At 67.6% G+C, this 114,183-nt stretch carries 110 protein-coding genes, 1 tRNA gene, 1 other RNA gene and 1 pseudogene (2 of these 113 running past the window's edge); 35 read left to right on the top strand and 78 right to left on the bottom strand.

Annotated elements, in window-relative coordinates; genetic code table 11:
- The 3 genes from FDK12_RS02625 to FDK12_RS02615 form a co-directional block, all read right to left on the bottom strand.
- Positions 1–568, bottom strand: the beginning of a protein-coding gene (locus tag FDK12_RS02625; protein WP_137368066.1) for an AAA family ATPase. The gene continues 2,492 nt to the left of window position 1, outside the view; the window shows 568 of its 3,060 coding nt (coding positions 1–568); the start codon lies at positions 566–568; its stop codon lies beyond the left edge, outside the window.
- A gap of 9 nt (positions 569–577) precedes the next feature.
- Positions 578–1,741, bottom strand: a complete 1,164-nt coding sequence (locus FDK12_RS02620) for an exonuclease SbcCD subunit D (protein WP_137368065.1) — start codon at positions 1,739–1,741, stop codon at positions 578–580.
- Between the two features lie 66 nt (positions 1,742–1,807).
- Positions 1,808–2,863, bottom strand: coding sequence for an aquaporin (locus tag FDK12_RS02615; RefSeq protein WP_189636239.1), 1,056 nt, complete (start codon positions 2,861–2,863; stop codon positions 1,808–1,810).
- 143 nt (positions 2,864–3,006) lie between these two features.
- On the opposite strand from FDK12_RS02615, the gene FDK12_RS02610 reads away from it, so the two are divergent.
- Both FDK12_RS02610 and FDK12_RS02605 read left to right on the top strand, forming a co-directional pair.
- Entirely contained in the window at positions 3,007–4,095 is a 1,089-nt protein-coding gene (locus tag FDK12_RS02610; protein ID WP_223263067.1) for an ADP-ribosylglycohydrolase family protein, read from the top strand.
- Between the two features lie 44 nt (positions 4,096–4,139).
- Positions 4,140–5,054 carry an SDR family NAD(P)-dependent oxidoreductase gene (locus FDK12_RS02605; RefSeq protein ID WP_137368062.1) on the top strand — a complete coding sequence of 305 codons (915 nt, stop codon included), beginning with the start codon at positions 4,140–4,142 and terminating at the stop codon, positions 5,052–5,054.
- 21 nt (positions 5,055–5,075) lie between these two features.
- Here FDK12_RS02605 and FDK12_RS02600 read toward each other — a convergent pair whose 3' ends face one another.
- Positions 5,076–6,068 (bottom strand): exonuclease domain-containing protein, encoded by a 993-nt coding sequence (locus FDK12_RS02600; protein ID WP_137368061.1) that lies wholly within the window; start codon positions 6,066–6,068, stop codon positions 5,076–5,078.
- 94 nt (positions 6,069–6,162) lie between these two features.
- Between FDK12_RS02600 and FDK12_RS02595 the strand changes: the two genes are divergently transcribed.
- A complete protein-coding gene (locus tag FDK12_RS02595; RefSeq protein WP_137368060.1) occupies positions 6,163–6,861 on the top strand; it encodes an HAD family hydrolase in 699 nt (232 codons plus the stop codon).
- Here the strand turns inward: FDK12_RS02595 and FDK12_RS02590 are convergent.
- From FDK12_RS02590 to clpS, 8 genes are all read right to left on the bottom strand, one after another.
- Positions 6,824–7,021 carry a hypothetical protein gene (locus tag FDK12_RS02590; protein ID WP_137368059.1) on the bottom strand — a complete coding sequence of 66 codons (198 nt, stop codon included), beginning with the start codon at positions 7,019–7,021 and terminating at the stop codon, positions 6,824–6,826. The genes FDK12_RS02595 and FDK12_RS02590 overlap by 38 nt on opposite strands.
- Before the next feature lie 31 nt (positions 7,022–7,052).
- Positions 7,053–7,733: a DedA family protein gene (locus FDK12_RS02585; RefSeq protein WP_223263066.1), complete on the bottom strand. Its 681-nt coding sequence runs from the start codon at positions 7,731–7,733 to the stop codon at positions 7,053–7,055.
- 108 nt (positions 7,734–7,841) lie between these two features.
- Positions 7,842–8,477 carry an RdgB/HAM1 family non-canonical purine NTP pyrophosphatase gene (gene rdgB, locus FDK12_RS02580; RefSeq protein ID WP_137368057.1) on the bottom strand — a complete coding sequence of 212 codons (636 nt, stop codon included), beginning with the start codon at positions 8,475–8,477 and terminating at the stop codon, positions 7,842–7,844.
- Positions 8,470–9,258 (bottom strand): ribonuclease PH, encoded by a 789-nt coding sequence (gene rph, locus FDK12_RS02575; protein WP_137368056.1) that lies wholly within the window; start codon positions 9,256–9,258, stop codon positions 8,470–8,472. The genes rdgB and rph overlap by 8 nt, the downstream gene beginning before the upstream one ends.
- 83 nt (positions 9,259–9,341) lie before the next feature.
- Entirely contained in the window at positions 9,342–10,139 is a 798-nt protein-coding gene (locus tag FDK12_RS02570) for an MBL fold metallo-hydrolase (RefSeq protein ID WP_104118043.1), read from the bottom strand.
- Positions 10,136–11,047: a glutamate racemase gene (gene murI / locus FDK12_RS02565; RefSeq protein ID WP_137368055.1), complete on the bottom strand. Its 912-nt coding sequence runs from the start codon at positions 11,045–11,047 to the stop codon at positions 10,136–10,138. The genes FDK12_RS02570 and murI overlap by 4 nt, the downstream gene beginning before the upstream one ends.
- A 107-nt stretch (positions 11,048–11,154) precedes the next feature.
- Positions 11,155–11,730: a DUF2017 domain-containing protein gene (locus tag FDK12_RS02560; RefSeq protein WP_137368054.1), complete on the bottom strand. Its 576-nt coding sequence runs from the start codon at positions 11,728–11,730 to the stop codon at positions 11,155–11,157.
- A gap of 5 nt (positions 11,731–11,735) precedes the next feature.
- Positions 11,736–12,044: an ATP-dependent Clp protease adapter ClpS gene (gene clpS / locus FDK12_RS02555; protein ID WP_104118137.1), complete on the bottom strand. Its 309-nt coding sequence runs from the start codon at positions 12,042–12,044 to the stop codon at positions 11,736–11,738.
- Between the two features lie 132 nt (positions 12,045–12,176).
- Between clpS and FDK12_RS02550 the strand changes: the two genes are divergently transcribed.
- A complete protein-coding gene (locus tag FDK12_RS02550) occupies positions 12,177–13,493 on the top strand; it encodes a nicotinate phosphoribosyltransferase (RefSeq protein ID WP_137368283.1) in 1,317 nt (438 codons plus the stop codon).
- The gene (locus FDK12_RS02545; RefSeq protein WP_137368053.1) at positions 13,490–14,113 is read left to right on the top strand and encodes an isochorismatase family protein; all 624 of its coding nucleotides are present in this window, start codon (positions 13,490–13,492) and stop codon (positions 14,111–14,113) included. Before FDK12_RS02550 ends, FDK12_RS02545 begins: the two co-directional genes overlap by 4 nt.
- Before the next feature lie 64 nt (positions 14,114–14,177).
- Here FDK12_RS02545 and FDK12_RS02540 read toward each other — a convergent pair whose 3' ends face one another.
- The 3 genes from FDK12_RS02540 to FDK12_RS02530 form a co-directional block, all read right to left on the bottom strand.
- Positions 14,178–15,956 carry a DEAD/DEAH box helicase gene (locus tag FDK12_RS02540; protein ID WP_137368052.1) on the bottom strand — a complete coding sequence of 593 codons (1,779 nt, stop codon included), beginning with the start codon at positions 15,954–15,956 and terminating at the stop codon, positions 14,178–14,180.
- Positions 15,953–17,398: an MFS transporter gene (locus FDK12_RS02535; protein WP_189636238.1), complete on the bottom strand. Its 1,446-nt coding sequence runs from the start codon at positions 17,396–17,398 to the stop codon at positions 15,953–15,955. The genes FDK12_RS02540 and FDK12_RS02535 overlap by 4 nt, the downstream gene beginning before the upstream one ends.
- A 406-nt stretch (positions 17,399–17,804) precedes the next feature.
- Entirely contained in the window at positions 17,805–18,104 is a 300-nt protein-coding gene (locus FDK12_RS02530) for a DUF3039 domain-containing protein (RefSeq protein WP_104118049.1), read from the bottom strand.
- Between FDK12_RS02530 and FDK12_RS02525 the strand changes: the two genes are divergently transcribed.
- Positions 18,034–19,557, top strand: a complete 1,524-nt coding sequence (locus tag FDK12_RS02525) for an HNH endonuclease signature motif containing protein (protein WP_137368050.1) — start codon at positions 18,034–18,036, stop codon at positions 19,555–19,557. The two genes, FDK12_RS02530 and FDK12_RS02525, sit on opposite strands and share 71 nt — an antisense overlap.
- 32 nt (positions 19,558–19,589) lie before the next feature.
- On the opposite strand, the gene FDK12_RS02520 is transcribed toward FDK12_RS02525, so the two are convergent.
- The 7 genes from FDK12_RS02520 to FDK12_RS02490 form a co-directional block, all read right to left on the bottom strand.
- A complete protein-coding gene (locus FDK12_RS02520; protein ID WP_137368049.1) occupies positions 19,590–20,081 on the bottom strand; it encodes a PKD domain-containing protein in 492 nt (163 codons plus the stop codon).
- A 481-nt stretch (positions 20,082–20,562) separates the two neighbouring features.
- The gene (locus FDK12_RS02515; RefSeq protein ID WP_137368048.1) at positions 20,563–21,183 is read right to left on the bottom strand and encodes a DUF6318 family protein; all 621 of its coding nucleotides are present in this window, start codon (positions 21,181–21,183) and stop codon (positions 20,563–20,565) included.
- A gap of 236 nt (positions 21,184–21,419) precedes the next feature.
- Positions 21,420–22,985 carry a transporter gene (locus tag FDK12_RS02510; protein ID WP_137368047.1) on the bottom strand — a complete coding sequence of 522 codons (1,566 nt, stop codon included), beginning with the start codon at positions 22,983–22,985 and terminating at the stop codon, positions 21,420–21,422.
- Positions 22,967–23,776, bottom strand: a complete 810-nt coding sequence (locus FDK12_RS02505; RefSeq protein WP_223263039.1) for an ABC transporter ATP-binding protein — start codon at positions 23,774–23,776, stop codon at positions 22,967–22,969. Before FDK12_RS02505 ends, FDK12_RS02510 begins: the two co-directional genes overlap by 19 nt.
- A 71-nt stretch (positions 23,777–23,847) precedes the next feature.
- Positions 23,848–24,960, bottom strand: a complete 1,113-nt coding sequence (locus FDK12_RS02500) for an NADH:flavin oxidoreductase/NADH oxidase (RefSeq protein WP_137368046.1) — start codon at positions 24,958–24,960, stop codon at positions 23,848–23,850.
- 76 nt (positions 24,961–25,036) lie between these two features.
- Complete coding sequence (locus tag FDK12_RS02495) at positions 25,037–25,999, bottom strand: tetratricopeptide repeat protein (RefSeq protein ID WP_137368045.1); 963 nt, start codon at positions 25,997–25,999, stop codon at positions 25,037–25,039.
- Positions 26,000–26,053: 54 nt separating this feature from the next.
- Positions 26,054–27,859: a hypothetical protein gene (locus FDK12_RS02490; protein ID WP_137368044.1), complete on the bottom strand. Its 1,806-nt coding sequence runs from the start codon at positions 27,857–27,859 to the stop codon at positions 26,054–26,056.
- 310 nt (positions 27,860–28,169) lie between these two features.
- Here FDK12_RS02490 and FDK12_RS02485 point away from each other — a divergent pair, with 310 nt between their 5' ends.
- Positions 28,170–29,489 (top strand): AI-2E family transporter, encoded by a 1,320-nt coding sequence (locus tag FDK12_RS02485; protein WP_411266144.1) that lies wholly within the window; start codon positions 28,170–28,172, stop codon positions 29,487–29,489.
- Positions 29,490–29,499: 10 nt separating this feature from the next.
- Here FDK12_RS02485 and FDK12_RS02480 read toward each other — a convergent pair whose 3' ends face one another.
- Positions 29,500–30,309: an alpha/beta hydrolase gene (locus tag FDK12_RS02480; protein WP_137368043.1), complete on the bottom strand. Its 810-nt coding sequence runs from the start codon at positions 30,307–30,309 to the stop codon at positions 29,500–29,502.
- Positions 30,310–30,387: 78 nt separating this feature from the next.
- Entirely contained in the window at positions 30,388–30,711 is a 324-nt protein-coding gene (locus tag FDK12_RS02475) for a hypothetical protein (RefSeq protein ID WP_137368042.1), read from the bottom strand.
- Between the two features lie 99 nt (positions 30,712–30,810).
- Here FDK12_RS02475 and nucS point away from each other — a divergent pair, with 99 nt between their 5' ends.
- Together nucS and FDK12_RS02465 are read left to right on the top strand one after the other, a co-directional pair.
- The gene (gene nucS / locus FDK12_RS02470) at positions 30,811–31,506 is read left to right on the top strand and encodes an endonuclease NucS (RefSeq protein WP_137368041.1); all 696 of its coding nucleotides are present in this window, start codon (positions 30,811–30,813) and stop codon (positions 31,504–31,506) included.
- 44 nt (positions 31,507–31,550) lie between these two features.
- Positions 31,551–32,759, top strand: a complete 1,209-nt coding sequence (locus FDK12_RS02465) for an N-acetylglucosamine-6-phosphate deacetylase (RefSeq protein ID WP_137368040.1) — start codon at positions 31,551–31,553, stop codon at positions 32,757–32,759.
- A 32-nt stretch (positions 32,760–32,791) separates the two neighbouring features.
- Here FDK12_RS02465 and FDK12_RS02460 read toward each other — a convergent pair whose 3' ends face one another.
- The 13 genes from FDK12_RS02460 to FDK12_RS02400 all read right to left on the bottom strand — a co-directional run bounded on the left by FDK12_RS02460 (position 32,792) and on the right by FDK12_RS02400 (position 44,441).
- A complete protein-coding gene (locus FDK12_RS02460) occupies positions 32,792–33,223 on the bottom strand; it encodes a DUF2550 domain-containing protein (RefSeq protein WP_104118059.1) in 432 nt (143 codons plus the stop codon).
- A gap of 10 nt (positions 33,224–33,233) precedes the next feature.
- Positions 33,234–33,527, bottom strand: a complete 294-nt coding sequence (locus FDK12_RS02455) for a F0F1 ATP synthase subunit epsilon (RefSeq protein WP_104118060.1) — start codon at positions 33,525–33,527, stop codon at positions 33,234–33,236.
- Between the two features lie 5 nt (positions 33,528–33,532).
- Complete coding sequence (atpD, locus tag FDK12_RS02450; protein ID WP_137368039.1) at positions 33,533–34,996, bottom strand: F0F1 ATP synthase subunit beta; 1,464 nt, start codon at positions 34,994–34,996, stop codon at positions 33,533–33,535.
- 85 nt (positions 34,997–35,081) lie between these two features.
- On the bottom strand, positions 35,082–35,975 hold the full coding sequence (locus FDK12_RS02445; RefSeq protein ID WP_137368038.1) for a F0F1 ATP synthase subunit gamma: 894 nt from the start codon (positions 35,973–35,975) through the stop codon (positions 35,082–35,084).
- 91 nt (positions 35,976–36,066) lie between these two features.
- Positions 36,067–37,701, bottom strand: coding sequence for a F0F1 ATP synthase subunit alpha (gene atpA, locus FDK12_RS02440; protein ID WP_137368037.1), 1,635 nt, complete (start codon positions 37,699–37,701; stop codon positions 36,067–36,069).
- Between the two features lie 98 nt (positions 37,702–37,799).
- Positions 37,800–38,612 carry a F0F1 ATP synthase subunit delta gene (locus FDK12_RS02435; protein ID WP_137368036.1) on the bottom strand — a complete coding sequence of 271 codons (813 nt, stop codon included), beginning with the start codon at positions 38,610–38,612 and terminating at the stop codon, positions 37,800–37,802.
- Entirely contained in the window at positions 38,612–39,166 is a 555-nt protein-coding gene (locus FDK12_RS02430; protein ID WP_137368035.1) for a F0F1 ATP synthase subunit B, read from the bottom strand. The genes FDK12_RS02435 and FDK12_RS02430 overlap by 1 nt, the downstream gene beginning before the upstream one ends.
- Before the next feature lie 50 nt (positions 39,167–39,216).
- Positions 39,217–39,432 carry an ATP synthase F0 subunit C gene (locus FDK12_RS02425; protein WP_019481292.1) on the bottom strand — a complete coding sequence of 72 codons (216 nt, stop codon included), beginning with the start codon at positions 39,430–39,432 and terminating at the stop codon, positions 39,217–39,219.
- Between the two features lie 75 nt (positions 39,433–39,507).
- Positions 39,508–40,329 carry a F0F1 ATP synthase subunit A gene (gene atpB, locus FDK12_RS02420; protein WP_104118066.1) on the bottom strand — a complete coding sequence of 274 codons (822 nt, stop codon included), beginning with the start codon at positions 40,327–40,329 and terminating at the stop codon, positions 39,508–39,510.
- Positions 40,330–40,414: 85 nt separating this feature from the next.
- Positions 40,415–40,732 carry an AtpZ/AtpI family protein gene (locus tag FDK12_RS02415; protein ID WP_137368034.1) on the bottom strand — a complete coding sequence of 106 codons (318 nt, stop codon included), beginning with the start codon at positions 40,730–40,732 and terminating at the stop codon, positions 40,415–40,417.
- Positions 40,725–41,285, bottom strand: coding sequence for a hypothetical protein (locus FDK12_RS02410; protein ID WP_189636236.1), 561 nt, complete (start codon positions 41,283–41,285; stop codon positions 40,725–40,727). The genes FDK12_RS02415 and FDK12_RS02410 overlap by 8 nt, the downstream gene beginning before the upstream one ends.
- A gap of 148 nt (positions 41,286–41,433) precedes the next feature.
- The gene (locus FDK12_RS02405) at positions 41,434–42,456 is read right to left on the bottom strand and encodes a glycosyltransferase family 4 protein (protein ID WP_317616704.1); all 1,023 of its coding nucleotides are present in this window, start codon (positions 42,454–42,456) and stop codon (positions 41,434–41,436) included.
- Positions 42,453–44,441: a polysaccharide biosynthesis protein gene (locus FDK12_RS02400; RefSeq protein ID WP_137368033.1), complete on the bottom strand. Its 1,989-nt coding sequence runs from the start codon at positions 44,439–44,441 to the stop codon at positions 42,453–42,455. The genes FDK12_RS02405 and FDK12_RS02400 overlap by 4 nt, the downstream gene beginning before the upstream one ends.
- A gap of 208 nt (positions 44,442–44,649) precedes the next feature.
- Between FDK12_RS02400 and FDK12_RS02395 the strand changes: the two genes are divergently transcribed.
- Complete coding sequence (locus FDK12_RS02395) at positions 44,650–45,645, top strand: glycosyltransferase (RefSeq protein WP_189636235.1); 996 nt, start codon at positions 44,650–44,652, stop codon at positions 45,643–45,645.
- Positions 45,642–46,586, top strand: a complete 945-nt coding sequence (locus FDK12_RS02390) for an NAD-dependent epimerase/dehydratase family protein (RefSeq protein ID WP_137368031.1) — start codon at positions 45,642–45,644, stop codon at positions 46,584–46,586. Before FDK12_RS02395 ends, FDK12_RS02390 begins: the two co-directional genes overlap by 4 nt.
- 22 nt (positions 46,587–46,608) lie before the next feature.
- Here FDK12_RS02390 and FDK12_RS02385 read toward each other — a convergent pair whose 3' ends face one another.
- The 10 genes from FDK12_RS02385 to argS form a co-directional block, all read right to left on the bottom strand.
- A complete protein-coding gene (locus FDK12_RS02385; RefSeq protein WP_137368030.1) occupies positions 46,609–47,307 on the bottom strand; it encodes an L-threonylcarbamoyladenylate synthase in 699 nt (232 codons plus the stop codon).
- A gap of 98 nt (positions 47,308–47,405) precedes the next feature.
- Complete coding sequence (locus FDK12_RS02380) at positions 47,406–48,401, bottom strand: glycosyltransferase family 2 protein (protein ID WP_317616703.1); 996 nt, start codon at positions 48,399–48,401, stop codon at positions 47,406–47,408.
- Positions 48,398–49,270, bottom strand: coding sequence for a peptide chain release factor N(5)-glutamine methyltransferase (prmC, locus tag FDK12_RS15170; RefSeq protein ID WP_223263038.1), 873 nt, complete (start codon positions 49,268–49,270; stop codon positions 48,398–48,400). Before prmC ends, FDK12_RS02380 begins: the two co-directional genes overlap by 4 nt.
- Before the next feature lie 2 nt (positions 49,271–49,272).
- On the bottom strand, positions 49,273–50,352 hold the full coding sequence (gene prfA / locus FDK12_RS15165; RefSeq protein WP_223263037.1) for a peptide chain release factor 1: 1,080 nt from the start codon (positions 50,350–50,352) through the stop codon (positions 49,273–49,275).
- A 238-nt stretch (positions 50,353–50,590) separates the two neighbouring features.
- Positions 50,591–52,744: a transcription termination factor Rho gene (gene rho, locus FDK12_RS02370; RefSeq protein ID WP_137368029.1), complete on the bottom strand. Its 2,154-nt coding sequence runs from the start codon at positions 52,742–52,744 to the stop codon at positions 50,591–50,593.
- A gap of 329 nt (positions 52,745–53,073) precedes the next feature.
- Positions 53,074–54,063, bottom strand: coding sequence for a homoserine kinase (gene thrB, locus FDK12_RS02365; protein ID WP_137368028.1), 990 nt, complete (start codon positions 54,061–54,063; stop codon positions 53,074–53,076).
- 1 nt (position 54,064) lies between these two features.
- Positions 54,065–55,168 (bottom strand): threonine synthase, encoded by a 1,104-nt coding sequence (gene thrC, locus FDK12_RS02360; protein ID WP_137368027.1) that lies wholly within the window; start codon positions 55,166–55,168, stop codon positions 54,065–54,067.
- Positions 55,169–56,500 carry a homoserine dehydrogenase gene (locus FDK12_RS02355; protein WP_137368026.1) on the bottom strand — a complete coding sequence of 444 codons (1,332 nt, stop codon included), beginning with the start codon at positions 56,498–56,500 and terminating at the stop codon, positions 55,169–55,171.
- Positions 56,497–58,032, bottom strand: a complete 1,536-nt coding sequence (lysA, locus tag FDK12_RS02350; RefSeq protein ID WP_137368025.1) for a diaminopimelate decarboxylase — start codon at positions 58,030–58,032, stop codon at positions 56,497–56,499. The genes FDK12_RS02355 and lysA overlap by 4 nt, the downstream gene beginning before the upstream one ends.
- The gene (gene argS / locus FDK12_RS02345; protein ID WP_137368024.1) at positions 58,029–59,678 is read right to left on the bottom strand and encodes an arginine--tRNA ligase; all 1,650 of its coding nucleotides are present in this window, start codon (positions 59,676–59,678) and stop codon (positions 58,029–58,031) included. The genes lysA and argS overlap by 4 nt, the downstream gene beginning before the upstream one ends.
- Positions 59,679–59,921: 243 nt before the next feature.
- On the opposite strand from argS, the gene FDK12_RS02340 reads away from it, so the two are divergent.
- From FDK12_RS02340 to hrpA, 6 genes are all read left to right on the top strand, one after another.
- The gene (locus tag FDK12_RS02340) at positions 59,922–60,509 is read left to right on the top strand and encodes an FMN-binding protein (protein ID WP_223263036.1); all 588 of its coding nucleotides are present in this window, start codon (positions 59,922–59,924) and stop codon (positions 60,507–60,509) included.
- Positions 60,510–60,519: 10 nt separating this feature from the next.
- Positions 60,520–61,380 (top strand): FAD:protein FMN transferase, encoded by an 861-nt coding sequence (locus tag FDK12_RS02335; protein WP_137368023.1) that lies wholly within the window; start codon positions 60,520–60,522, stop codon positions 61,378–61,380.
- Entirely contained in the window at positions 61,377–62,888 is a 1,512-nt protein-coding gene (locus FDK12_RS02330) for an FAD-dependent oxidoreductase (protein WP_137368022.1), read from the top strand. Before FDK12_RS02335 ends, FDK12_RS02330 begins: the two co-directional genes overlap by 4 nt.
- A gap of 127 nt (positions 62,889–63,015) precedes the next feature.
- Positions 63,016–63,091 (top strand) — tRNA-Arg (locus FDK12_RS02325).
- A 133-nt stretch (positions 63,092–63,224) separates the two neighbouring features.
- The gene (locus FDK12_RS15160; protein ID WP_137368021.1) at positions 63,225–64,241 is read left to right on the top strand and encodes a helix-turn-helix transcriptional regulator; all 1,017 of its coding nucleotides are present in this window, start codon (positions 63,225–63,227) and stop codon (positions 64,239–64,241) included.
- Between the two features lie 46 nt (positions 64,242–64,287).
- A complete protein-coding gene (gene hrpA, locus FDK12_RS02315) occupies positions 64,288–68,322 on the top strand; it encodes an ATP-dependent RNA helicase HrpA (RefSeq protein WP_223263035.1) in 4,035 nt (1,344 codons plus the stop codon).
- Positions 68,323–68,336: 14 nt separating this feature from the next.
- Here the strand turns inward: hrpA and FDK12_RS02310 are convergent, their stop codons facing one another.
- The 3 genes from FDK12_RS02310 to FDK12_RS02300 form a co-directional block, all read right to left on the bottom strand.
- On the bottom strand, positions 68,337–68,879 hold the full coding sequence (locus FDK12_RS02310) for a hypothetical protein (RefSeq protein WP_137368020.1): 543 nt from the start codon (positions 68,877–68,879) through the stop codon (positions 68,337–68,339).
- A 24-nt stretch (positions 68,880–68,903) separates the two neighbouring features.
- Positions 68,904–69,329 (bottom strand): HIT family protein, encoded by a 426-nt coding sequence (locus FDK12_RS02305; protein WP_137368275.1) that lies wholly within the window; start codon positions 69,327–69,329, stop codon positions 68,904–68,906.
- A 329-nt stretch (positions 69,330–69,658) separates the two neighbouring features.
- Positions 69,659–70,486: a sulfurtransferase gene (locus tag FDK12_RS02300; protein WP_137368019.1), complete on the bottom strand. Its 828-nt coding sequence runs from the start codon at positions 70,484–70,486 to the stop codon at positions 69,659–69,661.
- A gap of 150 nt (positions 70,487–70,636) precedes the next feature.
- On the opposite strand from FDK12_RS02300, the gene FDK12_RS02295 reads away from it, so the two are divergent.
- Positions 70,637–71,728 carry a PLP-dependent cysteine synthase family protein gene (locus FDK12_RS02295; protein WP_137368018.1) on the top strand — a complete coding sequence of 364 codons (1,092 nt, stop codon included), beginning with the start codon at positions 70,637–70,639 and terminating at the stop codon, positions 71,726–71,728.
- Positions 71,729–71,789: 61 nt separating this feature from the next.
- Here FDK12_RS02295 and FDK12_RS02290 read toward each other — a convergent pair whose 3' ends face one another.
- A complete protein-coding gene (locus tag FDK12_RS02290) occupies positions 71,790–72,449 on the bottom strand; it encodes an MBL fold metallo-hydrolase (protein WP_137368017.1) in 660 nt (219 codons plus the stop codon).
- 90 nt (positions 72,450–72,539) lie between these two features.
- On the opposite strand from FDK12_RS02290, the gene FDK12_RS02285 reads away from it, so the two are divergent.
- The 3 genes from FDK12_RS02285 to FDK12_RS02275 all read left to right on the top strand — a co-directional run bounded on the left by FDK12_RS02285 (position 72,540) and on the right by FDK12_RS02275 (position 74,298).
- Positions 72,540–73,013 carry a Fur family transcriptional regulator gene (locus FDK12_RS02285; RefSeq protein WP_137368016.1) on the top strand — a complete coding sequence of 158 codons (474 nt, stop codon included), beginning with the start codon at positions 72,540–72,542 and terminating at the stop codon, positions 73,011–73,013.
- 123 nt (positions 73,014–73,136) lie between these two features.
- Positions 73,137–73,685: a MarR family winged helix-turn-helix transcriptional regulator gene (locus FDK12_RS02280; protein WP_137368015.1), complete on the top strand. Its 549-nt coding sequence runs from the start codon at positions 73,137–73,139 to the stop codon at positions 73,683–73,685.
- Positions 73,686–73,758: 73 nt separating this feature from the next.
- Positions 73,759–74,298 (top strand): MarR family winged helix-turn-helix transcriptional regulator, encoded by a 540-nt coding sequence (locus tag FDK12_RS02275; RefSeq protein WP_137368014.1) that lies wholly within the window; start codon positions 73,759–73,761, stop codon positions 74,296–74,298.
- A 102-nt stretch (positions 74,299–74,400) separates the two neighbouring features.
- Here FDK12_RS02275 and FDK12_RS02270 read toward each other — a convergent pair whose 3' ends face one another.
- The 7 genes from FDK12_RS02270 to FDK12_RS02245 all read right to left on the bottom strand — a co-directional run bounded on the left by FDK12_RS02270 (position 74,401) and on the right by FDK12_RS02245 (position 81,563).
- Positions 74,401–75,279, bottom strand: coding sequence for a metal ABC transporter permease (locus FDK12_RS02270; RefSeq protein ID WP_137368013.1), 879 nt, complete (start codon positions 75,277–75,279; stop codon positions 74,401–74,403).
- A 3-nt stretch (positions 75,280–75,282) separates the two neighbouring features.
- Positions 75,283–76,122, bottom strand: coding sequence for a metal ABC transporter ATP-binding protein (locus tag FDK12_RS02265; RefSeq protein ID WP_223263034.1), 840 nt, complete (start codon positions 76,120–76,122; stop codon positions 75,283–75,285).
- Between the two features lie 52 nt (positions 76,123–76,174).
- Positions 76,175–77,230 carry a metal ABC transporter solute-binding protein, Zn/Mn family gene (locus tag FDK12_RS02260; protein ID WP_137368012.1) on the bottom strand — a complete coding sequence of 352 codons (1,056 nt, stop codon included), beginning with the start codon at positions 77,228–77,230 and terminating at the stop codon, positions 76,175–76,177.
- 95 nt (positions 77,231–77,325) lie between these two features.
- The gene (locus tag FDK12_RS02255) at positions 77,326–78,414 is read right to left on the bottom strand and encodes a hemolysin family protein (RefSeq protein ID WP_137368011.1); all 1,089 of its coding nucleotides are present in this window, start codon (positions 78,412–78,414) and stop codon (positions 77,326–77,328) included.
- Positions 78,411–79,835, bottom strand: a complete 1,425-nt coding sequence (locus FDK12_RS02250) for a hemolysin family protein (RefSeq protein WP_137368010.1) — start codon at positions 79,833–79,835, stop codon at positions 78,411–78,413. The genes FDK12_RS02255 and FDK12_RS02250 overlap by 4 nt, the downstream gene beginning before the upstream one ends.
- Before the next feature lie 2 nt (positions 79,836–79,837).
- Positions 79,838–80,029, bottom strand: a complete 192-nt coding sequence (locus FDK12_RS15000) for a hypothetical protein (protein ID WP_146070868.1) — start codon at positions 80,027–80,029, stop codon at positions 79,838–79,840.
- Positions 80,030–80,111: 82 nt separating this feature from the next.
- The gene (locus tag FDK12_RS02245; protein ID WP_137368009.1) at positions 80,112–81,563 is read right to left on the bottom strand and encodes a GuaB1 family IMP dehydrogenase-related protein; all 1,452 of its coding nucleotides are present in this window, start codon (positions 81,561–81,563) and stop codon (positions 80,112–80,114) included.
- 272 nt (positions 81,564–81,835) lie between these two features.
- Between FDK12_RS02245 and FDK12_RS02240 the strand changes: the two genes are divergently transcribed.
- Both FDK12_RS02240 and FDK12_RS02235 read left to right on the top strand, forming a co-directional pair.
- Entirely contained in the window at positions 81,836–85,717 is a 3,882-nt protein-coding gene (locus tag FDK12_RS02240) for a multifunctional oxoglutarate decarboxylase/oxoglutarate dehydrogenase thiamine pyrophosphate-binding subunit/dihydrolipoyllysine-residue succinyltransferase subunit (RefSeq protein WP_137368008.1), read from the top strand.
- 149 nt (positions 85,718–85,866) lie between these two features.
- Positions 85,867–86,466, top strand: coding sequence for a GDSL-type esterase/lipase family protein (locus FDK12_RS02235; protein WP_137368007.1), 600 nt, complete (start codon positions 85,867–85,869; stop codon positions 86,464–86,466).
- Between the two features lie 90 nt (positions 86,467–86,556).
- Here the strand turns inward: FDK12_RS02235 and FDK12_RS02230 are convergent, their stop codons facing one another.
- Positions 86,557–87,522 (bottom strand): zinc-binding dehydrogenase, encoded by a 966-nt coding sequence (locus FDK12_RS02230; RefSeq protein ID WP_137368006.1) that lies wholly within the window; start codon positions 87,520–87,522, stop codon positions 86,557–86,559.
- Between the two features lie 212 nt (positions 87,523–87,734).
- Between FDK12_RS02230 and FDK12_RS15435 the strand changes: the two genes are divergently transcribed.
- Complete coding sequence (locus tag FDK12_RS15435) at positions 87,735–87,809, top strand: 50S ribosomal protein bL37 (protein ID WP_369299106.1); 75 nt, start codon at positions 87,735–87,737, stop codon at positions 87,807–87,809.
- A 115-nt stretch (positions 87,810–87,924) separates the two neighbouring features.
- Here FDK12_RS15435 and rsrA read toward each other — a convergent pair whose 3' ends face one another.
- Together rsrA and FDK12_RS02220 are read right to left on the bottom strand one after the other, a co-directional pair.
- Positions 87,925–88,185 (bottom strand): mycothiol system anti-sigma-R factor, encoded by a 261-nt coding sequence (gene rsrA / locus FDK12_RS02225; protein ID WP_104118097.1) that lies wholly within the window; start codon positions 88,183–88,185, stop codon positions 87,925–87,927.
- Positions 88,182–88,877: a sigma-70 family RNA polymerase sigma factor gene (locus FDK12_RS02220; protein ID WP_223263033.1), complete on the bottom strand. Its 696-nt coding sequence runs from the start codon at positions 88,875–88,877 to the stop codon at positions 88,182–88,184. The genes rsrA and FDK12_RS02220 overlap by 4 nt, the downstream gene beginning before the upstream one ends.
- A gap of 378 nt (positions 88,878–89,255) precedes the next feature.
- Here FDK12_RS02220 and FDK12_RS02215 point away from each other — a divergent pair, with 378 nt between their 5' ends.
- The 11 genes from FDK12_RS02215 to FDK12_RS02165 all read left to right on the top strand — a co-directional run bounded on the left by FDK12_RS02215 (position 89,256) and on the right by FDK12_RS02165 (position 99,127).
- Positions 89,256–89,804 carry a DoxX family protein gene (locus FDK12_RS02215; protein ID WP_137368005.1) on the top strand — a complete coding sequence of 183 codons (549 nt, stop codon included), beginning with the start codon at positions 89,256–89,258 and terminating at the stop codon, positions 89,802–89,804.
- A gap of 5 nt (positions 89,805–89,809) precedes the next feature.
- Positions 89,810–91,189, top strand: a complete 1,380-nt coding sequence (gene aroA / locus FDK12_RS02210) for a 3-phosphoshikimate 1-carboxyvinyltransferase (RefSeq protein WP_223263032.1) — start codon at positions 89,810–89,812, stop codon at positions 91,187–91,189.
- A complete protein-coding gene (locus tag FDK12_RS02205) occupies positions 91,186–92,316 on the top strand; it encodes a ribosome small subunit-dependent GTPase A (protein ID WP_137368004.1) in 1,131 nt (376 codons plus the stop codon). The genes aroA and FDK12_RS02205 overlap by 4 nt, the downstream gene beginning before the upstream one ends.
- 187 nt (positions 92,317–92,503) lie before the next feature.
- A complete protein-coding gene (locus tag FDK12_RS02200; protein WP_137368003.1) occupies positions 92,504–92,707 on the top strand; it encodes a cold-shock protein in 204 nt (67 codons plus the stop codon).
- Positions 92,708–92,839: 132 nt separating this feature from the next.
- Entirely contained in the window at positions 92,840–93,649 is an 810-nt protein-coding gene (gene hisN / locus FDK12_RS02195) for a histidinol-phosphatase (protein WP_104118103.1), read from the top strand.
- Between the two features lie 36 nt (positions 93,650–93,685).
- A complete protein-coding gene (locus FDK12_RS02190) occupies positions 93,686–94,441 on the top strand; it encodes a class I SAM-dependent methyltransferase (protein ID WP_223263031.1) in 756 nt (251 codons plus the stop codon).
- Positions 94,442–94,472: 31 nt separating this feature from the next.
- The gene (locus tag FDK12_RS02185) at positions 94,473–95,399 is read left to right on the top strand and encodes a metal ABC transporter substrate-binding protein (RefSeq protein WP_137368002.1); all 927 of its coding nucleotides are present in this window, start codon (positions 94,473–94,475) and stop codon (positions 95,397–95,399) included.
- A complete protein-coding gene (locus tag FDK12_RS02180; RefSeq protein WP_137368001.1) occupies positions 95,396–96,208 on the top strand; it encodes a metal ABC transporter ATP-binding protein in 813 nt (270 codons plus the stop codon). The genes FDK12_RS02185 and FDK12_RS02180 overlap by 4 nt, the downstream gene beginning before the upstream one ends.
- 1 nt (position 96,209) lies before the next feature.
- Positions 96,210–97,172 carry a metal ABC transporter permease gene (locus FDK12_RS02175; protein ID WP_137368000.1) on the top strand — a complete coding sequence of 321 codons (963 nt, stop codon included), beginning with the start codon at positions 96,210–96,212 and terminating at the stop codon, positions 97,170–97,172.
- Positions 97,172–97,906, top strand: coding sequence for a metal-dependent transcriptional regulator (locus tag FDK12_RS02170; protein WP_137367999.1), 735 nt, complete (start codon positions 97,172–97,174; stop codon positions 97,904–97,906). Before FDK12_RS02175 ends, FDK12_RS02170 begins: the two co-directional genes overlap by 1 nt.
- Positions 97,907–98,026: 120 nt before the next feature.
- A complete protein-coding gene (locus FDK12_RS02165; protein ID WP_137367998.1) occupies positions 98,027–99,127 on the top strand; it encodes a glutamate--cysteine ligase in 1,101 nt (366 codons plus the stop codon).
- On the opposite strand, the gene FDK12_RS02160 is transcribed toward FDK12_RS02165, so the two are convergent.
- The 17 genes and pseudogenes from FDK12_RS02160 to FDK12_RS02080 form a co-directional block, all read right to left on the bottom strand.
- Complete coding sequence (locus FDK12_RS02160; protein WP_189636234.1) at positions 99,124–101,307, bottom strand: alpha-galactosidase; 2,184 nt, start codon at positions 101,305–101,307, stop codon at positions 99,124–99,126. The genes FDK12_RS02165 and FDK12_RS02160 overlap by 4 nt on opposite strands.
- A gap of 47 nt (positions 101,308–101,354) precedes the next feature.
- On the bottom strand, positions 101,355–101,582 hold the full coding sequence (locus tag FDK12_RS02155) for a hypothetical protein (RefSeq protein ID WP_137367997.1): 228 nt from the start codon (positions 101,580–101,582) through the stop codon (positions 101,355–101,357).
- A gap of 146 nt (positions 101,583–101,728) precedes the next feature.
- Positions 101,729–102,097: a transfer-messenger RNA gene (gene ssrA, locus FDK12_RS02150) on the bottom strand.
- A gap of 112 nt (positions 102,098–102,209) precedes the next feature.
- Entirely contained in the window at positions 102,210–102,584 is a 375-nt protein-coding gene (locus tag FDK12_RS02145; protein WP_137367996.1) for a hypothetical protein, read from the bottom strand.
- The gene (gene smpB, locus FDK12_RS02140) at positions 102,581–103,054 is read right to left on the bottom strand and encodes an SsrA-binding protein SmpB (RefSeq protein WP_104118111.1); all 474 of its coding nucleotides are present in this window, start codon (positions 103,052–103,054) and stop codon (positions 102,581–102,583) included. The genes FDK12_RS02145 and smpB overlap by 4 nt, the downstream gene beginning before the upstream one ends.
- Positions 103,055–103,124: 70 nt before the next feature.
- The gene (locus FDK12_RS02135; protein ID WP_137367995.1) at positions 103,125–104,687 is read right to left on the bottom strand and encodes a M23 family metallopeptidase; all 1,563 of its coding nucleotides are present in this window, start codon (positions 104,685–104,687) and stop codon (positions 103,125–103,127) included.
- A 4-nt stretch (positions 104,688–104,691) separates the two neighbouring features.
- A complete protein-coding gene (ftsX, locus tag FDK12_RS02130) occupies positions 104,692–105,606 on the bottom strand; it encodes a permease-like cell division protein FtsX (RefSeq protein ID WP_137367994.1) in 915 nt (304 codons plus the stop codon).
- Positions 105,603–106,307, bottom strand: a complete 705-nt coding sequence (gene ftsE / locus FDK12_RS02125; RefSeq protein WP_137367993.1) for a cell division ATP-binding protein FtsE — start codon at positions 106,305–106,307, stop codon at positions 105,603–105,605. The genes ftsX and ftsE overlap by 4 nt, the downstream gene beginning before the upstream one ends.
- 226 nt (positions 106,308–106,533) lie before the next feature.
- Positions 106,534–107,649: a peptide chain release factor 2 gene (gene prfB, locus FDK12_RS02120; protein ID WP_104118114.1), complete on the bottom strand. Its 1,116-nt coding sequence runs from the start codon at positions 107,647–107,649 to the stop codon at positions 106,534–106,536.
- 214 nt (positions 107,650–107,863) lie between these two features.
- The gene (locus tag FDK12_RS02115) at positions 107,864–108,382 is read right to left on the bottom strand and encodes a pilus assembly protein TadG-related protein (RefSeq protein ID WP_317616702.1); all 519 of its coding nucleotides are present in this window, start codon (positions 108,380–108,382) and stop codon (positions 107,864–107,866) included.
- 14 nt (positions 108,383–108,396) lie between these two features.
- Positions 108,397–108,897: a hypothetical protein gene (locus FDK12_RS02110; RefSeq protein ID WP_223263029.1), complete on the bottom strand. Its 501-nt coding sequence runs from the start codon at positions 108,895–108,897 to the stop codon at positions 108,397–108,399.
- The gene (locus FDK12_RS02105; protein ID WP_137368268.1) at positions 108,878–109,300 is read right to left on the bottom strand and encodes a TadE family protein; all 423 of its coding nucleotides are present in this window, start codon (positions 109,298–109,300) and stop codon (positions 108,878–108,880) included. Before FDK12_RS02105 ends, FDK12_RS02110 begins: the two co-directional genes overlap by 20 nt.
- Before the next feature lie 6 nt (positions 109,301–109,306).
- Positions 109,307–109,513, bottom strand: coding sequence for a hypothetical protein (locus FDK12_RS02100; protein WP_137367992.1), 207 nt, complete (start codon positions 109,511–109,513; stop codon positions 109,307–109,309).
- Between the two features lie 42 nt (positions 109,514–109,555).
- Entirely contained in the window at positions 109,556–110,497 is a 942-nt protein-coding gene (locus tag FDK12_RS02095; RefSeq protein ID WP_137367991.1) for a type II secretion system F family protein, read from the bottom strand.
- Positions 110,494–111,351 carry a type II secretion system F family protein gene (locus tag FDK12_RS02090; protein WP_137367990.1) on the bottom strand — a complete coding sequence of 286 codons (858 nt, stop codon included), beginning with the start codon at positions 111,349–111,351 and terminating at the stop codon, positions 110,494–110,496. The genes FDK12_RS02095 and FDK12_RS02090 overlap by 4 nt, the downstream gene beginning before the upstream one ends.
- Positions 111,348–111,698: pseudogene (locus FDK12_RS02085) on the bottom strand (CpaF family protein); the annotation flags it as partial. The pseudogene FDK12_RS02085 and the gene FDK12_RS02090, both read right to left, overlap by 4 nt.
- 474 nt (positions 111,699–112,172) lie before the next feature.
- Positions 112,173–114,183, bottom strand: partial view of a P-loop NTPase fold protein gene (locus FDK12_RS02080; protein ID WP_137367989.1) — the 3' portion only. 62 nt of this gene lie beyond the right edge of the window; only the last 2,011 of its 2,073 coding nucleotides appear in the window; its start codon lies beyond the right edge, outside the window — the gene reads right to left on this strand; it ends in the stop codon at positions 112,173–112,175.

Here is a 114,183-nt window from a genome sequence, read left to right as displayed (position 1 = left end):
GCTCGAGGTCCTCGAAGCGCGTTGTCGAGAAGAGTTTCTGCAGCAGTTCCCGCCGAACCTTGGCGTCGGCACGGAGGAAGGCGGCGAACTCGCCCTGAGGCAGCATCACGACCTTGGTGAACTGTTCCTTGTCCATACCGAGGAGTGCCTGCAACTCGAGGCCGGCTTCGTCATTGCGGGCCGACTTCTGTACCCACTCCGGACCGATCCGCTCGCTGAGGAGAGTGCGGGCCTGCTCGAGCGTGGTGCCGCTGCCGCGTCGCGACGGCCGGTCCCAGGCGGGCGAGCGGACCACCCTGAAGCGACGGTCCCCGGCCGTGAACTCGAGGGAGACCTCGGGAGCGAGGGACGCCGCCGCGTGATCGCTGCGTAGCCGCTTGGCGGCCTGCCGTGCACCGGGAACGGAACCGTAGAGGGCGAAGCACACGGCGTCGAGCACGCTGGATTTGCCGGCACCCGTCGGGCCGTTCAGGAGGAACAGGCCCTGACTCGACAGCGCGTCGAAGTCGACGACCTGCCTGTCGGCGAACGGGCCGAAGGCTTGGATCTCGAGGTGATGGAGTCTCATATGCGCGTCCTAGCGCTCGTGGGCCAGGCTCAGGGCGGCGTCCACCGTGGATTCGACCAGTGCCGCCTCCTCCGGCGACGCCTTGCGCCCCCGGACGTGCTCGAGGAACCCGCAGCAAATCTCCGCGTCGTCCCGTGCTGCGGCGATGCGCTGGCTGTAGGTGCGGTTGTCCGTGCGTTCGCCGCCCTCGGGCGCGAACGCAAGCACGAGCGTATCGGGGAAGCGTGCCCTGAGCCGCTCCATCGCCCGAGCGGGCCGCTCCGGATCCGTGAGGGTGACATGGCAATAGGCGGACTCCGCCCATTCCAGGTCATCCCGGCCCAGCAGGTCCTCGAGCGCACCGTTGAGGACGGCGAGATCGCGTGGAGCCGGCCAATCAACTGTCCGGATCTCCTCCATGCCCTGCGGCGACACCTCCAGGAGCCAGGCGCCTTTCCTGTGGGTGGCCTCGGAGAAGGAGTACGCGAGGGGCGAGCCCGAGTAGCGCACGGTCTCCGACAGCTTCTGCTTGCCGTGCAGGTGGCCCAGTGCGCTGTAGTCGAACTCGTCGAACAGGGACAGCGGTACTGCCCCGAGCCCGCCGATCGCGAGGTCCCGCTCGCTGTCGGAACCGGCGCCACCGGCCGCGAAGGTGTGTGCCATGACGATCGACACGACGCGGCGGCTGCCGCTCCTGCGGCCGATGTCAGCCCGGATGCGGTCGACGGCGGCGCGCGTCACCGCGGTGTGCGAGCTCGAATCCGCCTGCAGCGTCTCCGCGACGACCCGGGGCTCGAGGTATGGGATGCCATACACGGCCAAGTCCGCATCTGCGCCGAGTGGAAAGACCACGGCGTTTGCGATGTCCTCGACCCGCGTCCGCAGGTGAACTCCGCCCCGGGCCAGGATCCTTCCGCCGAAACCGAGCCGCGTCGCGGAGTCGTGATTGCCACTGCTCACTACCACCTGTGCGCCGGCAAGCGTCAGGCGCTCCAGGGCTTCGTCGAAGAGTGCGACGACGTCGACGGGGGGCAACGCCCGGTCGTAGACGTCACCGGCCACGAGGACGACGTCGACGGCCTCCTCGCGCACCGTCTTCTCGAGGTTGTCGACGAAGATCCGCTGCGCGTCGATCATCCCGGTGCCGTGGAACGACCGGCCCAGGTGCCAGTCGGATGTGTGGAGGATCCTCATGATTTTCACGCTACCGCCGCACGCCGACATTCGATGGATCAGCGCGCGACGGACCCTCGATCAGGGTCAGCGCACCCGCCCTGCCGCGCCGGAGCCGGAGCCGGTATCGGTATCGCGGTCACCGGAGTCGCCGTCGCCGGAGGAAAGGTCGCGCCCATCCGAGGTCGTCGATGCGAAGAAGGATTCCGCGTCGCCGGCTGACGCATCCGTCGAAGCACCGGCTGAGGAAACGGCTGACGAACCGGCCGGGGAACCGGTAGCGAGCGACTGCTCGTCGGCCCGAACCCCCTGCTGAACGGCGACGTCGGATGCGGGTGCCTCGGAGGCCGCAACCCCGAGGCGCTCCGGGCGTGGCGCGCCCCACGAGTCGACGCTCCGGAAGACCAGCCCTGCAATCAGGCCGCCGATGATCGGAGCGGCCCAGAAGAGCCACAGCTGCTCGAGCGCCCAGGTCTCGGCGAAGATGGCCGAGGCCGTCGCCCGCACAGGGTTGATTCCACCGTTGGTGACGGGAAGGAGGAAGGAGAGCAGACCGGCGAAGGTCAGGCCGACAGCGAACGGCGCGAGGTCGCGCCGGGCGCGCTTCGAGGTCGCGCCGAGGAACACGGCCACCAACAGTGCCGTGGCGACGACCTCCAGCAGGAAGGCGCTCGTCAGGGGGAACTGGACCGGCGAGTGCTCCGCATAGCCGTTCGAGGCCGAGCTGAAGAACGCGCGGATGCCCGTGAGCTGCGGGTTGGCGCTGAGCACCAGCCAGATCAGTCCTGATGCCGCGACGGCGCCCAGGACCTGCGCGACGATGTAGGGGACAACAGCCTTCCAGTCCGTCCTGCCGGCCACGGCAGACGCAAGGGTGATGGCGGGATTGAAGTGACCACCCGAGACGTGACCGAAGGCGATCATGGCCGCGATGACGGCGAAGCCGAAGACGAGCGTGGGCTGCAGCGCCGTCTCCGTGGCCAGCATCGTGGCTCCCAGACCGACGAGGATGACGAGGAACGAGCCGGCCCCCTCGGCGATGGATCGTGCTGTGAGGCCGGGGGTGCGCAACGCGTCGTCGTGTCCGGCGGTGGCGAGGCCTGCATCGGCAGACGCTCCTGCCGTCGTCGAGGTGTGATTCATGGGATGCATGTTCCTTCAGTCGTTCCTGCAGAGACCGCCCGGTGGTGCACCGGGCCGGCGACAAGCCTTCCATCCTAGTCTGCGTGGCGGCTGGGAGGCGCACGCTTCAGGGCCGGCGCCCTGTCCCTAGACTGGGGGACGTGATGAACGACAGCACTCCCGACCACAGCGCGCACGAACCCTCCGGTGGTACGACGACGGGGCCGGGCCCGATTACCTATGAGGACCGCGTCCTCGGCTGCCTCCTCGGCACGATGGCCGGTGATGCCTATGGGGTTCTGTACGCCGCGGGGGACGATCCGATCATCGCACTCGACGATCCGGCAGCGTCGGCTGTCTCCGACGCGACGCAACTCACCCTGTACACAGTCGACGCGCTGATCGAGGCACTCGAATGGGCGAACGACGGCGTCGCGGCGGATGAGACCGCCTGCCTGTGGCTGGCCTACCTCCGCTGGCTCGGTCGCCAGGGCGAGCACTTGCCGTCGAACGCGCCCGCGCCGCCCGCTCGCTGGCTGGATCGGCAGGAGGACCTCCTTCCCGTGCACGACGCCGACGCCGACACGGTGCGCGCGCTCCTGACCGGCGAGATGGGCACGCAGGCCCGCCCGCTCAATCCCACGGCGCAGGGTCCGGGTGCACTGATGCGATCTGCTCCTTTCGGGCTGGTTCCGCGCATCCCGGCCAGCATGGTCGAACGCCTCGCGATCGAGGGCGCCGCGCTGACGCACGGCTCACCGGAAGCGCGGAGCACGGCCGCCCTGTACAGCGCCGTCATCCGCGCGCTGGCGATCGATGGTCTCACCCTCGAGGGGGCGATCAGCGAGGAGCGCGTCGGCGAGATCCACCTGGCCAGGGAGGCACCTCGCGACGCCGCCGGTCGCCTCTCGGCCGGAGAACCGGCCCCCGATTCGCCTGCGATCGCTGGTTCGGGAAACCCCGCCGGCGGTACGACGGCGGCGGGGACCTTCGCGGCCGCCCTCCAGGCCGCGCGCGAGGGCGCCGGTGCGCCGGCATCGCCGCGGGGACAGCTCGAGGCCGCCGTGGCGCACGCTGCTTCCGCAGGCCGGCCCGATGCCTCACCCGTAGTCGCGGCGTCCCTGGCAGGTGGCATCATCGGCGCCCTCCACGGAACAGGGGCCCTTCCTCCCGTGTACCTCACCGCGCCTGGACTCGCGGACGTGGTGCGCTCGCTCACACGCATATTGCTGAGGGCGACCACCGGCTCCTGACGGGGACTCGCGGCGATTGCTCGGAGGTCCCTAGTCCTGGGGGCATGTGGAGTCCCGTCGCCCTTCCGCCGCTCACCGGCCACCGCGTCCTGGTCACGGGAGGCAATGCCGGCCTCGGCTATTTCGCCTGCGAGCAACTAGCCGGAGCAGGCGCGGGCGTGGTCATGGCGTCACGCAGCGAGGAGAAGGCGACCTCGGCGATCCGCGCCATCAGGACCAGGGTTCCTGACGCCGACATCACCTTCCAGCCCCTCGACCTGGCGAATCTGGCCTCGGTCAGGGCTGCAGCGACGACCATCGCCGAAGGACCGTCCCTGACCGGCCTGCTGGCCAACGCAGGAGTGGTGAGATCGCACGAGCGGAAAACCACCGCGGAGGGCTACGAGCTCCTGTTCGGGACGAACCATCTGGGGCACTACGCCCTTCTCGCCCTGCTCCTGCCGAAGCTGTCCGCCGCAGGTACCAGGATCGTCCACCTCGGAAGCATCAGCCATCGCTGGGCGCACCTGACGCCGTCGTCCCTGCAACCGGCGACCTACCGCAACACGACCGCATACGCCACATCGAAGCTCGCCGTCATGGCGTTCGGGTTCGAGCTTGCCCGCCGCCTCGAGCTGACCGGTAGCGCCGCGACGAGCGTCGTGGCCCATCCCGGTCTCGCACTCGGTATGTTCACGCCCAGACGGCAGGGCGTCGCGGCCCACCGGGACGCACCCCGGTGGCGGCAGCGTGTCATGAAGCCTGTCGCGCAGGGCAAGGACGAGGGCGCCTGGCCCCTCGTTCGCGCTGCCGGCGATCCCACCATCCCGAATGGGGCCTATTGCGGGCCCGACGGCTGGTTCCAACTCAAGGGACGACCAGCGCTCGTGCGGGCGGAGCCACGCGCCCGCGAGGCCAACGCCGCGTCGAGGCTCATCGACCTCTCGGCCGAACTCACAGGCATAGAGCTCCGATTCTGACGGGGACGGCGAACCTGCGGACTACTGGCTCTCCGCGGGCCAGCGACCGCCCGTCATCTGCAGGAATTCGGCCTCCGACAGCACCTCGATCTCCTGGCCGCGTTCGTGCAGCTCCAGGACCCGACGAGCCTTGCCGGTGACGCGCCCGGTCCGCAGGTCCGATGCGACGAACCCGTCGCCGACGACCAGGACCGTGGTGCGGCGCGTGACCGAGCTTGCAGGCTGGGCACCGAGTCGGGCCGCGCGCTCCTTCGCCTGTGGACGCGGAATGCCGAGATTACCGGTGAAGACGACGGTCTGCCCGTAGAGAGGGTGCCGCGGATCAGCCTGCGCATTGGCGTGGGGGTTCTCCCCCTCCTCCGGCCAGCCCGACCAGCCCGTAGGGGACGATCCCCGCTGCAGCACCGTGCGGGCGGCCTTCGAGAGCTCGTCGAGGCCCGGCGCGTAGGGCTCGGCGCGGGAGAGCGCGAGGTTGTGGCACCCGAGCACGTCCTCCACCGATAGAGCGTCGTACCGCCGCGCGATGTCGATCATGATGCCTGCGCACGCCCGGGCGTCCTCGACGGCGTCGTGGTGGTTCACCAACGGGACACCAGCCGCCTCGGCCACGAACGGCAGGGAGTAGGAGGGGAGCGAATAGCTCTTGCGCGACAGCACCACGGTGCAGGCGTAGTCCCAGGCCGGCCCTGCCAGCGCCGACACCTCGAGCGCGGAGCGGATGACCCCGAGGTCGAAGGCGGCATTGTGCGCCACCAGCACATCGGATCCGATGAACCCGCCGATCTCCGGGAAGAGCTCTCCGAAGCGCGGAGCGTCCTCGACCATGCTCGAGGTGATGCCGTGGATCGCGATGTTGCGCGAATCGAAGTGGTCGTGCCCCACGGGAGGCCGCATCAGCCAGGAGGCCTCGTCCACGATCCGCCCGTCCCTGACCTTCGTCAGGCCGACGGCGCACGGAGAGCCACGGAAGCCGTTCGCAGTCTCGAAGTCGATGGCCGTGAACGCAATTCCCACGAGTCGAGTTTACCGCCGCGGTCCCCGTGCGCCGTTCATGCAACGTTCACCGTCCGCTCGGCGCGTCCCAGGGGTAGTGGTTCTACGCTGAACCATGGCCCGCACGAACAGCTCCCGCCGGTGGTACCTCTTCGACTACGGCAATGTGATCTCGACTCCTCCGACGCGCGAGGACTGGGAGGTGCTCGCAGAGGCGACCGGGGTGCCATCGCTGCAGGAGTCCACCTCGCCGTACTGGCAGCACCGCTACGCCTACGACGCCGGCGCGCTGACGTCCGACGAGTACTGGTCGCTCGTGTGCGGTGAGCGCACAGGGCCCTCCAGGGCCGCCTGGCTCGACGTTCTCGACGGCAACCAATGGTCGCACCCGAACCTCGACACCCTGGACGTGCTCGAGGACCTCGATGCACAGGGCGAGCACCTTGCCCTGCTGTCGAACATGCCCGCAGCGATGGTCTCGCAACTCGGCGACGCCGCGTGGGCGCGACTCTTCGAACAGCGCTTCTTCAGTTCGTCCCTCAGGCTGGTCAAACCCTCGGCCGCCATCTTCGAACACGTACTGACCGCGCTGTCGGTGGAACCCGGTCTCGTCACCTTCGTCGATGACGCTCCCGCCAACATCGCGACGGCCCGCTCCCTGGGGATCGATGCCCGGTTGTTCGACGCATCGCTGGATCTGTCCCGCATGCTGGCCCGCAAGCCAGCGGGACCGCCGCGGTCCGCGGAGGCGGCAGGGGTTGCCGCCGGAATGACCGTCACGGCTCCGGGCGTCGGTCCTTCGCGCCAGGAGTGAGGCCTGCCGTCGCTGCCGGAGCTCCCTGCACCTGCACTGTCCACGCCGGCTGTACGAAGTCCTCGCGCATGAGCAGCACGTTCTGCTGCAGCTGCACTTCGCCCTGGCGGGCCTTCACCTGCGCGGTGCCGTTCAACGCGTAGCCGAGCCGTCGCGACACGCCGAGGGCTGCTCCGTGAGCGAGGATCCCGTCACTGCACCCGCTTCTTCGCGCGGTGCTTGCGCACCTTGGAGAACACGAAGTAGATGGCGAACAGGACGACGGCAACGATCACGATCTTCTGGAACGTATTCGCGTACTGCTCGACGATGTGCCAGTTCTCGCCGAGGTAGAACCCGGCCAGCACGAAGATCACGTTCCAGATGAGGCTTCCTGCGGTGGTGAGCAACAGGAACTTACCGACCGGCATGCGTTCGATCCCCGCCGGGATGGACACGAGACTCCGGAAAAGGGGAATCATCCTCCCGAAGAAGACGGCACGGTACCCGTGCCGGTTGAACCAGGCCTCCACCCTGTCGACGTCCTCGAGGTCGATGAGCGGAACCTTGGAGACGAGCCGACGCATCCGGTCCCGTCCGAGCCAGGCGCCGAGAGCATACAGGGCGTAGGCTCCGACCACCGATCCGAGTGTCGTCCAGAGGATCGCCTCGAACAGCGAGAAATTGCCGCGGCTGGCCGTGAACCCGGCAAGCGGCAGGATCACCTCGCTCGGAAGCGGCGGAAAGAGGTTCTCGAGCGCGATGGCGAGCCCTGCACCGGGAGCACCGATGGTCTCCATCAGGTTGACCGCCCAGTCCGTGACACTTCCGAGGGCGGAGCCGTCCGACGTCGTGGTCGCCGTTGCGACCTGGGCTGCTTCGACTGTCTGGATGATGCTCACGGTGGTATCCGTCCCTCTCATGGTGCGTCCCGATGGGCGTCCGGTGGGTAGTGCTGGGTCTCTGGTGGTCTCTGCGGGGTCTTGATGCTGGTCAGGCGATCAGGTCAGTGCGTCGACGAGGTGCGGCAACAGCGCCCTGAACGCGATGCCCCGGTGGCTGATGGCGTTCTTCTCCTCCGGCGACAGCTCGGCGCAGCTGCGATCGAGGCCGGTCGGAACGAGGAGGGGGTCGTAGCCGAACCCTCCTGCACCCCTGGGCGCCGCGAGCAGCGTACCCCTCAGCTCGCCGCGCTCGGTGCGGCTTCCGATCCCGCCGCCGTCGGGCAGCGCGAGGGCCGCCGCGCAGACGAAGGCCGCACCCCTGCGCTCCGCAGGGATATCGGACAGCTGTGCGAGCAGCAGCTCGAGGTTGGCGGCGTCATCCCCGTGCCTGCCCGCCCATCGGGCGGAGAAGATGCCCGGCGCGCCCCCGAGGACGTCGACGGCGAGGCCGGAGTCGTCGGCGACAGCGATCAACCCGGTGGCCCGGGCCGTCTGCTCGGCCTTCAGCAACGCATTCTCCTCGAAGGTGGTGCCGGTCTCGACGACGTCGGGAGCCCCGGCGGTAGCGGCGTCGACCACCTGGGTATCGACGTCGAGCCCTGGCACCTGCCCGCGCAGCAGTTCACGCAACTCCCGCAGCTTGCCGGCGTTGCGTGTCGCCAGGACCAGTCGGGGTGCGGGCGCGTCAGGCACCCTGGGAGTCCCGGAGCGTGTCGATCTGGATCTGTGCGAGCTGCGCGGTACCCAGCAGTGCGAGATCCAGCAGGGCGTCGAGCTCGGCGCGGTCGAAGGGGGCGCCCTCCGCCGTGCCCTGCACCTCGACGAACTTCCCGGAACCGGTGACGACGACGTTCATGTCGGTCTCCGCTCGGACGTCCTCGACGTACGGGAGGTCGAGCATGGGGACACCGTCGATGATCCCGACACTGATGGCGGCGACGGTGTCCGTCAGGGGGGAGGCAGAAGCGGCGATCAGCTTCTTGTCCTTCGCGTAGCGGATCGCGTCCGCGAGCGCCACGTAGGCGCCTGTGATCGCTGCCGTGCGGGTGCCGCCGTCGGCCTGGAGGACGTCGCAGTCCAGGACGATGGTGTTCTCGCCGAGCGCCTTGGTGTCGATGATCGAACGCAGTGAGCGGCCGATGAGGCGCGAGATCTCGTGCGTCCTGCCGCCGATCTTGCCCTTGACCGACTCGCGGTCGGAGCGCGTGTTGGTGGCGCGGGGAAGCATCGCGTACTCGGCGGTCACCCACCCCTTGCCCTCACCCTTCAGCCAGCGGGGCACGCCACTCGTGAGGGAGGCGGTGCACAGTACGCGGGTGTTGCCGAACTCGATCAGGGCGGACCCCTCGGCCTGCTTCGACCACCCGCGGGTGATGCTGATGTTCCGCAACTGGTCCGGCGTCCTGCCGTCCGCCCGCAGCACAGGGGTATCGGTACTGGCAGGAGGCACGGGCGTGGAATTCGCGGAGGTCATGATTTCCAGTCTAGACGGGAGCACTTGGGAGATCGCTGGCAATTGTGTGAGCCCGGTCCCGAAGCCCTTGCCCGCGAACCGCCTCACACCGTGTAGGACACACCCGCGACGGCGACCGCGAGGTGCCCGTCATAACTCTGGCGGGCCTCGCTGACGGCGAGGTTCGCATCGTTCCACACAGGGAGGTGCGTCAACAGGAGGCGCTTGGCCGAAGCGCGGGTCGCGACGTCGCCGGCGCGCTTGCCGGTCAGGTGGACGCCGGTGATGGCGTCGTCACGGCCCTCGTGGAAAGCGGCCTCGCAGAGGAAGATGTCGGCGTCGCGGGCTGCATCGACGAGGCCGTCACATGCGTCGGTGTCGCCGGAGTAGGTCAGGACATGCTGCCGCACGACACCCTCGGCGTCCGCCTCTGCCACCTCGACCCGCAGTGCGTACGCCTCCTCGATGGGGTGCAGCACCCGGTAGGGCGTGATCGTGAACGGACCCACCGATACCGGGCCGCGTTCGCTCCACGACCGGAAATCGAAGTCCTCGTGCATGCCCGGGTCGAGTTCGAGCCCATAGGCGCTCGCCATCCGGTCCGCCGTCGCGGCCGGTCCCCACACGGGGATGCGGGGCAATCCCCAGCCGGAGGGGTCCCAGTGCACGGCGACGTGCAGTCCGCAGAGGTCCATGCAGTGGTCCGGGTGGAGGTGCGACAGGAACACCGCATCGATCTCGCGCAGGTCCATATAGCGCTGCAGCGCCCCGAGCGACCCGTTGCCGAGATCGAGCAGGATCCGCCAGGTGCGTCCCTCCCACTCCGCGCTCAGCAGGTAGCAGGACGCCGGGGACTGCGGCCCGGGGAACGATCCACTGCACCCGACGATGGTGAGTTTCATGCGGGCGGAAAACCGGCGGCGGCGATCATCTCCGGCGTGATGCGCGCCAGGCTGCCCGTGGGGTACTGCGCCGCGACGTGGTCCACGTGCTGCACGCTCACCACTTCGGGGCCGAGGAAGCGGCGCGCGAGCACCTCGAAGCTCGCGGCATCCCCGGTGGCGATGAAGCGGTGCTCGGCCCGGGAGTCGTTGTCCCGCTCGAGTTCGTGCGAGACGAGAGCACGGTACACGTCCTTCGCCGTCTCCTCGGCACTGGAGACGAGCGTGACGGCGTCGCCCATGACATAGGAGATGACCCCGGTCAGCAGGGGGTAGTGCGTGCAGCCCAGCACGAGGGTATCGACGTCCGCGGCCTTCAGCGGAGCCAGGTACTCCTCCGCCGTCCTCAGCAGGGCCGCACCTCCGGTGATGCCCGCCTCGACGAACTCGACGAAGGCAGGGCACGCGACCGACGTGACGTCCAGGTGCGGTGCTGCGGCGAAAGTGTCGTCGTACGCCCGTGACCCCACCGTCGCGGAGGTCCCGATGACGCCGATACGGCCCGAGCGGGTCGAGGCCACGGCACGGCGGACGGCCGGCTGGATGACCTCGATGACGGGGATGCCGTACCGGGCGGTGTAGCGTTCCCTCGCGTCCCGGAGGACTGCCGCCGACGCCGAGTTGCAGGCGATCACCAGGAGCTTGACGCCGGAGTCGACCAGTTCGTCCATCACGTTCAAGGCGTGCGCGCGCACCTCGGCGATGGGAAGGGGTCCGTACGGTCCGTTGGCGGTGTCACCCACGTACAAGATGGACTCATGCGGCAACTGGTCGATCACCGCGCGCGCCACCGTCAGTCCCCCGACGCCGGAGTCGAAGATACCGATGGGCGCTTCGCTGCGCTCCCTGTTCGCTGGCTCTGGGCTCATAATCCTCTGAGAATATGACGTGCCGCCGATGAAAACTATTCGCCGATCCGTGGGTTATGTCACAGGGACCTGATGAGTCCGGGCGAGCGGTGCGCTGCTGCAGGGGATCAGCGGTCCAGGCGGGTGGCCTTCAGCATGGCCTGCACGAGTGATTCCTGGAGCCACGTGACGAAGTTGTAGACGAGCGCGAGATAGGACTCGACGTCGTCGACATCCTTCGAATCCGCGATGTCGTGGAGCCTCTCGGCGTCCTCCTCGGTCTCGATACTCAGCCGGTCGGCGAGGACGAGGCGGACGTCGTTGAGCGCCTGCGCGAACAATCTCGCCTGCTCGTCGTTGAGCGTCATCGGGCTGGATTCGATCAGCAGGGCCGTGCCTCGCAGGGCCCCGATCTTCTGCTCCCGCAGCGATCGCTCGGTCAGGCGGCGGAAGGCGAGCGCCTCGTCGTCGTCGCCGCGTACGGCGTCGGGCAGCAGGCGCCGCACGGCGGAGTCATCGGGGGCGGTCGCCTCTGCATCGAGCCCGGACATTCCGACGAGGGCGGCCAGCGGGTCCTCACTGGGCGCAGTGTCGGGCTCGAGCATCGAGATGACGTCGTCGAGCAGGGCACCGAGGAGGCGCGCCTCGCCGGGCTCCAACGCTCCCGTGATGCCGCGGCGCGTCGATCTGAACGGTTTCGCCACGGGGACTACTCGCTTCCGGCTTTTTCGAAGGTGGCCCACAGACCGTACGAATGGAGAGCGACGGTGTCCTGCTCCACCTTCTCGCGGCTGCCCGACACGACGGCCGAGCGGCCCTGCTCGTGGACCTCCAGCATCAGCGTGCGGGCCTTGGCCTCGCTGTAGCCGAAGTAGGTCTGGAACACGTAGCTCACGTAGCTCATCAGGTTCACGGGATCGTTCCAGACCACCACGACCCAAGGCTGGTCGAGGTCGGTCTTCTCCTCCGTCCGCACCTCTTCCCGGGTATCGGTGCCGGTCGCAAAGCCTACTGTCATACCTGCCATTCTAGGGTTCAACCCTCCTGCCCGGAGGCCGGGTACTCCTACAGCGGACGCCCCGCTATCGTTTTGGGGGTGACCAATGCCCCCACCACAGACCCGCCTGCCGCATCGTCGGCGGCTCCCGTCATCAACGCACCGAACAGTGCGCTGTTCACCGACCAGTACGAGTTGACGATGCTCCAGGCCTCGCTGCACTCGGGCGCCGCCCATCGTCGCTCGGTGTTCGAGGCGTTCGCTCGCCGACTGCCCGCGGGCCGCCGCTACGGGATCGTCGCGGGTACGGGACGACTGCTCGAGGCGCTTGCCACGTTCCGGTTCGAGGACGCCCAGCTCGCGTTCCTCAGCGACCACCGGATCGTCGACGACACGACTCTCGCGTGGCTCGCCGACTTCCGCTTCACCGGCTCGATCTCGGGGTACGCGGAGGGCGAGGCCTACTTCCCGAACTCACCCATCCTGACGGTGGAGTCGACGTTCGCCGAGGCGTGCATCCTGGAAACGCTCATCCTGTCCGTCCTCAACCACGACAGCGCCATCGCCTCCGCCGCGTCCCGCATGACCGGCGCAGCGGCGGGTCGGCCCTGCATCGAGATGGGTTCGCGCCGCACGCACGAGGAGGCCGCGGTCGCCGCAGCGCGCGCGGCGATCATCGGTGGTTTCGCCAGCACGTCGAACCTCGAAGCGGGTCGGCGGTACGGCCTGCCGACCGTCGGCACGGCCGCCCACTCCTTCACTCTCCTGCACGACTCCGAACGCGCCGCCTTCGAGGCGCAGGTCGCCTCGCTCGGTCGCGGAACGTCGCTCCTCGTGGACACCTACGACGTCGAACAGGGCGTCCGCACGGCCGTGGAGGTGGCGGGACCCGAGCTCGGCGCGGTACGCCTCGATTCCGGTGATCTCGTCGGCCAGGCGCGCTGGGTACGCGAACTCCTCGATGACCTCGGCAACCACAGCACGAAGATCGTGGTGACGTCCGACCTCGACGAGTTCGCCATCGGCCTCCTCGCTTCGGCTCCCGTCGACTCCTACGGCGTCGGCACCTCGCTCGTCACGGGATCAGGTGCACCGACCGCAGGCATGGTCTACAAGCTGGTGAGCCGCCAGGATGACGACGGGACCTTCGTCTCGGTTGCCAAGGCCGCCAAGAACAAGGCTTCGGTAGGCGGCCTCAAGCACGCCCTGCGGCGTCTCGACGAGAACGGGGTCGCGCAGGCCGAGGTCATCGGCATCGGCCTCACCCCGGCCGACGACGGCAACGACCGCCCGCTCATCCAGCAGTTCGTTCGGGACGGCGTCGTCCTGCCGGGCTGGACCGGTGCTGAGGGCGTGCTCCGCGCCGCGCAACGCCACCAGGAGTCCCTTGCCGAACTGCCGGGGGCAGTGCGGCGCCTGCAGCGGGGCGAACCAGTCATTCCCACCGAGTACGAGGAGCCAGCACCATGACGCGCGCACTGATCATCGTGGACGTGCAGAACGATTTCTGCGAGGGCGGGTCCCTGGCCGTCGAGGGCGGTGCCCAGGTCGCCGCGGACATCAGCGACCACATCGACGAGCAGGCCGGCTCCTACGACTACATCGTCGCCACCCAGGACTGGCACATCGATCCGGGAAGCCACTTCTCCGACGAGCCCGACTTCGTCGACTCCTGGCCCGTCCACTGCGTCGCAGACACCAGGGGCGCCGACTTCCACCGCGACCTTGACACCGAGAGTATCGACGCCGTCTTCCGCAAGGGCCAGTTCGAGGCGGCCTACTCCGGCTTCGAGGGCGTCAAGGCACCCGATGACGAGGTACCGACGGGAGAGCAGAAGCTCGGAGGCGAAGCGGTGGACAACGACGAGGATCCCATGACCCTCGACGACTGGCTCCGGGACCACGAGGTCGACGACGTCGTGATCGCAGGCCTCGCGACCGACTACTGCGTGCGGGCGACCGCCCTCGACGCCCTGCAGGCGGGCTACTCCGTCACCGTGATGGCGGGACTCACGCGCGGTGTCCACGCGGACGGCTCCGAGGACGCCCTCGACGAACTGGAGTCGGCCGGCGTCGAGCTGGTGCGCTAGGTCGGAACCACGAAGGCCGGGCTGGTCGTTCCAGCCCGGCCTTCGTTCCCGCTACTTCTTCCCGCTACTTCTTCCCGATGAACCAGTCCTGCAGCTTCTGCAGCCGGCGCTGGAGCTGGTCCTCGTTGGCCTGCGCCACCGCGGGTCCGCCGCACTGGCGCCGGAGTTCGGTGTGGACCTGGCCGTGGGGCATTCCCGTCCTGGCCGCCCAGGCGGAGACATTCTTGGCGAGCTGCCCGCGCAGTTCCGTGAGCTGCCGGTGGTCCACCACGAGGGGCTCGGCGGCAGGCGCCGCCGGCGACTTTGCCTTTCGGCGCGACTGCTGCTCCTGCTGGCGCTGACGCAACAGCTGCCCCACCTGGTCGGCGTCCAGCAGTCCGGGAATACCGAGGAAATCGAGCTCGTCCTCGCTCCCCATCTCGCCACCGGTACCGAATTCGCCGCCGTCGAACAGCACGCGGTCGAACGACGCCTGCGATTCGAGCGCCTCGAACTTCTGCTTGGTCAGGGAGTCGGAGGCTTTCTCCTCCCGATTCGCGGCCTCCATGAGCCCGTCCTCCAGGCCGAACCCCTCGTCGTCCTTGTCCGGCCGGTCGAGAGCGTGGTCGCGTTCCATTTCGAGCTGGTTGGCGAGTGCCATCAGGTTCGGGACCGATGGCAGGAAGATCGACGCCGTCTCCCCCCGCCGTCGTGCGCGGACGTAGCGGCCGACGGCCTGCGCGAAGAACAGCGGCGTGGCAGTCGAGGTCGCGTAGACGCCGACGGCGAGGCGCGGCACGTCGACGCCTTCGGACACCATGCGCACGGCGACCATCCAGCGCTTGTCCCCGTCGGAGAACTCCTCGATCTTCGACGAGGCCTTCGCGTCGTCGGACAGGATGACGGTCGGCGACTCCCCCGTGATGCGCTTGAGCTGGCCCGCATAGGCGCGTGCGTCGTCGTGGTCCGTCGCGATGACGAGGCCACCGGCGTCGGGCACGGTGCGCCGCACCTCCGTGAGCCGCTTGTCGGCGGCGGCGAGAACCGCGGGGATCCATTCTCCGGCCGGGTTCAGCGCGGTCCGCCAGGCCTGCGCGGTGATGTCCTTGGTGACGGCGGCTTCGCCGAGCGACGCTGCCATCTCCTCGCCGCCGCTGGTCCGCCAGCGCATCTGGCCGGAGTAGGCCATGAACATGACCGGGCGGACCACGTGGTCGCGGAGCGCCTGACCGTAGCCGTAGGTGTAGTCGGCTCGCGAGCGGCGGATGCCGTCACGGTCCTCGACGTACTCGACGAACGGGATCGCGGCTGTGTCCGATCGGAACGGCGTGCCGGTGAGGGCGAGGCGGCGGGCAGCAGGCTCGAACGCCTCGCGGATGCCGTCACCCCAGGAGAGAGCGTCGCCGCCGTGGTGGACCTCGTCCAGGATGACCAGGGTGCGGGCGGCTTCGGTCTTGGCCCTGTGCAGCATGGGCTTGCTCGCCACCTGGGCATAGGTCACGGCGACGCCGATGAAGGCGCCACCGTGCCGGCCGTCCGCGTTCTTGAAGTTCGGGTCGATGGCAAGGCCGACACGAGCCGCAGCGTCGGCCCACTGCCGTTTGAGGTGGTCCGTAGGGGCGACGATGGTCACCCGGTTGACGACTCCACGGTCGACGAGCTCTGTCGCTACCCGGAGGGCGAAGGTCGTCTTGCCCGCACCGGGGGTGGCCACGGCGAGGAAGTCGGTCGGGGATTCCCGGAAATACTTCTCCAGCGCTTCGCTCTGCCACTGGCGCAGCTTGGGGGCGGTCCCCCACGCTGCACGCTCCGGATACGCGGGAGGCAGGGCTGCGCCGGCACCGAACAGGGTGTCATTACTCACGCCGGGACAGTACCTTCCATTGACTTGCTGGGGGTGAGGTCGGAGCCGTCAGCTGATGACCTGGCCCCTCTCAGACCCGAAACTATACCTGCTGCCGTGAACACCCACAGAGCCAGCCAGATCGCAACAAAGGTCGGTACGTGTCCAGGATCCGCGTCGTCGTGGAGGAGGGCGAACAGCGCACCCGCGCCTGCCGTGCCAACCACTCCGCCGAGCTGGTCGGAGAGTTGAAGGGCCGCCGAATTGCGCCCCTGCTCGCTGCGCTCCGATAGTTTCAGTACCAGGACCGAGGTGCTCGAGAGCGTCATTCCCATCGCGAACCCGGACAGTCCCCAGACGACCACGAGCACCCAGAGGGGGGCTTCCACCGCTGTCGCCAGGGCGAACGCGGCGAGCGATGCCGAGAGGACGGACGATCCCGCGACCAGGAGCCATTGACGTCCGAACGTGACCCGAGCCTGCACGAAGGATCCCGCGCTCCAGCCGAGCGCTCCGGCGCTTAGAGTGAGCCCGGCGGTTCCCGGATCGATTTCGCGTGAGCTCACGAGCATCAGCGGGATGAAGGCCTCGGTGCCGAAGAATGCCACGTTCACTATGCCGCGCGTCGCGATGATGCTGGGCAGTCCGCGAGCCAGCACCAGGGTGCCCTTGGGCAGGAGGGCGGGCAGGACGACCAGGGCGACGACGACGCCGACCGCTGCGATGCCCGTCAGCCCCAGGACCGCTCCCGGCGTGGCGCTATCCGTATCGGCGAGGTGGACGACAGACCATTGCGCCGCGAAGACGCCACCCGCGAGCGCGAGTCCGCGTAGTACCCGGTCCTTGGCGGGAGACTCGTGCGCAGCGTCGATCGGCCCGAGCTCTCGTGTTTTCGGCCAGACGATCAGGACGGCGGCCACCACGACGGGCACGACCCCGAGGAACACCCATCGCCAGCCGAAGTGCTCGGTCACGAAGCCGGCGACCACCGGTCCGACAAGCGCAGGCACCACCCACGCCGCGGCCAGCCAGCCGAACACCACGGGCTGCGCCTGCTGGGGGAAGGAGCGCCCGATCACGACGTACACCGCAACGATCATGAAGCCCCCGCCGAGCCCGGAGACGGCGCGGCCGACGGTCACGAGCCAGAAGTCGGGTGCCACCCCCGCAGCCAACAGCCCGACGATCATGAGGGACATTCCTACGGCGAGCGCGGGCCTCGGACCCTTGCGGTCGCACCAGGAACCGGCGACGACGGTGCCGAGCAACGACGCGGTCAGGTACATCGAGAACGCGAGGCCGTAGCTCGATTCGCCGGAGAGCTCTCGGGCGACCGACGGCATAGCTGTGACGACTGCCATCGCTTCGAAGGCCGCACACGTGATGATCGCGAGGATGCCGATGGTGAGGGGCCGCAACTCCGGAGACATGGCTCCGGTGGGCTTGCTCGCATTCTTTCTCATGGGCCTTTTGTTCTGGTTGTCGGTCCTGTGGTTGCGTGAGCGGCGTGCCTGGTGCGTGATCCGGACGGGCACATGAACGACGGCGGGAGGCTGAGCTCTTCGCGCGGCGGTGCCTTTGAGCGAGCGAAGCCAAGTCGACCAGAACCACTGCAAGAGACAAGCGGTCGTTGTACCTCCAGTACACGCTCCGGATGACGCGCCAGCGCCGGGTCGACGTCGGCGCAACCAGCGCTCGGTTGGCGCTTCGTCAGCGCTTCGGTCATCGCGCGTGGCCCTGTCGCCGGGCATCCGGGCCAATCGACCAGTCGGCGCTCCCCTAACGGAGCTGGCCGTTCCTTGGCGGTCTGACCGGTGCTGGCCCGTGCCGCCCGGTGGTCCCGTGCCGCCCGGTGCTGGTTGAGGCGCGTCAGCCCTTCGGCTTGTCGTCCCCTGGGCGCAAGCCGTTGTAGATCTCCTTGCATTCCGGGCAGACCGGGAACTTCTCCGGATCACGGCCCGGAGTCCAGACCTTGCCGCACAGAGCGATGACTGGCTCGCCCGTGAAAGCGGACTCCATGATCTTCTCTTTGCGCACATAGTGGGCGAAGCGTTCTGCGTCCCCCGGCTCAACCTCCTGGCGCACTTCCTCGCGTTCGATGGTTGCGGTGGAGCCGCCAGTGCCACCGTCCAGGGGATCGTTTGCAAAGGGATCTGCAGGCATAGTCATGCGTCCAGTCTATCGCTCGCTCTACACGGACAGGAGGTCTGAGTACCCTCTCCTCACACGGGTACACCCTGCTGCAGGACAAGCCGCTGTAGACCCGACCGATTGTCGCGCGTCATTCAGCAGGTTCCTCATTCGCCCGAAGAATGTCAGTGGCGGACGCGACAATAGGTTTATGCAGGAAGCGGCGAATCAATTGGCCCAGTTCGATCGGATCTCCGATCGAATAGTGTCGCTGAGCGCTGATAAAGCCCGCATCGAGGCGGAGATTGCTGGCGCAACTGAAGAATTACGGCGGCTTTTCGAAGACCGTGCAATGCAAGGTTCTGGCGGCACGAGCCGTCGCACCAATATTGCTGACACAACCACTGCATCGGAGCTTGCTTGTCTGCTGAGGATTACGGAGAGATCAGCCCATCGACTCGTTCAACACTCCGCACTCCTGGTGAATCACCACCCGAACACTCTCGAGGCTTTGCGTTCCGGTTCGATCTCCTGGGCGCACGCAACCACCCTGCTTCATGAATATGCCGGACTCCCGCCGGGAACCGCCGTGAACATCGAAAAGACGCTGCTGCCAGTAGCAGAAGTGACCACTGTCCCCCGGTTGTCCTACAGAGCTCGGACTCTGAGGACCACCCTTCACCCTGTGACACTCGATGAACGCGCACGAACGGCGCGCAGCCGGCGACGAGTCGATTTCGAGCCGGCCGATGACGCCATGGCGTGGCTGCACATCCACCTCCCAGCCACTGACGCAGCCGGTATCGACACGCGCCTGACCGATGCTGCCCGCGCCCTCCAGGGTCCCGGCGACCCACGCACGTTGCAGCAACTGCGAACCGATGTAGTGATGGATCTCCTCCTCATCGGTACGAGACCCACGGGGTGTAACCACGGCCTTCCTCACGGCGGTTCTGCCGAGAACACGTCGACACCAGAGTGGGTTGATTGTCCACGCGCTTCCGCTGCCCCGAGGGTTCGCGCCCACATCAACGTGACAGTGCCGGTTCTCACGCTGCTGGGGGTCGACGACGCATACGCTGACATCGAAGGGTACGGGCCTATACCGGCAGACGTAGCCCGGCGCCTGGCTGCACATGCGCCGTCCTTCACGAGGCTACTCACTCACCCCGAATCCGGTGCCGTCCTCAGCGTCGGCAGGACCACCTATGCTGTGCCGGCCGATCTCAAGAAGTGGTTACGCGTGCGAGACAGGACCTGCCGACATCCCGGCTGCGCCGTTCCTGCAGCCAGGTGCGAGTTGGACCACACGAGACCCTGGTCCCAGCAGGGGACGACAGCACACAACAACCTCGCACATCTCTGCCGCAAGCATCACATGCTGAAGAGCGAGGGCATCTGGCACTACCGGCAGCCGAGCCCTGGTGTACTGACCGCAATATCCCCCGCCGGTAGGACGTATCGCTCCACGGTTGACCCCCTCCTCGCGTAGACGAGCACAGGCTGGTGCAGTGCCCGTCTGGATCAACGGATAGGGGCCTCGCAGCCGATGCCCGTCGGATTCTCTATGCAGTTCTCACTCACGTTGTGTCCGCGCGTGCGCCAGATACTCATCAGGTGTGGCTGCGATTGGACGGCGGCCTCACCTGCGACGGGCTGGAAGGGTCCGCCGTCGACCGAATAGTCGCCTGCAAAGAACGTGGTCAGCGTGAGGTTGAACTCGCCGGTCTGGGCATACTGGTGACTCGTGGCGGTTCGAGTGTCGAAGGTATTACCTTCCACTGGGCCGCCAGGGGTCGCGGTCGTCGCGCTCGTGCCGTCTCCATAGCTCCATTGGTAGGACACGGGTCGAGCTTTCAAGACGATGGTGGCGTCCTGGAATTCGAACGTGAATTCCTGTTCCTGCGCCTCCGCATAGACGTTCGAATGCGCGTTCCTCAAGCCGAAGTTCAGCGGCTGGGACACGATGGTCGCCGCAACCACCGGCTGCTTCTGGAACTCCTCGAGGGTGATCACGATCGGAGCCTCTTCGGGTGCGTCTGCGCCTTCAACGGGTGGCACCGGAAGCTCACCGGGATACATGCACGACGATCGCCCTGTCGGAGTCTCTGTCGCTGGTTGTGCGCTGTTGTTGACCTCGATCCAGTTGACCAGCACGCCGCCCTCGCGAGCGTCACACTGCGCATTCATCGTCGGGCACGTTGCAGGATCCAGATCACTGCCCACGCCGGCCGTGCAGGCACGCTCATAGATGTAATCGATACCGTCGTCGGCCCGAGGCAACAGGATCGGAGCGGTAGACGCTGGCTCGGATGGGGCGGCGCTCCCACCAGGGGTAACAACATTCCTAACCGTGTTACCGGCGTTCACCCACCCACCCTCAGAGATACCCGCCGACGGTGCACTATCAGCAATTGCAGCCGAAACGTTGATCAGTGAGGAACAGGCCGCGATCAGAACTAGCGACAATAAGTTTCGCATAGGGTTAGACACTATTTCAGGTCCCCTCTGGAGAGCCGAAATCCAGCATGACCCAGTGGTCGAATTCCCACAGCGCAATAGTGACACCAACAGAAGACGGCGTAGGATCAGTGTGCTTCAATTCATCACCTTCTTGGCTGAAGTACCTCAACTCTTCTTGGGCAACATCGACGAACGAGTTTATTGATCCAGACGTATTCGTCACAAATTTTGAATCCTGAGAGTTAAGGCTGAGTGCACCCCCGCTAATCCATCCGTTCTCTGAGTAGTGATTTTTCACTTCGCCGCTCAGGTTCACGCAAGTTCTACAGCCGGGGTCAGTGATTTCATCGAATCTCGTCCAGTCGTTTGTCTCGTATCCGTAGGAGAACAGTTCCAACCAGTACCTCGTGAAAGCTTCCAGGCCCTCCTTGGAGTTCTCGTCGGCGAGTGCCGGCTTCACGGGAACGGGCAGATTTGCCGCCGGGCCGAGCGACGATGCAGGGGACGGCTCGGGACTCGACGAGGCTGAAGCGGGCGCCTCCGCGGTCGCGGACCCCACTGACGGCGACGGTGAATTGGACGTTCCGCTGGCCGAGGGTTCGGCATCACCCTGGCATCCCGTCACCAGCATCATCACGACGGCAGCCGCCGCCATTGCTGGTACCCTACTCCGCCCACCATTCGCACGCACGGAAATCACGCAACTCCCCCATTACAACTAGTTGCTCACCCGGAACGGCCCCAGCATAGCCCGCAGCTTCCAGCGGTAGAGCGGTTATACACAGGGGCTAGCGGGTATAGCTCCTACAACCTGTGCGGCTCTTGCCAGGTCGACGAGGGCGATCTATGGTGCGTCCAATTCAATCGGCTCACGGCTACATCCTGAAACAGTCAGCGGTTCCCGGACACCGCAAGCAGCAATTCGGGTGCCCTCCGGTCATACCAGCGACCACCCACCCGAATACCGACCACCAGGAAAATCACTCCCAGCACCACACCGACCAGCAGGGTCAGCCATCCGAACAGTGCATCGCCGGTCACGAAGTACACGATGGTCAGGATGATCTCCGGCAAGGCGAGCAGCAGCATGACCAGCCACCCGATGAACTGCACGGCGAACATCAGAAAATTCGTTCCCGGCGGTGTCTTGAAGGCACTCTCGCCGGGAAGCGGCACGTTGTAGGTGTACCTCGCCGACACGATGCTCGACAGGCCCGCACCCGTCAGCAACAAACCCGTGGACAAACCGAGCATCACCGGCAGGTCCTCGGCCTGGCCGGTGATGAGTAGGGGCAGCACCGTGAAGACCAGTGCCACCGGCACCGCGAAGACGAGCAGGGCACCGGCGCGTCCGAGCCGATCATCGCGACCGCTCACGCCTGTCGAGACGTGCAGGCTGAACGCCGTGTTGTCGTACGAGATATCGGCAGAGATGGACCAAGCCAGCAGGAAAGCAGTGATAGGGCCGAGAAATATGAAGGCTCCACCCGAAGCACCACCGGAGAAGTACAGGAGAACCGCAAGGAACGGGATGATGACGAGTGATGCGGAGTAGCGCGGGTCGCGGAGCCAGTACGTCAGTGCCCTGGCTCCCACCGCGCCTGCGGGCGTTGCCGGGAAGCGACCGAACCACCCGAGATGTCCCGCACCCCGCTTGGTCACCGCGTTGTAAGGCGGGGTGACCAGGGCATGGCCGAGACTGCGGCTCCACAGCACCAGGAACAGCACCAGCGTCATGCCGCCGATCAGGAATCGCACCACAGCGAGCCCCGCATTGCCCGCGGCAACGTCTGCGGGAGCGGCCCACAGCGCGCCCAGTGGTGTCCACGCGAGCACGTCCGCCAGGGAAGCGGCAAAGCCCGGTGAATTCTGGAACCCCGCTGTCACTCCCCCGATGATCGGGCCGAGGAAGATCAGCGGGATGAATGCGACGATGCCGTTCACGTCCTTGAAGCGGCGGGAGCCCGTCATCGAGGACACCGCCGTCGTGACGAGTCTCGACGCGACCACGCACAGCAGGACGGCGACCAGCGCACACACCAACGCCGTCGCCGCGGCCGCCGGGTAGCGGATCCAGGTCAGCACCTGGGCCAGGGACGCGACGAGTGTCACGACGCCAGGGACGCCCACGAGCCCTCCCAGCACCAACCCGGTGAGCAGCTGGCGCATCGGGATCGCAAACGTCACGAAGCGGGCCGGATCGAGCGTCATGTCGATACCCGTGGCCGCGATCGGGATGATGATCCAGCCCAGCACGGTCGCCGATCCTCCGATCACGAGGATGGTCCGGATGAGCTCGATATCGGCGGTGCCGAGGAGTACGAGTCCGACGACGACGGCGCCGAGGATGCCCAGACCGTACAGTGCGCCCAGGATGACCCCGACGAGTTGCGCCGTGCTGCGCTTGAACGAGTTCCGTAGAAGGACGAGCTTCAGCCTCAGGAGGTCCGCAACCACGACAACCCTTCCGACGTGCTGCGACCGCCGACGAGCTCGACGAAGCGATCCTCGAGCGTCGCATCCCCGCGGACCTCGTCGATCGTCCCTGCGGCGAGAACGGCGCCTCCGGCGATCACCGCGACATGATCGCACATCCGCTGCACGAGATCCATGACGTGGCTCGATACGATGACCGATCCCCCGGAGCGCACATAACCCGTGAGGATGTCCCGGATGTTCGCGGCAGACACAGGGTCGACGGACTCGAACGGCTCGTCGAGCACCAGCAGCTTGGGGGCGTGAATGAGCGCCGAGGCGAGGGCGATCTTCTTCGTCATGCCCGCGGAGTAGTCCACCACCAGCGTGCCGGCGTCGTTCGTGAGGTCCAGGGCGCGCAGCAGGTCGCCCGTTCGTTCGACTACCGTGTCGCGGTCCATTCCGCGGAGCAGCCCCGCGTAGGTGACGAGCTGCTCACCCGTCAGCCGGTCGAACAGGCGCACGCCGTCCGGCAGGATCCCCATGAGCTTCTTCGCTTCGAGGGGCTGCGCCCAGACGTCCACTCCGTGCACGAAGACTTGACCGTAGTCAGGGCGCAGGAGCCCGGTGGCCATGGAGAGAGTGGTCGTCTTGCCGGCCCCGTTCGGTCCTACGAGTCCGTAGAAGGACCCGGGCGGCACCTCGAGGCTCACCCCGTTCACGGCGATCTTCTCTCCGAAGCGCTTGGCGAGACCACGAACGCTCAGCGCTGCTGCCCCTGCCCTGGCCTGGGGATTGTTCTCATCGGACGGTGGTGGCACGAGGGAACTCATGATTCCACGCTAACAACGCGCCCCGGCCGCCCTCGTCATCCCAAAGGAGGAGAAGGCGCTGGCTCACCCGGTCAGAAGGTTCCTGCGCGCTCGTACTGCGGCGCGGGAACGAGGTCATGACCCAGTTCGTGCGCAGCCCGCATCCACCAGTGCGGATCGCGCAGCGCGGCACGCGCAATCAGGACGACGTCGGCCCGCTCCTCGCGGATCACCTCATCCGCCTGGCGCGGCTCGCTGATCAGGCCGACGGCACCGGTAGGAACACCGGAGGACCGCACCTCCTCGGCGAGTGCGACCTGATAGCCCGGGCCGACCGGAATCGATGCTGCCGGAACCGCACCTCCGGACGACACGTCCACGAAGTCGACACCTTCCTCGGCCGCGCGCTTGGCGAGCCGAGCGGACACCTCGCCGTCGATCCCTCCCTCGGTCCAGTCGGAGGCGGATATCCGCAGCAGGAGTGGCATCGACTCGGGGATGACGCGCCGCACTTCCCGGATGACCTCGAGGGTCAGGCGGAACCTGGCGTCCTCCGAGCCTCCCCAGGCATCCGTCCGAGTGTTCACCAGGGGTGACAGGAACTGGTGCAGCAGATAGCCGTGCGCGGCATGGATCTCGACGGTGTCGAACCCTGCGTCGACGGCGAGGGCGGCTGCGGCTCCGAAATCGCGGATGACCTCGTCGATGTCCTCGTCCGTCATCGCGCGGGGCGCCGCATACCTGCCGAAGGCCTCATCGGTAGGGCCGATGGTCTGCCAGCCCCCCTCGGCCTCGGGGACGGAGTCGTGCTTGCCGCTGAAGGGCCAGTAGGTCGATGCCTTGCGCCCGGCATGCGCCAGCTGCACGGCGGTTTTCGTACCGATCGCACTGTGCTCGTGGATGAAATCGTTGATCCTGCGCCACGCGTCGGCCTGTTGCCGGGTATAGATCCCGGCATCGCGCGGGCTGATCATCCCCTCAGGGCTCACGGCCGCAGCTTCGGTGATGATGAGCGCGGCTCCCCCCGTGGCGAACTGCCCGAGGTGCACGAGGTGCCAGTCCGTCGGCACGCCGGGGGCGGTTGCCGGGTCACAGGAGTACTGGCACATTGCCGCGACCCACCCGCGGTGGGGCAGGTCGAGCGACCGGAGCGTGATCGGGTCGAAGAGGCCGGGGGTGCCGGTCCGTGCAGCTGCGGAAGTCATGACATCCTTCGGATCGTCTGCGTGGAGCATCGTTGACAATGGAACGGACCGTGAACGGAACCTGACGGGTCCGGGGTCAGAAGAGGGCGCGGGCGAGCGCGCTGCGCGCCTTTGTCACTCGAGGATCGGCGACGCCGACGACGTCGAACAGGTCCAGCAACCGCTTCCGCGCCGTTTCCCTGTCCTCACCTGCGGTGCGCCCTACCAGCGCGATGATGCGGTTGAAGGCGTCCTCCACATGGCCCCCCACGAGGTCGAGGTCGGCAACCGCGAGTTGGGCCTCGACGCCCTCGGGCTCATCGGCCCCCCGCTGCCGGACCTCGGCGGCGTCCACGCCTTCGACGCGCTGCATCAGTTCGACCTGCGCGAGCCCGGCCTTCGCGTCGGCGTCGGCGGGCTGCTCGGCGAGCGCCCGGCGATAGGCTGCTGCAGCGGCGGCATAGTCCCCACGTTCGATCGCGTCGAACGCTTCCTGGTGCAGCGGCGGCAGCGGCGGTTCCTCCGCTGCTCCGGAGGCGGGCCGTGTGCCGTCATTGAGGGTTCCGGTCACACCGTTGGCTTCGGCGACCTTCATGAGTTCGTCCAGGTACGCGCGGATCTGTGCGTCCGGGAGGACGCCCTCGAACAGAGGCACCGGCTGGCCCTTCACCACGGCGACGACCGTCGGAACTCCCTGCGCCTGGAATGCCTGCGCTATCTGCGGCTGGGCCTGCAGGTCCACGTTCGCGAGCAGCATGCGGCCGTCCGCCTCGACGACCACTGCTTCCAGCACTGCCGTCACCTGGTTCGACTGGTCGCTCCACGGTGCCCGGAGGTTGACGACGACGGGAACCTGGGACGAGAGCTGTACCAGCTGCGGGAACGTCTGCTCCGTCACCTCGACGATGTAAGGGCTGGGAGCCGCAGCTGCCTGCGCCGCCGGTCGAGCCGCCGGGCGAGCCGCCGCGTCGGCGCGTGCCTTGAGGGCGGACAGGTCGACTGCTCCCCGCAGGTTCATGGTCGACGGCGGCAATCCGCCCCGCTGTGCTGGTGTGGACAATGCTCTGCCTTTCTCTGGCTGCTGGTCGAACCTGAACTGCTGTCGGCGTCAGCTTCAGCGGAGCGTGGCCGACAGCAACTGCTGGGCTGCGCCGATGACCCGTATCCTGTCGTCGCTTCCGGCGGGCGGTACGTACATCATCACTGCCTCACCGTAGTTGACGTCGATGCCCTTTTCGCTGGTGTCCTGACCGGTCAGGGACTGGTAGACGGTTCCCTTCAGGTCGATGGTGTCGCCTTCGGCCTTCGGGATGCTGGAGTAGGTGTGGGTGAGGTACCCGAAGACCATCGCCCCGCCGTCGCCCGTCAGCAGCGCCTGCGTGCGGTCCGGCTGGGCCTTGTGCGTGAAGCTGATGTTGGCGGCCTGGTTGCCCGGGTCGGCGACGACGCTCGACTGGAACTCGGTGATCGCCTCCGCGAAGGAGTTCTTCTCGAATGTCTCGGCGTGTGTCCCGCCGGGCGTCGTGAGGAAGTCGGCGATGGACGCCACCGCGTCCTGGGGCGCAGTAGTGAGCGCGCCGGCCTCATCCAGCGGAACCGGACCGCTGGCGCCGGGAGCGGCTGGTGACGGGAAGGTGCTGCCCGGCAGCATCTGCACCGCGGACGTCAGCTTGTAGTTCTCGCGCGGGGACTCCTGCACGAGCAGGAGCGCCTGTGGTACGGGGTTGTCGTCACCCTGGGTGAGGGCGACGATGGTCCGCGGCCACTCGGTATCGGTGGGGATCATGCTCAGGCGGACGGGCTCGGCCGCGACGGGGGCGGGGGCAGTCGCCTGTTCGTCCTTGGCACGCACGGCGTAGGCGCCGGTACGGAGCTCCAGAGCCGCACCGTCGGCGCGGGCGGCGAGTCGCTTCGGGTCGGAGGCAGCGTCGGCGTTCGACACGGTCGATGCGACCGCTGCCAGGATGCGTTCGAGCTGACTGTCGAGGACGACCGGCGGACCGCTGGACGCACTGCCCGCGGAGGGCGCTCCCTCGGCGGCCGGGTTGGACGACGCGGTGGGTGAGGACGTGGCTGAGGACGTGGACGACGCCGTCGGCGAGGCAGCCGAAGTAGCAGTGGAGGTGGTAGTGGAGGTGGCCGGCTCGGACGGTGACGGTGTCGTCGTCGCCATCCCGGGCGCGATGCCCAGCAACGATCCGGCGCCCACGAGCCCGGTGACGACCAGGATCGAGCCCGGAGCAGCGATCGAAGGCGATCCCTGCGAGGGACCGGTCCGGGCATGCCGACGGGCGTACGAACGTGTGCCCTCGGCAGCATCACCGCTGCGACCGCCCCGGCTGCGCGGAGCGATGAAGAGCAACGCGATACCGAGGACGACCACGAGCGCGCCCCCGATGATGAGTGGCAGTGCGAAGGGGGTGGATTGGTCGTTCGGGCTTGTGACGGAGACCTGCGTGGGCGCCGGTGCCTCGCCGTCGGCCGCGAGGAGGATCGACCAGTCGCCCTCGACGGGTTCGCTCCAGCGATAGGTCAGGGTTCCGTCACCCGGCTCCTCGCTGATCCAGAGGTCGCTGCCGCTGGGATCGGGCACGGTCTCCTCGCCGTCGGAGTACTGGGAGGACAGTGCGTCCTCGCTGATACCGGTGACGCTCAGGTGCGCCGCCTCCCCGACCCAGGCCTCGACGTCTGACGACCGTCCGACGGCGAAAGTGAAGGGGCCATCGGCTTCCACCGTCACCTCCACGGGTCCGCTCGCGTCACCACGCGCACCGGGCTCGATCACCGTGACGGGTGCGGACTCGACGTCCTGTGCCACACTCGCTGTGACCGTCTCGGCCGGAGCCCAGATGGTCCGCTGCCCGATGCCGAGGAGCATCAGCAGGAGGCCTGCGACGATGATCGGTACTGCTGTCTTCACACGCACTGGTTGCCTATCGTTGTCCGTTACGGCGGACCGCGTGGCCCCTTCCGCTCTGATGACCCGGCGCAGCGTATGCCGCACCGGTGCCGACTCAGGAATAGTCACTCAATGGTAACGAAGTTCGCCGGTCCGGCACGGGCGGTGTGCACAGCCTCACGTCCGGAGGCAGACGGCGTGAGGGATCGCGCGCCCGGGACGCCGGCCGTGCCTCGTCAAGAGAATCGCCGAAATGCCCCCGGCTGTTAGGGTTTCGCTAGTCGGACAACCCGCGGTAGAGGCACCGCTCACGTGAAAGCAGAGCTCTTCGTTGACAGACCACCAGGACGTCCCGCTGGACCAGCCGCTCCCGCGACCAGAGCCTGCCGGAAGCAACGAGGACGCGCACCTGGGGACCGAGACCCAGCGTGCAGCGAGCGTCGCCGCACCGCCGTCCACCCTGCGGTCGCTGTTCACGCTGGCTCGCAGATCCCTCCCGACCGCACAGCCCAGGCCGCGCTTCGAGTTTCCCCCCACACCTGACCCGGTACCGGTCGATCCTGATGTCGCCCTCACGGACGAGCGGCTCAAGTTCGGGGACCCCTATCCGAGGAGCATGAGGTCCCACCCCATCCACTTCGGCTTCATGGTGAGCGTGGGCGTGGGTCTGGCGCTGCTTGCCTTCTTCATCATCACCAACGTGGGTCAGCTCCTCGTCTGGATCGGCGCAGCGCTCTTCATCGCGCTCGGGCTGGATCCGATCGTCCGGTCGCTCGAGGCGAAGCGGGTACCCCGGCCGGCGGGCATCGCGGTCTCCCTTCTGGTCCTCGTGGGGATCGTCGTGGGGTTCTTCGCGCTGCTCATCCCGACCATCGTGAACCAGTCGTCGCAGATCATCGAACGCGCACCGGGCTATGCGGACGATTTCCTCAATTCCGAGTTCTTCACCACCGTGGACGAACAGTTCCAGGTCCGCGAGCGGGTGAGTTCCGAGATCGACAAGTTCTTCGCCAACAGCGAGGCCGTCGGAGGAATCTTCGGCGGCGTCCTGGGCGTCGGGACGGTGATCGTCAACGGCCTCTTCGGAGCCTTGGTGATCCTCGTCCTCGCACTGTACTTCCTGGCGTCCCTTCCCTCGATGAAGAAGTGGGCGTACAGGCTCGCCCCGCGCTCCCGCCGCCCCCGCGTCGAGGTCCTGTCCGAGGAGATCACCCGCAGTGTCGGCATGTACGTGATCGGACAGGCATGCGTCGCACTGCTGAACGGCACGTTCGCTTTCATCGTCATGTCGATCGCGGGGGTCCCGTTCTCGGTGCTGCTCGCCTTCGTCGTCGCGCTGCTGGCGTTCATCCCGCTGGTCGGTGGCACGATCGCCGCCGTCCTCGTGAGCCTGATCGCCTTCACCGTGGGCTGGCACACGGCGCTCCTGTTCGCCATCCCGTACGTCGCCTACCTGCAGTTCGAGGCGTACTTCATCTCCCCGCGCATCATGCAGCGCGCGGTCGCTGTCCCTGGTGCCGTGGCAGTCATCGCCGTCATCGCGGGCGGCAGCCTCCTCGGTGTCCTCGGCGCCCTGATAGCCATCCCCACGGCAGCGGCCGTGATGCTGCTCCTCAAGGAAGTCTTCATCGCTCGTCAGGACAGCCAGTAGGCCTGCCCGTTCAGCCGGCGGGGAGCGGCGCCGGCGCGACGGCGGCCGGTCCCGTCCACTGCGAGGGCAGCGGGAGTTCGACGTCGGGGCGGACGACGGCGACGATCTCGTTGAGCGCCCGAGCGGCGTACTTCTCCCCCACCCACAGGTGCTTCGCTCCATCGATCCCCGTGACATCGGCCTGCGGCACGCGCGAGAAACGATCGGCAGCGGCGTCGGGCACCAGGTAGTCGTCGAACTCGGGGACCAGTACCTTCAGGGGCAGCCCGCTCGCGCCCCAGGCATCGAGGTCGTCGTCGCCCGCGCGATGCAGCGGCGGAGACAGCAGGACCGCCCCCTCGATCAGCTCCGCTACCGGGTCCTGGGCGCCGTACTTGAGGCACAGTTCGGTGCCGAACGACCATCCGACGAGCCAAATGTTGTGGAGACCCTGCGCGACAGCCCAGTCGACCGCTGCCTGCAGGTCGAGGCGTTCCCCGTTGCCGCCGTCGAACTCGCCCTCGCTGCAGCCGCGCGGGGAGCAGGTACCTCGGGTGTTGAACCGGAGGACCGCGATCTCGGCCAGGGCCGGCAGCCGGAAGGACGCCTTCTTGTAGACGTGGGAGTCCATGAATCCGCCGTGCGTCGGCAGGGGATGCAGCGTGACGAGGGTGGCCTTGGGCGCCCGCCCGACCGGCGCCGCGAATTCGCCGACAAGCGTCAGGCCGTCCGCGGTGCGCAGTTCGATGTTCCGGCGCTCCGCCGGCAGCACCGTGGAGGCGCGGATCTCGATGGGTTCGGGGCTGGTCGAGAACGTGTAATCGGGGGTTTCGCTGGCCATTGCCCCAGTCTAGGTCTGACGGCAACCGGGTTCAGCATGGGCGACGGTTGTCAGTGGCGGGAGCTCAGTGGCGGGAGCTCAGTATCGGAAGCTCCGGGTCTGCCAGCACCTCGGATGCCAGTGCCTCCGGTCGGCCAGGGCCGTCTCGGGGCCGAACAGGGAGTCCTCGCGCCATACGACGAGATGGGCGATGCCCGGCGGGATCGACGAGTGGCAGCCGGGGCAGGTATAGGTCTTGGCCGCGTTCCGTTCGGTGATCCGCCGCACCGACCACTCACCGTCGGGCGCCGATTCCCGCATCGGCAGTCCCGCTCGCGCCCGCTCCAGGTCCACCTCCGGCGTAGCCCCCCATTTGGCACGGGAGGAGCCGCGGGGACGATTCGGGCGATTGGAACGGGGCACGGTCCAAGTCTGCCTGATCCGGCCCCCGGAACAGGACGCCCGGCACGCACCCCGCGCCTCGCGAACATAATCGAAGCCGTGGCCGGTAGAGTTTCCGTCGTGCGTCTTGTCATAGCCCGCTGTTCCGTCGACTACATCGGCCGCCTCCGTGCCCATCTCCCGCTGGCCACCCGGCTCCTGATGGTGAAATCGGACGGATCCGTCCTGGTGCACTCGGACGGCGGCTCCTACAAGCCGCTCAACTGGATGAGCCCTCCAGCTACCCTGCGGGTGAGCGTGCCGGATGACGCCGACCGCGCCGAGGGGATCACCGAAGTATGGACGGTGCAGCATGCAAAGAGTGACGACCGGCTCGTGATCAGCATCCGGGAGCAGTTGCACGATTCGTCGCACGATCTCGGTGTGGACCCCGGGCTCGTGAAGGACGGCGTCGAAGCGGACCTCCAGAGGCTCCTTGCGGAGCAGATCGAGCTCCTGGGTGCCGGCTACTCCCTCATCCGGCGCGAGTACATGACGGCGATCGGGCCCGTGGACATCCTGGCGCGCGACGCCGAGGGACGGACGGTTGCGATCGAACTGAAACGGCGCGGTGACATCGACGGCGTCGAACAGCTCACCCGTTACCTCGAGCTGCTGAACCGCGACCCGCTCATGTCGCCGGTGCGCGGAGTCTTCGCGGCGCAGCAGATCAAGCCCCAGGCGCGCGTGCTGGCGACAGATCGTGGCATCGACTGCCTGACGCTCGACTACGACGCGATGCGCGGCGTGGACGACAGCGCATCCCGCTTGTTCTAGTCGCGCGCCCCAGGCCCACGGCGCCGACCGCCTAGAATCGGACCATGGCCCTCGCGAGCAGCACGCCCACCGCACTGTCCGGACGACTGGTAACCGAATCAGGGATCATCGACGACGGCGTCCTCCGTTGGGACGGCACCCGCGTGATTGAGGCCGGGCCCTCCGCCGGCGCTCCGGGCGGGCGGCAGCTACCCGAGGGATACCTCATTCTCCCGGGGCTCATCGACCTCCACTGCCACGGCGGAGGGGGCGGCGACTTCACCTCCGGCTCCGGCGACGACGTAGAACTGGCGGCCCGGCACCTGCACCGTGCCGGGTCGACGACCGTCCTGGCCAGTACCTGCGCCGCGCCCCTCGACGAGCTGGAAGCGGCTTTCGGCAGGCTCGCGACGGCGGCCGAAGCCGGGCTGGTCGCCGGAATCCACGCCGAGGGTCCTTTCCTCTCGAAGGAACGCAACGGGGCGCACGACCCGGCGTTCCTCCTGCTGCCCACGCAGGAGGATGTAGCCCGCCTGGTCGCCGCCGGCCGAGGTCACCTCGCCTCGATGACCTACGCGCCCGAGCTGCCCGGCAGCGACGTCCTCGTCTACGAACTGGTCATGCACGGTGTCATCCCCTCGATCGGCCATACCGACAGTTCCACCGAGGAGACGACCGCTGCGCTCGACCTCATCAACGAGGAGCTCGCATCGACGGGTTTCGCGGGTTTCAGCGGCCGTCCGACGGCCACGCATCTCTTCAACGCGATGCCCGCCATCCACCACCGCTCCCCCGGGCCGGTGCCCCTGCTGCTGCAGCGCGCACGTGCCGGAGAGATCGCCGTCGAGCTCATCGCGGACAACGTGCACCTGCATCCCGAGACGGTGCGCATGGCTTTCACGATCGCCGGGTCCGAGAACATCTGCCTGGTGAGCGACTCGACTGCTGCGGCAGGCTGTACCTCAGGCGTCTACCGCCTGGGACGGAGCGAGGTGGCCGTCGTCGACGGCTCAGCGGTGCTCACGGCTACCGGTGCCCTTGCCGGAGGAGCAGGCAGCCTGCTCGACGTCGTGCGCTGCACCGTGGAGGCAGGAGTCGGCATCGTCGATGCGGTCCGCTCCGCGACCGCCGTTCCGGCCTCCGTGCTGGGACTGGCCGACGAACTCGGGGCGTTGCGGAGCGGGCTGCGGGCCGATGCCGTCGTCGTGACCCCGGACCTCGAGCTGGCGGGCGTCCTGCGCGGCGGTGTGTGGATCAGGCCGCTGGAGGACTAGGCCGCCCGGTCGACGGCTCACCCAGCGCTCGACTACCGCCAGGTTCCGACACCGATCACCGGGCCGGCCTCGATCCAGGAGGAGAGGCCTGCGTAGACGTCGTACTTCATGGCCAGGTCGAAGGGCTCACCCTTGTAGGCCAGCTGGACGATGATGGCGCCCGGCTGGATCCGCACGCGTTCCGCATCCGTCGGTGCACGCCACCCCTCGACTTCGAGGGAGCTGCGCAGGAAGCGGAACTTGGGGATGGGGCTCAGCGACAGAAGACTGAGCCACTCGAGGTTGTTGTCCGTATAACGACAAACCCCCACCCGCCAACCCTTGGGGGGAAGGCGGATGGAGGCGTCGAAGGTGCCGAGGGCACGGTTGAGCTGGTAGCGACGGAGGAGGAAGGCGCCGATCACGAGCACGAGCAGGCCGAAGACGGCCGCAAGGCAGATGAACGTCACACCCAGAGCCTCCACGCTGGAAACCCTAGCGGGATTCCGACGTCACCGAACCGCCGACCTTGGCGTTGTCCGCCACGATCACCACGCGGTTGGAGTCGACCGAGAAGAAGCCTCCGTCCACACCGACCACCAGGCGCTCACCATGAACAGGCTCTACCGAGAGTTCGCCTGCTTCGAGGATCGCCAGGATGGGCGAGTGACCGGGAAGGATCCCGATCTGCCCGTTGGCAGTGCGTGCGTTGACCATGCGCGCCGCGCCCGACCACACGAAGTGGTCGGCCGCGACGATTTCGACCTCGAGTTCGCCGTTCGATGCCATCGGCGTTACTTTCCGGTCTGCTCTTGGATCTTGGCCCACTGGCGCTCGACATCATCGAGGCCACCGACGTTGAAGAACGCCTGCTCCGCGATGTGGTCGAGATCGCCGTTGCAGATCGCCGAAAAGCCCTCGATCGTGTCCTTGATGGAGACCGTCGAGCCTTCCACGCCGGTGAACTGCTTCGCGGTGTAGGTGTTCTGCGAGAGGAACTGCTGGATACGACGCGCACGCGCGACGATGACCTTGTCCTCTTCGCTGAGCTCGTCGATACCGAGGATCGCGATGATGTCCTGCAGTTCCTTGTTCTTCTGAAGGATCTGCTTCACCCGGACGGCCGTGTTGTAGTGGTCGTAGCCGATGTACTGCGGGTCCAGGATGCGCGACGTCGACGCGAGCGGATCCACGGCCGGGTACAGGCCGCGGGACGCGATCTCGCGTGACAGTTCGGTCGTCGCATCGAGGTGCGCGAAGGTGGTTGCCGGAGCCGGGTCGGTGTAGTCGTCGGCAGGAACGTAGATCGCCTGCATGGACGTGATCGAGTGGCCCTTGGTGGAGGTGATGCGCTCCTGGAGGAGGCCCATCTCGTCCGCCAGGTTCGGCTGGTAGCCCACGGCGGACGGCATGCGGCCCAGGAGGGTCGACACCTCCGAACCGGCCTGGGTGAACCGGAAGATGTTGTCGATGAACAGCAGCACGTCCTGGTTCTGGACATCGCGGAAGTACTCCGCCATGGTCAGTGCCGAGAGCGCCACGCGCAGACGCGTTCCAGGCGGCTCGTCCATCTGGCCGAACACGAGGGCGGTGTCCTTGAGGACGCCCGCCTCTTCCATCTCGACCCAGAGGTCGTTGCCCTCACGGGTGCGCTCACCGACACCGGCGAACACCGAGGTGCCACCGAAGTTGCGTGCGACACGCGTGATCATCTCCTGGATCAGGACGGTCTTGCCCACGCCGGCGCCGCCGAACAGGCCGATCTTTCCACCCTTGATGTAAGGGGTCAGGAGGTCGATGACCTTGATGCCGGTCTCGAGCATCTCGGTCGAACCCTCGAGAGACGCGAAGTTCGGCGCCTTGCGGTGGATGGGCCAGCGCTCGGTGATCTCGAGAGCGGACTCCTCGATGTCGAGGGGCTTGCCGAGGACGTTGAAGATGTGGCCCTTCACGCCGTCGCCGACGGGTACGGAGATCGCTGCTCCGGTGTCCTGCACGACCGTGCCGCGGACGAGTCCGTCGGTGGCCTGCAGGGAGATGGCACGCACGAGGTTGTCGCCGAGGTGCTGCGACGTCTCGAACGTGATGAGGCGCGTCTCGCCGTTGAGGGTGACCTCGGTGGTGAGCGCGTTGTACATTGCGGGGATTGCGTCGGCCGGGAACTCGACGTCGACAACCGGGCCGATGACACGTGCAATACGGCCGGTGGCGCCGGGGGCAACTGAGTCCGTACCGTGTTCAACAGTCTGGGCAGTCATCTCTCTCACTTCATTTACGTAGATGGCGTGGAACTAAGTCTAGCTGTGCACCCGACGCCCCCGAAGGGTCCGGGCGGGAAGGACGTCAGGACGCGCTCAGCGCATCCGCGCCGGCCACGATCTCCGAGAGCTCCTGGGTGATCTCGGCCTGACGGGCGGTGTTGCGCAGGCGGGTGTACTTCTTGATGAGTTCCGTCGCGTTGTCTCCGGCGGACTTCATGGCGCGCTGCCGTGCGGCAAGTTCACTCGCGGCTGCCTGGAGCATCGCCGCGAAGATCCGCGATTCGATGTACCTCGGCAGGAGTGCGTCCAGGACCTGCTCGGGCTCCGGCTCGTACTCGTAGAGAGGCAGCAGGTCGCCATCCTGCGGCACCTGCTCGTCCACGACCTCGAGCGGGAGCAGTCGCATGACCGACGGCTCCTGCACGACCATGGAGCGGAACTTCGTGTACACCACGTGGATCTCGTCCACGCCGCCGTCCTCGTAGTCCTTGAGGAAGGTCGTCAGGAGCGCCTCACCGACCTCGCGGGCGGTGCTGAACTCGGGAGCGTCGGTAGCGCCGGTCCAGACCTGCTCGTAGCTACGCCCGCGGAAGTCGAAGTAGGACTGCGCCTTGCGGCCGATCAGGTAGGCCTGAATCTCCTTGCCTTCGGATCGCAGCGTCTCGAAGAGACCCTCCGCCTGCTTCAGCGCGCTGGCGGAGTACGACCCCGCGAGACCTCGGTCCGAGGCCAGCACCAGCACGGCGGCACGTCGCACCTGACCGTGTTCGGTGGTCAGCGGGTGGTCGATCTCCGACTGCGACGAAACGGCCGACACGGCGCGGGTGATCGCATTGGCGTACGGCAGAGCTGCCGCGACACGCGTGCGTGCCTTGCCGATGCGAGAAGTCGCGATCAGCTCCATCGCCTTGAAGATCTTCCGCGTCGACGTCGTCGACGCGATCTTCTGGCGGTAGACCCGGATCTGGGCTCCCATTCTTGTCCTTTCCTCCGCTCCCGCTCTGGGAAGCGATCAGGCCAGGGTCCTGCAGGCCGGGAGGGGGATTCCCCTCCCGGCCGCGGGTCCTCTAGCGCTTCTGCCTGACGATCTTTTCCTGCTCGACCGAATCGGCGTCGATTGCTTCGTGCTCCTCGTGGCCCGGGCCGAAGCCGTTCGCACCGGCACCGAAGAAGCCCTGCTTGAAGTCCGTGATCTGGGTCTTCAGTTCATCGACCGTCGAGTCCTCGAGCTTGCCCGTCTGGGCGAGGGTGTTGAGGATCTGCGACTTGTGGCCGAGGTGCTCCAGGAACTCCGTCTCGAAGCGGTTGATGTCTTCGACAGGAACATCGTCGAGGTGACCGTTCGTTCCGGCCCAGATGGATACGACCTGCTGCTCGACCGGCATCGGCGAGTACTGGCCCTGCTTCAGCAGTTCCATCAGGCGCGCGCCACGCGTCAGCTGCTGGCGCGACGCGGCGTCGAGGTCGGACGCGAACATCGCGAAGGCCTGCATGTCGCGGTACTGCGCGAGATCCAGCTTCAACGTGCCCGAGACCTTCTTCATCGACTTCACCTGGGCGGCACCACCGACGCGCGACACCGACACGCCGACGTCAACGGCGGGACGCTGGTTCGCGTTGAAGAGGTCCGACTGCAGGAAGATCTGACCGTCGGTGATGGAGATGACGTTGGTCGGGATGTATGCCGACACGTCGTTGGCCTTGGTCTCGATGAGCGGCAGACCGGTCATCGAGCCGGCCCCGAGATCGTCGGAGAGCTTGGCACAACGCTCCAGCAGGCGAGAGTGCAGGTAGAACACGTCGCCCGGGTAGGCTTCGCGTCCCGGCGGGCGGCGGAGCAGCAGGGATACGGCGCGGTAGGCCTCTGCCTGCTTCGACAGGTCGTCGAACACGATGAGGACGTGCTTGCCGCCGTACATCCAGTGCTGCCCGATGGCGGACCCGGCGTAAGGGGCGAGGTACTTGAAGCCCGCGGGATCGGAGGCCGGGGACGCGACGATCGTCGTGTACTCGAGCGCACCCTTGTCCTCGAGGGTCTGGCGGACGGCAGCGATCGTCGATGCCTTCTGGCCGATCGCGACGTAGATGCAGCGCACCTGCTTCGTGACGTCGCCCGAAGCCCAGTTGGCCTTCTGATTGATGATCGTGTCCACCGCGATGGCGGTCTTGCCGGTCTGGCGGTCCCCGATGATGAGCTGGCGCTGGCCGCGCCCGATCGGGATCATCGCGTCGATAGCCTTGAGGCCGGTCTGCATCGGCTCGTGCACCGACTTGCGCTGCGTGACACCGGGAGCCTGTGTCTCGAGGGCACGGCGTCCCTCGGACACGATCTCGCCGAGGTCGTCGATGGGCTGACCCAGGGGGTCGACCACGCGACCGAGGAAGGCGTCGCCGACGGGGACCGAGAGGATCTCGCCGGTGCGGTGTACTTCCTGGCCTTCTTCGATTCCGTTGTAGTCACCGAGGACGACGACACCGATTTCACGGGTGTCGAGGTTCTGGGCGAGTCCGAGCGTGCCGTCCTCGAATCGCAGCAGCTCATTGGCCATGACGGAGGGAAGACCCTCGACACGGGCAATGCCGTCACTGGCGGTGGTCACGCGGCCGACTTCGACGCGCTCCGCGTTTCCGGGCTCGTAGGACGCCGCAAAGTCGTTCAACGCACTACGGACGTCTTCGGCGTTGATGGTCAATTCGGCCATCTCAGTCCCTGCTCTCCTGTGTTGTGATCACCATGGGATGCGTGGCGACCGGTGTGTAATTCAGTGGTTGTGACTGGGATGTCACGGGCACGTATGCCCTATCCCGCCAGCTTGCGGCGGAGATCGGACAAGCGCGTGATGACGGTGGAGTCGACCATTTCGTCTCCGACGCTGACACGGACTCCGCCGATGAGTGAGGGATCAACGGTGACGTTGACCTTGAGTTCGCGCCCGTACATGGAGTTCAGTCCCGACACGAGCCGTTCGTACTGGCTTGCCGACAGCGGACGGGTGACGCTGACGTTGGCAATCCAGCGTTGCTGGCGCGCGGCGACCAGTTCCAGGAACCGTTCGACGAGGGCCGCAGGCTTGAGTCCGCGTGGCGAACGCACGGCCTGCGTGATCAGCAGACGACCTGCCGGTCCGGCCTGCGGGACGAGCTTCAGGCCGAGTTCGACCTTCGCGTCGGTGCCGGCCTGCGCGTCGGACAGGGCCCTCTGCAGGGCATGGTTCGAGGCGACCACCTGGATGAAGGAGTACAACTCGTTCTCGAGCTGTTCCAAGCCCTCCACACCGCTGCCCTGCTCTGCCACCGAGATGACCACGGTCGCCGCGAGGGTCTCCAGGGCATCGCCGATGTCGCGTGCGTTGGCCCAGCGCTCGTTGACGAGATCCCTGACCACGCCGGCAGCCTCCGGGGAGACCCGACCGGCGATGAGCTGATCCACCAGCACGGCCTTGTCCTTGCCGGTCCTGGAGGGGTCGGTCAGCGCACGCCGGAGACCGGCATTGCTGTCCAGGATCGCCAGGACGCCGAACAGGTCCTCGGCGAGCGCCAGGGTCGCTCCGGGCAGTCGGGACTCCAGTCCTTCACGGACTGTTGCCAGGGAGACGCTCGATACTCCTGCCATTACTTCGCTGCACCTGCGCTCTGCGACGAGGACTCGAGATCGGCGAGGAAGCGGTCGACGACGCGCGACGAGCGGGCGTCGTCGGCCAGCGACTCACCGACGATGCGGCTTGCGAGCTCGGTCGCGAGCGTTCCGACCTCGGCGCGGAGCGAGACCACAGCGGCCTGCCGCTCGGCTTCGATCTGAACGTGTGCCTGCTCGGTGATGCGAGCGGATTCGGCCGCAGCCTTATCCTTCAGGTCCGCGAGGATCTGAGCACCTTCGGCGCGGGCTTCCTCACGGATGCGGTTGGCCTCGGTGCGAGCATCCACAAGCTGCTGCTTGTACTCGTTCAACGCTGCATTGGCTTCCGCCTGTGCTGCTTCGGCCTTCGCGATACCGCCCTCGATAGCTGCGGTGCGCTCGGCGAACGTCTTCTCGAACGCCGGCATGACGAACTTGATGACGATGAACATCAGCACGGCGAAGCCGGCCAGCGTCACGAGGAATTCCCACCAGTTCGGTGCGAGCGGGCTCGAGCCCTCCTCCGCTGCCATGATTGCTGCGTTAAGCATTTTTCACCCGTCTTTCTTCAACTGGTCTTCGGTCGATCAGGACGGCGGAATCAGGCGCCGATGACGAAGGCGAAGACGAGGCCCAGGATGGCGAGGGCTTCGGTGAGCGCGAGGCCCAGGAAGGCGATCGGCTGGAGGACACGCTGTGCCTCAGGCTGGCGAGCTACGCCATTGATGTAGGCCGCGAAGACGAGACCCACACCGATACCACCGCCGATTGCGGAGAGACCGTATCCAACGAGGTTGAGGCTACCCTGTACTTCCATTGTGTTCCTTTCAAGATGCCGCCTTGATGCGACAGGTTGTTTGGGATCATCCCCGACGGGGAAGACTTGTGTGAATCAGTGGGCGTCGGCGTGCAGAGCGCCTTCGATGTAGATCGCAGCGAGCAGCGTGAAGACGTAGGCCTGCAGGATCATGATCAGGGCCTCCAGCATGTACATCGCGACCGCACCGACGAGGACCAGGACGCTCGTACCCTGCAGCAGGATGTTGCCCGTGGAGACCATGTACTCGATCGCGGAACCGGCGAGGGTCACGATGAGGTGCCCTGCGAGCATCGTCGCGAAGAGTCGGAGCGAGTGCGTCACCGGCCGGACGATGAAGTTCGAGATGATCTCGATCGGCACGACGATGGGGAGGATGTACCAGGGAACACCCGACGGTACGACTGCGAGCTTGAAGTAACGCAGGCCGTGCTTCTTGATGCCGATGCCCACCCAGAGGAGGTAGAAGATCGCCGCGATCGCGTAGGCGCTGCCGGGGTGCGAGAAGCTGGGCAGCTGCAGGAACGGGATGGCACCGAAGATGTTGTTCACGAGGACGAAGAAGAATGCGGTGAAGAGCCACGGCACGTACTTCAGGAAGTCCTTACCCCCGATGATGTCCTTGCCGATCGAGTTCCGCACGAATCCGTAGGCGGATTCCCCCAGGAACTGCACTTTGCCCGGAACCAGCTGGCTGCGGCGGGAGGCGATCAGGAAGAAGGTCGCGATGAGGACCACCGACAGGATCACCATGAGCATCTGCTTGCCGAAGCCGGGATCGAACCAGACTCCGTAGGCATCGCCCCAGGGAAGGATGTCCCGATAGTGGGTGTCCTCGATTGTCGGGGCTACGAATCCCTCTTCGGTAGTTGCGGCCGGGAGCGCAAGCGCGATCAACGCGTTTCCTCTCTGCAGTGTCCATCGTTGGGCAAGATCTGTTCGGCCGCAGGGTGACTGGTCCGACTCGTTAAGTTATGGGGATTCACTCGGATTCAGCCTCGGCACCGGAAGTGGTCCGGGATCCGCTCGGCGGATTCGGTGTGTGGTCCCGGGTGAGGTTGTGCTTGTGGGAGAGATAGAAACCCCCAGCTGCACCTAAGAATGCTCCCGCCAGCACCAACCAGCGCGTGTCGAGGAGATTATCCAGCCCCCAGCCTATCAAACTCCACACCAGGATCCCGCCAATCATGTAGCTGAAGACGGCTATGCCCGCGTTGTAGCCGCCGTTCGAATACCGGGCGTCATCCTGCCGGGGAGGGGTGCCCGAAGCGTCCTCGCGACGTGGCGCGGCCTCATCCATCACGGCGTCCTTCGGCAGGGGTCTCGGCGGGGGCGAGCGACGGAGCGGTCGACGACGTACCGGATGACAGGCCGTCCGCTACCGCCGCGGCATCGGCGTCGTCGTACAGGGGTGTCCTGACACGGGAGAAGGCGAAGACCTCGGCGACCTGCCAGGCGATGACGGTCGCGAGCGCCCCGCTGAAGAACCAGGTGCGGTCGAGCCACCCCGGTGTCCCGAGGAAGAACAGGACGGCCGCGAACCCGACGACCTTGATCGCATAGGTGACGGCGAACAGCCCGAGGGCACCGGAGGGGTTCGTCTTGCCCGTGTAGTGCCCGATCAGGAGGCTGATGCCGAAGAAGGCGATGACGACGACGGCCCCGAATCCGACGCTCAGTGCGGCGGCGGGGGACGTGACGAGCGCGGCTGCCACCGCGAGGAGCAGTGCGATTGCTCCACCCGAGGCGGCGCTCCTGGCGAGGATTCCCAGCCAGGGGGACGCCGTGGCGCCCGACGCCGTCACGCGGTTCTGGTTCTCGTTCCCGGTGGCCGGGTTCTCCGGTCGTGGCACGTTCTGTCCGCTCTGTCGGCTGCGCCGTCCGGCGCCCTGCTGGCCCTTTCCGACGGCGTCGGGAGGGCTGGAGCCGGGTCGACGGGACTGACGTCGTCGTGCCCGGCGCCTGAAATTCTACAGCACCACGAAGATCCGGCCCCGGCCGTCAGGCCCCGGCTGCTGCCCTTCGGCGGGCGAGTGCACGGAAGATCCGCGGAGAGTAGAGGTAGAGGGCGACGACGACGGCGGCGAACAGCGAGGCCGACACCGCGCGCGGCGCGGGTGCCGTGGCGGCCACGAATCCGGCCGCTCCTGTCAGCGCGGAGACCACGCTGACGAGGACGGACACCTGCACATGGCTGAGCCCGGTGTCCGTGAGTCGCTGGTACACGTGTTGGCGGTGGGCGGTTGCAAGGTGCTCCCCCCGGCGGGCCCGCCTCAGGAACGTGGTGAAGGTGTCCGCGAGGTAGATCAGTACCGGTGAGAGGAGGTACTCGAGGTAGACCCCGGCGAGCAGCCCCGTCACGGCGATGGCGGCGATGGACGCGCCCAGCAGGTAGCTCCCGACGTCACCGAGGAAGACGAATCCCCTGCCGAGGTTCCAGGGGAGGAATCCCGCGAAGGCCGCGGCGACGACGAGCCCGGCGACCGTCAGCCACGACTGGTCGCTGAGCATCCCGGCGAAGGAGTAGAACAGTCCGACGACGACACCGTGCATGCCCGAGATCCCGTTGATGCCGTCCATGAAATTCGCGGCGTTGATATACGTCGCGACGGCGATCGCGCCGATCGGCACCCACCAGTAGCTGCTGTTGTCGATCGTCGTGGCGAGCACCGCGGTACCGACGGCACCCACGAGGAGTTGCGCGCCGGCACGGACGCGGACCGAGAGTCCCCGGAAGTCCTCGATCCACCCGAGCGTGGCGGCGGCCGCGACCATGCCCGTGATGACCAGGATGAGCGAGCGGTCGACGGCGACGAGTCCGGTCACGAGCGACAGCGCAAGGGCGACGAGGATCGCCACCGCGACGGCGACCCCCATGCCCCGGATGACGGTCGTCGTGTGCGAGGAGCGGTTGTTGGGTATGTCGATGACGCCCAGCCGCTTCAGCATGGGCTTGACGACGACGGGCAACGCGAGTGACAGCCCGAGCGCGGTCAGCCCGATGAGGACGAGGAGCCAGATCACGGTACAACTCCCCCGGCGTTCGAGGTCGACTGCGCGGCGGGTGCAGCGGGTCGTTGATCCGTGCGGGTGGGCGGGGTTCCAGCCCTCTTCGTTTCCGCTGATCCAGGCTCTTCGGAGCCTGGCGCGCCGGGCGCACCGGGCGCCTCGGCGGTGATGCTGGTGTGTACCTGCGTGAAGCCGCCCTCGGTCTTCCACTCCATCAGGCTCAGTTGCTGCGGGTCCAGGGGCGCAACCGACGTGTGGGAGATCTTCGGGTGCAGCGGCCGCGAGTCGCTCTCGCCGACGCCTATGAGGTCCTCGTGCATCTTCTCGCCGGGCCTCAGGCCGGTGAACACGATGTCGATGTCCTTGCCGGACATCGCGATCATCCGCTGGGCGACGTCGAGGATCCTGACCGGCTCGCCCATGTCGAGGATGAGGACCTCCCCTCCCCTGCCGATCGCGCCCGCCTGGACGACGAGCTGGCACGCTTCCGGGATGGTCATGAAGAAGCGCGTGACCTCGGGGTCCGTGACGGTGATCGGTCCGCCGTTGCGGATCTGCTCGGTGAACAGGGGCAGCATGGACCCGCGACTGCCGATCACGTTGCCGAAACGCACGGAGACGTACTTCTGCCCGGTGCGCTCGGCATGCCAGGAGGTCAACTTCTCCGAGACGCGCTTGGAGTGCCCGAGGACGCTCGTCGGATCAGCAGCCTTGTCCGTCGAGATGTTGACGAAGTTGGTGACGCCGACCGCCGCTGCGGCCCGGAGCACGTTGAGCGAGCCCTGCACATTGGTCTTCCAGGCCTCCTCCGGGTACTGCTCCAGCAGGGAGACGTGCTTGAGTGCGGCGGCATGGAAGACGACCTGGGGCTTGCGGTCCTCGAAGATGTCCAGCAATGCGTCGGCGTCCCGGATGTCGGCCAGCACGGTGTCCCGTCCCGTCAGCAGTCCGCGGCCCGTCATGGAGATCTGGGTCGACTGCAGCCCGGTCTCGTCGCGGTCCAGCATGATGAGCTCCGCCGGCTCGAACCCCGCGAGCTGACGGCACAGCTCGGAACCGATCGAACCGCCTGCCCCGGTGACCAGGACGCGCTTGCCCGTGATGTACCCGGCCACCTCGTCCGGGTGGATGTCCACGGGCCGGCGCCCGATGAGGTCCTCCACGGCCACCTCACGGAAATCCGCCATGCCCGCGCCCGCGGCGCCGAGCATGTCGCGCAGCGGCGGCAGGACGAGCACCTTGATGCCGAGGCCCGCCACCAGATCCGAGACCCGCCGCACCTGCGCGGCCTCGACCTCCGCGAAGGCGATCACGAGTACCGAGGCCTGGGTCCTCGCGACGATCTCGGGCAGGTCGTCGACACGTCCCAGCACAGGGACGGTGGACAGCCGCAGGTGCTTCTTCGCGGGATCGTCGTCGATGAGGCCGACCGGGAAGTAGGGGGAGTCGGGATCCTGCATCATCCGGCCCACGAGGGAATTGCCGAGGAAGCCGGCACCGTAGATGAGGGTCCGCTGGGCGTTCTCCCCCGGCTTGGCCTTGCTCTCGACGTACATGCGCTTGAGGTAGCGGGTAGCGGCAAGGAACATGCAGGCGAACGGGAACGCGATGATGCCGATGCTGCGCGGAACCTCGATCACGGTGAAGAACGCGACGCTGACGAGCACCAGGATCACGGCGACGAGCACGGCGACGACGACCAGGAGCCGCGCCTCGTGGAAGCTTCCGAAGCTGTACCTGCCGCGGTACAGGGCGAAACTGAGACCCACGAGCAGTTGGGCGATGACGGCGACGGCGCAGAACACCGCGATGCCCGGGACGTTGACCTCCTTGACCAGGAGTTCGTAGCGCAGGATCAGCGCGAGGAGGATGGCGACGATCCAGGCGCCGGCGTCGAGCAGGTACTGCGACCACAGCCAGATCGCCGGCTTGTCGCCGGTGGATGCGCCTGCGGTGGAGCCTGGTGTCCGGGCGGGAGCCCGGCCTTCGTTGAGTCCCATGATTCCTAACGGTGTCATGCAGGCTGTCACCGCGCTCCAACCGGGATGAGCATCCGGCGGGGCAGGAACCTCCGGCACCGCTGGTGCCGGGCCCGGCCCGGCAGGGGTGGAGCACGGTGTAATAGACTGCTACTACCCGAGAATACTAACTGCACCACCTGTGCCGGACCCGATGCACGGTGCCATGGCGCGGCCCGGAAGGAACACGTTGCACGTCGCTGACGCAGGCAATCCCCGCGTGTTCATCGTGATCACCACCTACAACCGCGCAACTCACCTGCAGGAACTCCTCGGCTCGATCGCCGGCCTCGATCCTGCCCCCGCCGGCGTCGTCGTCGTCGACAATGCGAGCACGGACAGCACGGCCGAGGTGCTCGGCGCCCTCGACCTCCCGGTCCCTGTCATCGTCGAACGCCTGCCCCGCAACGTCGGCGGGTCCGGCGGTTTCGCGGCCGGGGCGGCCCGCGCGCTGGCCGAGGGCGCCGGGTGGCTGTGGCTCATGGATGACGACGTCGTCGTGCTGCCGGACGCACTGGCCTCCTTCGCGCCCTGGATGCCCCGCTACTCCTGCATCCACGGCCGCCGCTACGACCACGCGGGCAACCCCTTCTTCTGGCAGCACATCCTCAACGAGACCATCGGAGTCCACCTGCCCGTCCGGGGGAACGTCTTCGAGCAGTCGCCCGTGTTCCACACCAACGTCGGCTGCTTCGAGGGAATGCTGGTGTCCGCCGACGTCGTCCGCGAGATCGGCCTGCCCGACGCGCGGTTCTTCCTCAACGGCGACGATCTCACCTACGGCTGGCTCATCTCGCAGCGGTACCCGGTGGCCTACGTCGATGCTTTCGTCCTGCGGAAGACACGGGCGCAGCGCCAGGTGGACCTCGGAGTCCGACACCTCAACGACTCGAGCGACCTCTCCAGGTTCTGCGGCATGCGCAACCGGGGTCACCTCGCGCGCTACCTGCAGCTGCACGGGCGTTACAGCAGACTCGGTTTCGGCGTCGGAACCCTCCTGTCCGCTGCGAAGGAGATCATCCGGCTGGTCGCCGTCGAGCACTCACTCGCCGGCTCGTCGTCCGTGTGGCGCGGCTGGCGCGCCGCGCGGACCATCCTGCGTGATCCCGACTGGCAACCGGAGCCGCCCCTGGAGCCGCAGCCGCGCCGGTCGGCCGACGCCGACCGGCCCGGGGCGGCACGATGAGCTGGCTCGTCCTCGGCGGTAGCGGCTTCGTCGGCTCCGCCGTGCTGCGCGCCCTGCATTCCGCCGGTATCGAAGCGCACGCTGCCCCGGCGCCGCGCCTGACTACGGCGGCGGACACCCCCACGGCCCTCCTCGAGGCGGCGGCGCTCAGCGACATCACGGAACTGCTGGCGGCGATCCGCGGTCACGACGTCGTCGTCAATGCGGCAGGACTTGCAACACCGTCCTCGGCGGGAGGCGATGGCCTGCTCGGGGCGAACGCCCTGCTTCCCGCGGTCGTCGCCCGCGCCGCTGCAGCGGCGGGCGCACGGCGCGTCATCCACCTGAGCAGTGCCGCCGTGCAGGGGCGGACGCCGGTCCTCGACGAGACCGACGCCGTCCGGCCCTTCTCCGCGTACTCGCGCAGCAAGGCACTCGGTGAGCAGGCACTGGCCCTGGCCGCGGAGCGGGAACCCGAAATATCGGTCGTCACGATCCGCGCCACGTCGGTGCAGGGACAGGGACGACCGACCACGACGGCACTCGTGCGGCTCGCCCGTTCTCCGCTCGCGTCGGTGGCTTCACCCGGAGACGCGGCATCGCCCATCACGTCCGTCGACGCGCTCGCCGAACTGGTGATCGCCGTCGGCCGGCACGAGGGTCCTCTTCCGGCCCGGGTGCTGCAGCCCTGGGAGGGACTCACTGTCCGGTCGGTGCTCGAAGCGGCCGGCGGGCGTCCGCGCGTCCTGCCTGCCGGGCTGTGCAGGCTCGCGGTCGGGATCGGATATGCACTGTCAGCCCTGGTTCGCGGGCGCCTCGACGGTCATGTCCGGCGGGCCGAACTCATGTGGTTCGGGCAGGACCAGGTGGCGGGTTGGGCCACCGACCACGGCCTCGAACCGACGGCGAGGGTGCAGTCCGTCCTCGCCGCGGCAGCAGGGTCACGGTCGGACGCCGCCTGACCCTGGCCCACCTGCGGGTCCGCTACTGATCCCGCCGGATGCTTTCTTCCCCGTCGATGCCGTCGATGCCGTCGATCCCGACGACTCCTGGAACGACCTCGCGCAGGCGCTCCAGCGACAGCGTGCCCTGGCGGACGACGCGCAGTACCTCGCCGGTCGCGTCCACGATCGTGGAGCCCGTCCCGTCGCCCGACGTCCGTGGCCCGGCGTCGAGGTACACACTCACGGACTCGGCGAGCTGGGCTGCGGCATCCGCTGCCGTCGTCGCGGCGGGCTGACCGGTCCGGTTCGCGGAGGACACGGCGAGCGGGCCCGTGAGCGTCAGCAGTTCCAGGGCGACGTCGTCGTCCGGCATGCGCAGGGCAACCGTTCCCAGGGTGTCCCCGAGGTCCCAGGTCAGGGAGGGCTGCGCGTGGAAGATCAGCGTGAGGCCGCCGGGCCAGAACGCCTCCGCGAGCCTGCGGGCATCGGAGTGGACGTCCGTCGCGAGGCCGTCGAGTGTCTGGATCCGCGGAATGAGTACGGGCGGCGGCATGTTCCGGCCCCGGCCCTTGGAGGCCAGCAGCGTGGCGACCGCCTGCGGGGAGAAGGCGTCCGCGCCGATCCCGTACACCGTGTCGGTCGGCAGGACGACACACTGCTTGAGCGACACGGCGCGCTGGGCCGCAGCGAGTCCTTCGCTGCGCTGGGCGGGATCTGAGCAGTCGTAGCTAGTGGTCACGGGTTCATCCTTCCATTCCCGGCGGGGACTCTGCACATCGCGATCCTGCTGCGTTCCACGAGCCCCTGATCCGATCGGCGGAGCCCCTTCTGGGAGCGTCAGGCCGACGGCGGCGGACCGAATCCCGAGCCGCGAAGCCCGGCGGAGTACGCGGCGAACCAGGCACGCAGTCCCTTGAGGTCACCGTGCGTGAGGAAGTAATAGGGGAACCCGATGACGTCGGCGCCGAACCATCGGAGGTTACGGTACTTTCGGGCGAGGTAGGCCCGATTGCGGAAGTAGGAGAAACGCTTGAACTCGCCGTCCGGGATGACCGGGGTGATGAACCCACCGAAGATCGGCTTCATCTCCGACCAGGTGGCAGGGTGCCGGACAGCCACCGTGGCCAGCGTGCCGTACTTCAGGCCCGCCCTGCGGACACGTGCGAGGAAGTCCACCTCGTCGCCCCGGATGAAGAACTTCATGTCCGGCAATCCGATCCTGGAGAACACGTCCGCACGGATCAGTGCACCATTGAAGAAGTGCACCATGTTGGGCAGGTAGCCCATCGGCTCCAGGACGGCGCGGTCGTTCGTGAGCAGTCCGTTGATACGGAAGTTGAAGGACAGCCGGGTCGGGTCCGAGGTCGCGGCCACCAGCGGGCTCACGATGTCCAGATCGTGCTCGTGGGCCGCGCGGAGCAACTCGGCGAGGCACCGCTCGTCCTCCGGGTGGCCGTCGTCGTCCATCAGCCAGATCCACTGCGCACCGCTTGCGATGGCCGCGAGGATGGCGAAGGCGAAACCGCCGGCACCGCCCAGGTTCGCCTCGGAGCGCAGGTAGTGGATCGGGGTTCCGGCCTCGCCTGCAGGGCCGGGGTTCGCCGCACGTGCCGCGTCGACCACGGCGGTTGCCGGATGCGTGCCCGAGTCCACCAGCGCCACGGTCCGGATCGGTGCACTCTGCACCGCCAGGGAGCGCAGGAGTTGTGCCAGCTCCTCGTGGCGGTCGTAGGTGACGGCCGCGACGGCAACGGTGTCGGTGATGCCGTCGGCCCTGTCGGTGATGCTGTCGGTGGCGCCGTCGGTGGAAGCGTCCGTGGTGCGGTCCGTCATCGTGCTGCCTTTCGGGTCGGGTCCAGCGGGGCCGGCGTGGAATCGAGCACGGCGCTGGTGGCCCTGTCGCGGCCGCTGAGGTCCTGGTCGGTCGAGATCGCCGTCCACACTCCCGCCTGCTCGAGGAACGAGGCGACCCAGGGTGCCTGCACCTCCGCATGCTCCATGACGAAGTAGCCGCCCACCCGGAGGAGGCGAGCCGCCGAAGCAGCGGCCGCACGGGGCAGCTGCATGCCGTCCGCTCCCCCGCCGTAGAGCGCCATCTGCGGGTCGTGCTCCGCCACCTCGGGCTCGTTGGGCACCGCGTCCGCGGGGATGTAGGGCGGATTGGACACGACGATGTCGAAGGTGCCGTTGTGCTCGGGAAGCGCGGTGGCCAGATCGCCCTGAACGAGCCGCACCCCGAACGGCGAGAGGTTGGGACCGGCCCAGGCCAGCGCGAGGTCGCTGAGTTCGACGGCGTGGACTTCCGCGCCGGGCACTTCGTCGGCCACCGCCGCCGCGATCGCTCCGGATCCGGTCCCGAGGTCCACGATCTTCGGGTTCCGCAGCCCGGTTGCGCGGTCGATGACGAGCTGCGCGACGGTCTCGGTCTCGGGCCGCGGCACGAAGACGCCAGGCCCGACGGCGAGTTCGACGCGCCTGAAGGACGCGGTGCCGGTGAGGTGCTGCAGCGGAACGCGGCGGGCGCGCTCATCGACGAGTTCCTCGAAGCCCGCCGGCGTCTCCGCCCCGATCAGCGCCAGGGCGCGCAGCCTGCCACGGGAGATCCCGAGGAGATGAGCGGCCAGGAGCTCGGCATCCACGCGGGGGCTGGGCACGCCGGCCTCGCGGAGCCGCCGCTCGGCTGCCCGCAGGGCTTCCTCCACGACTACTCGTCCGAGCCGATGGCGTCCAGGCGCGCCTGCTCGTCCATCTCGATCGCGGACTGCACCACGGGCTCGAGCTCGCCGTTCATGACGGCATCGAGGTTGTAGGCCTTGTAGCCCGTGCGGTGGTCGGCGATGCGGTTCTCCGGGTAGTTGTAGGTGCGGATACGTTCCGAGCGGTCCATGGTGCGAATCTGCGACTTCCGGATGTCCGAGTTCGCGGCATCGATCTTCTCCTGCTCGTGCGCCAGGATGCGTGAACGGAGAACCCGCATCGCTGCTTCGCGGTTCTGCAGCTGCGACTTCTCGTTCTGCATCGCGACGACGATCCCGGTGGGAAGGTGGGTGATGCGCACGGCGGAGTCCGTGGTGTTGACGGACTGCCCACCGGGCCCCGAGGACCGGTAGACGTCGATCTTCAGGTCGTTCTGGTTGATCTCGACCTCTTCCGGCTCGTCGACCTCGGGCAGCACGAGGACGCCTGCCGCCGAGGTGTGGATGCGGCCCTGCGACTCGGTGACCGGCACGCGCTGCACGCGGTGCACGCCGCCCTCGAACTTGAGCCGGGCATAGACGCCCTCGGCAGGATCGTTCGAGGACCCCTTGATGGCCATCTGGACGTCCTTGTAGCCGCCGAGGTCGGACTCGTTCGCCGAGATGAGCTCGGTCTTCCAGCCCCTGGACTCGGCGTACCGCGCGTACATCCGCAGCAGGTCGCCGGCGAACAGGGCGGCCTCGTCGCCTCCCTCGCCACCCTTGACCTCGATGATGACGTTGCGGCCGTCGTTGGGGTCGCGCGGGATCAGCAGGCGGCGCAGTCGCTCCTGCGCGGTGGCGAGCTGCTCCTGCAGCACAGGCACCTCTGCAGCGAACTCGGGGTCCTCGGACGCCATCGAGCGGGCCGCCTCGAGGTCGTCGTTGAGTGCGGCCCATTGGTTGTGCGCGTCGACGATGCGGCCGAGCTCCGCGTACCGCCGGCCGAGCTTCCGTGCCAGCGCCTGGTCGGTGTGCACAGCGGGATCGGCGAGCTGGTCCTGCAGCTCGGAGTGTTCGTCGAGCAGCCCCTGGATGGACTCAAACATCGGGTGTACCTCTTTCGGCTTGTGCAGCCAGTCTACGAAGGACGGGACGGCGGGACCGACCGGTTCGCGGCCGAGCGGTGGTCATGCCTGTCGTCCCGGCGCCGGTCGTTCCTCCCGGCGCGTGGGCTTAAGCAGGAAACCGCCCTGGAACGGGCCACCGAACCCGTCGCACCCGGCAGGCAGTCCTGCCTGCCGGGTGGTGTCGAGTCGTGGCCGCGTTCCGGGCGGTTCCGTGGTGCTAGTCGGAGTCCTTGGAGCCCAGTGTGGTCTTCTGGACCTGCATCAGGAACTCGACATTGGACTGCGTCTCCCGGATCTTGTTGGTGAGCAGTTCGAGTGCCTGCTGAGTCTCCAGACCCGACAGCACGCGACGCAGCTTCCACATGATCTTGACCTCGTCGGGCGAGAGCAGGTTCTCCTCACGGCGCGTGCCGGACGCGTTGACGTCCACCGCGGGGAAGATGCGCTTGTCGGCGAGGCTGCGCGAGAGGCGGAGCTCCATGTTGCCCGTACCCTTGAACTCCTCGAAGATGACCTCGTCCATCTTGGACCCGGTCTCGACGAGTGCCGTCGCGAGGATGGTGAGCGAGCCGCCGTTCTCGATGTTGCGGGCGGCGCCGAAGAAGCGCTTCGGCGGGTAGAGCGCTGCCGAGTCGACACCACCGGAGAGGATGCGGCCCGACGCCGGAGCGGCCAGGTTGTATGCACGTCCGAGGCGGGTCATCGAATCGAGGAGCACGACGACGTCCATGCCCATCTCGACGAGACGCTTGGCGCGCTCGATGGAGAGTTCGGCGACCGTGGTGTGGTCGTCGGCGGGACGGTCGAAGGTCGAGGCGATGACCTCACCCTTGACCGTGCGCTGCATGTCCGTGACTTCCTCGGGGCGCTCGTCCACGAGGACCATCATGAGGTGGACCTCGGGGTTGTTGATCGTGATCGCGTTGGCGATGGCCTGCAGGATGAGCGTCTTACCGGCCTTCGGGGGCGAGACGATCAGGCCACGCTGGCCCTTGCCGATCGGGGCCACGAGGTCGATCACGCGCGGACCGATCTTCTTGGGATCGGTCTCGAGGCGCAGGCGGTCCGAAGGGTAGAGCGGCACGAGCTTCGCGAACTCGACGCGGTCCTTCAGGTCCTCGGCGGGCTTGCCGTTCACGGAGGTGACGCGGACCAGCGCGTTGAACTTCTGGCGGGCACTGGCTTGGGTCTCGCCCTCACGCGGTGCACGGATGGCGCCGACGACGGCGTCTCCCTTGCGCAGGTTGTGCTTCTTGACCTGAGCGAGCGACACGTAGACGTCGTTCGGCCCCGGCAGGTAGCCGGAGGTGCGGACGAACGCGTAGTTCTCGAGGACGTCGAGGATGCCCGCCACGGGCAGCAGGACGTCGTCATCGGTGACCTCGACGTCGTCGACCTCGGGGTTCTGGTTGCGGCCGCGGCGACGGTCGTTGCGCTCGTTACGGTCGCGGAAGCGGCTGTTGCGGTCCTCGGGGCCGTTGGAACCGTTGCGGTTCGCGCGGTTGCGACGGTTGCGTCCGCCACCCTCGACGTCGTTGGCGCCGTTGCCGTTCGAACGATTGTCACTGCGCTCGCTGCCGTTGCGGCCGTTGTCGCTCTGGCCATCGCCATTGGACGCGCCGCCGTTGGAGCCGTTGCTGCGGTCGTCGTCGCGTCCGCTGCGGGAACGGCTGCGGCGCTCGTTGCGGTCGCCGCGACCCTCGCCCTGCTGTCCGGACGGGACATCGGCCTGGGCATCGTTCTGTCCGGCGTTGTCGGAATCACCCTGGCCGCTGGACTGCGTATCGTTCTGTCCCGACTGGACGTCGGAACGGTCCTCACCGCGGCGGCTGCGGCGGTTGCGCTGGTTGCGGCCACCGTTCTCGCGCTCGGTGCGGTCGCCGCGGTCCTGCTGCTCGCCGCTGGCGTCCTCGACGGCGTCGCGCGACGGGGCCTCGACCTGCTCGCCCGTTGCGACGGCGACGTCGGCGGCGGGTGCGGAGACGACGCCGTCACTGCCTGCGCGGCGGTTGCGGTTGCGTGTGCGCGGCTGGCGCTCGGCCGGCGCGGACTGCTCGTCCTGGGACCGGTCGGTGGCTGGCTCGGCCGTGGTGCCGGCGGCGGGGCGCTCTGCGTCGGCGCTGCGCTCGGTGCGCACCGCCGGGGCCTTCTGGCGGTCCGCGACGGCGGACCCGCGCTGGTGGTCGGAGATCGCCGACACGAGGTCGCTCTTGCGCATCCTCGATCCGCCGGTGATTCCCAGCTGGCCGGCAAGGGCCTGGAGCTGGGCGAGCTTGAGGCCTGCGAGGCCACTGCTCTTGGAAGTCGATGCGCCGGTTGCTTCAGCGTCTTGGGTGGCCACACCTGGTAACAGGTCAGTGGTTTCAGTCACGAAGGATCCTTCCCCCTCGTCGGGCGGCCACCTGATCAGTGGTCCGCGGTGGTTTGCCCCGTGCCGCATGGCAGTCCGGGTGGCCGGAGGCGATCCGGCTGCGGCTGGGTGTGCTGTGCTGTGAGCCTGAGGATGTCGATGTGCAGGAGGTTGGTCCGCACGCACAAAGAAAAGGTCGGAGGCTACACCGGAGGTTGTGCCACTGCTGATAAGACCTGCAGTTTCGTGGCGGTCTAGAGAAGAAGACGGCCAGCTCAACAGAAGCGCACGGTGCCTGTCGACTGACTGGGCAGTTTCACTAGGCACAGCAGATCCGCGTGAACGGTGTACTACCCTCGGTGCACTCCCACTTTAGCACCTTCCCGCTCCACCACGAGCCGGAGAATTCGCCAGTTCTGCGGCGTGTCGCCCTGTCCGATCACCTGGCGGACCGCTTCCTCGGCGGCGAGTGCGCCGTCCTCCCCCACTGCGAGGGTCAGGATGCTCGGACCGGCCCCGGAGATGGTGCTGGCGAATCCTGCCGAACGGAGTCCGCGCAGCAGCGTGGCGCTCGGCAGCATGGCCTGGGCCCGGTAGTCCTGGTGCAGGGAGTCCTGGGTGGCGAAGAAGAGCAGCGACGGGTCCGTGCTGAGGGCGTGCACCAGGAGCGCGGCGCGGCCGGCGTTGGCGGCCGCGCTGTGGTGGGACACCGACGGCGGGAGGAGTGCGCGGGCACTCTCCGTGGAGAGCGCGACGTCCGGTACGGCGACCACGGGAACGACGTCGGGGTGCACCTCGACCCGCGTGCTGTGGAAAGCGCGGCCGCTCTCCCAGGAGATGGCCAGCGACCCCATGAGGGCCGGCGCGACGTTGTCCGGGTGTCCCTCGATGGAGGCCGCCCACTGCAGGAGCTGCGTGGCATCGAGCCGCTCGTCCTCGGGAAGCAGCGCATTGCCCGCAAGGACCCCGGCCACGATCGCGGCGGCGGAGGACCCCATGCCCCTGCCGTGCGGGATGACGTTGGTCGTGTCGAGCTCGAGCCCTGGCGCGCGGTGCCCCGCTCGGTGCAGCGTGCTGATCAGCGTGCGCGCGATCAGGTGGCTCTCGTCGGTGGGCAGACCCTGCACGCCCTCACCCGTGGCACGAACGGTCGTCACCCCGGACGCCGTGGTCCTGACACGGACGGTATCGTGCAGCGTCAGCGCGAGTCCCAGGGTGTCGAACCCCGGTCCGAGGTTCGCGCTGGTCGCAGGAACGGTGACCTCGACGTCCTGCCCGGCATCGACGGTCGGCAGGTCGAGGACGTCCGCGGGTCGCGGTGCCGCGTGGAGGCCCGGCATGTCAGTCCTCGAGACCAAGCGCGGCGGCGACGCTCACGACGTCGAACTCGACCTTCGTGGGCTCGACGTCGGCGCCGTCCGCCGTGCGCAGCGCCCACTGCGGGTCCTTCAGCCCGTGACCCGTGACGGTGATGACGATCGTCTTGCCCGCGGGGACCATGCCCTCCGCGTGCTTCTTGATCAGTCCCGCGACCCCGGCCGCGGAGGCGGGCTCCACGAAGACTCCCTCGCGGGAGGACAGCCACCGGTGCGCGTCGAGGATCTCCTCGTCCGTCACGGCCTCGATGAGTCCACCGGACTCGTCGCGCGCGGCGACAGCGAAGTCCCAGGAGGCGGGATTGCCGATCCGGATGGCGGTCGCGATCGTATCGGGCTCCGTGATCGGGTGACCCTTGACGAGCGGCGATGCGCCCTCGGCCTGGAAGCCCCACATGATCGGGGTGCGCGTGGCGACGGCGGGAAGCTCACCGTGGTGCATCGAGGCGTAGGGTGCCGCGTACTCCTTGTAACCCTTCCAATACGCGCTGATGTTGCCGGCGTTGCCGACGGGCATCAGATGGTAGTCGGGAGCATCACCCAGGGTGTCGACGACCTCGAAGGCGGCGGTCTTCTGACCCTCGAGACGTGCAGGGTTGACCGAGTTCACGAGGAACACGGGATAGGCCTCCGCGAGCTTCCGGGCGACGTCGAGGCAGTTGTCGAAGTTCCCGTTGACCTGCAGGAGCTGCGCGCCGTGTGCGATGGCCTGGCTTAATTTGCCCATGGAGATCTTGCCGTCGGGCACCAGGACGGCGCACGTGATGCCGGCCTGCGTGGCGTAGGCGGCGGCGGAGGCGGACGTGTTGCCCGTCGACGCACAGACGACGGCCTTGGCTCCCGCGGCCACGGCAGCCGTCATGGCCATCGTCATGCCACGGTCCTTGAACGACCCCGTGGGATTCATGCCCTCGACCTTGAGGTAGACGGCGGAACCCGTCAGCTCCGAGAGGTGCCGTGCGTGCACGAGCGGCGTTCCGCCCTCGCCGAGGGTGATGACCTCGGTGGCATCGGTGACGGGCAGGCGTTCGGCGTACTCGCGGATGACTCCGCGCCACTGGTGGGCCACTTAGATTCCCTCTACTCGGAGAACGGATGATACGGCGGTGATGACATCGAGAGCGGCGACCTGCTTGACCGTCGCGGCGAGGGACGCCTCGGGCGCCCGGTGCGTGACGATCCGCAACGCGGCCGTGGTGCCGCCGTCGGGCCCGCCCTGGTGGATGCGCTGGCGCATCGTCTCGATGGACACGCCGTTCTCGGCGAAGATCTGCGCGATGCGCGCCAGGACGCCGGGCTGGTCGGCGACCTGCAGGCCGATGCAGTAACTCGTCCGGACGGTGTCCAGGCTCAGCGGCGGGACGTGGCCGGTGGTGGTCTCCGTGCGGCCCGGGCCACCGAGCACCATCCTCCGTGCGGCACTGACGACGTCGCCGAGCACGGCCGACGCCGTAGGGGTACCGCCTGCACCCTGGCCGTAGAACATGAGCTCGCCGGCGTTCTCGGCCTCGACGAAGACGGCGTTGAAGGCGCCACGGACGGCTGCGAGCGGGTGCGACCTCGGCAGGAGGGTCGGGTGGACGCGCACGCCTACCCCTGGCGCACCGGCGTCGTCGGTCAGCATCTCCGCGATCGCCAGCAGCTTGATGACGTAGCCGTCCTCGGCGGCGGCCGCGATGTCGTCGGCCGTGACGGCCGTGATGCCCTCGCAGTAGACGTTCTCAAGGGCGAAGCGTGTGTGGAAGGACAGCGAGGCGAGGATCGCGGCCTTCGCGGCGGCGTCGTGCCCCTCGACGTCGGCGGTCGGATCCGCCTCGGCGTAGCCGAGGTCCTGGGCGGCCTTCAGGGCGTCGGCGAACTGCGCTCCCGTGGAGTCCATCTGGTCGAGGATGTAGTTCGTCGTCCCGTTGACGATGCCGAGTACGCGCGTGATGCGGTCGCCCGAGAGGCTGTCGCGGATCGGACGGAGGATCGGAACGGCACCCGCGACGGCGGCTTCGTAGGACAGCTGGACGCCCGCGGCGTCTGCCTGCTCGTAGAGCTCGGGACCGTCCTGCGCGAGCAGGGCCTTGTTGCCGCTGACCACGGTGGCGCCGTGGCGGATCGCGCGCAGGATGAGCGACTTGGCCGGCTCGATGCCGCCCATCAGCTCGATGACGATGTCCGCCTTCTCCACGAGCGCCTCGGCATCCGTCGTGAGGAGCCCGTCGGGGAGCACGACGTCGCGCTGCGCATCAAGGGAGCGGACGGCCACGCCGACGAGTTCGAGCGGGGCGCCGGCACGACGGCCGAGGTTCTCCGCGTCCTCGAGGAGGATGCGGGCTACCTGCGACCCGACGTTGCCGCAGCCGAGCAGGGCTACGCGCAGGGGCTGTGCGGTGGGCGTTGATGGGTAGTTCATGCTGTCCGTGAGGCTCCTGGATCCGTGGCGGGCACTGCGGTTTCGCGCTGGACGTCCCTGCGGAACAGGTCCTCCTCGGTCTCGCCACGCACGATCAGCCGGGCGGCACCGTCGGCCACCGCCACGACGGGCGGACGCGTCAGGTAGTTGTAGTTGCTCGCGAGCACCCAGCAATAGGCGCCGGTGCCCGGAACGGCGAGGAGGTCACCGGCGCTGGTGTCCTCGGGGAGGTAGACGTCCCTCACCACAATGTCACCGCTCTCGCAGTGTTTTCCAACCACGCGTGACAGCACCGGCTGCGCCTCGGGTGTCCGGGAGGCCAGGACGGCCGAGTAATCCGCGCCGTAGAGCACCGGACGCGCGTTGTCACTCATCCCGCCGTCCACCGACACATAGCGTCGTGGATGCGTAACGGAGGTGTCGACCGCGACCTCCGATCCGTTCGCAGCCGCGTCGACGCGCACCGTTTTCGTGGTGCCCGCGGTGTACAGCGTGAAGGTGGTCGGGCCGACGATCGCTCGGCCGGGCTCGATCGAGATCCGCGGCACGCGCAGCTCCAGCTCGCGGCACGTCGCACCGACGACGGCCGCCATGGCCTGCGCGATCTCCGCTGCGGGTCGCGGCTCGTCCGCCTCGGTATAGGCGATGCCGTACCCGCCGCCGAGGTCGAGTTCCGCGAGTTCGACGCCGTGGCGGTCACGAACTCCCGCAAGGAAACCGAGGAGTCGCCGCGCCGCAAGCTCGAACCCTTCCGGTTCGAAGATCTGCGAACCGATGTGGCAGTGGACGCCGAGCAGGTTGATGCCCGGGTGCGCCAGGGCGTCGGCGACCGCGCGGGCTGCCGGCGAGCTGCCGCCGTCGTCGTTGCCGTCCGCCTGGCCCGGGCCCTGCTCCGTCGTCAGCGAAAGACCGAACTTCTGGTCCTCGTGCGCCGTCGCGATGAATTCGTGCGTGTGGGCGTGGACGCCCGGCGTCAGCCGGATCATCACGTTGGCCTGGCGGCCGAGCTGCAGCGCGAGGTCACCGACGAGCGAGACCTCCTGCAGGCTGTCCACGACGATCCGGCCCAGATCGGCCTCGATTGCACGCGTGATCTCCGCCGCGGACTTGTTGTTGCCGTGGAGTCCCAGTTTGTGGCCGGGAAGTCCCGCGCGGAGCGCTACCGCCAGCTCTCCCCCGGAGCACGTGTCGAGCCCGAGGCCCTCCTCCCGGACCCAGTGTGCCACTTCCGTGCACAGGAAGGACTTGCCCGCGTAGAACACGTCGACTCCCCCGCACAACTCCCGGAAGGCGTCGTCGAATGCGTCCCGGAACGTTGCGGCACGGGTTCGGAAGTCCCTCTCGGACACGACGAACAACGGCGTGCCGTACTGCTCGGCGAGTTCCGACACGGAGACTCCGTCGATCCGCAGGACGCCGTCTGGTCCGCGGTCCACGTTCTCGGCCCACAACTTGGAATCGAGCCGTGCCTGGTCCGCGGGAACGGACAGCCAGGAGGGTGCCAGCGGGGATGCTTCGGCGGCCACGGTCACATCCTCTCCGGTGCGGACACACCCAGGAGGTGAAGGCCGTTGGCCAGGACCTGCTGCGTCGCGTTGTTCAGCCACAGGCGGGAGCGGTGGACGTCCTCGACCGGCGCGTCACCAAGCGGTGCGACACGGCAGGCGTCGTACCAGCGGTGGTACGTGCCCGCGATGACCTCGAGATGGCGGGCCACGCGATGCGGCTCGCGGAACGTCGCGGACTGCGCGACGACGCCGGGGAACTGTCCGAGGGCGGCCAGCAGTTCACCCTCGGTGGGGTGGCTGAGCGAGGCGGCGTCGAAACCACTCGTGTCGACACCGGCTGATACGGCGTTGCGGGCGACCGCGTGCGTCCTTGCGTGGGCGTACTGCACGTAGAACACCGGGTTCTCGTTCGTGCGCCTGGTGAGGAGATCGAGGTCGATATCGATGTTGGAGTCGGCGGAGAACCGGGCCAGGGTGTACCTGGCGGCGTCGACACCGACCGCGTCGACGAGGTCCTCAAGCGTCACGACGGTCCCGGCGCGCTTGGACATGCGCACGGGCGCACCGTTCTGCATGAGGTTCACCATCTGACCGATGAGGACCTCGACGGTGTCGGGATCGTCGCCCAGGGCTGCGGCTGCAGCCTTCAGCCGTGCGACGTAGCCGTGGTGGTCTGCACCGAGCATGATGATGTTGAGGTCGAAGCCACGCCTGCGCTTGTTGACGTAGTAGCCGATGTCGCCCGCGATGTAGGCCGGCGATCCGTCCGACTTGATGACCACACGGTCCCGGTCGTCGCCGAAGTCGGTCGACCTGAGCCACCACGCGCCGTCCTCGAAGAAGAGGTTTCCCGATTCCTTCAACTGCTCGAGGAGGCCGCCGACGAAGTCGTTCTCGAACAGTGAGTGCTCGTGGAAGTAGACGTCGAAGTCGACGCCGAAGTCATGGAGCGACTTCTTGATGTCGGTGAACATGAAGTCGACGCCGACCACGCGGAAGCGCTCGATCGCCTCCGCCTCCTCGAGGGACAGGATGTCCGGTTCGGCGGCGACGACGCGCTGCGCGATGTCCTCGATGTACTGACCGCCGTAGCCGTCCTCGGGAGCAGCGTTGCCCGACGCGCTCGCATGGAGCGAGCGGGCGAACCGATCGATCTGCGCTCCGTGGTCGTTGAAGTAGTACTCGCGCACGACCGAGGCGCCCTGCGACTGGAGCACGCGGGCGAGTGCATCCCCGACCGCGGCCCAGCGGGTACCGCCGATGTGGATGGGACCGGTGGGATTGGCCGAGACGAATTCGAGGTTGATCTTCTGGCCGTTGAGGGCGTCGCTGCCGCCGTAGGCCGGACCCGCCTCGACGATGGTGCGGGCGAGCCCACCTGCCGCTCCGGCGTCGAGCGTGATGTTGAGGAAGCCCGGACCGGCGATGTCGACACTCTTCACGCCGTCGATCCCGGCGAGGCGATCGCTGAGGAGCTGGGCGAACTCACGCGGGTTCATCCCGGCCTTCTTGCCCAGCTGCAGGGCGATGTTTGTGGCCCAGTCGCCGTGCTCCCGGTTCTTCGGCCGCTCCACGCGCACCTCGGAGGGGAGGTCGACGCTGAAGGCGCCAGCCTCGACGGCGTCCTTCAGGCATGCGGAAATAGCGGCAGAGAGTTCTTCGGGAGTCACCCGTCAAGCATAGCGGCGCGGCCCCTGGCACCCCGGATTTCGTGACGCGGGCAACGGGAAGCCCGTCGCCCCGCCCGCCCCGGAGAAGGGAAGTGACGCGAACAACAGTCCATACCGCCGGAGGAAACGAATTCAGTCATGGAACGTTGGACCTGACAGAACGATCGGTCGTAGATTCAACCTTCTCCTTCGGTGCGGAACCATCCGCCCGGTCCCGACCCGACGATCCGCCAGGAGCACACAGTGACCAGTACAGGCCAGACCGAGACCCCCTCGACGACGTTCGCCCCGCGAACGGCGTTCCCGCTGCACAAGCGCGTGCTGACAGCCCTGGCCGCCGTCTCGATCCTTGGGGCAGCGGGGTGCGCCGGGGCGGAGGCCGAGAGCCCGGCGTCCGGGTCACAGGCAGCCGAGGCCCCGACCGGCGCCACCACGACCGCACCGGCGACCACTGAGGAACCGGCGACTGCGGCGCCCGGCGGGTCCGCGGCGGCGAGCGACCCTGCGCCCACGGCGGCTGCCGCCGGCGACCAGACCTACACGGACGGTACCTACACCCAGACGGGCTCCTACCAGTCCCCCGCGGGTCCGGAGGAAGTGGGCGTGACGATCACGCTCGAGGCCGACGTCGTCACCGCCGTCGAGGTCGAGCCGATGCCCGACAACCCGACCACCACGATGTACCAGGAGCGATTTGCCGGCGGTATCTCCGACGCCATCGTCGGGAAGAAGCTCGATGAGCTCGCTGTCGACAAGGTGGCGGGTTCCTCCCTGACCAGCGGCGGCTTCAACGAAGCGACCGGCAAGATCAAGAGCGAAGCGCAGATCTAGGCGTCCCGGCGTGGCCGATTCATTCAGCTTCGAGGCGATCGGCACGAACTGGCGCGTGGACAGCCGTGCGCCGCTGCTGCCGCGCCAGCGCACCGAGCTCCTGCAACTCGCCGAGGAGTACGACACGCTCTATTCGCGCTTCCGCCGGGATTCGGGCGTCGCGGCGCTCGCGGAATCCGGAGGGCATCTCCCGCTGCCGCGCCACGGGGCCGCGCTGGGCTCCCTCATGCGTACGCTGCACGATCTCACGGATGGTGGGGTCACGCCCCTGGTCGGCGAGCGCCTCGCGGCGCAGGGGTACGACGCCGACTACTCCTTCGTCCCCACAGCACCTCCATCCCCTGCCCGCGCCTGGGACGACCTCCTGGACTGGACGGCCGACGGCGTCACCCTCGCCGAACCGGCCCTCCTCGACGTCGGTGCCGCGGGCAAGGGCCAGCTCGTGGACCTCATGGTGGAGAGCCTCGTCGCGGCCGGGCATCAGGACGTGATCGTGGATGCCAGTGGTGACATGCGGCGGATCGGGGACGGATCCATCACCGTCGCGCTCGAGCATCCGTACGACGCATCGTCCGCCATCGGTACTGTCGGCCTCGGCTCCGGTGCACTGTGCGCGTCCGCCTCGAACCGCCGCACCTGGGGCGACGGCCTGCACCATGTCCTCGACGCCCGGACCGGCCGCTGCGTCGACACCGTCGTCGCCTCGTGGGTCCTCGCCGAGGACGCGATGACCGCCGATGGACTGTGCACCGCGCTGTTCGTCGCGGACCCCGTCGAGCTCGCAGGATCGTTCGATTTCGACTACGTCCTGATGTACTCGGACGGACGCGCCCGGTTCTCCATCCCACTTGCAGGAGCCCTTTTCTCATGACCGCAGCACTCGACGGCCTGCTGGGCCGCATCACCATGTATCGCCTGACGCTGATCCTGCTCCTGGTGCTGACCGTCGAGGCGCTCGTGCTCTCCCTGACCGGACTCCTCGCCTACACACCGGCCGAGATCGGCGGCACCCTCGTCGCCGCGGTCGGAGGAACCATCATCGGGACGCGGCTCATGGCCCTGATCCTGAGGTTGCGCCCCCACGGCGACTCCTCCCTCATCACGGGGCTGATCGTGTTCCTCATCATGTTCCCGTCGAGCACAGCGGCCGGACTGGGGGGCGTCCTCGTCGCCGGTATCGCGGCCGGCGCATCGAAGTTCCTCCTGGCCTTCAAGGGCCGGCACATCTTCAATCCGGCGGCGACCGGCGCCGTCGTCGCGACCCTGTTCGGCGTCGGCGCGGCGGCCTGGTGGGTTGCCAACGCCTACATGCTGCCCGTCGTCGCCGTCGGTGCGGCCCTGCTCCTCTACCGGACGCGGAAGCTCTCCATGGCCGCGGTGTTCCTGGTGGTGGCCCTCGGCATCCTGCTGTTCAACCTCGTGCAGGGCGGGATGCTCCCCGGGGCCGGCCTGCAGCTCGTCCTCACGTCCTATCCCGTCCTGTTCCTGCTCGGTTTCATGATGACCGAACCCCTGACACTCCCGCCCCTGCGCTGGCAGCAGTGGCTCTTCGCCGCGATCGTGGCCACTGTCTTCGCCCTGCAGGTGTCCATCGGACCCGTCTTCCTCGGTCCGGAGTTCGCGCTGGTCATCGGCAACGCGGTGGCCTTCCTGCTGGGGCAGCGGCGGGGCGTCCGGTTGTCCTTCGACGGATCGCGCCAACTCACGCCGACCAGTACGGAGCTCGTCTTCAGGCCGGCGAAACCCGTGCGTTTCCGAGCCGGCCAGTACATGGAACTGAGCATGCCGCACCGTGGTGCCGACAGCCGGGGCAGCCGCAGGGTCTTCAGCATCACGTCCGCGCCCCAGCAGTCCGACGCCGTGACCTTCGGACTGAGGACGACGGAAACGGGAAGCTCCTTCAAGAAGGCCCTCCTCGAGCTTCCGAAGGATGCGAGCATCACCGGCACCGTCGTCGGCGGCGACTTCACCCTGCCCCGCGATCCGTCCGTGCCGCTGCTGCTCGCCGCCGGGGGCATCGGCGTCACGCCCTTCATCAGCCAGCTCCGGGAACTCGCCGCACGGGGCGAGGAGCGAGACGTCGTCCTCGTCTACGCGGTCCGCAGCGTGCAGGAGATCGCGTTCCGCGACGAACTGACCGACCTGGGCACGCGCGTCGTGGTGTTCATGCCCTCCGCGGACGGCCTGCCGTCGCTCCCGGACGGCTGGACCTACGGAGGCGAGCGACCAGCCGCGGAGAAGCTCCTCGCCGCCGTACCGGACCTGAAGCAGCGCAAGGTGCTCGTCTCGGGATCGCCCTCGTTCATCGGGAACTTCCGCTCGGAGGTTCGCACGGCAGGTGTTTCGCGAGTGCGGACGGACGCCTTCCTGGGCTACTGACGACCGGCCCGGCACATACCGGGACGGTGCGGTCGTCGTGTAGCCGTGGTGCGCTCGCGTTTTCCCGACCTCTCCGGCACCTGCTAAGCTCGATGAGTCCCTTACGGGTACGGGAGTTCCCGTGTCTGCCTTCGTAGCTCAGGGGATAGAGCGTCTGCCTCCGGAGCAGAAGGTCGTAGGTTCGAATCCTATCGAGGGCACCAAGACTCATGCAGAGTCCACCGCCGTCGGCCATCAGGCCGACGGCGGTTCTGCGTTCCGGGGACCAGCCAGAAGTTTCGGGAACCCTCCAGGATGAGGACAGCTCCTGTCCTCCTGTCGTCGTACCGTTGACCCATGATCGAGACCTCGGCGCGCCTGCTGCAACTCCTGTCGCTGCTGCAGCTGAGACGCGAGTGGACCGGACCGGCACTGGCCCAGCGCATGGATGTCACGGAGCGCACGGTGCGCCGGGACATCGGGAAGCTGCGGACCCTCGGCTATCCGATCAACGCCTCGCCCGGCGTCGCCGGCGGCTACCAGCTCGGCGCCGGCGCTCAGCTGCCTCCCCTCCTGCTCGACGACGACGAGGCGCTCGCCGTCGCGATCGGGCTCACCGCGGTCACGGCCAGCCCGGTCTCCGGCGTCGGTGAAGCCTCCGTCCGTGCTCTCACGAAGCTCGAGCAGGTCCTGCCGCCGCGACTGCGGCCCCGCTTCTCGGGCCTGCGCTCCGCCGTGACGCGCATGGCCGCGGCCAGCACCCCCGTCAATCCCGAGGTGCTCACGGCCCTCTCGGCAGCCATCACGGAACGGCGCAGTGTCGCCTTCCGCTACGACCGCCACGACGGAGAGTCGTCGCGACGCGTCGTCGAGCCGTACCGCCTCGTGGACACGGGACGGCGGTGGTACCTGGTCGCCTTCGACCGCACGCGCGACGACTGGAGGACGTTCCGCGTCGACCGCTGCCAGAGCGTGCCCGTGGCACGGGACCGCTTCGTGCCGCGTCCCCTGCCGGCCGCGGACCTGGCAGCGTACGTCCAGGAGTCGATCACGCGCTCGCCCTATTCCTACGACGCCGTCATCCGGTTCCACGCGCCCGTGCACGAGCTGGAGACCCGCGTTCCGTCGAGCACAGGGACGCTGGAGGCGGACGGCGACTACACGGTGCTGCGTGCCGGTTTCGACTCCCTCGATTTTCCGCTGGCCTACCTGGCGAGCTGGGACATCGACTTCGAGGTGCTGGAGCCCGCCGAGATGCGCGAGCGTGCCGTCGTCGTCGCCGAGCGGCTCCGCCGGTCCGCCGCGGCCCCGACGGCGAGCGCGACACCCGGCGTGTCCGACGGCGCGGAGCGGGCGCACTCCAGCCCTCGGTGAACGCCCGCCTGCCGTCCGGTGCGAGGAACTAGACTGGCAGGCAACTATGGCACTGACAATCTCCTACCCTGCGGATCTTCCCGTCTCGGACCGCCGGGCCGACATCATGGCCGCGATCGCCGCCAACCAGGTCACCATCATCGCCGGCGAGACCGGCTCCGGTAAGACGACGCAGATCCCCAAGATGTGCCTCGAACTCGGGCTCGCGGAGCACGGGCTGATCGGTCATACCCAGCCCCGCCGCCTCGCCGCGCGCACGGTCGCCGAGCGCATCGCGGAGGAACTGCAGGTCCCCCTCGGCGAGGAGGTCGGCTACCAGGTCCGCTTCACCGGCTCGGTGGGGCGGAAGACGAAGATCAAGCTGATGACGGACGGCATCCTGCTCGCCGAGATCCAGCACGACCGGATGCTGCGCAAGTACAGCACGATCATCATCGACGAGGCCCACGAACGCAGCCTCAACATCGACTTCATCCTCGGCTACCTCAAGCGCATCCTGCCGGAACGTCCGGACCTGAAGGTCGTCATCACCTCGGCCACCATCGATCCCGAGCGCTTCGCGGCGCATTTCGCCGCCGACGCCGCCCTGGCCGAGACCTCGCCCGCACCGATCATCGAGGTGTCGGGCCGGACCTATCCGGTGGAGGTCCGGTACCGGCCGCTCGACCAGCCCCCCGGCGGGCTCGACGACGGCGACGGCGGCGCGGAGAGCGAACTCGAGGAGGAGCGCGACCCCCTCGACGCCGTCTGCGATGCCGTGGACGAGCTCTCCTTCGAGGCGCCCGGAGACATCCTCGTGTTCTTCTCCGGAGAGCGCGAGATCCGCGACGCCGCCGATGCGCTCCGCGTCCGCATCCAGTCCACGGCGCGGCTGCGGGGCACCGAGGTCCTGCCCCTGTTCGCCCGGCTCTCGCTCGAGGAGCAGCACCGCGTCTTCCGTCCCACCGGCAGCCATCGCAGGATCGTGCTCGCAACCAACGTCGCGGAGACCTCGCTCACCGTCCCCGGCATCAAGTACGTCATCGACACAGGCACGGCACGTATCTCCCGGTACTCGCACCGCACCAAGGTGCAGCGACTGCCGATCGAGCGCGTCTCGCAGGCATCCGCGAACCAGCGGTCGGGGCGCAGCGGACGCGTCTCCAACGGCATCGCCATCCGCCTCTACTCCGAAGAGGACTTCGCTTCGCGGCGGCCCTTCACGGAGCCCGAGATCCTGCGGACCAGCCTGGCGGCGGTCATCCTGCAGATGGCGGCGATGGGCGTCACGCGCGGGCCGAAGGACATCGCGGACTTCCCCTTCCTCGAACCGCCGGAGACCAAGGCGATCAACGACGGCGTCGCCCTCCTGCGCGAGTTGGGGGCACTGAAGGACGACGGTGGGCTCTCCGCCGTCGGGCGCAAGCTCGCCCAGCTCCCTGTGGACCCGCGCCTCGGGCGCATGATCGTCGAGGCGGGAACGCGCGGGGCGGTCAAGGAGGTCATGGTCCTCGCCGCCGCCCTGACCATCCAGGATCCGCGCGAGCGCCCTTCCGCGGACCAGCCCGCGAAGCAGCAGCAGGCAGCCGAGAAGCACAAACGCTTCGTCGACGAGAATTCCGACTTCACTGCCTACCTGAACCTGTGGCGATACCTCCAGGAGAAGCAGGACGAACTCTCCTCGACGCAGTTCCGGAAACTGTGCCGGACGGAGTTCATCAACTACCTCCGCGTGAGGGAGTGGCAGGACCTGTTCCAGCAGCTGCGCCAGCTCGCGAAGCCGCTCGGGATCACCCTGCCCGCCGGTCCCGTGGATCCTGTCGGACTGCATGACCCCATCCACATCAGCCTGCTCGCCGGCCTGCTCAGCAATATCGGGCTCTACGACCAGCGCAAGCGCGAGTACGCCGGCGCCCGCGGGACGCGCTTCGCCGTCTTTCCCGGATCCGCGCTCTTCAAGAAGTCACCCGACTGGGTGATGGCCGCCGAACTCGTGGAGACGTCGCGCCTGTGGGCACGCGTAGTGGCCCGGATCGACCCCCTGTGGGCGGAGCAGGTGGCACCGCACCTCGTGAAGCGCACCTACAGCGAGCCCCACTGGTCCCGGAAGATGGGCTCGGTCATGGCGTACGAGAAGGTGACCCTCTACGGCGTGCCGATCGTGCCGCAGCGCCGCACCAACTACGGCCGCATAGACCGCGAGGTCGCCCGCGAGCTGTTCATCCGGCATGCCCTGGTGGAGGGGGACTGGAAAACCCACCACACCTTCTTCAGCCGCAACCAGGCCCGTCTCGCCGAGGTGGAAGAACTCGAGAACCGCCTGCGACGGCGCGACCTCCGCGTCGACGACGAGACGCTGTTCGAGTTCTACGACCAGCGCATCGGCCCTGACGTCGTGTCCGAGCGGCACTTCGACTCCTGGTGGAAGAAGGCGCGCCAGGACCGGCCCGACCTGCTCGACTTCGATCCTGAGCAGCTCCTCAGCGAGGACGCCGCGGAGCTCGACGAGGCCGCGTTCCCGAGCGTGTGGCACCAAGCGGGCTTCGAACTGCCGCTGACCTACGGATTCTCACCCCTCACGCCTGGAGCGCATGACGGGGTGACGGTGACGATTCCCGTCCTGTTCCTGAACCAGCTCGAGCCGAAGCCGTTCCGCTGGCAGATACCGGGGCAGCGCGTGGAGCTCGTCACGGCCCTCATCAAGTCCCTGCCGAAGCAGGTGCGGAAGAATTTCGTGCCCGCGCCCGATGTCGCGCGGGGCGCGGTCGCCGCGCTGGAGGCCGATTTCGATCCCGCACAGGACGACCTCGAAGCGTCACTCGAACTCGCGCTGCGGCGGCTGCGAGGACACATCATCCCGCCGGGCTCGTGGAACTGGTCCGCCGTTCCACCGCACCTGCTCATGATGTTCCGGATCGTCGACGCCGAGGGCCGGGTGCTGGACGAGTCCCGTGACCTCGAGGCGCTGAAGGAATCACTGGCTCCCGCCGTCAGCCGCGCTATCGCCCGGTCACTCGGTGCCACCCCGGGCAGCACGAGGCCATCGGGAGGCGCCGGGCGCGGGAACGGGCGCACAGCGGGTAGCACCGGCCCTGCAGGGCGGCCCGCGACGACGGGTGGCAGGGACGGTCGGGTCACCGCGAGCGTCCAGTCCGCTGCCGCAGGCTCGGCCGCCGGTCCCTCGTCCGGCGGAGGCGTCGCGGTGGCAGAGGCTCCCGCGGTGGCGGAACGGACGGGCGAGAGGGCATGGGTCTTCGGAACCATCGAGCGCGAGGTGTCGCGCACCGTCGCCGGGCACCGTGTCACGGGCTTCCCCGCGGTGGTCGACGAAGGCGCCTCCGTCGGATTGAAGGTCTTCCCGACGGCGGGCGAGCAGGCCACCGTGATGCGGGCCGGCATCATCCGGCTGCTGTCCCTGCGCATCCCGAGTCCGGCGAAATATGTCCTCGAGCACCTCAGCAACACCGAGAAGCTCACCTTCAGCCAGAACCCCCACGGCAGCGTCGCCGAACTGATCCGGGATTGCTCGCTGGCCGCGATCGACAAGCTCGTGCCGGAGGAACTGCCGTGGACCGAGAAGGACTTCACCACGCTGTACGAGGAGGTCCGGGCCGAACTCATCGACACGGTGTTCACCGTCACCGCCACGGTGGAGAAGGTGCTGGCGAGCAACCGTCGCATCCAGAAACAGCTCAAGGGCACCACGAGCCTCCCGCTCATCTCGGCCCTCAACGACGTCCGGAGCCAGCTCGAGCACCTCGTCTATCCGGGCTTCGTCGCGGCGACGGGCTATGCGCAGCTCGCCCACCTTCCCCGGTACCTGCGTGCCATCGAGATCAGGCTGGAGAAGCTTCCGACGAACGTCCAGCGTGACAGCCTCGGCATGGCCGTGGTGCAGCGGCTGGAGGACGAGTACGACGACGCCGTCGCGTCCCTCGCCGCTGGTCGCCACCGTCCGGCCGCCCTGCGGCGGGTGCGCTGGATGCTCGAGGAGTTGAGGGTCAGCCTGTTCGCGCAGGACCTGGGAACGGCCTACTCCGTATCGGAGAAACGCGTGCGCACCGCCCTCAGCGAGGCCCTGGCAACCGTGCGCCAGGGATAGCTGCAGGGCGCCCGTCACGGAGTGTCGACGGCGGCGAGCTCCTGTGCCCTCCGCGCGACCGACCGGCGCGTATCGTTCGCGAGCCGCCGGAGGTGCGGCTGCAGCCAGGTCCGGAGTCCGGGGTCGCCGTCGGACCATTGGAACAGCGTGTCCATAGTCCGGATCAGCACGATCCAGTCCGTCTGCTGCTCCAGGTTGCGCTTCAGTAGTGCCGTGGCCCGGTCCCGCTGGCCGGCCGTCATGTCCGCTCCCAGCCGGAGGAAGAGCTCTGCCAGCGTCCATCGGGCCGATGGCTGGTCCAGTGTGCCGACGTCGTCGATCAGTTCGTCGAGCAGAGGGACGAGCCACGCGTGGTGCGCGGCCTCGACGCGTTTCAGCGCACTGGACGTCCGCATACGGACCACGGGATCCCCACTCCGGTAGCACTCGACGAGTTCCTGCAGCCTGGACCGATCGGCTACCACCAGGCCGACGACCTCGCCGGTGCGCCCGAGCGAATTAGGGTGTCCTCCCGCCAGCATCGCGGCGATCACTTCCACGGGACGTGAAGGTGGCACCGGGGCAGAGTCTGCGGTAGCAGCTCAGCGGGGCACGTATGCGCCGTGCCCCGCCGTCCGCAGGGCGGCGCGCAGCGCCTCGGCCGAGCTGTCCATCGCCGCGGGGTCCGGCGCCGGGTCGATCCGCCGGACGTCGAAGTCCGCGGGTGACCGGGTCGGCCACACGTGCACGTGGAGGTGGGGCACCTCGTATCCCTCGATGAGGACTCCGACGCGCTTCGCGCCGAAGGCCTCCTCCTGCGCGCGGCCGACGGTCTGCGCGACGGCCATCACCTTCGTCAGCGTCTCCTGGTCTGCCTCGAGCCAGTGCTCGATCTCCCGCCGCGGCACCACGAGCGTGTGACCGGGAGTGATCGGGGCGATCGTGAGGAACGCGACGACGTCGTCGTCCTGCCAGACGAAACGCCCGGGCACCTCGCCGTTGATGATCCTGGTGAAGAGCGTCGTCAACGGACCTCCTGGGGTTGCAGCCGGAAGGACGCCACCGCCGGTACGACCGGCAGGCAGCTCGGCTCCGCCGCGCAGCGGCGGCGGTACGGGGCGTCCTGGGTTCATCCCCCGACGCTACCGCGCCCTCGACCGCCGAGCCAGCAGGAGCCCGTTTGAACCAGCGGAACCTCGCGGGGACCCCGGGAGGGCCTGGACAGGGCGCACCCCGGCTGCTGCAGGGCCGGCCCGGCCACGGCAGGGCTCCAGCGGAGGATCGCAGGAGGGGAGGCCGCAGCACCGGCGGTGCCGTCGGCACCCGCCGTCGGCACCCGCCGTCGGCACCGCCGTCGTCAGGCGCCGACCGCGACGGGCAGTCCGTCCGTCGTCGACCACTGGGACCAGGAGCCGGGGAAGAGCGACGCCTCGATGCCGGCGACGTCGAGCGCCGCGATCTCGTGCGCGGCGGTGATACCGGAACCGCAGTACACCGCGACGCGTCCACGGTCGGCACCCAGGGCACGGAAGCGGCGACGGAGCTCGTCGCGTGATCGGAAGCGCCCGTCGGGGAGGAGATTCTCCGAGGTCGGCGCGCTCACGGCTCCGGGAATGTGACCGGCCCGTGGGTCGATCGGCTCGTGCTCGCCACGGAAGCGCTCACCTGCCCGGGCGTCGAGGACGACGTCGACCGTCGACGGCTGGACGAGATCGGAGATCGAGACGGCGGGCATGTGGCCGGTGGTCAGGTGCACGGTGCCCACGCAGTGGCGCTCCTCCCCTCCCTCGGTGTCGAGTCCCGCAGCGCGCCAGGCAGCGAGCCCGCCGTCGAGCAGGCGGACCGAGGGAAAGCCCGCGTTGCGCAGCAGCCACCACAGGCGTGCTGCAGCGAGGTTGCCCGAGTCGTCGTAGGCGACCACTGTGTCGCCGTCGTCGATACCCCACCGGCGCGCGCTCTCCTGCAGGGCGTCGGCGTCGGGGAGCGGATGCCGCCCGAGCCCGGGTCCGCCTGGAGCGCACAGCTGGGTCTCGAGATCCACGTAGACCGCACCCGGTATGTGCGCTTCGCGGTAGTGCTCGTGGCCTCGGGGATCGCCAAGGGCCCAGCGAACATCGAGCAGGATCGTCTGCGCGCCGGAGATCATCCGGTCCTGCAGTTCCTGCACATCCATCAGAGTCTTCATCGAGATCTCCTGTCGGAAGTGGCGACCGGGACGTGGTGGTCACCACGCCCGGTCCTGATGCACGCCAGTCCACCACACCCCCGTCCGCGCACCAAGCAGTGATCCGGTACTCCTGCTCGTCGGCATGGGACCTGCTTGTAGGCTGACGGGATGCCCAGGTTCACCGCCGCTGACAGATCGTGGTCCGACGACGCCGTGCGGCGCATCGAGGCGGACGGGAACCGGTCGGCCGACACCCACCTCTTCGCCGTACCCCTCCCGCCGCGCTGGGGCGTGCAGGTGTATCTGAAGGACGAGTCCACCCATCGCACCGGCAGCCTCAAGCACAGGCTTGCACGGTCGCTGTTCCTCTTCGGACTGGTCAACGGATGGATCACCGAGGGAACCACCATCGTCGAGGCCTCGAGCGGATCGACGGCCGTCTCCGAGGCCTACTTCGCCCAGCTGCTCGGCCTGCCGTTCGTCGCCGTCATGACGGCGACGACCAGCCCGGAGAAGATCGCTTTGATCGAGCAGTACGGCGGGACCTGCCGTTTCGTCGACCACGCCTCCGAGGTCTACGACGCGGCCGAGGAGGTGGCGAGGGAGACGGGAGGGCACTACATGGACCAGTTCACCTTCGCCGAGCGGGCGACCGACTGGCGAGGGAACAACAATATCGCCGAGTCCATCTTCGAGCAGCTGGCGCTCGAACCCCATCCCCTGCCGGAGTGGATCGTGGTCGGGGCGGGAACCGGGGGCACGAGTGCAACGATCGGCCGCTATCTCCGGTACCACCGGCACCCCACGCGCCTTGCCGTCGTCGACCCCGAGCACTCCGCGTTCTATCCCGCATGGGCGAAGCCGGGGTCGTCCCCGTCCGGCAGGCCCTCACGCATCGAGGGCATCGGGCGGCCACGGCTCGAACCGAGCTTCGTACCGTCCGTGATCGATGCGATGATCCGGGTGCCCGACGCCGCCTCCGTCGCTGCTGCCCGCCACCTGCGCTCCCTCACCGGGCTGCATGCGGGCCCCTCCACCGGGACGAACCTGTGGGGCGTGTGGCAGATCGTCGCGGATCTGGTCGCCGACGGACGCACGGGCAGCGTCGTGTCGCTCATGTGCGACTCGGGTGACCGGTACGCGGCGACCTACGACGACGACGCCTGGCTCGCGCGCCGCGACCTGGACCCCTCGGGCCCGCGCGAGGTCCTCGAGGAGTTCTTCGCGACGGGAGTGTGGCCCGCGACCGCTACGAGCTGACGCTCCGTCGACCTCCTGCAGGGCTTCAGGCGCACTCCTGCGCCAGGAGCACGCCCGATGGTCAGACGACGACGCTCTCGCGGACCGCCAGGTGCCGGAAGGACGTGCCGTACCGCGATCCGAGACGCTCGATGTGGCCCTCGACCATGCCGAGCCCGGTGTCGTTCAGGAGAGCGTCGTGGATCTGGAATGCCCTGGGCGCCCGGACGGACGCCACGAAGTCAACGACCTCGGCGAGCTTCGACCACGGGGCGTGCACGGGAACGAGAACCGTGCCGACGTCGGCTCCGTCCGGGACGATGAAGGAGTCACCGGGGTGGTAGAGACTGCCCTCGATCAGGAACCCCACGTTGGCCACGATCGGGATCAGCGGGTGGATCAGCGCGTGCTGACCACCGAACGTCCGCACATCGAAGCCCGCGGCCGAGAACTCCTCGCGGCCGCCCACTGCGTGGATCCGCCCAGCCGATCTGTCGCCCAGTCGTGCCGCCATGACGTCGGCCACGCCCTGCGGCGCCCACAGCTCGATGGACGTATCCGCCGCCAGCACGGCCGCCACGCGGTCGACGTCGACGTGATCGGGGTGCTCGTGCGTGACGAGGACGGCATCGGCGCCGTCGAGCGCCTCCTCGACTTCCGAGAACGTGCCCGGGTCCAGTACCAGCACCGAGCCGTCCCGCTCAAGCCGCACGCAGGAATGGGAGAACTTCGTCAGCAGCATGCGCACAGACTACCGTCGGCACCGCTGATAATCTTGACTCTGGCCGAGCACGCCCCAGTGACACCCGAGTGCCCGCGGAAAGGGTATGACATGACGCCTGAGGTCACATCCGAAGCAGTGCCGACAGCCGGCGCAGGGGCCGCCCAGTCGGTCCGCAAAGGGTCGGAACAGCGCGTGACGCGCCAACGGCGGGCAATCAGCGCGGCGCTCGACGAGCTCGACGATTTCGTCAGCACCCAGGAGCTCCACAGGGTCCTGCACGACCGCGGGGAATCCGTCTCGCTCGCAACCGCCTACCGCATCCTCCAGTCGATGGCGGATGACGGTCTCGTCGACGTCCTGCGCAACGGGGACAACGAGGCGGTCTACCGGCGCTGCGCCGTCGAACACCACCACCACCACCTGCTGTGCAGGAACTGCGGCAGGGCGGTGGAGATCGAGGCGCCCGCGGTGGAGCAGTGGGCGGCACGCGTAGCAGCGGAGCACGGCTTCACCGACGCCGCACATACGGTCGAGATCCAGGGCCTCTGCCCGGAGTGCTCGGCGCCGGCTGCACGGTCCTGACGCCTCGGCGTCCCGAGGCTACGGATGATGACAAAGGGTACCGCTGCCGGGCAGGGTCCGCGCACGGTGCCGGCATGGACGTCAGGCCCTGATGGTGTCGGCGCCGTCGATTAGGCTGGGAACGTGAGCCTCCACGACAGCACCACCCCCTCCGGCGCGCCGTCCCCTGTGGCGGGCTCCGACGAGGCCCGGTTGGGCGAGGGCCGGCTCGACGAGCTGGTGGACGCCGTGCGCCGCTATCGCAACGCGGAGAGGTTCATGCGTGGCCAGAGCAGGGCTTCGATGCACCTCGGCAGGACGGACATGACGGCGCTGCGTCTCATGCTGCATGCCAGCCAGATCGGGCAGCCGCTGACCGCCGCCGCGCTGGCCCGCGAGCTCGACATCTCGACCGCGGCGACGACGGTCCTGATCGACCGGCTCGAGAAGAGCGGACACGCGGAGCGGCGTCGGAAAGGCAGCGACGGGCGCTCGATCGAGATCTGGCCCACCGCGACGACCGACGGGGAAGTGCGCTCGACGATGGGTCCCATGCACGAACGCATGCTGGCCATCGCCACGGAACTCTCGCCGCAGGAAAGGCTGACCGTGCGACGGTTCCTCGCCGCCCTCGGGAGCGCGATGGCCGATCTCGACGCCCCCCGTCCTGCATCCGGCATGTCCGCTACCTGAACTGCCCCCGTGGGCGGAATGATGTGCGCTCTTACCTAGAAAGATTGACTACTAGTTGGTCTAAACTGTAGGCATGGAATCTTCGGACGCACGGCAGGGAGCAGGTTACTGGTATCCGCCATCCGCCGAAGGCGCATCCGATGAGGTTGCAACGGGCGTCGATGTCCTCAATGCATTGAGAGCCTATCGCGAGGTGGAGAGCGGACTCCGACGGCGGCTGAGTCAACGCCTCAACATCAACGAGACAGATCTCGGAGCCCTTCGTTACCTCCTCGGCGTCTGGCATCGGGATCAGGGCGCCAGCCCGAAGGACCTGGCACTCGCCCTCGGGATCTCCAGCGCCTCCACGACCCTCGTCATCGACCGCCTGGAGAGGGCCGGCTTCATCCGCAGGCGCCGGCACCCCGTCGATCGCCGTGCGGTCATCCTCGAGCCCGGCGACAAGGCCACGGAGGAGTTCAGGTCTGCCTTCGACGTCGAGAAGCGCGGCGTCCTGGCTGCCGCAGACAACCTGACGAGCGAGGAGACCGAGACGGTGACACGCTTCCTGCGCAGTATGGAGCAGGCCATCTCCGATGCCGTAGGACAGCCGGACCGGCCGCAGCACCCCTGACGCCGGCACGGACCGCAGGGACGGACCGCGACGACCGGACGACTCTCGAACCGCACAGCCTGTGCCGCTACCCGGGTCAGGCGGTCATCGCCGTTGCCTCGGTCAGGCGACGACTGCCGGTTCCGCAGGACGGGCGCGGCGCACTGCCCGGCGCGACCCCAGCAGACGACAGGCGAGATAGATCGCGAACGAGATCGTGGTCACGTAGGGACTGATCGGTATGCGGCCGCCGAGCGCGAGCAGGATGCCCCCGACCACGGCCGTGCAGGCGAACGCCACGCTGAGCAACACCACGAGCCCGGGCGCCGAGGTCACCTTCAGTGCGGCCGCAGCCGGTGTGATGAGCAGGGCGAGCACCAGGAGCGCTCCGACGACCTGGATGGACAGCGCCACCGAGATGCCCAGCAACACCATGAAGAGGATCGAGAGCCCCCGCACGGGCACGCCGCGCGCCTCCGCGAGATCTGCGTCGGCGCTGGCGAAGGTGAGCGGGCGCCAGATCGCGGCCAGAGCGACGATGACGACGACGGCGCATCCGACGAGCAGGTTCAGCTGGACGTCGTCGACCGAGACGATCTGACCGGTGAGCAGACCGAACTTGTTGGCCGCGCGACCTTCGTACAGTGCGAGGAACAGGATGCCCAGACCCAGCCCGAAGGGCATCACGACGCCGATGATCGAGTTCCGGTCCCGGGCACGTATGCCCATGAGGCCGAGAACTAGTGCGGCCAGGACGGAACCCACCAGTGATCCGGCGACGACGTTCGCTCCGACGAGCAACGCGAAGGCAGCGCCTGCGAAGGACAGCTCGGCGATCCCGTGGACCGCGAAAGCGAGGTCGCGCATCATGACGAAGGTCCCGATCAGCCCGCCGAGCAGTCCCAGGACCGCTCCCGCGATCAGCGAATTGCGCACGAGGGGCAGCAGTTGGGCGTAGTTGTCGAAGGTGAAGATGGCGCCGAAGATCTCCTGGAAATCCATGGCCTACACGCTCTCGTGGTGGTGGGTAGTGGCATCGGGCAGTCCGACGACGACGATCCGCCCGTTGCTGCGCAGGACCTCCACCGGACTCGCGTAGAGGTCGGAGAGCACCTCGCTCGTCATGACCTCCGACGGCGAGCCCACACGGAATCGGCCGTCGGCGAGGTAGAGGACCCGGTCCACGTAGTCGATGACCGGGTTGATCTCGTGGGTGACGAAGACGACGGCACTGTTCTTCTCGTGGCACTGGCGGTTGATGAGTGCGCTCACCGCCTGCTGGTGGAGCAGGTCGAGCGACAGCAGCGGTTCGTCGCACAGGAGCACCGTCGGGTCGGTGGCCAGCGCCTGGGCGGCCCGCAGCCGCTGTTGCTCGCCGCCGGACAGGAGCCCCACCGGAGCATCCGCGTACGACGAGGCCCCCACGTCCCGCAGGAGGGCGTCCACGCGCTCGTTGTAGTCCCGGCTGCGCACACGCAGTCCCCAGCGGTGCCCGTCCACTCCCAGGCCGACGAGATCGCGGGCGCGAAGTGGCGTCTCCGGGGGGAAGGATTTCTGCTGGGGGATGTAGCCGAGGGTGCGGCTGCCGCGCGTGATGGGCCTGCCGTCGATCGACGCGGTACCGGCGTCGAGGGGCTGCAACCCCAGGAGTACCTTGAGGAAACTCGTCTTCCCCGACCCGTTCGGTCCCAGCACGGCGAAGAATTCACCGGGCATGATGTCGAGGTCGAGGCCTTCCCACAGCGTGCGGCTGCCGAAGGACAGTGCTGCCCCACGCAGGCTGATGGCCGGCATGGCTCCCGCCCCGACCGGGGAGGGATCACGCCGTGCCGAGGTCGGAGTCATGCGGCGGGGCTTCCAGTCTCTCGTGGTTCAGGTGCCGCGGGCGGCGGCACCCTCAGGACAGGGCAGCCTCGATGGTATCCGTGTTGGCGGTCATCCATGAAATGTAGTTCTCGCCGTCGGGCAGGGTCTCGGTGAAGTCGAGGACCGGAAGTCCCGCCGCGTCAGCCGCGGAGCGCACCGCTTCCGTCTGCGCCCCCTCGGTCTGGTCGTTGTAGGCGAGGAAGGCGAGAGTCTTCCCCGAGACGAGCGCCTTCATCTCCTCGAGCGCCGCCACCGGGACGTCCGTCTCCTCCTCGATCGCCTCGCTGAACTCCTCCGGCGTGACATTCTCGAGCCCTGCGTCCTCGAGGAGGTACACGGGCACGGGCTCGGTCACCGCTACCTTGCCGCCGGGCCCCTCGGAGGCAAGGGCCGCCAGCCGGTCCTGGATCGACTGAAGCTCAGCGGTGAAGGCATCCGCACGGCTGCGGTACTCATCTGTATTGGCCTCGTCCAACCGGCCGAGCTCATCCGCGATGGCGTCGGCGAGAGTCGCCATGGCGGGCAGGTCGTACCAGACGTGCTCGTTGAAGGCGCCATGGTCGTGGCCCTCCTCGTCGGCGTGCTCCCCCGTCGGCTCGTCGCTGTGCTCCCCCGTCGGCTCGTCGGCGTGCTCGGCTGTCGGCTCGTCGCCGTGCTCGGCCGCGGCCTCGTCGCTGTGCTCCTCGGTGCCGGCCTCTGCTTCCAGGCCGGACAGTTCGACGGCGCTGAGCACGGTCTCGACGCCCGTCTCCTCGGCAAGGCGACCCAGGAACGTGTCGTATCCCCCGCCGTTCTCGATCACCAGATCGGCCTCCGACACGGACAGCTTGTCCTGCACGGTGGCCTCGTACGAGTGCGGGTCCTGGCTGAGGCTGTTCACGATCGAGGTGACCTCGACGTCGTCCCCGCCTACAGTGGCTGCGATGTCGCCGTACACGTTCGTGGCGGTCACGATCGTGATCGCCTCTTCGCCGCTCGCAGTGCCCGTCTCACCCGAAGCCGGGGATCCACCGTCCCCGCAAGCGGCGAGGGAGAGTGCGGAGACGGCCAGCAGGGCGGGCACGGCAAGACGACGAGCAACGGGCATGACGACCTCGATCAGACCTAATGAGAATTATTTACGTTAGCGCATCGAGCATATCCGAAACGCGAACGGTTCGCATTCTCCCGGGCCTGCTCCCGTCAGGCCACCGGCGTCTCGGTTCCGTTCACTCCCTCGCCCGTCCGCCGCGCTCCCTGGTTCTGTGTCGCATCCCTGATCTCACCGATCAGCTGCTCGATGACGTCCTCGAGGAAGAGGACTCCGCGCGTCGAACCGTCGGGGCCGAGGACGCGCGCCAGGTGGGACCCGGTCCGCTGCATGACGGTGAGCGCGTCCTCGATCTCGTCGTCGACCGACAGGTTCGCGAGCGTTCGCACCTTGTTCTCCGTGATCGGCCTCCGGTACATCGCCTGCGGCATGGACATGATGTCCTTCAGGTGCATGTAGCCCGTCAGGTTGCCGTCGTCGTCCACCATCACGAAGCGCGAGAACCCGGTGCGCCCCACAGTACGCTCGAACTCCTCGGGCGTCGCATCGGTGCGGACGGTCACGAGCTCGTTGAGCGGCACCATCGTGGTCTCCGCGGTCTGCCCGGAGAACTCGAGCGCGCCCGTGATCAGACCCGACTCGTCGTCCACGAGGCCGCTCTTCGTGGACTCCTCCACGATCGACTGCACCTCCTCGAGCGTGTAGGTCGAGGACACCTCGTCCTTCGGCTCGACCTTCAGCGCCCGCAGGATGTGGTTCGCGGTCCAGTTCAGCGAGGAGATGACAGGATTCACGATGCGCGCGATCATGACGAGCGGCGGGGCCAGCAGGAGTGCGGCCTTGTCCGCAACGGAGACGGAGATGTTCTTCGGCACCATCTCTCCGAAGGTGACATGGAGGAAGGTGACCAGGAGGAGCGCGAGGGCGAAGGCGACGCCGTCCGCCAGTCCCTCCGGCACCCCGACCGCCTCGAAGGGCACCACGAACAGATGGTGGATCGCCGGTTCGGCGACCTGCAGGATCAGGAGCGAGCAGACGGTGATCCCGAGCTGCGAGCAGGCGAGCATGAGGGACACGTGCTCCATGGCCCAGATGGTCGTCTTCGCCCGTTTCGAACCCGCGTCGGCCAGCGGCTCGATCTGACTCCGGCGCGCCGACATCACGGCGAATTCCGAGGCGACGAAGAAGGCATTGCCGATCAGGAGGATGACCAGCCAGAGAATTCCCGCCCAGTCGCTCATCGGTTGTCCTTCCGTCCTGCGGTGGTGCCCGCGAGCGCGGGTCTGGCCGCTTCACGCACGCCCTGGTCCTGGGGAACACTCTGGTGCTCGGGAACAACGGCCTCCTGCGTCGTGTCGGCAGCCGCGGCCGGAGCGGGCCTGAACCGGACGCGGTCGATTCGTCGGCCGTCCATCCGCTCGACCAGAAGGGTCCCGGCGGGCACGTCGACCTCGTCGCCCGGCACGGCGACCCGGCCGAGCTCGGCCATGATGAATCCGGCGACCGTCTCGTAGCCTGCTTCGTCCGGCACCACGAGCCCGGGGATCTGCACCGTGACCTCGTCCGGACGCATGAGCCCCGGGAAGAACCAGTCGCCCGCCGCACTCTGCAGGACGCCGGGTTTCACTTTGTCGTGTTCATCCTTGACCTCGCCGACGATCTCCTCGACGAGGTCCTCGAGAGTGGCCACACCGGCGGTTCCGCCGTACTCATCGAGCACGACGGCGAGTTGGAGGTTCGCCTCCCGCAGTTCGCTCAACAGGGAGTCCAGGTGGACGGTCTCGGGAACGCGCAGCACATCGGTCATGATGGTGCCGGCCGGCAGTTCGGCCCGCTTGTGGCGGGGAACCGCGACGGCCTTCTTCACGTGGACCACGCCGCGGATGTCATCCGCGGAGTCACCGATCAGCGGGAAGCGCGAGTAACCCGTCCGTCGCGCGGCTTCCACGACGTCGGCAACGGTCTGGTCCGAGTCGATGACCTCCATACGGATGCGCGGGGTCATGACGTCGGCCGCGGTCCGCTCGGAGAAGCTGAACGTCCGGGCCAGGAAGTTCGCCGTGCCCTGGTCCAGGGTGCCCATCTCTGCGGAGCGCCGCACGAGGGACGAGAGCTCGGAGGGCGTCCGCGCTCCGGAGATCTCCTCCTTCGCCTCGAGCCCGAAGACGTTGAGGACCCGATTGGAGAACCCGTTGAGCACGATGATGGCCGGCTTGAACACTGCCGTGAAGAGGAGCTGCGGCCGGGCCAGCGCCTTTCCCACCTGGAAGGGCAGGGCGATGCTCAGGTTCTTCGGCACGAGCTCGCCGATGAGCATGGACAACAGCGTGGCCAGGATCATCGCGATGATGATCGATGCCGAGGCGACGAGGGCTTCGGAGAGACCGAGCGCGGTCAGGGGCGCCTCCAGGAGGCGTCCGACGGACGGCTCCATGACGTAACCCGTGAGCAGCGTGGTCAGGGTGATGCCGAGCTGGCAGCTCGAGAGTTGCGTCGAGAGCGACTTCAGGCACCGCAGCAGCGGCTCGGCCCTGGTGTCGCCCTCGTCCACCGCTCGTTGGACGTACGTCTGGTCCAGCGCGACGAGCGCGAATTCGACGGCCACGAAGAACCCCGTACCGAGCACGAGGAGCAGGCCTGCGACGAGGTAGATCCATTCCACCGCTACATCCCCTCCTCGGCAACGCCTGGGCGGGTGTGCAGCGGTCCGCGTCTAAGGGGGTCCGCGGCGTCGGACTGGAGGGATGCTGCGTCCTGGTCGGAACCGACATCGGCCGGGGCGTCGGCACCGGGCAGCGGATGGGCAAGAGGAGAGGGTGCGCCGGCGTCGAGCCGGCCCCTAGAAGGACTGTCCATAAGGAGACCAGTCTATCGGCTTGGCAGCGCCCGCGGCACAGGAATTCCGCCGACGGCGCATGGAAGCCCGGACGGGCCGTGCCTACCAGCTCTGCTGGAGAGGCCGGCCTTCCTCGTAGCCTGCTGCCGACTGCACGCCGACCAGCGCGCGCTCGCGGAACTCGGCGAGTGACGCCGCACCTGCGTAGGTCATCGAGCTGCGGACGCCTGCCGTGATCATGTCGAGGAGGTCCTCCACACCCGGACGGGCAGGATCGAGGTACATCTTCGATGTCGAGATGCCTTCCTCGAACAGGCCCTTGCGAGCGCGCGCGAAGACGTCGTCGCGCCGTGTGCGGTTCTGCACCGCACGCGCCGACGCCATCCCGAAGCTCTCCTTGTAGCGCCGCCCGTTGCTGTCGGTCTGGAGGTCGCCCGGGCTCTCGTAGGTCCCGGCGAACCAGGAGCCGATCATGACCTGGCTCGCACCCGCCGCCAAGGCGAGGGCGACGTCCCGGGGATAGCGCACACCGCCGTCGGCCCAGACGTGTGCGCCGAGCTCCGCAGCGGCCTGGGCGCACTCGTGGACGGCGGAGAACTGCGGGCGGCCCACGGCCGTCATCATGCGCGTCGTGCACATGGCACCGGGTCCCACGCCCACCTTGATGATCGAGGCACCCGCGGCGACGAGGTCGCGGACGCCGTCCGCGCTGACCACGTTGCCCGCGACGATGGGGACCTTGGGGTCGAGGCCGCGCACGACGGCGAGGGCGTCCAGCATCTTCCTCTGGTGGCCGTGTGCGGTGTCGACGACGAGGACGTCGACACCGGCCTCGAGCAGCGCCGCGGCCTTCGCCCCGACGTCACCGTTGATGCCGACGGCGGCCGCCACGCGAAGCCTGCCGGCGGCGTCCAGCGCGGGATCGTAGATGGTGGACCGGAGCGCACCCGTCCGGGTGATGACACCCTGGAGCACCCCGTCGCGCACGACCGGCGCCAGCGACACGCGCGCGCCGTCGAGGTCCTCGAAGGCCTTCTGCAGCGCAGTGGCGGGATCCTCGTCGAACAGTGAGGCCTCGAAGGCCGCGGGCGCAGGCCGCATCACCGACTCGAGGGAGGCGAACCGGTCCACCTCCTCGCAGTCGGCCGCGTGAACCACGCCGACGCATGCCCCCGCGTCGTCGACGACGAGCACCGCACCGTGGGCACGCTTGTGCATGAGGTGGAGCGCGTCGATCACCGTGTTGCCCGGCTGCAGTTTCAGCGGCGTCTCGAAGACCGGGTGGCGATCCTTGACCCACGACGTGACCTCGGCGATGACCTCGACCGGCACGTCCTGCGGCAGGACGCCGATGCCGCCGCGCCGCGCAACCGTCTCGACCATGCGGCGTCCGGTGACGGCCGTCATGTTGGCCACGACGAGCGGGATCGTGGTGCCCGTGCCGTCGTCGGACGAGAGGTCCACATCGAATCGGGAGATGACCTCCGATGCGGACGGTACGAGGAAGACGTCCGAATAGGTGAGATCGGTGGTGGGCGGGTTGATGAAGCGCATGGTTCTCCCTGTTGTGGCGACCGCGTGCAACGGCCGCAAAGAGTCTAGTGCCTCGCACCCTCGGCCGCCCATTCGCCCTGCCGAGGGAGCCCAAAGCACGCCCGTCGCCGGTGCCCGGGCGCAGTATCGCACGCCGCAGCTCCGGCCGACACGCCTGATTGGATTGTTCGTTGCTACTGTCACTACACTTGGACGGGGTCCAGACACGGCTTTTCGCCGATCTTGCCGCCCGCACCGCGCTCAGGGCAACTTACGGAAGAGGCGTATACCAAGTGCCAGAACAAACCAGCCACCGTCTACCTGAAGAGTTCGGCGGGAACGAGTGGCTTGTTGACGAGCTGTACCAGCAGTTCCAGCAGGACCGCCACTCGGTCGACAGGAAGTGGTGGGACCTGTTCGATTCATTCGATGCGGAGAACGCTCCGGCGGAGAACGGCCGCCACTCCGCGGAGAGGCCCCTGGAACCGGCATCGGCTCCCGCTGCCACGGCCCCGGCGCCCAACGGAACCACGCCGGCGGCCCCCTCGTCCGGCACCCCGGCGTCCGGTGCTTCGACGGACGCCCATCCCCCGACGAAGGAACTGCCCGTCGTCAAGGCCGAGGCGCCGGCACCCAAGGCGTCCGGCGAGAGCCCCGCGAGCACCCAGCAGAGCGGCAAGCCCCCCGTGGCCAAGGAGCCGGCGAAGAAGCCCGACGCTCCGAAGGATGACAAGCCCGCCGCGAAGCCCATCCCGGCGCAGCTCCCCGCCTCCGCCCTCAACGGCGACATGGAGGAGAACAGGGTCAGCGTCCTCCGCGGACCGGCCAAGGCCATCGCCACGAACATGGAAGCCAGCCTGAGCGTCCCGACGGCGACCAGCGTCCGGGCCATCCCCGCGAAGCTGCTGATCGACAACCGCGTGGTCATCAACAGCAACCTGGCCCGCGCTCGCGGCGGCAAGGTCTCGTTCACCCACCTGATCGGCTACGCCATCATCCGGGCACTGGCCCAGTTCCCGTCGCAGAACGTCTACTACGACGTCATCGACGGCAAGCCGTCCGCGGTCCAGCCCGCCCACGTGAACTTCGGCCTCGCGATCGACATGCCGAAGCCCGATGGCACGCGCTCGCTCGTGGTCCCGAACATCAAGAAGGCCGAGACCATGAACTTCTCGGAGTTCTGGCAGGCCTACGAGGACCTGGTGAAAAAGGCCCGCGCCGGGAAGCTCGGGGCCGACGACTACGCCGGTACTACGGTCTCCCTCACCAACCCGGGTGGCATCGGTACCGTCCACTCGGTCCCCCGCCTCTCGAAGGGCCAGGCGTGCATCATCGGTGCCGGTGCCCTCGAATACCCTGCGGAGTTCCAGGGTTCGAGCGAGAAGACCCTCGCCAAGCACGCCATCAGCAAGACCATCACGCTCACCTCGACCTACGACCACCGCGTCATCCAGGGTGCCGGCAGCGGTGAGTTCCTGCGGATCATCCACCAGTTGCTGCTGGGTGAGCAGGGCTTCTACGACGAGATCTTCGAATCGCTCCGCATCCCCTACGAGCCCGTGCGGTGGAGCGCCGACATCCAGGTCGACCCGGTGGACCAGATCAACAAGGTCGCCCGGATCCAGCAGCTCATCCATGCCTACCGCGTGCGCGGGCACCTCATGGCGGACACCAATCCGCTCGAGTACGTGCAGCGCAAGCACGCCGACCTCGACATCCGCACCCATGGGCTCACCCTGTGGGACCTCGACCGTGAGTGGCCGACGGGCGGCTTCGGCGGCCAGCCCATGCTCAAGTTCCGCGACATGCTCGGGGTGCTGCGGGATGCCTATTGCCGCACGACCGGTATCGAGTACATGCACCTCCAGGACCCGGCGGAGCGCCAGTGGTTCCAGGACGAGCTCGAGCACCCCTACTCGAAGCCGAGCCGTGAGGAGCAGCTGCGCATCCTGCACAAGCTGAACTCGGCGGAGGCCTTCGAGACGTTCCTGCAGACGAAGTTCGTCGGCCAGAAGCGCTTCTCGCTCGAAGGCGGGGAGTCCCTGATCCCGCTGCTCGATGCCGTGATCTCGGGCGCGGCCGACGACGGCCTCGACGAGGTCGCCATCGGCATGGCCCACCGCGGACGCCTGAACGTGCTCACCAACATCGCCGGCAAGACCTACGCGCAGGTCTTCCGCGAATTCGAGGGTACGCAGGATCCGCGCTCCGTCCAGGGCTCGGGCGACGTCAAGTACCACCTCGGTACCGAGGGCACCTTCACGTCCGACGCCGGGAACCAGACGAAGGTCTACCTCGCCGCGAACCCGTCGCACCTGGAAGCCGTCGATCCCGTCCTCGAGGGCATCGTCCGCGCGAAGCAGGACCTCCTCGACCAGGGCGACACCTTCCCCGTCCTGCCGATCCTCATCCACGGCGACGCCGCCTTCGCCGGCCAGGGCGTCGTGGCGGAGACCCTCAACCTGTCGCAGCTGCGCGGGTACCGCACCGGTGGCACCATCCACGTGATCGTGAACAACCAGGTGGGCTTCACCACGAGCCCGACGTCGTCGCGCTCCTCGGTGTACTCCACCGACGTCGCGAAGATGGTCCAGGCGCCGGTCTTCCACGTGAACGGGGACGACCCCGAGGCCGTGGTGCGCGTGGCGCAGCTGGCGTACCAGTTCCGCCAGCGGTTCAACAAGGACGTCGTCATCGACATGGTCTGCTACCGCCGTCGCGGCCACAACGAGGGAGATGATCCTTCGATGACGCAGCCCATGATGTACAACCTGATCGAGGCCAAGCGCTCGGTGCGCAAGCTGTACACCGAGGCCCTGATCGGTCGTGGGGACATCACCCAGGAGGAGGCGGAGCAGGCGCTGCGCGACTACCAGGAGCGCCTGGAGCGCGTCTTCGCCGAGACGCACGCGGCCCAGACGTCGCCGATCCCGGTCGTGACCAAGGACCCGCAGGCGGTGTCGGACCTCGAGCGGCCGTACGCGCAGCAGGCGGACGGCGGCGACAGCGACGCCCGCCGGACCGCCATCAGCGCAGAGATGCTGGCGCACATCGGCGCCGCTCATACCGCTGTCCCCGAGGGCTTCACGGTGCACCCGAAGCTCAAGGCCCTTTTGGAGAAGCGCGAGCAGATGTCGAGGGAAGGCGGGATCGACTGGGGCTTCGGCGAGATCGCGGCCTTCGGTTCGCTCGTCATGGAGGGCGTGCCAGTGAGGCTCGCCGGCCAGGATTCGCGCCGCGGTACCTTCGTGCAGCGCCATGCGGTGTTCCACGACCGCGCGACCGGCCACGAGTGGCTCCCGCTGGACGACCTCAGCGAGGACCAGGCGAAGTTCTGGGTCTACGACTCCCTGCTGTCCGAGTATGCGGCCATGGGCTTCGAGTACGGCTACTCCGTGGAGCGGCCGGATGCGCTCGTGATCTGGGAGGCGCAGTTCGGCGACTTCGTCAACGGCGCACAGACCATCATCGACGAGTTCATCAGTTCCGCAGAGCAGAAGTGGGGGCAACGCTCCTCCCTCGTGCTGATGCTGCCGCACGGCTACGAAGGCCAGGGGCCGGATCACTCCTCCGCCCGCATCGAGCGCTTCCTGCAGATGTGTGCCGAGGAGAACATGGTCGTCGCCAACCCGAGCACCGCGGCGTCGCACTTCCACCTGCTGCGTCGCCACGCGTACAAGCGTCCGAGGAAGCCGCTGGTGATCTTCACGCCGAAGCAGTTGCTACGCCTGAAAGCCGCCGCGAGTTCGGTGGAGGACTTCACGCAGGGCACCTTCCAGCCCGTCATCCCCGACACCACCCTCGGCACTGCCGGCAGTGACGTCGAGCGCGTGATCCTCGTGTCCGGTCGCCTCTACTACGACCTCCTGTCCTCCCGGCAGAAGCTGGACGACGGCAGGACCGCCATCGTCCGGGTGGAGCAGCTGTACCCGCTCCCGCTGGAGGAGATCAGGGCGGCACTGGCCCAGTACCCGAACGCGGAGATCGTCTGGGCGCAGGACGAGCCGGCCAACCAGGGACCCTGGCCGTTCATCGGCCTCAACCTGCCGCAGGAGCTGGACCGGCCGATGCGCCTCGCGTCCCGACCGGCGTCCGCTTCCACGGCGACCGGATCGGCCAAGAGCCACGCGGTGGAGCAGGAACTCCTCATCAAGAGGGCCTTCGGCCGTCAATAGCAGGCCATCAGTATGATGTTGGGTGGGGCCGAGGCCCCACTCAATGTCTTTAACCGAGCCATGCCTCGGACAAGGTTCATGTCTTCAGGAGCGTGCGCCGCTCATCCGGCGGCCCGCATCCATCCGACGACCAGCACACCGAGGGACCAGTGGAACAACGCAGAATCCGACTAGCAGCAGTGGGCGACGAACTCCTCGCGGGGCTCGGTGATCCGCGGGCGCTCGGGTGGGTCGGACGCGTGATGGCCCGTACCCGCCCCGACAACGCCTCGCTGGAGGCGTACAGCCTCGCGGCGCCCGGAGAGGGCACCGAGGCGCTGGCGAACCGCTGGCTGCAGGAGGCGGGGCGCCGCTTCGACGACGGCGCCGACAACCGGCTCGTGATCGGCCTCTCCGACCGCGACCTGGACCTCGAACTGTCGACCGCGCGGAGCCGGCTCAACCTTGCCAACATTCTCGACGGCGCAGCCCAGATGAGCGTCAAGGTCCTGGTCGTCGGGCCCCCTCCCGGACTCGACGCCGAACGCAACCGCCGCCTCGCCGACCTCTCGGCCGCTTTCGGCGACGTGACGACGCGTCGCAAACACGTCTTCGTGGACACCTTCACGCCGCTGCTCGCGCACGAGCAGTGGCGCCATGATCTCGCTGCCAACGGCGGAACGCCCGGACAGGCCGGGTACGGGCTGATCGCCTGGCTCGTGCTGCACCGCGGCTGGTTCCAGTGGCTGGATATGCCCGCGCCGGAGTAGACGCCGGGCACCGACCCTCCAGGTCGCCGTAGTACCGAAAGGGAACCCTCCCGTGGAGGGTTCCCTTTCACGTTCCGGGCCACGCGCGCGTCAGTGGCGGAAGACGATCTTGCCGAACACGTCGCCGTCGAGCATGCGCTGGAAACCCCGGGGCGCGTCCTCGAGGGGCAGCACCGCGTCGATGACGGGCCGGACGCCGGTCGCGACCAAAAAGCGGGTGAGCCGCACGAGCTCCTCCCGGGTACCCATCGTGGAGCCCAGCACGCGCAACTGGAGGAAGAACACCCGGTTGAGGTCCGCCGAGGGCGCGGCACCGCTCGTGGCGCCGCACGTCACGACTGTTCCTCCGGGCACGAGCGACTTCAGGGAATGCGCCCAGGTGGCTTCACCCACGGAGTCGAAGACGACGTCGACGCGCTCGGGCAGCCGTGCACCGGTGTCGAACACCTGGTCGGCTCCCAACTCCAGCGCCTGCTGCCGCTTGGACCCGCTGCGGCTCGTCGCCCAGACGCGGAAGCCGGCGGCCGCTGCGAGTGCGATCAGGGCGGACGCGACGCCACCGCCGGCTCCCTGCACGAGCACCGTGGCGCCGGGTGCCGCCGGGGAGACGGTGAACAGCATGCGGTAGGCCGTGAGCCAGGCCGTGGGCAGACATGCGGCTTCCTCGAAGGACAGTTCCGGCGGTTTCGGGACCAGGTTCCGCTCGGGCACCCACACGTAGTCCGCCATGGTTCCCGGGTACCGCTCCGACAGGAGCGACCGCTGCGGGTCCAGGGTCTCGTCGCCCCGCCACTGCGGCGAGGACACGACGCCGTGGACGATCACCTCGTTGCCGTCGTCGTCCCGTCCGGCGGCGTCGCACCCGAGCACCATCGGAAGCCGGTCCTGCGGCAGCCCGACGCCCTTCAGCGACCACAGGTCGTGGTGGTTGAGGCAGGAGGCGACGACCTCGACCCTGACGAACCCCTCGGGAGCGGCCGGGACGTCGAGGTCGCCGACGACGAGACCGCGGAGCGGATCGTCCCCCGACTGGGTGGCGGCGTAGGCGGCACGCATAGGTCATCTCCTTCGACACGGACGGTGCCCCCATCCTAGGGGTAGCGCTGTCGTCAGAACTGTGTCGGAGCTGTCGGCGGCGCTGTCCCGACGCCGCGTGCAGCGCCGCCGTCGCGCTGGGGTCGGAGCTGTTTAGGCGACGCCGGTCGCGGTATGGGAGACTTGGGTGCAGTTCTGCACGTCTACAGTGCCTGAAGAAGAAGGAGGCAGCCATGAGCAAGCGAGCACGCAAGCGTCGCGACCGGAAGCGTGGAGGCGCAAACCACGGTAAGCGCCCCAACACCTGAGTCCAGGCGTTACAAGCACCGCCAGCACGAACGACAGAACCTCCGGCCCGTCAGGGTGCCGGAGGTTCTGTCGTGTGGGGCACTGTCGCCTCGCGCGTCCGCCAGGTGCCGGGAGTCAGTGATCCACGGTCTTGAGCTGGCTGATGCGGTCGAGGATGCTCGCCTTCAGGGTCGACGGCGCAACCTCCGTGCAGGATCGCTTGACGACCGACCGGATCACGCATTCGAGATCATGCTCCTCGGCGCACTGCGGGCACCCGTTCAGGTGGTCCTTGATCTCGACGAGGTCCTGGTGGGACAGTGCGCCGTCCAGGTACTCGTACAGCCTCTCGATCCTCGAGTCGGCGCAATCGCCCATACTCTCGCAATCGCTCATTTCTCCATCTCCTGTTCCTCGCCCGCTGCGCCCGCCCCGCTCTGGGTCTTGGCACCAGCACCTGCGGTGACACCGAGTCCCCGCTCACGCGCGTACTCCGCGAGGAGTTCACGCAGCAGCTTGCGGCCGCGGTGCAGCCGGGACATGACGGTCCCGATGGGCGTGTTCATGATTTCCGATATTTCCTTGTACGCGAAGCCTTCGACGTCCGAGAAGTAGACCGCCAACCTGAATTCCTCCGGGATCGCCTGGAGCGCACTCTTCACGTCGGAGTCCGGCAAGTGGTCCAGCGCCTCGGCCTCTGCCGAGCGGAGACCGGCGGAGGTGTGCTCTGCGGCCTTTGCGAGCTGCCAGTCCTCGATGGTGTCGGAGTGCGACTGCAGCGGCTCCCGCTGCCTCTTGCGATACAGGTTGATGTAGGTGTTGGTGAGGATGCGGTACAGCCACGCCTTCAGGTTGGTTCCCGGCTTGTACTGGTGGAAGGCGGAGAACGCCTTCGTGTAGGCCTCCTGCACGAGGTCCTCCGCGTCGCTGGGATTGCGGGCCATGCGCATGGCAGCGGAGTAGAGCTGGTCGACGTACTGCATGGCGTCACGCTCGAAGCGGGCCTTACGGTCGGCTTCCGACTCCGTCGACACGTCCAACTGTGCATCTTCGGCCTGGCTGCTGCCTGCGGGGGCTGTTGTATTCATCGTGCCAAAGTCTACGCGTCCCCGCTGTCGCGGCGCCGTCGAAGCGCGCCTCTGGACCGACGTCGACAGCTGGAAATCCGCCGGCACTACCGTCCCGGTCTGTGAGCCCGTCACACGCGCCTCCGATGTCCCGTTCCGAATGTTTCCATGGTTCTTCCAACCCCCTCGAGAACCGCCTTATTCCTGCGGCAGGCCACCCCGGCCGGAGTCACTACCCGCCGCTTCCCCGCCCTCGCCGCCGCCGCCCCTGCCGCAAGCGCTGATACGGAAGCGGCTCCGGATCGCGCGTGCTGGTGCGGCGTGCAAAACTAGACCCAGCGTGCTTCGTACCCGTGAACCCAATGCTCGGCGGATCCCGCCGGTAACCAGGAGGCAATTGTGACCCTTGTCCGCGTCATCGCCCGACCCTTGATCGCCAGCAGCTTCGCACTCTCGGGCGTGGACCGGCTCCGCTCTGCCGGCACCACCGCTCCCCAGCTCAAGCCCGTCCTCGCTGGCCTGACCAGAGTGGTCCCCTCGGCAGCAGCGGTCACCGGCAACGAGAAGCTCGTGGGTCAGGTGCTCGGCGCCACTCAGGTCGGAGCCGCACTCCTGCTGGGTATCGGGCGGTTCTCCCGCGTCGCGGCCCTCCTGCTCGCCGTGACGGCCACGGTCAACACCCTTGTCGACTACCGCTCGGCCGATGGCTCGACCACGGAGGGCAAGAAAGCACGCCGCTCGCAGCTGCTCAGGAACCTCTCGCTGATCGGCGCCGTCCTGCTGGCCACCGTCGACACGAACGGCCGTCCCGGCATCGCCTGGCGCGCCGAGCACCTCGCGATCGATGCCAAGAAGAGCGCCGCCGGCCTCGGCAGGGATGCCCGCAAGCAGCTTCAGAAGGCCGACCAGGCCGTGCGCAAGACCGCTGCCGACGTCGTCGGTTCATAAGTTCCGTGACAGCGTCTTCAGGCGGGGGATCCGACCAGCACCTGTGGCGGGCACCCCGCCTGACCCGTCCCGTGGATGCCGAGATCTCGGTTCCCGGCTCGAAGTCACTTACCAACCGCTACCTGGTGCTCGCCGCGCTGGCCGACGGACCGTGCGTCATCCGGCGCCCGCTGCACTCACGCGACTCCGCCCTCATGGTCGCTGCCCTTCGCTCCCTCGGCGCGGTGATCGACGAGGTGCCGGGCGACGGCGATTTCGGCCCGGATCTGCACGTCACCCCCCTGCCGGGCAGGACGGGCGGTGGGCAGTCCCGTGCAGTGGATTGTGGACTGGCGGGCACGGTCATGCGGTTCGTCCCTCCGCTGGCCGGGCTGGTTCCCGGTTCCACGAGGTTCGACGGCGATCCCCACGCCCGGCGCCGTCCGATGGGAAGCATCGTCGAGGCGCTCCGCGGTCTCGGGCTGTCCGTCGACGACGGCGGATCCGGCTCCCTCCCGTTCACCGTGCACAGCGAAGGCAGCGTCCGCGGCGGGCACCTCGTCATCGATGCCTCCGCCTCCTCGCAGTTCGTGTCCGCGCTCCTCCTCGTGGGCGCACGGTTCACGGAGGGCCTGCACCTCGAACACGTGGGCAAGCCCGTTCCTAGCCTGGACCACGTCCGCATGACCGTCGAGACACTGAGGTCACTCGGCGTATCCGTCGACGACACCGTGCCGGACAACTGGCGGGTCTCCCCCGGTCCCATCGCCGCCTTCGACGTCGCGGTCGAGCCCGACCTGTCCAACTCGGGCCCGTTCCTGGCCGCGGCCGTGGTCACCGGCGGAACCGTCCGCGTGCGGAACTGGCCCGCGGGGACCACCCAGGTGGGCGATGACTGGCGGCGCATCCTTCCGCTGATGGGCGCTTCAGCCCGTCTCGACGGCGACGTGCTCACCGTGACGGGCGGACCCTCGATCTCGGGCGGGACCTTCGCGGACACCTCCGAACTCGCTCCGACCGTCGCGGCCCTCTGTGCGCTCGCGACGACGCCGTCGACCCTCACGGGAATCGCGCACCTCCGCGGGCACGAGACCGATCGGCTTGCGGCGCTCGTCGCCGAGATCAACGGACTCGGCGGTGACGCCGAGGAGACGGCGGACGGGCTCATCATCCGGCCTGCACCCCTCCACGGTGGCCGCTTCCACACGTACGAGGACCACCGCATGGCGACCGCCGGCGCGATCATCGGGCTCGCCGTGGAGGGCGTGGAGGTGGAGAACATCGCGACGACGGCCAAGACAATGCCTGAGTTCCCCGAGCTCTGGGCTGCCGTCACCGCCACCGCCACCACTTCCACCGCCGCCTCCGCCACCGCCGCCGTCTCCGCGTGGGAAGCTCACGCATGAGCGAGTCCGGCAACCGCCGCGGATCCCGGTCCTGGGACGAGTCCGACATCAGGATCCGGCCCAACAAGAAGGGATCCCGCCCCCGGACCAAGAACCGTCCGGCGTACGACGACGCCGTGACCGGACGCGTGGTCACCGTGGACCGCGGCCGATACACCACCGTCGTCGACGAGGACACCCCGGACGAGCGGATCGTGATCGCAGCCCGTGCGCGCGAGCTGCGTCGGAACGCCGTCGTCGCAGGTGATCTCGTGGCACTGGTGGGCGACCTGTCCGGCGGTGCCGACTCACTCGCTCGGCTCGTGCGCATCGAGGAGCGCCGCACCGTCCTGCGGCGCAGCGCCGACGACACCGATCCGGTCGAGCGGGTGGTGGTCGCCAACGCCGACCAGCTCGTGATCGTCGTCGCCGCAGCCAATCCCGAGCCGAGGACGGGCTTCATCGACAGGGCGCTCGTGGCGGCCTACGACGCCGGGATCGAACCACTGCTGTGCATCACCAAGGCCGACCTGCGGGATCCCGCCGCCCTTCTCGCCAACTACGAGCACCTCGACCTGCGCGTGATCATCAGCCGGACGGACGAGGCCGTGGGCATCGAGGCGAGGTCCGACGACGGCGATTCAGCACGCCTGGCGCACGGCGCCGTCGACGCACTGCGGGACGAACTCGACGGCCAGGTGAGCGTGCTGCTCGGGCATTCCGGGGTCGGCAAGTCGACCATGGTCAACGCGCTGACCGGCAGTACCCGGGCCACCGGCGGCGTGAATGCGGTGACGGGCAGGGGCCGCCATACGTCCTCGTCCGCACTCGCCCTCAAGGCGACGGATGCTTCGCCGGGCACCTGGATCATCGACACGCCGGGCATTCGCTCCTTCGGCCTCGCGCACGTGGACGCGGATCGCATCCTCAAGGCATTCCCCGACCTGGAACCGGGGACGGAGCGCTGCGAGCGCGGGTGCCGCCATGATGACGTCGCCGTCGACTGCGGACTCGACAGCTTCGTGGCGGAAGGGCTGGCCGGCGAGTCCGGGCCGGTACGCCTGGCCTCCCTGAGGCGCCTGCTCGGCGCGGGCATCGCCGACGCCCGCGGCAGCAGCCATGATGCGAAGGAACTCGGTCAGCAGTAGGCGGAGCAGCAGGTGGTCCGGGCTGACCCCGGAACACTGCTAGGCTGGAGGCTGTTGTTGTTTGCGCATTAAATTTCAAGCCTTGACCCTCCACCTGGAGTTCGACAGCTTTTGACGAAAAGCGAGTAACGAACACCACGATGAGCACCCGAACGTCGGGAGGCTCTCCCAGGTAAGGAAATACAGCATGGCTTCAGGCACAGTGAAATGGTTCAACGCCGAAAAGGGCTTCGGCTTCATCGCTCCCGACGACGGAGGCGCTGACGTCTTCGCCCACTTCTCGGCGATCAACTCGAACGGCTACCGTTCCCTCGAAGAGAACCAGAAAGTCGACTTCGAGACCACCCAGGGTCCCAAGGGTCCCCAGGCCGAGAACATCACCGTTTTCTAATATTTCTCCTGCCGCCCTGCGGCATGGTCAGGAAGCCACCGCCCGGCGCATGCCGACGGTGGCTTTCTGCTGTTCCGGGGCTTCCGGCGCCCCGGCGCGGGAAGGGTCCCCCGAGACGATAGGTTGAGTCGTATGAGTTTCACGCAGGGTTACAACGACGACCTCCGTCTCGCCCACATCATGGCCGACTCGGTCGACGACCAGACGATGTCCCGCTTCAAGGCCCTCGACCTCCGCGTCGAGACCAAGCCCGACTTCACCCCCGTCACCGATGCCGACAAGGGGGCCGAGGAGGCGATCCGCGGACAGTTGTCCCGGGCCCGTCCGCGGGACGCGGTGCTGGGCGAGGAGTTCGGCAGCACGGGCTCGGGAACCCGCAGGTGGGTCATCGATCCGATCGACGGCACCAAGAACTTCGTGCGCGGCGTGCCGGTCTGGGCGACGCTGATCTCCCTGATCGACAACGGCAAACCCGTGGTCGGCGTCGTGAGCGCGCCCGCTCTGGGTAAGCGCTGGTGGGCGGCCGACGGAACGGGCGCCTATACGGGCAAGTCGCTCGCGGCAGCCCAGCGCCTCCGGGTCTCCAACGTCTCACGTCTGGAGGACGCCTCGCTGTCCTACTCGAGCCTGTCCGGCTGGCGGGAGCGCGGCGCGTTGGACGAGTTCGTCGATCTGACCGACCGCGTGTGGCGAACCCGGGCGTACGGCGATTTCTGGTCCTACTGCCTTGTGGCGGAGGGCGCCGTCGACATCGCCTGTGAACCGGAACTGAACCTGTACGACATGGCGGCGCTCGTTCCGATCGTGACCGAGGCCGGTGGTCGCTTCACATCGCTCGACGGCGAGGAAGGGCCCTTCGGCGGCAATGCCCTCGCGACCAACGGCACGCTGCACAGCGACGTGCTCCGCACGCTCAATCCCGATGTGGATGACCTGTTCTAGGCGCGGCCCGGACCCGGCGCCCCGGGGCGTAGCACGGTGAGCCGCGGTCCGCGTCTCGATGAGGAGCGACGCCGGCTCATGGCGAGCGCCTACCTCTCCGGGGCGGGCCGCTACGACCGTGTCCGTCCGGGGTACCCCGCAGCAGTGGCGGACTGGCTCATCCCCGAGCATGCGCGTCGGGTCGCCGATATCGGTGCGGGGACAGGACTGTTCACCTCCCTGCTCACCGGACGCGGGCTCGAGGTGACGGCCGTGGACCCGTCGGAGGACATGCTCACCGTCCTCACGGCACGGTTGCCGCAGATCCCCGTCCTGCTGGGCACGGCGGAGCATTCCCTGCTGCCGGCGGCATCGATGGACCTCCTCACACTCGCGCAGGCCTGGCACTGGTGTGACCACCCCGCAGCCCTGCGCGAAGCAGGCCGTGTGCTCCGTCCGGGAGGGCGCCTCGCGCTCGTCTGGAACCAGCTCGACGTCTCGCTTCCCTGGGTCCACAGGCTCTCCCGCATCATGCACGCCGGGGACGTCTTCTCGCCGGCGTACCGGCCCGACTTCGGTGGGGCCTTCGGTCCGGCGGAGGAGCTGCTCGTGCACTGGACCCAGGATCTCGCCGTCGCCGACGTCGTCGACCTCGCGCGCTCCCGCAGCTACTACCAGCGCGCGTCGGCTCTGCTGCGGGAGCGCGTCGACTCGAACCTGCTCTGGTACCTCACGGAGTACCTTGCGTTCAGCAGCGACGCCGTGATCCGTGTCCCGTACTACACCCATGCATGGAGAGCATCCCTGCGCTAGATTTCGCCATGCCTAAACGCTACTTTTAGGTATGCCTCAAAAAACGAGTGCCCTGCGGCTGGTCGCTGGCTGCTGCATCGCCGCGGCGTTGCTCCTGACCGGCTGCGCCCCTGGTCCCGAGGCGCAGGCATCGCCCGCCTCCGCCGACTCCCGGCCCCTGGTACTCACCACGTTCTCGGTGCTCGCGGACCTCGCGGACACCGTGGGCGGTGGGCATGTGCGCGTGGAGTCGATCACCAAGGTCGGGGCTGAGATCCACGGGTACGAACCGACGCCCTCCGATCTCGTCCGGGCCCAGAACGCCGACCTCATCCTCGACAACGGACTCGGCCTCGAGCGGTGGTTCGAGCGCTTCCTGCAGTCCGTCGACGCGCCGCACGCTGTCCTGTCGGAGGGCGTCGAACCGGTCGACATCCGCTCCGGCGACTACTCCGGCCTCGCGAATCCGCATGCCTGGATGTCTCCGCTCGCGGCGCAGACCTACGTGGACAATGCCGTCCGTGCCCTCACCGAACTCGCCCCCGAGCACGCCGCCGAGTTCGAAGCGGACGGCCAGCACCTGAAGAACCAGCTCGGCGAGCTCCTCGACGGGTTCCGCGCGGACCTCGCCCACGTCGACGGCGCGGCGCTCGTGACCTGCGAGGGAGCTTTCTCCTACCTCGCCCGGGACGCCGGCCTGGACGAGGCATTCATCTGGCCGGTCAACGCGGACGCCGAGGGAACGCCACGCCAGATCCGGGAGGTCATCGGTTTCGTGGAGGAGAACAGGGTGCCCACGGTCTTCTGCGAATCGACGGTCAACCCCTCGGCGCAGGAGCAGGTGGCCCTCGCTACCGGTGCGGAGCTGGGCGGCATGCTCTACGTGGATTCCCTGTCCGAGGCGGACGGCCCGGTCCCGACCTTCCTCGACCTGATCCGCCACGACCTCAGGACCATCACGGAAGGACTCGCGCGATGACCACCGTCCACCCGACAGAACCAGCGGACGCGCCGACGACGTCACCCGTCCTCGCAGTGCGGAGCCTCAGCGTCCGCTACAACGACGTCCAGGCTCTCGACGACGTGACGCTGAGCCTCGACGCCGGCCGGATCTGCGGTCTCATCGGCGTCAACGGATCGGGCAAGTCGACTCTGTTCACCTCGCTCATGGGGCTCCTCGTTCCCCAGCACGGCACCGTGGAGCTCTTCGGCATGCCCACGGCGGGCGCCCGGAAGCAGGGGCTGGTGGCCTACATGCCGCAGGCCGAGGGGGTCGACTGGACGTTCCCGGTGTCCGTGGCCGACGTCGTCGCCATGGGCCTCTACGGCCGTCTGGGCTCCGCCCGCCGTCTCCGTGCGGCCGATCGCGCCGCGGTCGGTGAGGCCCTCGAGCGGGTGGGGCTGGCGGACCTCAGGAGGCGCCAGATCGGCCAATTGTCGGGCGGACAACGCAAGCGCGTGTTCATCGCCCGGAGCATCGCCCAGGACGCGCGGCTGCTCCTGCTCGATGAGCCGTTCGCAGGGGTCGACCGCGCCAGCCAGACAACGATGACTCACCTGCTGAAGGTGCTGCGGGACGAGGGACGCTCCGTCCTGATGTCGACACACGATCTCGCGGGCGTGCCCGAACTGTGCGATGAGGCGGTCCTCCTGCACCGGCGGGTCCTGGCACAGGGCGTTCCGTCGGAGGTCCTGACGCAGGGAAACCTCGCCCTCGCCTTCGGGCCGGCAGCATCCGATGATTCCCCGCCGGCTTCCTCACCTGCGACCCCGGAAGGAAATTCCTGAGATGGACATCGTCGCCTTCGTCCTCGAACCCCTCCAGTACGGCTTCCTGACCCGGGCCCTCGCCGTCACGGTCGCAGCGGCCGTCGTCGCCGCCGTCCTCTCCTGCTGGCTCATCCTGATGGGGTGGTCGCTCATGGGTGACGCCGTGTCCCATGCCGTCCTGCCCGGCGTCGCGCTCTCCTACATCATCGGCATCCCCTTCTCGATCGGGGCCTTCGTCTTCGGCGCTGCCGCCGTGGCGCTGATCGGGATCGTCCGGTCGACGACGAAGCTGAAGGCGGACACCGTGATCGGCGTGGTCTTCACCGCACTGTTCGCCGCGGGACTCGCCATCGTCTCCGCCACGCCCTCCCAGATCGACCTGATGCACATCCTGTTCGGCAACGTGCTCGGCGTCTCCGCCGCCGAGGTGTGGCAGGTGCTCGTCCTCGGGGCCCTGACGCTCGCCATCCTGCTGTTCAAACGGCGCGACCTGACACTCCTGGCGTTCGACCGCACCCATGCCCACGTCATCGGACTGAACACCCGGCTGCTGTCGGCACTGCTGCTCGGCCTGCTCGCGCTCACCGTCGTCGTCGGACTCCAGGCCGTCGGGATCATCCTGGTCGTGGCCATGCTCATCACCCCCGGGGCGACGGCGTTCCTGCTGTCCCGCAGCTTCGACCGGATGCTCGTGATCGCCGTCGTACTCACCGTCGCGGCGTCGATCACCGGCATCTATGCCAGTTACTACCTGGACATCTCGACAGGGGCCGCCGTCGTGCTGTGCCAGGCGCTCGTGTTCACCGTCGTCTACCTCGTGGCACGGCCGGACGGGGTGGTGTGGCAGGCGCGACGACGCCTGCGGTCCCGGACCGGCGCCGAGTCCGGAACCGGCCTCCCCACCGCTGGGAGCACGGCCACGCAGGCGGCACCGGCGGCGATGACACGGGCCCCCGGCGTCTCCGCGCGCGCGGACGCCTGATGGCAGGCAGGCGGGGTGCGGTCCTCAGCATCGAGTCGACAAGCGTGCAGGACTACGTCAAGGCCATCTACTCCTTCACCGAGTGGCAGGGCGATGCCATGACCGCAACGCATCTGGCCGCGCGCCTCTCGGTCGCCAACTCCTCCGTCACCGGGATGGTCGCGAAGCTGGTCGACCTGGGGCTGGCCCACCACCGCAAGTACGGCCCCATCAGCCTCACGTCCTCCGGTAAGGCCCTCGCCCTCGCCATGGTGCGCAGGCACCGGCTCCTCGAGACGTTCCTCGTCACCGAGCTCGGCTACAGCTGGGACGAGGTGCACGACGAGGCCGAGCTGCTCGAGCACACCGTCTCGGATGCCTTCATCGAACGACTCGATGCAAAGCTCGGCCGCCCGAGACGCGATCCACACGGCGATCCCATCCCCGCTGCGGACGGCACCGTCCACTACCCGCCCGCGCACCGCCTCGACGACCTCGATGACGGGCACGCGGGCCGACTGGTGCGCGTGAGCGACGACGACCCGGACGTCCTGCGTTTCCTCGACCGCAACGGGATCTCGCTCGACGACGACCTGCTGCTCGCCGGGCGGGAGGTCGGTGTGCGGCTTCGCCTGCGCCTCGGTGCGGAGGCCTCCGCGCCGCACCTGGCCGTCGACACGGCCCTAGCGCGTGCCCTGTGGATCGAGAGCACCGCATCCCACGAGGGTTGCACGATCTCCAGCGGCACCTGTTGACGCGTCGGGGAAGCGCTTCAGGCGCCCGGGGACGCCACGGGGTGCGCATGGTTTCTGCGCGGGTGGCTCTTAGACTGGTTCGGATGCCTGCACGCCCCTCCTTCTGAACGGAGTTCCCCGATGACCACTCTCGGCCTCGAGGAGGAATACCTACTGCTCGAACCGCGATCGGGCCTGCCGGCGCACCGCGCCGGGGAGGTCGAGCGCCTGCTCGAATCGACGCCGGAGATCAGCGATGACGAAATCCAGCGGGAACTGCTGTCCTGCCAGATCGAGACGGCCACCCCGGTGTGCGAGACGCTGACGCAGGCCGAAGAATCCCTCCTGAACTTCCGGCGGAAGTTCGCGGGCGCGGCAACACGCGTGGGAACCATCGGTGCTGCCACCGGAACTGCTCCCTGGATCCGGCAGGCGTACCCGGAGCTCACCGACAAGCAACGCTACGAGGACCTGAGGGCCAGCGCGCCGGGAATCGTCGGCGACCAGTTCGTCAACGGGCTCCATGTGCACGTCGGTGTCCCGGACCAGGAGCGCGGCATCCAGGCACTCAACCGCATCCGTCCCTGGATCCCGCTGCTCACCGCGCTCAGCGTCAATTCGCCCTACTGGCTGAGCCGGGACAGCGGCTTCGGCAGCTGGCGCGTCATCCACTACCGCCGATGGGCCGTCCAGGGCATCCCGCCGTACTTCGCCGATGCCGCCGACTACGAGCGCAGGATCACCCGTCTCGGCGCCAGTGGAGCCATTCTGGACCGCGGGGTCCTCACCTGGGTGGCAAGGCTCTCGGACCACTACCCCACGCTGGAGCTCAGGGCCTGCGACGTGCAGCTCGAGGCGCAGGACTCCGTGCTGCTCGGTGCCCTGACGCGCGCGCTCGTCGTCACCGCCCTCGGCGACGCCGAGCGGGACAGCACTCCCCTCGTCCCGGATCCGGAACTCCTGGACGCCGCGCTCTGGCAAGCTGCGCGGGACGGCATGAAGGGCACGCTCGTCGACCCGGTCGCGGCTGAACCCGTGCCTGCGGGTCAGCTCCTCGAGTCGTTCCTCGAGCACGTCGGCCCGGCACTCGCATCCGAGGGCGACGCCGACTGGGTGCGCGCCGGGGTGGAAACGATGAAGGAACGGGGCACGGGCGCCGAGCGGCAGCGCCGGGCGATGCGCGACGGCGGCATGGAAGCCCTGCTGTCCCTCTACGGCCACTCGCTGACGTTCGAGCCCTAGCGGAGCCCTGCCATGCCGTCGACGGCTTGATCGGCTTGGTCGCCCCGCAGTTCGATGAGCAGCGTCTGCTCGGGCAGCAGCACGGGAGCCTGGAGTCCGGCCTGGCCCAGCACCCGGCCGGAAAGCCGCAGCGGCTCGCCGTCGAGTGCCGCGTGGAGCCAGGCGAGCGGTGACTGCCCGTTCCCGGGGTGCCCCTCCTGCGGGACGGCGAGGCGCACCTCGTAGACCGCCTCGGGATCGAGCCCGGGGAACGTCAGCGGACCGGGCGGGTAGCTCGCGCTGGAACCGGTGAGGGAGTAGCCGAAGAGGGCGCGCCGGCGGTCCTGGGAGACGATGCCCCGCAGGTCCATCGAAGGATCGACCAGGTCCGCGTGGACCAGGGTGCCGCGGTGCAGGTCGTCGCGCCACGCACGGTGGAGTCCGATGTAGCGCGCCAGGATCTCGTACTCCCCCTCCGTCAGGTCGGAGATGTCCCACTCGATGCCGTAATGGCCGAAGATAGCCGTGCCGGCGCGGAACGGCAACGAATGGGCGCGGCCCGTGGAGTGCGAGGCAGGGCCGCCGATGTGCATTCCCATGAGTTCGGGCGGGACGACGAGCCCGGTGTACTTCTGGTTGACGAGCCGCTCGATCGGATCGATGCAGTCACTCGTCCAGATCCGGTCCGTACGGGCGAGGATGCCGAGATCGACGCGGGCCCCGCCAGACGCGCAGGACTCGATCTCGAGGTCGGGATGGCGGGTCCGGAGTTCGTCGAGCAAGCGGTAGAGCGCCTCGACATGACGGTGGACTGCTGCCCGGCCGGTGCGCGCGTCGGCGGCCTCGAGCAAGTCCCTGTTGTGATCCCACTTCACGTACGCGATGTCGTTGGCCGTGAGGATGTCATCGAGGCGCTCGAGGATGTACGCGTAGGCATCAGGATGGCCGAGGTTCAGCACCTGCTGTTGCCTCCCGGGAAGCGGTAGCCGCCCCTCGGGCTGCAGGATCCACTCCGGGTGCGCACGCGCGAGGTCGGAGTCCGGATTGACCATCTCGGGCTCGAACCAGAGCCCGAATTCCATGCCGAGTCCGCGCACATGGTCGATGATCGGCGTCAGGCCGTCCGGCCACACCGTCTCGTCCACGTACCAGTCTCCAAGGCTCGACGTGTCATCACGCCGCCCACGGAACCATCCGTCGTCCAGGACGAATCGCTCGACGCCGAGGGCCGCAGCCCTGTCGGCGAGGGCCCGCAGACGCGTGATGTCGAGGTCGAAGTAGACGGCCTCCCAGGTGTTGAGCGTGACGGGCCGTGGCCGCCGGGGATGAACCGGCCGAGACCGCAGGTGCCGGTGGAAGCGGCCGGACAGCTCGTTCAGCCCGTCACCCCAGGAGCCGATGACCTCCGGGGTGGAGTAGCTCTCCCCCGGAGCGAGCACGACCTCCCGTGGCGCAAGCAGCTCGCCGGCAGCCAGGAAGGCATCTCCAGCCGGCGTCTTCTCGGCCAGGACGTGCTGGTTACCACTCCATGCGATGTGTATTCCCTGCACCAAGCCCTGCTCGAAGCCGAAACCCCTGATGCCTGCCGCAAGGAGCACGGTGGCATCCGCTCCCGGTCGTCCGCGCCGGCTCGTCCGTGCGTACGTGCCGACGGTGAGGTCGTGGCGTTGCGGTGAACGCTCCCGCAGGTGCCGCCCAGTGGTGTCGAGAACCTCAGCGGCCGCATGGCACAACGGGAACGAGAGATTGAGGGATCTGACCTCGTAGTCGTCATGGCCCGTGTTGGTCACGACCAGCCGCTGCGTGAAGAGGCCTGATTCACTCAGGCCCACGTGCGCGCTCAGTGCGAGTCCGGCGTCGTCGTCCCTAGCCTCGATCGTCGCGGCTGCCCCACCGACGCCGGCCGCCATCGAGACGACGGTGAAGCGCGGGTAGAGGTGGGTTCCCGCGCGGTCACCGGTCAGGCCCGGCGTCCCCTGCCAACCCGCGGACTCGAGGGGCAGGAGGGTCAGCCTCGCGGGGACATCGATACCACCGGAGACACGCTGCGGCCGCTGCGCGGCTGTGAGCGCCGCCAGCTGATCGGCGTCGAGGTCGCCCAGATCGGGCCCCCAATAAGCGAGGACCGGCAGTCCGTACTGGTGGGGATCGAGCACCACGCTGGTGCCGCCGCGGGAAAGGTGGAGGGGGGTGATCGTCACTGATTATTTTTATCGTGTAACTAACTGTCCGGCAAGCCGTCAGCCGCCTACCGCTGCCGGTTGTCCCGCCGCAGCAGGCCGACGATGAGGCACAGAAGACCGAGCAGGAGTGGAACCAGCGTGAAAAGGGTGTGGGTGCCACCCAGATAGCTCATCACGAAGATATAGGCGAACGTGCCGCCCACCAGGATCCAGCCGAGCACGATCAGACCTCGACCCCTGTTGGGCGGTGGCAGTGGCGGGAGCCACCCCGGCGGCCTGTCAGTCCAACTCATCGCCCAAGTCTAGTTGTCCGGTGGGCCGACGGACGGGGTGCTCGGAGCAAACGCGATACTCGCTGCCGCCCCGGTCTCGGAAGCCGACACCAGGCACGCTGCAGACGACACAGCGCCCCGTCGGAGTCCGACGGAGCGCTGTGAGGTTGTGGAGATGGCGGGAATTGAACCCGCGTCCGATGCAGTGTAGTCAGGGCTTCTCCGGGCGCAGTTTGCGTCGGTTTTTCTCGGCTTCAGCCATCGTGCAAACAAGTGGCTGCCAAGCCCAGTTGTATAAAAGTCCCCCCGGTCCCTACAACGAGGACCGGGAGCAGTGGCCCTCTAAATGACGCCAGTATCCGGGGCGAGAGCAAACCCGGGCTGACGGACTAGCTAGGCTGCTTTAGGCAGCGAGAGCGAAGTCAGTGCGCTTTTGTTCGGCACTTATTGTTTTACAAGGAGCGTTTACGAGATAACCCTGTATCCTCGGCCCGCTTCCCCTGTCGCGACTAACATCGTCGAAACCTGTCATCCCCATGTTCAGTTATCAAGTGATTCCTGCTTCAACCGGCCCAGCGGCCGATCGACCTTCATTCTAGCGCACCTTCCCCGCCCGTCCACGTGCTTCGCCCACGGAGAACGGGCGCACTACTGACCGACGGTGATTCCGAGGATCACGATCGGGGACTGCCACAGGCGCACGACGACGAACGCGAGGGTCACGAACGCGATGCCGAGGGCTGCAAGAGCCGTGGTGCCGGCCTGCTTGCGGCGGAAGCTCCACCAGAAGATGGCGATGTTCAGCAGTAGCATCACCGGCGAGATCCAGACGAGCAGCTGCGCGAAGTAGACATAGACGAGGAACACGAACGGAATGAGGGAGAGGATTCCGACGGGCACCACGACCAGGAGCAGGATCAGATCGACCAGCGCGCCGGCCGTTACCCACCAGGGGCGCTTGTAGGTCAGCTCCGACGGCTCAGGCTCGCCGTCCTCCTGTGCCTCCCAGAAGACATCGCTCACGCGCCGAGGTTCTTCTCGCGCATGGCGCGCAGCGCCTCCCGGTTGTCCTGCTTCTCCCGCAGCGTCTGACGCTTGTCGTAGTCACGCTTGCCCCGGGCCACCGCGATCTCGACCTTGGCCTTGCCGTTCGAGAAGTAGAGCTGCAACGGCACGAGGGTGAAGCCGGATTCGCGGATTTTCTGCGAGATCTTCGTGAGTTCCTCGCGGTGCAGGAGGAGCTTCCTCCTCCGACGCGCGGCATGGTTCGTCCAGCTGCCCTGCGAGTACTCGGAGATGTGGATGCCCTCGAGCCAGAGTTCGTCCCCGTAGAAGATGGCATAACCGTCGAGGAGCGATGCCTGTCCCGCGCGCAGCGACTTCACCTCGGTACCCATCAACGCGATGCCGGCCTCGTAGGTGTCGAGCACCGCGTAGTCGTGGAAAGCCTTCCGATTGGTGGCCACCACTTTCCGGCCACTTTCCTTCGGCACGGCACAACTCCTTCGACGACGCTGCTGCGGACGGCAGTCCGCTGGACGGCAGTGCCTTCCATCCTACGACCTAGAGCAGGCCCATCGGGTCCACCAACGTACCGTTCAGCATCGTCTCGAAGTGGAGATGGCATCCGGTGGAATTGCCCGTGGTGCCGGTGTAGCCGATGAGCTGGCCCGCACTCACGCGCTGACCGACCGACACGAGGTAACTCGTCAGGTGGTAGTAGTTCGTGGCGAGGGCGTTGCCGCCGACCACTCCGTGGTTGAGGACGATCCGGTTGCCCGCGCCCGGCAGGACGTTGGAGTCCGCGTACCAGACCTCACCGGCCGCGGGTGCGTAGAGAGGCGTACCGCATCCGACGCCGTAGTCGATACCGGTGTGCATGTAACCGCCGGTGCCGTTGAAGTCGATGGTGCCGACCGGCGTCGGACGCCAGCCGAAGCCCGAGCTGATGGGAGCGTTGACAGGCGCGCGAAGGCCGAACGAGCTGGGGTTCGATGGCGGCGCCGCCGGGGGCGCCGCGACCACGGGGGCAACCGGTGCAACCGGCGCGGGCCGGACCGGCGCAGGAGCCGGTCGGTTCGCCGCTGCGGCTTCTGCTGCCCGCCGCGCCGTCTCGGCGGCTGCCGCGGCTTCCGCTTCAGCCTGGCGGCGGGCCTGCTCAGCGGCTGCCGCGGCTTCCGCTTCAGCCCGGAGCCGCTCCTGCTCCGCCTTCTGGCGGGCTTCCTCGGCCTTGCGTGCTTCCTCGATCTGGCGCCGCTGGCGCTCGGCGATGTCCGCGTTCACCTGCTGGTGGGCATTCTCGACGCTTGCCAGCTTGGCTTCGATGACGGGTTTCTGTTCCTGCAGCTTGGCCGACAATGCAGAGGTGTCGGCCACGAGCTTGTCCACCTTGACCTTCTCGCTTGCGGCCGCGTCGCGCGCCGACTGCTCGGCGGCCAGCGCGTCGTCGGCCTTCTGCTTGAGCTTGGTGATCTCGGCCTCGACGGCGACGAGACGGGCCTGGCTGTTCGCGTTCGTCGCGTTCTGCTCCGACAGGCGCTCCATCGCGGCGTTCTGGCTCCGCAGTGCCTGGTCCACCATGTCCATCGACTCGGTGAAGTCCTCGACGCCCTCGGCTCCCAGAAGCAGCGAGACGTTCGTCGGCACGCCACCGTTCTTGTAGGCTTCCGTGGCGATCTGCCCGATGACCCTGCGCGTCTCGTCCATCTTCTGCTCGTCGGCGCGGAGTTCCTCGGTGATCTTCGTCTTCGTCTCCTGCGCCAGGTCGACCCGGACCGCAAGTGCACCCACTTCGTCGGTCGCCGCTTCCACCCTGCCCTGGGCGTCCGCGAGCGCCTGCTGGGCGCCGGGGAGCTGGCCCTGATAGGTCTTCAGTGCGCCGATGGTCTCCGCGATGTCGCTGTCAAGGTACTCCATCGACTGCTGGACCTCGGCGATCTCGTTCTCGAGCGCACTCTTGCGGTCGTCGAGTTCGTCCGCAACCACGGGCGTGCTGAACCCGAGGGCGAGAGCGACGACGAGAGCAACCGACGTGCCGGCGGTGCCCCGCACGACGAAAGCCTTCTTGTCCTGCCGGGACCACCAGGTTGCTGGGTGGCGCACGTGTCCCCTGGCGCTGAGCGGCATCGTTTTAGACCTTTACGTATCGTCGGAGAGTGAGCAGGGACGAGAGTCCCGCAAGAATTGCTCCCAGAAGGATGAGAGCGGGAACCAGCAGCAGCACTTGCTGGGAGGAGATGAACGCCGTCTGTGGGAAGGTGTTGACGAGCCAGCCGTCGATCAGGAATCTCGACGTCCCCCACAGCGTGACCGACGCGAGGACCGCGCCGATGACTGCAGCGATAACTCCCTCCAAGATGAACGGCAGCTGGATCACGGCCTTCGAAGCGCCGACGAGGCGCATGATGCCCGTCTCCCTGCGGCGGCTGAACGCGGAGAGCCGGATGGTGGTCGCGATCAGCAGGATGGCGCAGAAGGTCATGATGCCGGCGATCACGAGCGCGACGACGGAGGCCCAGTTCATGTAGCGGAAGATCGCCTCGAGGAAGTCGCGCTGGTCGCTCACCGCGTCGACGCCCGGCTCCGAGGAGAACGCTTCGTTGATGACCTCGTACTTCTCGGCATCCACCAGGCTCACGCGGAATGACTCGGGGAGCTGGTCCGCGGTGACCGAGTCGACGATCGGGGAGTTCGCGAACTGGTCCCGGAAGTGGCCCAGCGCCTCCTCCTGCGACTCGTAGGACACGGTGTCCACGTACGGAGCGAACTGCTCGGACTCTAGCTTGGCCTGGATCGCGGCGCGTTGCTCCTCGGTCACCGGGCCCGTGGCGCAACTCGTCTCCGACGAGTTGTCGACGCAAAGGTAGATGGTGACCTGAACGCGGTCGTACCAGTACCCCTTCATCTGGTTGATCTGCAGTTGGAACAGGCCGGCTGCGCCGACGAAGGTCAGCGAGATGAAGGTCACCAGGATCACGGAGGTGACCATGGACAGGTTGCGGCGGATGCCCGAACCGATCTCGGACAGGATGAACGCGAGCCTCATTCGGCCAACGCTCCTGCTTCTCCCACGTAGATGCCATGCGCGTCGTCGCGCACGACCGAGCCATTGTGGAGTTCGACGACGCGCTTGCGCATCGTGTTGACGATGTCGTCATCGTGCGTCGCCATGACCACCGTGGTGCCGTTCTGATTGATCCTGTCGAGGACCTTCATGATCCCCATCGACGTCGTCGGATCGAGGTTTCCCGTGGGCTCGTCGGCGAGCAGGATCCCGGGCCGGTTGACGATGGCGCGCGCAATCGCGACGCGCTGCTGCTCACCGCCGGAGAGTTCGTGCGGCATGCGGTTGTTCTTGCCCTCCAGGCCGACCGTCGCGAGTACATCCGGGACGGTCTCGCGGATAACGGCCCGGCTCCTGCCGATCACCTGCATCGCGAAGGCGACGTTGGAGAACACCGTCTTGTTGGGGAGCAGCCGGAAATCCTGGAACACGACGCCGATTCCACGGCGAAGACGGGGAACGCGCCAGCTGGGGATGTTCGCGACGTTCTGGCCGGCCACGTAAACCGCGCCCTTCGACGCCTGGTCCTCCTTGAGGACGAGGCGGATGAAGGTCGACTTGCCCGAGCCCGAAGCACCGACGAGGAAGACGAACTCGCCGCGGTCGACGTCGAGGGAGACGGCATCGAGGGCAGGCTGCGACTTCTGGTCGTAGGTCTTCGTGACGTTGTCGAATCTGATCATGATCACTCTGCGCCCATGTGTCCGCCGGGGCACGGGCATCTGTTGGGGGAAGGAAGCACCGGCTCCTCGACTATAACGACGCCGTCACGATGCGCCCGCTACCCCGGCGGGTGTGTCGCACGCAAGGACGGATCTCACGCCCGCGCAGGGCCGACAGGCGGACCCGACGTCGATCAGGCGGCCGTGCGATCGCCCGGATACGTCGCCGGACGGCCGGGAGGCTTCGCTACGACACGTCGTTGCGATTGTTGGTGCGCCAGCGGATACCGGCATCAATGAAGTCGTCGATCTCGCCGTCGAACACGGCAGAGGTGTTGCCCACCTCGTGGTTCGTGCGGAGGTCCTTGACCATCTGGTACGGGTTGAGCACGTAGGAACGCATCTGGTCACCCCAGGATGCCTTCACGTCACCGGCAAACGCCTTCTTCTCCGCGTTCTCCTGCTCCTTCTTCAACAGCAGGAGGCGGGACTGGAGGACACGCATGGCAGCGGCGCGGTTCTGGATCTGCGACTTCTCGTTCTGCATCGACACCACCAGTCCCGTGGGCAGGTGCGTGAGGCGGACTGCGGAGTCGGTGGTGTTGACCGACTGTCCACCCGGTCCGGATGAGCGGAACACATCGACGCGAATCTCGTTGTCCGGCACCTCGATGACATCCGTCTGTTCGATGAGGGGGATCACCTCGACGGCGGCGAACGAGGTCTGCCGCCTGCCCTGGTTGTCGAAGGGACTGATCCGGACAAGGCGGTGGGTTCCGGCCTCGACCGAGAGGGTGCCGAACGCGTAGGGGGCCTTGACCTCGAAGGTCGCGGACTTCAGTCCCGCTTCCTCCGCGTAGGACGTGTCGAGGACCTGGGTCGGATAGCCGTGGCGTTCGGCCCAGCGCAGGTACATGCGCAGCAGCATCTCGGCGAAGTCGGCTGCGTCCACTCCCCCGGCTCCCGATCGGATCGTGACAACCGCCTCGCGCTCGTCCCACTCACCGGCGAGGAGCGTCACGATCTCCAGATCGTCCAGGGACCTGCTCAGCGACACGAGTTCCTTCTCGGCCTCCGCGAGCGAGTCCTCGTCGCCTTCGTCCTGGGCCAACTCCACGAGCACCTCGAGGTCGTCGATGCGGCCCTCGAGGGTCTCGAGGCGCTCGAGTGCCGACTGCCGGTGCGACAGCTTCGACGTCACCTTCTGGGCTGCTGCGGGATCATCCCACAGGTCCGGCGCGCCGGCTTCCTCGCTCAGCTCGTCGATGTCCTTGCGGATCCCCTCGATGTCCGAAACCTGCACGATGGACTGGTACTTCGCGCGGAGGGCGCGGATTTCTGCGGGAAAATCAGTGGTTGCCATGGTGATTCCAGCCTACGTCATGGCCGTGGGATGGCAGCGGGGGGCACCAGAACGGGCGGATTCGTCCGCGGGCGCACTGCTCACGATCACACCCCCATACGCAGACAAAGCCCCTTGTGCCGGTGTCCGGTCAGCCTGGCGGGTGCCGGTCCTGTCTCCCGTCCTGCAGCTGGACGCACCGGAGGCCGCGGCAGGGTGGGTTCGTCCCCTCCGGTCACCGGGTGAGCTGCGCGCGCGCGTTGGCCGTCGCAACGATGGGGATACCGTCCGGCACGAGGACGTTGACGATGGGCGGGCGCACGACGGCGGTGAGGACGACGCGGGCTGTCCGACCGTCAGGTGCCCCGGTGGCCGGATCGATGGAGAGCATCTCGAAACGGGTACCAGCACCTGTTGCGGCAAGGTAGCCCTCGGCCGACTGCTCGACCCCCGCGTCGCGCAGCGTAGGTTTGGGCGTCGTCGCGGTGCCGCCCACGGTTCCGATGTCGATGCTGTAGTCATCGGCGGCAGCGAGCGCTGCACCGTCCGCCGCCGAGAGCAGCTTCTTGTGCTCGATATAGACAGCGGTGACCGCGAGGACGACGGTGAGAACGAGCAGTGATACCAGCAGGTAACCGATCACCAGGATCCCGACCTGTCCGGCGTCACGGTGCCCGTCCCCAGCGTCATCCCCGGAGTCCCATGCACCCGAAGATACGGCCTGCTCCGGTTTCCGCCACGGGGCCGAACTCACCATCCTGTCCGGCATCAGCCGAACCGCTCGACGACCTGGGTCGCCACCGCATCCACGGTCACTGCCGAGGGGTAGGAACCGGCGACGGTGGGCATCAGTGGAAGGGGGACGTCGAGGCGCACTGTCACGGTCACGGTGGAACCCGGTGCAAGGCACTCGGAGGTGCACGCTATATCGAGCAGCGCCTGGCCTTGACTGAAACCGAAGTCGGACAGGGCGATGTCCGTGGCTTCCCGAGCCCTCGCCTCCGCCTCTTGGGGGGTCGGGGCATCGACATACACCTTGGCAGCCTGATCGGCGGCACCCACGACGGCGAACGAACCGGCCTGAAGCTGACCGACGGCCAGGACAAGGTACACGACCGGCACCAGCAGCAGGACACCGAGGAACACGAACTCGACGACCGCGCTTCCCGATTCATCGCTGCGCCGTGTGGCGCAGACCATCCGTCGCAGTAGGCCCATCCCGGCCGACTCATGATGCTGCGTATCCTGGTCAGCACGGAAGTGCTGCATGTCCACGCACCTCCATGATCCCCGCGGGACCGATGAAGCCGATGACGGGCAGTGGCGCGCGGACGACGACCTCCAGCGTCCTGACGCCGGCGACGGTGCTCTCGCCAACGGAGATGTCGGACCCGTAGGAATCGGCGAGTGAACCGCGGATCAACTCCTCCGTGCGACCGAGGGCGTCCTGCGGGTTACGGTCGGCCAGCGTGCCGTAGCGCGCACCCGACGCAGCCGCATCGATCAGGGTGTTCCGCACGTGCAGCACGAGCGTCAACTGGATGATGGCGATGAAGGTGACCGTCAGGAGCCCTCCGATCAGCGCGAAGTCGACGACGGCGGCACCCCGCTCACTGTCGCTCGGCGCGCTGTCCCCCTGCCTGGCCTTGGTGTGCGCCCTTCCCCACGGCAGCTTCACCTAGGGCGAGACCTGATCGATCGCCTGGTTGAAGAGCCCTTCCAGGGCCGGCCCGGCGATCGCCAGCAGTGCCGCTACGAGGACGGCCGACATCAACGTGATCATCACCCAACCGGGGACGTCGCCCCGTTCGGGATCATCGGGTGCGCGAAGCACCGCCGCTGCGAAGGCGAGGAGCGGCAGGATGCGGCGCACTGTGCTGGTCATGATTCTCATACTGGTTCCCCCGTTGTTGTGATGGTCGAAAGTTCAGAAGCCGAGGTTGATCAGGGCGATTCCCGGATAGACCGCGAACAGGACTGTCAGCGGAAGGACGCCGAAGACGAGTGGCACCATCATCGCGATCTCCTTCTTGCCCGCGGACTCCATCAGATCCCGCTTCGCCAGATCCCGGACATCCTGCGCCTGCGCCCGCAGCACGTCGGCGAGAGGAGTGCCGCGTTGAACGGCAACCGTGATGCCGTCCACGAATCGCGCGAGCGGAGCGAGGCGGGTCCGGTCGGAGAGGTTCTGGAGTGCGTCGACGAGTGGAACGCCCGCCCGCGTGGCTGCGAGGACGAGGGTGAATTCTTTTGCCAGCTCGCCGTTCGCCGTCCTGCAGATACGTTCGAGCGCCCCGGTCGTGCTCTCGCCTGCAGAGACCGCGAGCGCCATCAGTTCGGCGAGGCTCGGGAATTCTGCGAGCATGCGCGTCTCGCGCCGTTTGATGTCGCTGGAGAGGGCATAATCCCTTCCGGCGAAACCGAATACGGTGCTGGCCAGGACGATCACAACCGCCAGCGGCAGGTTGGCGGAACCGGATGCCGCCAGGACCACCATGACCAACGTGGAACCGGCCATACCACCTGCCGCCCAGAGGAGTTGCTGGGCCCTGAAATCACTCGTCGTCTGTCCCTGGCTCCCTTGAGCGAGGCGGCGCGCAAGAGCGGCACTCGCAGGGTTGAACCGGTGCGACCAGGACACGGCATCGGCCAGCAGGGGTTTCATGATCCTCTCGAGCGGACCGAAGGGAGTGACGTTCGCGGGGGCATCAGTCAGCAGTCTCGATTGGAGGTCGACCGCTCTCAACTGCGGCCGGACCCGTTCCGTCAGGGAGATCGCCCGCAGGGCGGGCAGGCGAGCGATGAACAGCCATAGACCCACGCCGAGAACCAGCCCGCAGAGCGCCGCGAGAGCGAGAACCGGATTCACCTGAGTACCCGCTCGTCATTCGGCAGGGCGCCGATGCGCAGCATGACGCGATAGCAGACGACGGAAACGACGAGTCCGCCGAGCAGTACGGCAGCTCCGGCTGCCGAGTTGTATGCACGGATCGCCTCCGGTCGGGTCGCCAGCAGCGTGAGCACGAGCCAGGGAGCGGCGACGGCGAGCCGTGCAGCGTTGACGGTCCATGATTGCCGAGCCTCGAGTTCGCTGCGTGTTCGTGCAGCATCCCGCAGGAATTCCGATAGCGTCCCGAGCAGCCGGCCCAGGTCCGACCCTCCCACCTCGCGCGTCATCCGCAGCGCCTCGACGATCCGGTCGGCGACCGGATCGGCCAGCCGCTGTTTCAACCGGTTGAGCGCGTCGTCGAAACGGCCACCGGCGCGGTAATCGGATCCGAAGGCGCGGAAGGCGGGGCGCAGTTCGAGGGGACCCTTGTCACCCAGTTGTATGAGCGCCTCTGGGAGTGAGAGACCCGCCCTGATGGCAGAACGGAGGTGATCTACTGCATCGGGCCACAGCTCGCGGAGAGAAGCCGTCCGTTTCACTGCTCTCCACCTGACGATGGAGAGCGGCAATATTCCACCGAAGAGTGCGAAGCAGAATGCGATCGGCGCGGAACCCGTCAGAACGAAGCCGAGCAACAGGACGAACGTGCCTACCCCTCCGCACGAAGCGATGAGCCCGAGCGACGATACCCGTTCGACGCCGGCTCGCAGGAGGAGTTCGTCGACTCTCCGTCGTCGAGCAGGTGCCCGCCGCCCCTTGACCGGACGCTCCCAGCAGGACCACCACATCAGGAAGAATCCTGCACCGAGGCCCACCCCGAGCGCCGTGCTCATGCTCGGGCGCCGAGCAAGGTGGACACGTCGACACCCGCGGCGCTGAACTTATCCTCTGCCGGCATTCCGCTCGCTGTTACCTGGAGGCCTCCGTCGATGCGCCGGAACACGTGGGAGGACTCGATGACGCCGTTCTCCACCCGGCGTCCCAGTGCCACGATCTCCACCACCTTCCGCTGGCCCCCAGGGAGCCGCGCGCAGTGGACGACAAGGTCGATACAGGAAGCGACCGTCGGCACGACGAAACTGCTCGAGATGTTCGCGCCAGCAAGAAGCGGGAGCGTACAGATCTTCGTGATCGCGTCATGCGCGCTATTGGCGTGGACACTGCACATGCCAGGCAAGCCCGGACTACGGTCAAACGCACCTCAACTTTGAGTGCATGCTCCCCGCTGAACAGCCGACGAGGCGACCGACCGTTCGGGCGCGGCCGAGGTGTCATTACGCACAGAGCACCTCACGACTTTGCACCAGATGACACCCCATGGTGTTTGTGTAGTAGGTGTCACCCGAACTAAGCGCTGGAGCGAGAAAGACCCGGCAGGCGTAGTCGGTCGCCGAACCGGGTACGCCTGGTTCTTGGTCCTATCTGCAGCAATGACCCTCACACGGCCATCTACCCAGCACAGCAAATCCCCGGACTGGTCGGCGGTTCGCTCGACGTCCCACCGTGGTCACCGGCCTTCGCACACGCCAGGCCGCCCCGGCCGTTCAACGCTACCCAAAGGCGTCGGCGGGGTCGCCCACGTACGTCAGCTCGAACTAGGCGATGTTGGCATTAGGTCGTCCACCACGTGTGGACTCTGGCCGCTGCTAGCGCCTTAGGTCCCGTGTGTCGAAAGCAGAACTGCTGATGCTTTTTCGAACGCTTCAGCCCTAATTTCTTCGGGTTCTCCTTTAAGCGCCATTGCTCGAGCCGAAGCTTCGAGAGGTTCTCTGTAACGCTCAGGCGTGGACCATTCAGCGTCACCAACCCTGACTGAAGTGGCGAAATACGTGATTAGGCCCTCGCCAAGAGCGGCGACATTAGCGATACTTTGCAGTGATTTAGGAATACTCACGGAAGAACCGGTGCTTACGTGACCCTCGCGCAACAATCTCGCGTGTAGACGAACTTGATGCAGATAGTCCCGTTTTGCCGCTGTGCTAGTCGAGCGCATCGCGGCTTCCACCAGAGAGATGATGTCTTCGGCTATGACTGTGCGGACCAGAAGTTCTACGGGCTGCGCTTCCTTCGTGGACCGCTGTATTTCCACACAGCGCCTGGCGATGCGCAACAGTTCACGGGGAAGCCCACCCGACCAGGCGTGGCAAAACGCGCTTACGAGAGGCGGGAAGCCTTCCGCTCGAGCAGAGATAACTTGAAGCGACTCGTCCAGGCTGAGAGCGCGGACGGGAACGATAGTATCGAAAGAGGAATCGAAAGCATCTCTCGCAACTAGCCCCCGCTGTTCAAAGCTAAGCAAAGCGTCCGTTGAAACTGAGACAATGAAATGAACTCCCTCAATATGAAACAAGTCTTTGAGATCGTTAACAGTATCAACCAAATCCGTTGTTAGACTGATCTTGTCGAGTTCATCAATGACGATAATCACCGGCTTGCTATCTTCTTCTTCAGCGAAAGCTTGCAGAAGCTTGCGTAGCTCGCTGATAAGGTCCGCGTGTGAAAGTGCGCGATCCTTGAGCGTCACTGAGTTCTCATCTTCAAGGGCGAGACTTCCGCCGAGAAACTTTGCTACGTTCTTACTTTTGGTATTAGTCTCCCTGTCGAAGGAGAGTCGGGTGATGGCTTCCCGGGCTAGGAAAGCCGCGTAACCCTGCTGTCCAGTCACCCCTCCTCCGAAGACATACGACCGTCTAGTCAAACTCGCCACTGCCCCCAGAAGAACTACGAGTAGCCCACTCGTAAAGAGTATCATTCCGGCAACCCCTGTGGCACTAAAGGCTGGTTGGGAAAAAATCTCGCCCCCGTAGGAATCGTAGAAAATCAACGCAAAGCCGATCGTGAATAAGATGGCACCGATAATAGTACGACCGATCAGCACCGACGAATACCTTCGTCGCCGCAAGCTCCTAAGTTCGCCGCCGTTTCTTTCATCGACTTTCTTTGCAACTTCAAGATACAGTCGTCGAACGAAGTCGACGGAATCGTAGCGAACGGGCGCGGTAAGCCACACGGACCTGTCGATGTGTTCCGCATCTGAGGTCAAGCCCCGCATCAGCGTAGATTTACCGCTGCCCCTAGGTCCAGCAATGCCTATGGCCGAAGATTCGTGACCTTCCACAAAGTTCTTGAGAAAAGTAGCAGTGCTTGATGGCACAACAGCGGAGGTGTTGAGTTCTACCAGACGTGGGGCGACGGTCGGAAAAGGCAGCATGTTCTCTGGGCCGAGCGTCTCGTTTAGAACCCTAGTGAATGCTTGCTTGACGGACGCGTTAGTCCTGCGCTCCAATTGAACCTCAAGTGCTTTGCTTTCCGCTTCAATCCGAAGTGCTACAGATCGTGCCCGTGCTCGGAAAGCCGAGGTTACCGCCGCTGCAACCGCGAAGGAGATCGTCACCAGTAGCAGCAGCCATTGGTCGCTAGCGGCTCCGGTGCTCCAGATCACCGCTCCTGAGACTACGGTCAGAATCAGCGCCAGCGCCGTTACAATCGCAAGCGACCGACTGTTCTTTCGGGCGCTCCTATGAATACTCTGATAGTCGGTTAGCTCAGATGCGAGCGAACCATGGAAGGCGTTTAAGTCCTCAACGATTCCTGGCATTAGGATCTCCATGCCGGCATCGATACGCTGCCTAAACGAATCGTAATGCTGATAGTGGCTAGATTTC

This window comes from Arthrobacter sp. NamB2 (assembly GCF_005281365.1).
Classification (GTDB): Bacteria; Actinomycetota; Actinomycetes; order Actinomycetales; family Micrococcaceae; genus Arthrobacter_D.
The sequence above is the reverse complement of the archived record's forward strand: the minus strand, read 5'-3'. Positions and strand labels throughout refer to the sequence as shown.

What these genes read in the sequence shown, in the direction of transcription:
- FDK12_RS02620 (WP_137368065.1), bottom strand. Translation starts at nt 1,741, where the DNA reads ATGAGGATCCTCCACACATCCGACTGGCACCTGGGCCGGTCGTTCCAC.
- FDK12_RS02615 (WP_189636239.1), bottom strand. Translation starts at nt 2,863, where the DNA reads ATGAATCACACCTCGACGACGGCAGGAGCGTCTGCCGATGCAGGCCTC.
- FDK12_RS02610 (WP_223263067.1), top strand. Translation starts at nt 3,007, where the DNA reads ATGAACGACAGCACTCCCGACCACAGCGCGCACGAACCCTCCGGTGGT.
- FDK12_RS02605 (WP_137368062.1), top strand. Translation starts at nt 4,140, where the DNA reads ATGTGGAGTCCCGTCGCCCTTCCGCCGCTCACCGGCCACCGCGTCCTG.
- FDK12_RS02595 (WP_137368060.1), top strand. Translation starts at nt 6,163, where the DNA reads ATGGCCCGCACGAACAGCTCCCGCCGGTGGTACCTCTTCGACTACGGC.
- rph (WP_137368056.1), bottom strand. Translation starts at nt 9,258, where the DNA reads ATGACCTCCGCGAATTCCACGCCCGTGCCTCCTGCCAGTACCGATACC.
- FDK12_RS02570 (WP_104118043.1), bottom strand. Translation starts at nt 10,139, where the DNA reads ATGAAACTCACCATCGTCGGGTGCAGTGGATCGTTCCCCGGGCCGCAG.
- murI (WP_137368055.1), bottom strand. Translation starts at nt 11,047, where the DNA reads ATGAGCCCAGAGCCAGCGAACAGGGAGCGCAGCGAAGCGCCCATCGGT.
- clpS (WP_104118137.1), bottom strand. Translation starts at nt 12,044, where the DNA reads ATGACAGTAGGCTTTGCGACCGGCACCGATACCCGGGAAGAGGTGCGG.
- FDK12_RS02545 (WP_137368053.1), top strand. Translation starts at nt 13,490, where the DNA reads ATGACGCGCGCACTGATCATCGTGGACGTGCAGAACGATTTCTGCGAG.
- FDK12_RS02535 (WP_189636238.1), bottom strand. Translation starts at nt 17,398, where the DNA reads ATGAGAAAGAATGCGAGCAAGCCCACCGGAGCCATGTCTCCGGAGTTG.
- FDK12_RS02525 (WP_137368050.1), top strand. Translation starts at nt 18,034, where the DNA reads ATGGTTGCGGTGGAGCCGCCAGTGCCACCGTCCAGGGGATCGTTTGCA.
- FDK12_RS02530 (WP_104118049.1), bottom strand. Translation starts at nt 18,104, where the DNA reads ATGACTATGCCTGCAGATCCCTTTGCAAACGATCCCCTGGACGGTGGC.
- FDK12_RS02515 (WP_137368048.1), bottom strand. Translation starts at nt 21,183, where the DNA reads ATGGCGGCGGCTGCCGTCGTGATGATGCTGGTGACGGGATGCCAGGGT.
- FDK12_RS02505 (WP_223263039.1), bottom strand. Translation starts at nt 23,776, where the DNA reads ATGAGTTCCCTCGTGCCACCACCGTCCGATGAGAACAATCCCCAGGCC.
- FDK12_RS02500 (WP_137368046.1), bottom strand. Translation starts at nt 24,960, where the DNA reads ATGACTTCCGCAGCTGCACGGACCGGCACCCCCGGCCTCTTCGACCCG.
- FDK12_RS02480 (WP_137368043.1), bottom strand. Translation starts at nt 30,309, where the DNA reads ATGGCCAGCGAAACCCCCGATTACACGTTCTCGACCAGCCCCGAACCC.
- FDK12_RS02465 (WP_137368040.1), top strand. Translation starts at nt 31,551, where the DNA reads ATGGCCCTCGCGAGCAGCACGCCCACCGCACTGTCCGGACGACTGGTA.
- FDK12_RS02455 (WP_104118060.1), bottom strand. Translation starts at nt 33,527, where the DNA reads ATGGCATCGAACGGCGAACTCGAGGTCGAAATCGTCGCGGCCGACCAC.
- atpD (WP_137368039.1), bottom strand. Translation starts at nt 34,996, where the DNA reads ATGACTGCCCAGACTGTTGAACACGGTACGGACTCAGTTGCCCCCGGC.
- FDK12_RS02445 (WP_137368038.1), bottom strand. Translation starts at nt 35,975, where the DNA reads ATGGGAGCCCAGATCCGGGTCTACCGCCAGAAGATCGCGTCGACGACG.
- atpA (WP_137368037.1), bottom strand. Translation starts at nt 37,701, where the DNA reads ATGGCCGAATTGACCATCAACGCCGAAGACGTCCGTAGTGCGTTGAAC.
- FDK12_RS02435 (WP_137368036.1), bottom strand. Translation starts at nt 38,612, where the DNA reads ATGGCAGGAGTATCGAGCGTCTCCCTGGCAACAGTCCGTGAAGGACTG.
- FDK12_RS02430 (WP_137368035.1), bottom strand. Translation starts at nt 39,166, where the DNA reads ATGCTTAACGCAGCAATCATGGCAGCGGAGGAGGGCTCGAGCCCGCTC.
- FDK12_RS02425 (WP_019481292.1), bottom strand. Translation starts at nt 39,432, where the DNA reads ATGGAAGTACAGGGTAGCCTCAACCTCGTTGGATACGGTCTCTCCGCA.
- FDK12_RS02415 (WP_137368034.1), bottom strand. Translation starts at nt 40,732, where the DNA reads ATGGATGAGGCCGCGCCACGTCGCGAGGACGCTTCGGGCACCCCTCCC.
- FDK12_RS02400 (WP_137368033.1), bottom strand. Translation starts at nt 44,441, where the DNA reads ATGGGACTCAACGAAGGCCGGGCTCCCGCCCGGACACCAGGCTCCACC.
- FDK12_RS02390 (WP_137368031.1), top strand. Translation starts at nt 45,642, where the DNA reads ATGAGCTGGCTCGTCCTCGGCGGTAGCGGCTTCGTCGGCTCCGCCGTG.
- FDK12_RS02380 (WP_317616703.1), bottom strand. Translation starts at nt 48,401, where the DNA reads ATGACGGACCGCACCACGGACGCTTCCACCGACGGCGCCACCGACAGC.
- prfA (WP_223263037.1), bottom strand. Translation starts at nt 50,352, where the DNA reads ATGTTTGAGTCCATCCAGGGGCTGCTCGACGAACACTCCGAGCTGCAG.
- thrB (WP_137368028.1), bottom strand. Translation starts at nt 54,063, where the DNA reads ATGCCGGGCCTCCACGCGGCACCGCGACCCGCGGACGTCCTCGACCTG.
- FDK12_RS02355 (WP_137368026.1), bottom strand. Translation starts at nt 56,500, where the DNA reads ATGAACTACCCATCAACGCCCACCGCACAGCCCCTGCGCGTAGCCCTG.
- FDK12_RS02330 (WP_137368022.1), top strand. Translation starts at nt 61,377, where the DNA reads ATGACCGCAGCACTCGACGGCCTGCTGGGCCGCATCACCATGTATCGC.
- FDK12_RS15160 (WP_137368021.1), top strand. Translation starts at nt 63,225, where the DNA reads ATGATCGAGACCTCGGCGCGCCTGCTGCAACTCCTGTCGCTGCTGCAG.
- hrpA (WP_223263035.1), top strand. Translation starts at nt 64,288, where the DNA reads ATGGCACTGACAATCTCCTACCCTGCGGATCTTCCCGTCTCGGACCGC.
- FDK12_RS02300 (WP_137368019.1), bottom strand. Translation starts at nt 70,486, where the DNA reads ATGAAGACTCTGATGGATGTGCAGGAACTGCAGGACCGGATGATCTCC.
- FDK12_RS02295 (WP_137368018.1), top strand. Translation starts at nt 70,637, where the DNA reads ATGCCCAGGTTCACCGCCGCTGACAGATCGTGGTCCGACGACGCCGTG.
- FDK12_RS02290 (WP_137368017.1), bottom strand. Translation starts at nt 72,449, where the DNA reads ATGCTGCTGACGAAGTTCTCCCATTCCTGCGTGCGGCTTGAGCGGGAC.
- FDK12_RS02285 (WP_137368016.1), top strand. Translation starts at nt 72,540, where the DNA reads ATGACGCCTGAGGTCACATCCGAAGCAGTGCCGACAGCCGGCGCAGGG.
- FDK12_RS02275 (WP_137368014.1), top strand. Translation starts at nt 73,759, where the DNA reads ATGGAATCTTCGGACGCACGGCAGGGAGCAGGTTACTGGTATCCGCCA.
- FDK12_RS02270 (WP_137368013.1), bottom strand. Translation starts at nt 75,279, where the DNA reads ATGGATTTCCAGGAGATCTTCGGCGCCATCTTCACCTTCGACAACTAC.
- FDK12_RS02265 (WP_223263034.1), bottom strand. Translation starts at nt 76,122, where the DNA reads ATGACTCCGACCTCGGCACGGCGTGATCCCTCCCCGGTCGGGGCGGGA.
- FDK12_RS02260 (WP_137368012.1), bottom strand. Translation starts at nt 77,230, where the DNA reads ATGCCCGTTGCTCGTCGTCTTGCCGTGCCCGCCCTGCTGGCCGTCTCC.
- FDK12_RS02255 (WP_137368011.1), bottom strand. Translation starts at nt 78,414, where the DNA reads ATGAGCGACTGGGCGGGAATTCTCTGGCTGGTCATCCTCCTGATCGGC.
- FDK12_RS15000 (WP_146070868.1), bottom strand. Translation starts at nt 80,029, where the DNA reads ATGGACAGTCCTTCTAGGGGCCGGCTCGACGCCGGCGCACCCTCTCCT.
- FDK12_RS02245 (WP_137368009.1), bottom strand. Translation starts at nt 81,563, where the DNA reads ATGCGCTTCATCAACCCGCCCACCACCGATCTCACCTATTCGGACGTC.
- FDK12_RS02230 (WP_137368006.1), bottom strand. Translation starts at nt 87,522, where the DNA reads ATGCGTGCCGCCTACGCCGCCACCCAGTCGGGGGACGATCCGCTCCGC.
- rsrA (WP_104118097.1), bottom strand. Translation starts at nt 88,185, where the DNA reads ATGAGCGATTGCGAGAGTATGGGCGATTGCGCCGACTCGAGGATCGAG.
- FDK12_RS02220 (WP_223263033.1), bottom strand. Translation starts at nt 88,877, where the DNA reads ATGAATACAACAGCCCCCGCAGGCAGCAGCCAGGCCGAAGATGCACAG.
- FDK12_RS02205 (WP_137368004.1), top strand. Translation starts at nt 91,186, where the DNA reads ATGAGCGAGTCCGGCAACCGCCGCGGATCCCGGTCCTGGGACGAGTCC.
- FDK12_RS02200 (WP_137368003.1), top strand. Translation starts at nt 92,504, where the DNA reads ATGGCTTCAGGCACAGTGAAATGGTTCAACGCCGAAAAGGGCTTCGGC.
- hisN (WP_104118103.1), top strand. Translation starts at nt 92,840, where the DNA reads ATGAGTTTCACGCAGGGTTACAACGACGACCTCCGTCTCGCCCACATC.
- FDK12_RS02185 (WP_137368002.1), top strand. Translation starts at nt 94,473, where the DNA reads ATGCCTCAAAAAACGAGTGCCCTGCGGCTGGTCGCTGGCTGCTGCATC.
- FDK12_RS02180 (WP_137368001.1), top strand. Translation starts at nt 95,396, where the DNA reads ATGACCACCGTCCACCCGACAGAACCAGCGGACGCGCCGACGACGTCA.
- FDK12_RS02175 (WP_137368000.1), top strand. Translation starts at nt 96,210, where the DNA reads ATGGACATCGTCGCCTTCGTCCTCGAACCCCTCCAGTACGGCTTCCTG.
- FDK12_RS02170 (WP_137367999.1), top strand. Translation starts at nt 97,172, where the DNA reads ATGGCAGGCAGGCGGGGTGCGGTCCTCAGCATCGAGTCGACAAGCGTG.
- FDK12_RS02165 (WP_137367998.1), top strand. Translation starts at nt 98,027, where the DNA reads ATGACCACTCTCGGCCTCGAGGAGGAATACCTACTGCTCGAACCGCGA.
- FDK12_RS02155 (WP_137367997.1), bottom strand. Translation starts at nt 101,582, where the DNA reads ATGAGTTGGACTGACAGGCCGCCGGGGTGGCTCCCGCCACTGCCACCG.
- FDK12_RS02135 (WP_137367995.1), bottom strand. Translation starts at nt 104,687, where the DNA reads ATGCCGCTCAGCGCCAGGGGACACGTGCGCCACCCAGCAACCTGGTGG.
- ftsX (WP_137367994.1), bottom strand. Translation starts at nt 105,606, where the DNA reads ATGAGGCTCGCGTTCATCCTGTCCGAGATCGGTTCGGGCATCCGCCGC.
- ftsE (WP_137367993.1), bottom strand. Translation starts at nt 106,307, where the DNA reads ATGATCAGATTCGACAACGTCACGAAGACCTACGACCAGAAGTCGCAG.
- prfB (WP_104118114.1), bottom strand. Translation starts at nt 107,649, where the DNA reads ATGGCAACCACTGATTTTCCCGCAGAAATCCGCGCCCTCCGCGCGAAG.
- FDK12_RS02110 (WP_223263029.1), bottom strand. Translation starts at nt 108,897, where the DNA reads ATGCAGCACTTCCGTGCTGACCAGGATACGCAGCATCATGAGTCGGCC.
- FDK12_RS02100 (WP_137367992.1), bottom strand. Translation starts at nt 109,513, where the DNA reads ATGACCAGCACAGTGCGCCGCATCCTGCCGCTCCTCGCCTTCGCAGCG.
- FDK12_RS02090 (WP_137367990.1), bottom strand. Translation starts at nt 111,351, where the DNA reads ATGAGCACGGCGCTCGGGGTGGGCCTCGGTGCAGGATTCTTCCTGATG.